This window comes from Roseibium sp. MMSF_3247 (genome assembly GCF_030733765.1).
Lineage (GTDB): Bacteria > Pseudomonadota > Alphaproteobacteria > Rhizobiales > Stappiaceae > Roseibium.
Map to the genome: position 1 here is coordinate 1 of NZ_JASHII010000009.1, position 115,343 is coordinate 115,343.

At 57.6% G+C, this 115,343-nt stretch carries 100 protein-coding genes and 2 tRNA genes (1 of these 102 running past the window's edge); 51 read left to right on the forward strand and 51 right to left on the reverse strand.

The annotated features are described in order from the left end of the window. Positions 1–1,352: 1,352 nt before the first annotated feature. The 5 genes from RBB44_RS22570 to RBB44_RS22590 are packed head-to-tail and all read right to left on the reverse strand — an operon-like array spanning position 1,353 to position 6,780. Positions 1,353–1,643: a hypothetical protein gene (locus RBB44_RS22570; RefSeq protein WP_306150268.1), complete on the reverse strand. Its 291-nt coding sequence runs from the start codon at positions 1,641–1,643 to the stop codon at positions 1,353–1,355. A 36-nt stretch (positions 1,644–1,679) separates the two neighbouring features. Further along, positions 1,680–2,279: a sarcosine oxidase subunit gamma gene (locus RBB44_RS22575; RefSeq protein WP_306150269.1), complete on the reverse strand. Its 600-nt coding sequence runs from the start codon at positions 2,277–2,279 to the stop codon at positions 1,680–1,682. Continuing rightward, positions 2,272–5,229, reverse strand: a complete 2,958-nt coding sequence (locus RBB44_RS22580) for a sarcosine oxidase subunit alpha family protein (RefSeq protein ID WP_306150270.1) — start codon at positions 5,227–5,229, stop codon at positions 2,272–2,274. Before RBB44_RS22580 ends, RBB44_RS22575 begins: the two co-directional genes overlap by 8 nt. Continuing rightward, complete coding sequence (locus RBB44_RS22585) at positions 5,226–5,513, reverse strand: sarcosine oxidase subunit delta (RefSeq protein ID WP_306150271.1); 288 nt, start codon at positions 5,511–5,513, stop codon at positions 5,226–5,228. Before RBB44_RS22585 ends, RBB44_RS22580 begins: the two co-directional genes overlap by 4 nt. A gap of 16 nt (positions 5,514–5,529) precedes the next feature. Further along, entirely contained in the window at positions 5,530–6,780 is a 1,251-nt protein-coding gene (locus RBB44_RS22590) for a sarcosine oxidase subunit beta family protein (protein WP_306150272.1), read from the reverse strand. A gap of 106 nt (positions 6,781–6,886) precedes the next feature. On the opposite strand from RBB44_RS22590, the gene RBB44_RS22595 reads away from it, so the two are divergent. The 4 genes from RBB44_RS22595 (at position 6,887) to RBB44_RS22610 (ending at position 11,420) form a co-directional block, all read left to right on the forward strand. Continuing rightward, a complete protein-coding gene (locus RBB44_RS22595; RefSeq protein ID WP_306150273.1) occupies positions 6,887–7,873 on the forward strand; it encodes a GlxA family transcriptional regulator in 987 nt (328 codons plus the stop codon). Between the two features lie 361 nt (positions 7,874–8,234). Beyond that, complete coding sequence (locus RBB44_RS22600; protein WP_306150274.1) at positions 8,235–9,209, forward strand: ABC transporter substrate-binding protein; 975 nt, start codon at positions 8,235–8,237, stop codon at positions 9,207–9,209. Positions 9,210–9,313: 104 nt separating this feature from the next. Further along, a complete protein-coding gene (locus tag RBB44_RS22605) occupies positions 9,314–10,345 on the forward strand; it encodes a proline/glycine betaine ABC transporter permease (RefSeq protein ID WP_306150275.1) in 1,032 nt (343 codons plus the stop codon). Between the two features lie 13 nt (positions 10,346–10,358). Next, positions 10,359–11,420 (forward strand): glycine betaine/L-proline ABC transporter ATP-binding protein, encoded by a 1,062-nt coding sequence (locus RBB44_RS22610; protein ID WP_306150276.1) that lies wholly within the window; start codon positions 10,359–10,361, stop codon positions 11,418–11,420. Positions 11,421–11,524: 104 nt separating this feature from the next. On the opposite strand, the gene RBB44_RS22615 is transcribed toward RBB44_RS22610, so the two are convergent. The 5 genes from RBB44_RS22615 to RBB44_RS22635 are packed head-to-tail and all read right to left on the reverse strand — an operon-like array spanning position 11,525 to position 17,293. Further along, positions 11,525–12,538 (reverse strand): Ldh family oxidoreductase, encoded by a 1,014-nt coding sequence (locus RBB44_RS22615; RefSeq protein ID WP_306150277.1) that lies wholly within the window; start codon positions 12,536–12,538, stop codon positions 11,525–11,527. Between the two features lie 12 nt (positions 12,539–12,550). After that, positions 12,551–13,186 carry a DUF3726 domain-containing protein gene (locus RBB44_RS22620; protein WP_306150278.1) on the reverse strand — a complete coding sequence of 212 codons (636 nt, stop codon included), beginning with the start codon at positions 13,184–13,186 and terminating at the stop codon, positions 12,551–12,553. Then, on the reverse strand, positions 13,183–14,865 hold the full coding sequence (locus RBB44_RS22625; protein WP_306150279.1) for a hypothetical protein: 1,683 nt from the start codon (positions 14,863–14,865) through the stop codon (positions 13,183–13,185). The genes RBB44_RS22620 and RBB44_RS22625 overlap by 4 nt, the downstream gene beginning before the upstream one ends. Next, entirely contained in the window at positions 14,862–15,842 is a 981-nt protein-coding gene (locus RBB44_RS22630; RefSeq protein ID WP_306150280.1) for a membrane dipeptidase, read from the reverse strand. The genes RBB44_RS22625 and RBB44_RS22630 overlap by 4 nt, the downstream gene beginning before the upstream one ends. Beyond that, complete coding sequence (locus RBB44_RS22635) at positions 15,842–17,293, reverse strand: aldehyde dehydrogenase family protein (RefSeq protein ID WP_306150281.1); 1,452 nt, start codon at positions 17,291–17,293, stop codon at positions 15,842–15,844. The genes RBB44_RS22630 and RBB44_RS22635 overlap by 1 nt, the downstream gene beginning before the upstream one ends. A 96-nt stretch (positions 17,294–17,389) precedes the next feature. On the opposite strand from RBB44_RS22635, the gene RBB44_RS22640 reads away from it, so the two are divergent. Continuing rightward, entirely contained in the window at positions 17,390–18,307 is a 918-nt protein-coding gene (locus RBB44_RS22640) for a LysR family transcriptional regulator (protein WP_306150282.1), read from the forward strand. A gap of 410 nt (positions 18,308–18,717) precedes the next feature. After that, positions 18,718–18,906: a hypothetical protein gene (locus RBB44_RS22645; protein ID WP_306150283.1), complete on the forward strand. Its 189-nt coding sequence runs from the start codon at positions 18,718–18,720 to the stop codon at positions 18,904–18,906. Between the two features lie 516 nt (positions 18,907–19,422). On the opposite strand, the gene RBB44_RS22650 is transcribed toward RBB44_RS22645, so the two are convergent. Next, positions 19,423–19,497, reverse strand: a tRNA-Thr gene (locus tag RBB44_RS22650). A 394-nt stretch (positions 19,498–19,891) separates the two neighbouring features. Here RBB44_RS22650 and RBB44_RS22655 point away from each other — a divergent pair. The 3 genes from RBB44_RS22655 (at position 19,892) to RBB44_RS22665 (ending at position 22,170) form a co-directional block, all read left to right on the forward strand. Then, the gene (locus RBB44_RS22655) at positions 19,892–20,071 is read left to right on the forward strand and encodes a hypothetical protein (RefSeq protein ID WP_306150284.1); all 180 of its coding nucleotides are present in this window, start codon (positions 19,892–19,894) and stop codon (positions 20,069–20,071) included. 152 nt (positions 20,072–20,223) lie between these two features. Continuing rightward, positions 20,224–21,513, forward strand: coding sequence for a UDP-N-acetylglucosamine 1-carboxyvinyltransferase (gene murA, locus RBB44_RS22660; RefSeq protein WP_306150285.1), 1,290 nt, complete (start codon positions 20,224–20,226; stop codon positions 21,511–21,513). A gap of 93 nt (positions 21,514–21,606) precedes the next feature. Continuing rightward, positions 21,607–22,170, forward strand: a complete 564-nt coding sequence (locus RBB44_RS22665) for an imm11 family protein (protein WP_306150286.1) — start codon at positions 21,607–21,609, stop codon at positions 22,168–22,170. 103 nt (positions 22,171–22,273) lie between these two features. Here RBB44_RS22665 and RBB44_RS22670 read toward each other — a convergent pair whose 3' ends face one another. After that, positions 22,274–22,753, reverse strand: a complete 480-nt coding sequence (locus tag RBB44_RS22670) for a DUF3124 domain-containing protein (RefSeq protein ID WP_306150287.1) — start codon at positions 22,751–22,753, stop codon at positions 22,274–22,276. 260 nt (positions 22,754–23,013) lie between these two features. On the opposite strand from RBB44_RS22670, the gene RBB44_RS22675 reads away from it, so the two are divergent. The 11 genes from RBB44_RS22675 to RBB44_RS22725 all read left to right on the forward strand — a co-directional run bounded on the left by RBB44_RS22675 (position 23,014) and on the right by RBB44_RS22725 (position 34,079). Continuing rightward, a complete protein-coding gene (locus tag RBB44_RS22675; protein WP_133953042.1) occupies positions 23,014–23,454 on the forward strand; it encodes a DUF2948 family protein in 441 nt (146 codons plus the stop codon). A gap of 38 nt (positions 23,455–23,492) precedes the next feature. Beyond that, complete coding sequence (gene hisD / locus RBB44_RS22680; protein ID WP_306150288.1) at positions 23,493–24,800, forward strand: histidinol dehydrogenase; 1,308 nt, start codon at positions 23,493–23,495, stop codon at positions 24,798–24,800. A 30-nt stretch (positions 24,801–24,830) separates the two neighbouring features. Continuing rightward, the gene (locus RBB44_RS22685; protein WP_306150289.1) at positions 24,831–25,334 is read left to right on the forward strand and encodes a UPF0262 family protein; all 504 of its coding nucleotides are present in this window, start codon (positions 24,831–24,833) and stop codon (positions 25,332–25,334) included. A gap of 5 nt (positions 25,335–25,339) precedes the next feature. Further along, positions 25,340–25,792: an arsenate reductase ArsC gene (locus RBB44_RS22690; protein ID WP_306150290.1), complete on the forward strand. Its 453-nt coding sequence runs from the start codon at positions 25,340–25,342 to the stop codon at positions 25,790–25,792. A 117-nt stretch (positions 25,793–25,909) separates the two neighbouring features. Continuing rightward, positions 25,910–26,128 carry a translation initiation factor IF-1 gene (gene infA / locus RBB44_RS22695; protein ID WP_006939340.1) on the forward strand — a complete coding sequence of 73 codons (219 nt, stop codon included), beginning with the start codon at positions 25,910–25,912 and terminating at the stop codon, positions 26,126–26,128. A 41-nt stretch (positions 26,129–26,169) separates the two neighbouring features. Beyond that, a complete protein-coding gene (locus RBB44_RS22700; RefSeq protein ID WP_306150291.1) occupies positions 26,170–26,796 on the forward strand; it encodes a Maf-like protein in 627 nt (208 codons plus the stop codon). Beyond that, positions 26,768–27,049 carry a DNA gyrase inhibitor YacG gene (yacG, locus tag RBB44_RS22705; protein WP_371932345.1) on the forward strand — a complete coding sequence of 94 codons (282 nt, stop codon included), beginning with the start codon at positions 26,768–26,770 and terminating at the stop codon, positions 27,047–27,049. The genes RBB44_RS22700 and yacG overlap by 29 nt, the downstream gene beginning before the upstream one ends. A gap of 278 nt (positions 27,050–27,327) precedes the next feature. Then, positions 27,328–28,935, forward strand: a complete 1,608-nt coding sequence (locus RBB44_RS22710; RefSeq protein ID WP_306150292.1) for a bifunctional UDP-sugar hydrolase/5'-nucleotidase — start codon at positions 27,328–27,330, stop codon at positions 28,933–28,935. Between the two features lie 198 nt (positions 28,936–29,133). Beyond that, positions 29,134–30,501, forward strand: a complete 1,368-nt coding sequence (locus RBB44_RS22715) for a tetratricopeptide repeat protein (RefSeq protein ID WP_306150293.1) — start codon at positions 29,134–29,136, stop codon at positions 30,499–30,501. Positions 30,502–30,516: 15 nt separating this feature from the next. Continuing rightward, positions 30,517–33,702 (forward strand): FecR domain-containing protein, encoded by a 3,186-nt coding sequence (locus tag RBB44_RS22720; RefSeq protein WP_306150294.1) that lies wholly within the window; start codon positions 30,517–30,519, stop codon positions 33,700–33,702. Positions 33,703–34,003: 301 nt separating this feature from the next. Then, positions 34,004–34,079: transfer RNA gene (locus RBB44_RS22725), tRNA-Phe, on the forward strand. A gap of 351 nt (positions 34,080–34,430) precedes the next feature. On the opposite strand, the gene RBB44_RS22730 is transcribed toward RBB44_RS22725, so the two are convergent. Genes RBB44_RS22730 through RBB44_RS22765 form a run of 8 tightly spaced genes read right to left on the reverse strand, consistent with a single transcriptional unit; the run spans position 34,431 to position 41,989 of the window. Further along, positions 34,431–35,726, reverse strand: a complete 1,296-nt coding sequence (locus RBB44_RS22730) for a BatD family protein (RefSeq protein WP_306150295.1) — start codon at positions 35,724–35,726, stop codon at positions 34,431–34,433. Continuing rightward, complete coding sequence (locus RBB44_RS22735) at positions 35,723–36,322, reverse strand: M48 family metallopeptidase (protein ID WP_306150296.1); 600 nt, start codon at positions 36,320–36,322, stop codon at positions 35,723–35,725. Before RBB44_RS22735 ends, RBB44_RS22730 begins: the two co-directional genes overlap by 4 nt. A gap of 9 nt (positions 36,323–36,331) precedes the next feature. Further along, a complete protein-coding gene (locus RBB44_RS22740) occupies positions 36,332–37,264 on the reverse strand; it encodes a VWA domain-containing protein (RefSeq protein ID WP_306150297.1) in 933 nt (310 codons plus the stop codon). After that, positions 37,261–38,244 (reverse strand): VWA domain-containing protein, encoded by a 984-nt coding sequence (locus RBB44_RS22745; RefSeq protein WP_306150298.1) that lies wholly within the window; start codon positions 38,242–38,244, stop codon positions 37,261–37,263. The genes RBB44_RS22740 and RBB44_RS22745 overlap by 4 nt, the downstream gene beginning before the upstream one ends. Beyond that, on the reverse strand, positions 38,241–38,711 hold the full coding sequence (locus tag RBB44_RS22750; RefSeq protein WP_306150299.1) for a DUF4381 domain-containing protein: 471 nt from the start codon (positions 38,709–38,711) through the stop codon (positions 38,241–38,243). The genes RBB44_RS22745 and RBB44_RS22750 overlap by 4 nt, the downstream gene beginning before the upstream one ends. Beyond that, a complete protein-coding gene (locus tag RBB44_RS22755; RefSeq protein WP_306150300.1) occupies positions 38,708–39,712 on the reverse strand; it encodes a DUF58 domain-containing protein in 1,005 nt (334 codons plus the stop codon). Before RBB44_RS22755 ends, RBB44_RS22750 begins: the two co-directional genes overlap by 4 nt. A gap of 23 nt (positions 39,713–39,735) precedes the next feature. Further along, entirely contained in the window at positions 39,736–40,749 is a 1,014-nt protein-coding gene (locus tag RBB44_RS22760) for a MoxR family ATPase (RefSeq protein WP_306150301.1), read from the reverse strand. Between the two features lie 37 nt (positions 40,750–40,786). Next, the gene (locus RBB44_RS22765) at positions 40,787–41,989 is read right to left on the reverse strand and encodes an AI-2E family transporter (RefSeq protein ID WP_306150302.1); all 1,203 of its coding nucleotides are present in this window, start codon (positions 41,987–41,989) and stop codon (positions 40,787–40,789) included. A gap of 144 nt (positions 41,990–42,133) precedes the next feature. Between RBB44_RS22765 and RBB44_RS22770 the strand changes: the two genes are divergently transcribed. The 3 genes from RBB44_RS22770 to RBB44_RS22780 all read left to right on the forward strand — a co-directional run bounded on the left by RBB44_RS22770 (position 42,134) and on the right by RBB44_RS22780 (position 44,171). After that, positions 42,134–42,460, forward strand: a complete 327-nt coding sequence (locus RBB44_RS22770; RefSeq protein WP_306150303.1) for a hypothetical protein — start codon at positions 42,134–42,136, stop codon at positions 42,458–42,460. 9 nt (positions 42,461–42,469) lie between these two features. After that, positions 42,470–42,961 carry a phage holin family protein gene (locus RBB44_RS22775; RefSeq protein WP_306150304.1) on the forward strand — a complete coding sequence of 164 codons (492 nt, stop codon included), beginning with the start codon at positions 42,470–42,472 and terminating at the stop codon, positions 42,959–42,961. Positions 42,962–43,286: 325 nt separating this feature from the next. Beyond that, positions 43,287–44,171 (forward strand): homocysteine S-methyltransferase family protein, encoded by an 885-nt coding sequence (locus RBB44_RS22780; protein ID WP_306150305.1) that lies wholly within the window; start codon positions 43,287–43,289, stop codon positions 44,169–44,171. Between the two features lie 22 nt (positions 44,172–44,193). Here the strand turns inward: RBB44_RS22780 and hypF are convergent, their stop codons facing one another. Genes hypF through hypA form a run of 6 tightly spaced genes read right to left on the reverse strand, consistent with a single transcriptional unit; the run spans position 44,194 to position 50,135 of the window. Next, entirely contained in the window at positions 44,194–46,515 is a 2,322-nt protein-coding gene (hypF, locus tag RBB44_RS22785) for a carbamoyltransferase HypF (protein WP_306150306.1), read from the reverse strand. 11 nt (positions 46,516–46,526) lie between these two features. Beyond that, positions 46,527–47,564, reverse strand: a complete 1,038-nt coding sequence (gene hypE, locus RBB44_RS22790; protein WP_306150307.1) for a hydrogenase expression/formation protein HypE — start codon at positions 47,562–47,564, stop codon at positions 46,527–46,529. Beyond that, entirely contained in the window at positions 47,561–48,715 is a 1,155-nt protein-coding gene (hypD, locus tag RBB44_RS22795; protein ID WP_306150308.1) for a hydrogenase formation protein HypD, read from the reverse strand. Before hypD ends, hypE begins: the two co-directional genes overlap by 4 nt. Continuing rightward, complete coding sequence (locus RBB44_RS22800; protein WP_306150309.1) at positions 48,712–48,966, reverse strand: HypC/HybG/HupF family hydrogenase formation chaperone; 255 nt, start codon at positions 48,964–48,966, stop codon at positions 48,712–48,714. The genes hypD and RBB44_RS22800 overlap by 4 nt, the downstream gene beginning before the upstream one ends. A gap of 9 nt (positions 48,967–48,975) precedes the next feature. Further along, positions 48,976–49,794 carry a hydrogenase nickel incorporation protein HypB gene (gene hypB, locus RBB44_RS22805; protein WP_306150310.1) on the reverse strand — a complete coding sequence of 273 codons (819 nt, stop codon included), beginning with the start codon at positions 49,792–49,794 and terminating at the stop codon, positions 48,976–48,978. After that, positions 49,794–50,135: a hydrogenase maturation nickel metallochaperone HypA gene (gene hypA, locus RBB44_RS22810; protein WP_306150311.1), complete on the reverse strand. Its 342-nt coding sequence runs from the start codon at positions 50,133–50,135 to the stop codon at positions 49,794–49,796. The genes hypB and hypA overlap by 1 nt, the downstream gene beginning before the upstream one ends. A gap of 351 nt (positions 50,136–50,486) precedes the next feature. Between hypA and cysQ the strand changes: the two genes are divergently transcribed. Continuing rightward, the gene (gene cysQ, locus RBB44_RS22815) at positions 50,487–51,332 is read left to right on the forward strand and encodes a 3'(2'),5'-bisphosphate nucleotidase CysQ (protein ID WP_306150312.1); all 846 of its coding nucleotides are present in this window, start codon (positions 50,487–50,489) and stop codon (positions 51,330–51,332) included. A 95-nt stretch (positions 51,333–51,427) separates the two neighbouring features. After that, complete coding sequence (galE, locus tag RBB44_RS22820) at positions 51,428–52,459, forward strand: UDP-glucose 4-epimerase GalE (RefSeq protein WP_306150313.1); 1,032 nt, start codon at positions 51,428–51,430, stop codon at positions 52,457–52,459. A 4-nt stretch (positions 52,460–52,463) separates the two neighbouring features. Here galE and RBB44_RS22825 read toward each other — a convergent pair whose 3' ends face one another. After that, positions 52,464–53,213, reverse strand: coding sequence for a metallophosphoesterase (locus tag RBB44_RS22825; protein ID WP_306150314.1), 750 nt, complete (start codon positions 53,211–53,213; stop codon positions 52,464–52,466). Between the two features lie 137 nt (positions 53,214–53,350). Then, positions 53,351–54,679, reverse strand: coding sequence for an adenylosuccinate lyase (gene purB / locus RBB44_RS22830; protein WP_306150315.1), 1,329 nt, complete (start codon positions 54,677–54,679; stop codon positions 53,351–53,353). Between the two features lie 153 nt (positions 54,680–54,832). Between purB and RBB44_RS22835 the strand changes: the two genes are divergently transcribed. Both RBB44_RS22835 and RBB44_RS22840 read left to right on the forward strand, forming a co-directional pair. Beyond that, positions 54,833–55,315, forward strand: a complete 483-nt coding sequence (locus RBB44_RS22835) for an NUDIX hydrolase (protein ID WP_306150316.1) — start codon at positions 54,833–54,835, stop codon at positions 55,313–55,315. A gap of 89 nt (positions 55,316–55,404) precedes the next feature. Next, the gene (locus tag RBB44_RS22840) at positions 55,405–57,030 is read left to right on the forward strand and encodes a hypothetical protein (protein WP_306150317.1); all 1,626 of its coding nucleotides are present in this window, start codon (positions 55,405–55,407) and stop codon (positions 57,028–57,030) included. A 20-nt stretch (positions 57,031–57,050) separates the two neighbouring features. Here the strand turns inward: RBB44_RS22840 and RBB44_RS22845 are convergent, their stop codons facing one another. From RBB44_RS22845 to RBB44_RS22860, 4 genes are all read right to left on the reverse strand, one after another. Beyond that, positions 57,051–58,670 carry an APC family permease gene (locus RBB44_RS22845; RefSeq protein ID WP_306150373.1) on the reverse strand — a complete coding sequence of 540 codons (1,620 nt, stop codon included), beginning with the start codon at positions 58,668–58,670 and terminating at the stop codon, positions 57,051–57,053. A gap of 93 nt (positions 58,671–58,763) precedes the next feature. Next, on the reverse strand, positions 58,764–59,435 hold the full coding sequence (gene rpe, locus RBB44_RS22850; RefSeq protein ID WP_133953008.1) for a ribulose-phosphate 3-epimerase: 672 nt from the start codon (positions 59,433–59,435) through the stop codon (positions 58,764–58,766). A 113-nt stretch (positions 59,436–59,548) separates the two neighbouring features. Then, positions 59,549–60,286, reverse strand: a complete 738-nt coding sequence (locus tag RBB44_RS22855) for a DUF2259 domain-containing protein (RefSeq protein WP_306150318.1) — start codon at positions 60,284–60,286, stop codon at positions 59,549–59,551. A 52-nt stretch (positions 60,287–60,338) separates the two neighbouring features. After that, a complete protein-coding gene (locus tag RBB44_RS22860; protein WP_306150319.1) occupies positions 60,339–61,313 on the reverse strand; it encodes a sodium:proton symporter in 975 nt (324 codons plus the stop codon). A 109-nt stretch (positions 61,314–61,422) separates the two neighbouring features. On the opposite strand from RBB44_RS22860, the gene RBB44_RS22865 reads away from it, so the two are divergent. Continuing rightward, the gene (locus tag RBB44_RS22865) at positions 61,423–62,697 is read left to right on the forward strand and encodes an FAD-binding oxidoreductase (RefSeq protein ID WP_306150320.1); all 1,275 of its coding nucleotides are present in this window, start codon (positions 61,423–61,425) and stop codon (positions 62,695–62,697) included. 10 nt (positions 62,698–62,707) lie between these two features. Here the strand turns inward: RBB44_RS22865 and RBB44_RS22870 are convergent, their stop codons facing one another. Both RBB44_RS22870 and RBB44_RS22875 read right to left on the reverse strand, forming a co-directional pair. Further along, entirely contained in the window at positions 62,708–63,472 is a 765-nt protein-coding gene (locus RBB44_RS22870; protein ID WP_306150321.1) for an ABC transporter substrate-binding protein, read from the reverse strand. 112 nt (positions 63,473–63,584) lie between these two features. Then, entirely contained in the window at positions 63,585–64,064 is a 480-nt protein-coding gene (locus tag RBB44_RS22875; RefSeq protein WP_008196258.1) for an Lrp/AsnC family transcriptional regulator, read from the reverse strand. A gap of 145 nt (positions 64,065–64,209) precedes the next feature. On the opposite strand from RBB44_RS22875, the gene RBB44_RS22880 reads away from it, so the two are divergent. From RBB44_RS22880 to RBB44_RS22890, 3 genes are all read left to right on the forward strand, one after another. Beyond that, the gene (locus tag RBB44_RS22880) at positions 64,210–67,731 is read left to right on the forward strand and encodes an indolepyruvate ferredoxin oxidoreductase family protein (RefSeq protein ID WP_306150322.1); all 3,522 of its coding nucleotides are present in this window, start codon (positions 64,210–64,212) and stop codon (positions 67,729–67,731) included. Between the two features lie 779 nt (positions 67,732–68,510). Then, positions 68,511–69,596: a DUF2336 domain-containing protein gene (locus RBB44_RS22885; protein ID WP_306150323.1), complete on the forward strand. Its 1,086-nt coding sequence runs from the start codon at positions 68,511–68,513 to the stop codon at positions 69,594–69,596. Between the two features lie 198 nt (positions 69,597–69,794). Beyond that, on the forward strand, positions 69,795–72,149 hold the full coding sequence (locus RBB44_RS22890; protein ID WP_306150324.1) for a mechanosensitive ion channel domain-containing protein: 2,355 nt from the start codon (positions 69,795–69,797) through the stop codon (positions 72,147–72,149). Positions 72,150–72,243: 94 nt separating this feature from the next. On the opposite strand, the gene RBB44_RS22895 is transcribed toward RBB44_RS22890, so the two are convergent. Further along, positions 72,244–74,352 (reverse strand): PQQ-dependent dehydrogenase, methanol/ethanol family, encoded by a 2,109-nt coding sequence (locus tag RBB44_RS22895; RefSeq protein ID WP_306150325.1) that lies wholly within the window; start codon positions 74,350–74,352, stop codon positions 72,244–72,246. A gap of 768 nt (positions 74,353–75,120) precedes the next feature. Between RBB44_RS22895 and RBB44_RS22900 the strand changes: the two genes are divergently transcribed. From RBB44_RS22900 to RBB44_RS22920, 5 genes are all read left to right on the forward strand, one after another. Continuing rightward, positions 75,121–75,999, forward strand: a complete 879-nt coding sequence (locus tag RBB44_RS22900; protein WP_306150326.1) for a LysR substrate-binding domain-containing protein — start codon at positions 75,121–75,123, stop codon at positions 75,997–75,999. 132 nt (positions 76,000–76,131) lie between these two features. Beyond that, on the forward strand, positions 76,132–77,142 hold the full coding sequence (locus RBB44_RS22905; RefSeq protein WP_306150327.1) for a metalloregulator ArsR/SmtB family transcription factor: 1,011 nt from the start codon (positions 76,132–76,134) through the stop codon (positions 77,140–77,142). Position 77,143: 1 nt separating this feature from the next. Further along, on the forward strand, positions 77,144–78,055 hold the full coding sequence (metF, locus tag RBB44_RS22910) for a methylenetetrahydrofolate reductase [NAD(P)H] (protein WP_209173062.1): 912 nt from the start codon (positions 77,144–77,146) through the stop codon (positions 78,053–78,055). Positions 78,056–78,286: 231 nt separating this feature from the next. Beyond that, a complete protein-coding gene (gene metH, locus RBB44_RS22915) occupies positions 78,287–82,015 on the forward strand; it encodes a methionine synthase (RefSeq protein WP_306150328.1) in 3,729 nt (1,242 codons plus the stop codon). A 246-nt stretch (positions 82,016–82,261) separates the two neighbouring features. Then, positions 82,262–82,393, forward strand: a complete 132-nt coding sequence (locus RBB44_RS22920; protein ID WP_286182913.1) for a hypothetical protein — start codon at positions 82,262–82,264, stop codon at positions 82,391–82,393. A 151-nt stretch (positions 82,394–82,544) separates the two neighbouring features. Here the strand turns inward: RBB44_RS22920 and RBB44_RS22925 are convergent, their stop codons facing one another. Then, on the reverse strand, positions 82,545–83,231 hold the full coding sequence (locus RBB44_RS22925; RefSeq protein WP_209173063.1) for a helix-turn-helix transcriptional regulator: 687 nt from the start codon (positions 83,229–83,231) through the stop codon (positions 82,545–82,547). A 144-nt stretch (positions 83,232–83,375) separates the two neighbouring features. Between RBB44_RS22925 and RBB44_RS22930 the strand changes: the two genes are divergently transcribed. The 5 genes from RBB44_RS22930 to RBB44_RS22950 are packed head-to-tail and all read left to right on the forward strand — an operon-like array spanning position 83,376 to position 85,931. Next, complete coding sequence (locus RBB44_RS22930; protein WP_306150329.1) at positions 83,376–83,720, forward strand: NIPSNAP family protein; 345 nt, start codon at positions 83,376–83,378, stop codon at positions 83,718–83,720. After that, positions 83,717–84,073 (forward strand): antibiotic biosynthesis monooxygenase, encoded by a 357-nt coding sequence (locus RBB44_RS22935; protein WP_306150330.1) that lies wholly within the window; start codon positions 83,717–83,719, stop codon positions 84,071–84,073. Before RBB44_RS22930 ends, RBB44_RS22935 begins: the two co-directional genes overlap by 4 nt. After that, a complete protein-coding gene (locus tag RBB44_RS22940; protein ID WP_306150331.1) occupies positions 84,070–84,990 on the forward strand; it encodes a DMT family transporter in 921 nt (306 codons plus the stop codon). Before RBB44_RS22935 ends, RBB44_RS22940 begins: the two co-directional genes overlap by 4 nt. Beyond that, positions 84,987–85,409, forward strand: a complete 423-nt coding sequence (locus RBB44_RS22945; protein WP_306150332.1) for a cupin domain-containing protein — start codon at positions 84,987–84,989, stop codon at positions 85,407–85,409. The genes RBB44_RS22940 and RBB44_RS22945 overlap by 4 nt, the downstream gene beginning before the upstream one ends. A 9-nt stretch (positions 85,410–85,418) precedes the next feature. Next, the gene (locus RBB44_RS22950; protein WP_306150333.1) at positions 85,419–85,931 is read left to right on the forward strand and encodes a GNAT family N-acetyltransferase; all 513 of its coding nucleotides are present in this window, start codon (positions 85,419–85,421) and stop codon (positions 85,929–85,931) included. 171 nt (positions 85,932–86,102) lie between these two features. On the opposite strand, the gene RBB44_RS22955 is transcribed toward RBB44_RS22950, so the two are convergent. The 6 genes from RBB44_RS22955 to RBB44_RS22980 all read right to left on the reverse strand — a co-directional run bounded on the left by RBB44_RS22955 (position 86,103) and on the right by RBB44_RS22980 (position 91,742). Continuing rightward, positions 86,103–86,669, reverse strand: coding sequence for a DedA family protein (locus RBB44_RS22955; protein ID WP_306150334.1), 567 nt, complete (start codon positions 86,667–86,669; stop codon positions 86,103–86,105). A 101-nt stretch (positions 86,670–86,770) separates the two neighbouring features. Then, positions 86,771–87,592, reverse strand: coding sequence for an ABC transporter permease (locus tag RBB44_RS22960; protein ID WP_306150335.1), 822 nt, complete (start codon positions 87,590–87,592; stop codon positions 86,771–86,773). Then, complete coding sequence (locus RBB44_RS22965) at positions 87,585–88,352, reverse strand: ABC transporter ATP-binding protein (RefSeq protein WP_306150337.1); 768 nt, start codon at positions 88,350–88,352, stop codon at positions 87,585–87,587. Before RBB44_RS22965 ends, RBB44_RS22960 begins: the two co-directional genes overlap by 8 nt. A 50-nt stretch (positions 88,353–88,402) precedes the next feature. Beyond that, a complete protein-coding gene (locus RBB44_RS22970; protein ID WP_306150338.1) occupies positions 88,403–89,425 on the reverse strand; it encodes an ABC transporter substrate-binding protein in 1,023 nt (340 codons plus the stop codon). 152 nt (positions 89,426–89,577) lie between these two features. Next, complete coding sequence (locus tag RBB44_RS22975) at positions 89,578–91,017, reverse strand: ATP-binding protein (RefSeq protein WP_306150339.1); 1,440 nt, start codon at positions 91,015–91,017, stop codon at positions 89,578–89,580. After that, complete coding sequence (locus RBB44_RS22980; protein WP_306150340.1) at positions 91,014–91,742, reverse strand: response regulator; 729 nt, start codon at positions 91,740–91,742, stop codon at positions 91,014–91,016. The genes RBB44_RS22975 and RBB44_RS22980 overlap by 4 nt, the downstream gene beginning before the upstream one ends. Positions 91,743–91,978: 236 nt before the next feature. Here RBB44_RS22980 and RBB44_RS22985 point away from each other — a divergent pair, with 236 nt between their 5' ends. Further along, entirely contained in the window at positions 91,979–92,941 is a 963-nt protein-coding gene (locus RBB44_RS22985) for an EF-hand domain-containing protein (protein WP_306150341.1), read from the forward strand. Between the two features lie 190 nt (positions 92,942–93,131). Then, positions 93,132–94,133 (forward strand): hypothetical protein, encoded by a 1,002-nt coding sequence (locus RBB44_RS22990; protein WP_306150342.1) that lies wholly within the window; start codon positions 93,132–93,134, stop codon positions 94,131–94,133. 112 nt (positions 94,134–94,245) lie between these two features. On the opposite strand, the gene RBB44_RS22995 is transcribed toward RBB44_RS22990, so the two are convergent. Then, the gene (locus RBB44_RS22995; RefSeq protein WP_306150343.1) at positions 94,246–94,854 is read right to left on the reverse strand and encodes a YceI family protein; all 609 of its coding nucleotides are present in this window, start codon (positions 94,852–94,854) and stop codon (positions 94,246–94,248) included. A 325-nt stretch (positions 94,855–95,179) separates the two neighbouring features. On the opposite strand from RBB44_RS22995, the gene RBB44_RS23000 reads away from it, so the two are divergent. The 5 genes from RBB44_RS23000 (at position 95,180) to RBB44_RS23020 (ending at position 101,266) form a co-directional block, all read left to right on the forward strand. Then, complete coding sequence (locus RBB44_RS23000) at positions 95,180–95,992, forward strand: alpha/beta fold hydrolase (protein ID WP_306150344.1); 813 nt, start codon at positions 95,180–95,182, stop codon at positions 95,990–95,992. Further along, complete coding sequence (locus tag RBB44_RS23005; RefSeq protein WP_306150345.1) at positions 95,976–96,872, forward strand: sensor domain-containing diguanylate cyclase; 897 nt, start codon at positions 95,976–95,978, stop codon at positions 96,870–96,872. Before RBB44_RS23000 ends, RBB44_RS23005 begins: the two co-directional genes overlap by 17 nt. Before the next feature lie 510 nt (positions 96,873–97,382). Then, on the forward strand, positions 97,383–98,513 hold the full coding sequence (locus RBB44_RS23010; protein ID WP_306150346.1) for a type III PLP-dependent enzyme: 1,131 nt from the start codon (positions 97,383–97,385) through the stop codon (positions 98,511–98,513). 9 nt (positions 98,514–98,522) lie between these two features. Beyond that, positions 98,523–99,074 carry a GNAT family N-acetyltransferase gene (locus RBB44_RS23015; RefSeq protein ID WP_306150347.1) on the forward strand — a complete coding sequence of 184 codons (552 nt, stop codon included), beginning with the start codon at positions 98,523–98,525 and terminating at the stop codon, positions 99,072–99,074. 806 nt (positions 99,075–99,880) lie between these two features. Next, positions 99,881–101,266, forward strand: coding sequence for a homospermidine synthase (locus RBB44_RS23020; protein WP_306150374.1), 1,386 nt, complete (start codon positions 99,881–99,883; stop codon positions 101,264–101,266). A gap of 36 nt (positions 101,267–101,302) precedes the next feature. On the opposite strand, the gene RBB44_RS23025 is transcribed toward RBB44_RS23020, so the two are convergent. From RBB44_RS23025 to RBB44_RS23045, 5 genes are all read right to left on the reverse strand, one after another. Continuing rightward, complete coding sequence (locus RBB44_RS23025; RefSeq protein ID WP_306150348.1) at positions 101,303–101,965, reverse strand: hypothetical protein; 663 nt, start codon at positions 101,963–101,965, stop codon at positions 101,303–101,305. Positions 101,966–101,974: 9 nt separating this feature from the next. Then, the gene (locus RBB44_RS23030) at positions 101,975–103,375 is read right to left on the reverse strand and encodes a selenium-binding protein SBP56-related protein (protein ID WP_306150349.1); all 1,401 of its coding nucleotides are present in this window, start codon (positions 103,373–103,375) and stop codon (positions 101,975–101,977) included. A 178-nt stretch (positions 103,376–103,553) separates the two neighbouring features. Then, positions 103,554–104,318 (reverse strand): Stf0 family sulfotransferase, encoded by a 765-nt coding sequence (locus tag RBB44_RS23035; protein WP_306150350.1) that lies wholly within the window; start codon positions 104,316–104,318, stop codon positions 103,554–103,556. Between the two features lie 30 nt (positions 104,319–104,348). Beyond that, complete coding sequence (locus RBB44_RS23040; protein ID WP_306150351.1) at positions 104,349–106,163, reverse strand: adenylate/guanylate cyclase domain-containing protein; 1,815 nt, start codon at positions 106,161–106,163, stop codon at positions 104,349–104,351. A gap of 138 nt (positions 106,164–106,301) precedes the next feature. Continuing rightward, a complete protein-coding gene (locus RBB44_RS23045) occupies positions 106,302–107,900 on the reverse strand; it encodes a SulP family inorganic anion transporter (protein WP_306150352.1) in 1,599 nt (532 codons plus the stop codon). 370 nt (positions 107,901–108,270) lie between these two features. Between RBB44_RS23045 and RBB44_RS23050 the strand changes: the two genes are divergently transcribed. Continuing rightward, positions 108,271–108,930: an ABC transporter substrate-binding protein gene (locus RBB44_RS23050; RefSeq protein ID WP_306150353.1), complete on the forward strand. Its 660-nt coding sequence runs from the start codon at positions 108,271–108,273 to the stop codon at positions 108,928–108,930. Positions 108,931–108,955: 25 nt separating this feature from the next. Here the strand turns inward: RBB44_RS23050 and RBB44_RS23055 are convergent, their stop codons facing one another. After that, the gene (locus tag RBB44_RS23055) at positions 108,956–110,248 is read right to left on the reverse strand and encodes an adenylate/guanylate cyclase domain-containing protein (RefSeq protein ID WP_306150354.1); all 1,293 of its coding nucleotides are present in this window, start codon (positions 110,246–110,248) and stop codon (positions 108,956–108,958) included. Between the two features lie 239 nt (positions 110,249–110,487). Continuing rightward, positions 110,488–112,275 (reverse strand): SPFH domain-containing protein, encoded by a 1,788-nt coding sequence (locus tag RBB44_RS23060; protein WP_306150355.1) that lies wholly within the window; start codon positions 112,273–112,275, stop codon positions 110,488–110,490. Between the two features lie 236 nt (positions 112,276–112,511). Between RBB44_RS23060 and RBB44_RS23065 the strand changes: the two genes are divergently transcribed. Continuing rightward, on the forward strand, positions 112,512–113,231 hold the full coding sequence (locus RBB44_RS23065; RefSeq protein ID WP_306150356.1) for a hypothetical protein: 720 nt from the start codon (positions 112,512–112,514) through the stop codon (positions 113,229–113,231). A gap of 12 nt (positions 113,232–113,243) precedes the next feature. Here the strand turns inward: RBB44_RS23065 and RBB44_RS23070 are convergent, their stop codons facing one another. Continuing rightward, positions 113,244–114,716 carry a carboxylesterase gene (locus RBB44_RS23070; protein WP_306150357.1) on the reverse strand — a complete coding sequence of 491 codons (1,473 nt, stop codon included), beginning with the start codon at positions 114,714–114,716 and terminating at the stop codon, positions 113,244–113,246. 200 nt (positions 114,717–114,916) lie between these two features. Between RBB44_RS23070 and RBB44_RS23075 the strand changes: the two genes are divergently transcribed. Then, positions 114,917–115,343, forward strand: the 5' portion of a protein-coding gene (locus tag RBB44_RS23075; RefSeq protein ID WP_306150358.1) for an aminotransferase. Its footprint extends 752 nt past the window's final position; 427 of the gene's 1,179 nt are visible here — the first part of the coding sequence; its start codon is at positions 114,917–114,919; the stop codon falls past the right edge of the window.

Genomic DNA, 115,343 nt, shown 5'->3' on the forward strand with positions numbered 1-115,343 from the left:
CAATATCAATAATAATATCACAGCTCATAATATTATTTGGCGTGTATTTTAATACTATAATATATTGGAGATTATTTTCGATTTATTATCTAATTTACTTAGGATTTGAATTTGAGACGTAATAAGTGAGATGCCGTGAGTCCTGCAAATAATGTTCTCGATCTGCAACCGTCGAGCAAATTCAATTTCAGTTCCTTGATACTGATCCACAAGACATAAAATCGGGAAAGTTTTTAAGTAATTCCAACGGCTTTCCAAAATCTTGCATTCACTGGCGGTCACATTCGAAAAATCGATTAGTATGATATCCGTTCCATTTAGATTTATAGGATTGGCGGCCTCGGGCCGCATATAATTTACAGGAAAGAACACGCTTAAGAACTGGCATGTTGCCAAATTTTCCAATTTGTCGCAGTGGATAATTGTTAATTTCATCAATGAAATCCCTGCTTTAATTCAACCCTAAATAATAATATCAAGATATGAAATATTCATTAATTGGCTGATTTTTTATATTTTGAATAGCAATATTGATTCCAGGGTCTCGCCAAAGTTTGAGGAAATAAATCGACCTGACGCCTGATATTTACGTACTTGTTCTTTGCGACATTTTTGGTGAACATAGACCTGACGTTGTGTTTATGTCTGAACGGCCCTTCATGCTGCTTCAAGTTGGCGGTTGCTTCGACGATCATGGGAGGGAGCTTCTTGATGGCGTTGAAGAACCGGCTATAAAGCAGAACAGATCCGTTAACTTGTGTTTGCAACCAAGCATGTCGTCTATGACATGGTAAGATAATCTATCGGCTCTGTGTTGATCTACTGTCCTCTAGCGACCCACGATCACCTGCTTGGGGCCACCATAATCCAGCTGTGTAGCGATGTGCTTCGTCAAAAGGCAAGATTGTCCGTACTTCGGACCTTCGTCCTCTCCGCAGCAAATAATTGCTCTCCGCCCCAAAAGTGAATTGGAACTCTCGGCCCGAAGCGGACATTGGTTGGAACCGCAGAAGAGGTCCGTTCTGAGCCCGAAGTGTGAGTAGTCGCTTCCGGCCCAGCGCAGCCGAAAGCAGGGGTGTCAATCAATGGCAGCTCGGCGTTCCCTAATCGACGGTCGGCCAAGCGTCGAGATGAAATGGATAGTGGCCAATTATATTAGACCACCCGCGTTCAACACAGATGTCAAAGGGCGCACGATCAAACCACAAGACACCAGCACCCCCGTTGGGATCAGCGCAATTCGTAAAGGGTCTGGCTTTGAAGGTATTTCAGAGCCGCGGCGCGACAGACTCGAACAGGGGAAAGTATCTAGAATGGCGGGCATGTGGCCCAAGCCCTTTATGGCCATCCGCTTAAGTGCATGGATTGTAGCGGGTTTCGCCTTGCTCCAGCCAACTGCTGTCTCCGTCCCTGTAGTCCAGGACTTTAGAGCCATCTTCGCCGAGCAATGCCACCACAAAACCGCTTAGTTGTTTTGAATTACCGGAATAGCTGTTTGCCGTCATTGCGCGGATCTGCGTACCATCGGACGAGACAAGCGCATCCCATTCTCCGTCAGCACGCTCAAGGATGTGATAGGCAATTTGTCCAGGCTGGTTGTCAGGGCTGCAAAAGATACCGAAATCCTCCGTTTTCTGAAACATAACGACGAACCACTCAGGTGGGGGAGGACTACAGCCTTACCGGGCCGGCTCCAGCTTGTTGAGCGCAACAGTTGAGCGCAGGCCGGCCGCGACCGCATGATGGAGCGAGTGGGCAAAGGACCGCCCGGCAAACAGCCGGTAGCGATGTCCGCTCTCCAGGCAAATGAGAAAACAGCCGACATGCTCGATAACGGTGCGGACTGCCGTGCCCTGTTTGAGGTCATGAACATCCACGTTGACCAGACGCTCAAAGACACCTGCAAGGTCCGGCCCTTCCACATCCAGGCAGACCCAGCCGTCATTTTGTTCGCTGACAGAGACCTGTCCCCCAAGCTTGTCCTGCAACTGGCTTGCCAGCAGCTCGTTGCCGTCAAGCGATGCGCACACCATCCATTGATCGGGGCTCATCCAGAAAGCGGCGAATTCATCGCCGGCTGCATAGGAGCCAGGCCCCGGCGCAGCGAAGCCCAACACCTGGTCTACGGCGGATCGGACAGCCCGTGCATCGCCCGTGCGCAGTGCAAGCGAGGCCAAGGCAAAGCCGGTGTTTTCTTCCAGCCGGAACGGGCCGATTTCCGTCGCTCCGGCCGCCGTGCCGCCAAGGGCGGGGCTTGCTTTCAATTGAAACTCAGGCACGCAGGCGCTCCCCTTCCGGATCGATAAAATGCGGGCTGACGACTTTTGCCTTGTGCGTCGTGCCCTCAATCGGGTTGGCGATCTCGATTTCCTCGCCAAACCGTTGATCTCCCTTTAGAAGATATCCAAGGGCTATCGATTTTTCCAGGTGCGGCGAATAGGCCGCAGAGGTGATCCAGCCCTGATCATTGCTGGCTTGATGCGGCTTGCCCCTTTCAAACAGATGGCCTCCAGCCGGCAGATCCACATCTGCCTCCACTGCCTCCAGGCCGACCAGACGCCAGCCATCTGCATCGCTCAGCGCCTCTCGCCGGGACAGGACCGCACCGATGCTGTCTTTCTTGGTCGAGACCATCCGGCCCATGCCCAAATGGGCTGCGGATGTCTGTCCGTTCAGCTCGTTGCCCGCCGCATGCCCCTTTTCGATCCTGAGAACACCGAGGGCTTCCGTGCCATAGGGCGTGACATTGAAGTCCTTGCCGGCCGTCATGAGGGCACGCATCAGGTTGTCGCCATACCGGGCCGGAACAGCCAGTTCATAGGCCAACTCCCCAGAAAAGGAAATCCGGAACAGGCGCGCGCGCACCCCGCCACAAATGGTGATTTCGCCGCATGCCATGAACCGGAACCCCTCGCTCGACAGATCGAACTCCGGGTCCACGATTTTCTGCAGCAGTGCCCGCGAGTTGGGGCCTGCCACCGCATATTGCGCCCAGGCCTCCGTGGTTGAAATCAGCTGAACATCCAGATCCGGACACAGGCACTGGCGCACGAACTCCATATGCCGGTAAACACCAACCGCGTTGGCGGTCGTGGTGGTAACGACAAAATGGTCTTCGGCCAAGCGTGCCGCCGTTCCATCATCCATGGCCATGCCGTCCTCGCGCAGCATCAAGCCATACCGAACCTTGCCGACCGGCAGTTTAGCAAACCCGTTGCAATAGACCTTATTGAGAAATTGCGCCGCATCCGCGCCCTGAACATCGACCTTGCCGAGGGTCGTCACGTCGCAAACCCCAACGGACTTGCGAACCGCCAGAACTTCCCGGTCAACGCTCTGGCGCCAATGGGTTTCCCCCTCGCGCGGGAACCACTGCGCCCGCAGCCACATCCCGACTTCCACGAAGACCGCGCCCTGTTCCTCGGCCCACCGATGGCTGGGCGTATGGCGGACCGGGCGGAAATCCTCGTCGCGCGACCGGCCGGCGAAGGCGGCGATGGGCACCGGTGTGTATGGCGGACGGAAGATCGTCGTGCCGGTGTCCTGAATGGACTTGCCGGTGAGTTCCGCCATGACGGCCAGTCCGCCCAGATTAGACAGCTTGCCCTGATCGGTCGCCATGCCAAGCGTGGTGTAGCGTTTCAGGTGTTCGACGGACTTGTAACCTTCCTGATGCGCCAGCCTGACATCCTTGATCGTCACGTCGTTCTGGAAATCGAGCCACGCCCGGCCCTTGCCTTCGCCCGTGTGCCAAAACGCGGAAACAGCCACCGGGCTGTCTTCGCCAACCGGGAGAGGAAACGGGGCTGCCTGGAACCCGGTGGCCGAAAGTGCCTTGGCCGCCTTTTCTGCTGCATCGGCAAAGGCACCGTGTGTCGACAGCCGCCCATTTGCGGCGCCGGCAACGCTCATGCCGACCGGCAATGAAGGTCCGGGAACGAACGCAACAATGTCGTCCTGCCAGACGGGTCGCCCCCGCTGATGGCTGGTCAGCGACACGGCCGGGTTCCAGCCGCCGGAAACGCCAAGCGCACCGCAGGAGATCTGCCGCAAGCTGCCGTCGGCCAGACGGACCTGAATTTCCTTCAGCCCCAGACGTCCGCCGGTATCCACGACCCTGGCACCGGCCAGAAGTTCATAATCGCCGGTCCTGGGCGCATCCGGCCTGACGTCAACGACCGCTACCACGTCCACGCCCTTGGCCAGCATGTCCCGCGCGGTCCGGTGGCCGTCGTCATTGTTGGTGAAGACGGCGATCCTGGTGCCGGCCGCGGCTGCCCAGCGGTTGACATAGGCCCGCATGGCCCCGGCCAGCATGATGCCCGGACGGTCGTTGTTTTCAAAGGCGATCGGCCGTTCCGTCGCACCGGCACACAACACCGCCTGTCTGGAATGAATCCGCCACAGGATCTGGCGCGGCAAATCCGGATCCGGATTACCAAGGTGCTCGGAGACCCGTTCCAAGGCACCGTAAACGCCGTGATCAAAGGCGCCGTAGACCGTTGTCCGCGACAGAATGCGCACGTTCCTGGACGCGCGTAGTTCCTCCAGTGCCGCGGCCAGCCACTCACCGGCCGGTTTGCCATTCACCTCCATGTTTTCCAATGTCAGGCGGCCGCCCGGTTCGAAGTCCTCATCCGCGAGGACGACACGGGCACCGGACCTGGCTCCGGTCAGAGCCGCGGCCAAACCGGCCGGTCCTGCGCCAATCACCAGAAGATCGCAATGCAGGAAGCCTTTGTCATAAGTATCGGGATCTGCCTCCATGGACAGCGCGCCGAGGCCCGCGGCCCGCCGGATGACCGGCTCGTAGACCTTTTCCCAGAAGGCCTTGGGCCACATGAAGGTCTTGTAGTAGAAGCCGGCGGTCAGAAAACTAGAAAACGCATCATTGATGCCCATGCCATCAAAGCGGAGCGACGGCCAGCGGTTCTGGCTGACCGCCGTCAACCCGTCAAATAGCTCCGCAACCGTTGCCCGTGTGTTGGGATCGCGGTGGGCCCCGGACCGCACCTCGAACAGTGCGTTCGGCTCTTCCGACCCCGAGGCGACGATCCCGCGTGGGCGGTGATACTTGAAGCTTCGGCCCATCAGCCGGACGTTGTTCGCCAGAAGCGCGGACGCCAGTGTATCACCCTTGAAACCCGAAAAATTCCGGCCATCGAACGTGAAGGTCAAAGGGCTGGACCGGTCGATCAGTCCGCCAGACAGGCGGTTCAACTGGCTCATTTGGCGATTCCCCCGGCTCTGGCAACATCACGGGCCAGCTCGGCCTTGAGGATTTCGTGGGTCGTGGTGTCCCGGGTGACCACCAGCCAGGACCGGTCGCCTTGTTCATGGAACCACAGTTCCCGGTGGATGCCTGCCGGGTTGCCCCGCAAGTATTGATAGTCGCAGAACTCGCGGGCCGCGTTATCACCTTGCCAGTCCGGCCGGTTCAGCAGCGAGGCATCTCCAAGATAGACGAACTCCTGGGCGTCTCTCGGCCCCAAAATCGGGTGCGGAATGATCATCTTTTTCGTCTCGCCCTCAGTGCAGGTTCGGCTGGGCACCGGCGCCCCGCTCGTCGATCATCAGCCCCTTTTCGAAACGGTCGAACCGGTAGGCGATCGCCGTGTCGTGGGGCCTGTCATTTGCAAGAAGGTGGGCAAAGACCATGCCCGATGCCGGTGTTGCCTTGAAGCCGCCATAGCACCAGCCGCCGTTGAAATAGAGGCCGTCGACAGGCGTACGGTCGATGATGGGCGAACCGTCCATGGACATGTCCATGATGCCGCCCCACATGCGCAACAGCCGCGCCCGGCCAATCATCGGCATCAAGGCCATACCGCCCTCGCACACGTCCTCGACCACCGGCAGATTGCCGCGCTGCGCATAGCTGTTGTAGCCGTCAATATCGCCGCCGAAGACCAGCCCGCCCTTGTCCGACTGGCTGACATAAAAGTGGCCGGCGCCAAAGGTGATGACCCCCGGCAAGACCGGCTTCAGCCCCTCTGAGACGAAGGCTTGCAAGACGTGGCTTTCAATGGGCAAGCGCATGCCCGCAAAGGACATGACCTTGCTGGACGATCCGGCAACCGCAACGCCGACCTTTCCGGCCCCGATGTAGCCGCGGGACGTTTCAACGCCGCGCATCTTGCCGTTCTCGATCCTGAAGCCGGTCACTTCGCAGTTCTGGATGATGTCCACGCCATGGCGGTCGGCCGAGCGGGCATAGCCCCAGGCCACCGCATCGTGACGCACGGTCCCGCCGCGCCGGTGCATCAAGGCTCCTTTGATGGGAAAACGCGCATGGTCGAAATTCAGGAACGGCGCCTCTCGCCGAACCCCCTCCCGGTCCAGGAGTTCGGCATCGGAGCCGTGCAGGATCATCGAATTACCGCGGCGGCGGAATGCATCGCGCTGCGCATCGGTGTGGATCAGGTTCATGATTCCGCGCTGGCTAACCATGGCATTGTAGTTGAGATCCTGCTCCAGACCTTCCCACAACCTTAGGGAATGCTCGTAGAATGGCTCGTTGCCCGGAAGCAGATAGTTGGCGCGGATGATCGTGGTGTTCCGACCGACGTTTCCGCCGCCGATCCACCCCTTTTCCAGAACCGCGATGCTGGATTTCCGATACACCTTGGCCAGATAGTGTGCCGTTGCCAGGCCATGTCCGCCGCCGCCCACGATAACAAAGTCATAATGGGGCTGCGGCTCGGGGTCCCGCCAAGCGACCTTCCACCCCTTGTGCCCCGTCAGAGCCTCCTTGATCAGCCTGAAGCCTGAATATGTCACGATCACCTCGCCAGATTTCGTGACATGAGTTTGCCGGACTACACAAATCAGTCTTCTCTATTCTTGCCGTATTGTTTTCCAATTACGCCATTGATATTGAGAAGGCATGACCCAAGATCCCGAGTTGAAGGCTGCCAAAGGCAACGACCTACGCAGAATCGGTTTTTTCTTTATCGACGGTTTCGCCATGATGTCGGCGTCCTCCGCTGTCGAACCGCTGCGCGCTGCAAATCTATTAAGCGGGAAACAGCTGTACGATGTGAAGTTCTTCTCCAAAGGCGGCGGGCAAGCCATCTCTTCCTGTGGCGCAATGTTCGAGACCGAACCTTTGAAAAACGCCGCTAACCGGATCGACATCCTCTTTGTGGTTGCCGGCGGCAATCCAATGAGCTTTGACGACGAAGAGGTGATCGAACGTCTCAGACGGTTTGGCGTCCATGGATTGCCTCTGGGTGGGATTTCCAGCGGCGCGGTTCTCTTGGCCAAGGCCGGCACACTTCGCAACCGCCGTTTCACGGTACATTGGGAACACTTTGAGGAGTTGAGAACGCTTTCCGGCGACTTTCTGATTGAACGCCGGCTGTTTGTCATGGACCGGGACCGTTACACCTGCGCGGGCGGTGTTGCGCCGCTGGACATGATGCACGCCTTGATCCGGTCGAGCCACGGTGCGGAATTGGCGTGCGCGGTCAGCGACTGGTTTATTCACACCGGCATCCGCGCCGCCAACGCGCCGCAAAAATCCGGTTATGCCGGACACGATAAGCAGCTCCATCCAAAGGTTCTCACGGCCCTTGAACTCATGGAAAACCACCTTGCCGATCCGTTGAGCCTTAATCAGATCGCGATGCTGTCGGGTATTGGGCCCCGTCAATTGCAACGCCGGTTTGATGAGGACTTCGGCAAGGGGGTCATGCAATGTTATATGGACCTGAGGCTTCAGAAAGCCGATGAACTGGTCCACAAGACCAGATTGCCGCTCATGGAAGTTGCAATGACAACCGGTTTCGTCAACCAAGGTCATTTTGCCAAGTCCTACCGCTCCAAGTTCGCTCTGTCCCCGTCAGAAAGGCGCAATAAACAAACCGGATAGGGAACACCTCTGTCCCGGGCCGCTTTACGCCGCTCACGAACTCGTTCGCCTTGCCGAAGTATTCCATGGAACCGTCAGGTCGGCGTGATCGTGCTGTGCACCGGGCCCAAGGTTTACCTGTTTTTGTCGGCCGACTCCTAGGACGCTTCGTTTCTGCCGGCAGTCGAAGCATCGGTCCGCAACATCGCCTCACCCACCGCCCGTTCACGCTCCTGAAATTTCAGAAAAACTGAAATTAGAATAAATTGTTTCGAATTGTATGAAGTTTAGGCCTGACCTAAGCTTTTTACAGTTCGGTTTGCGCCCGAGAGCACAAGAAAGAAATCAGGCGAGGCAAGCGGACATCCAAAGGGAGTAAGACATGAACAATACCATTAAACTCTTGGCTGGCCTTGCGACCGGCTTTGCACTGACAACTGCAACTGCGGCCCAAGCCGAATGCGGCGACGTGTCGATCACCGAAATGAACTGGGCCTCGTCACAGATCATCACCGAGGTCTCGAAGTTCTTGATGGAACAGGGTTACGGCTGCACGGTCGAGAAAGTGCCGTCCGCAACGACCACCTCGGTGGCATCACTGGCCGAGAACGGCGAACCCGACATCGTCACTGAGCTGTGGCTCAACTCGACCGGCGACGTCTATGCAAAGCTCGAAGCCGATGGCAAGGTCTCCCGGTTGGCCGACGTGTTCGATCCCGGTGGGGTCGAAGGATGGTGGATCCCCAGCTACCTGGCCGAAAAGCATCCCGAGCTGTCTACGATCGAAGGCGTGATGGCCAATCCGGAGCTTGTCGGGGGACGCTTCAACAACTGCCCCGATGGCTGGGGCTGCCGGATCGTCAATGACAACCTGATCAACGCGCTCGGTATGCGCAATAGCATGGAAGTCTTCGACCACGGTTCGGGTGAAACCCTCGCGACCTCGATCGCGGCGGCTTACGAAAACCAAGAACCGTGGTTCGGATATTATTACGGTCCCACCGCGGTGCTCGGCAAATATGCGATGACCAAGGTCGCGATCGGCGCCGTTGATGCCGACATTCACGCCAGCAACCAGAACAAAGACACCGCGAATCCGGGCGTTTCGGATTTCCCGCCGGCGCCGGTCCTTACCGTTGCGACCGCTGCTCTGACCGAGAAAGAGCCAGAGATTGCCGCCCTCATGGGCAAAGTCAGTTTCCAGACGGGGCTCTTGAGCTCGGTGCTCGCCTGGCAGGAAGAAAACAGCGCTTCGGCTGAGGAAGCTGCCGTGTACTTCCTGACCAACCATTCGGGTGTCTGGTCGCAATGGGTCAACGACGCTGCACGCGAAAAACTCGCGGCCTTCATTAAATGATCTCAGAGCGCCGCCGCTGACGATTTGTGCGGCGGCGCTTCCTACTCCGATTATCTATGTTAGCGGGGCGGGACCGGCCCGTTGTCGTTGGGGGGTACTTCGTCATGGCCACATATGATTTCGTTTTTGACGGCCTCGGGTTGCGAGACTGGTGCGACACTGGAAATACCGGTAATGCAACGATGTCGATGGCGGACCTGCTTGCGCAAAGCGGCGCCCGCGAGGAAAGCTCTATCTGGAACCTTCCATTCCCCTCGCTCGACGAATTGAACAAAGCTTGTGCGCCGATCGTGCAAACGCGCGATGTCACCAAGGGCGTTGAAAACGGCTTCCTTGCGATGAAGGACGCGTTGCGCTTCGTCCTCGACCCGCTTACGCAGCCGCTCAGCTGGATCCTGGAATCAACGCTCGCGCTGTTCGAGGTCACACCATGGTGGATCATGCTGCCGCTCCTGATGGTGGTGGTCTACTTCGCGTCAAAGTCGATGCGGCTGGTGGCCTTCGTCATCGCCTGCCTAGCGTTCCTGGCGTTTATCGATCATTACGATTACGCGATGCAGACCCTAGCGATCATTTTCGTCTGTGCTTTCCTTTGCGTTCTGTTGGGGGTCCCCATCGGCATTGCGATGTCACGCAGCGACAGGCTGCAACGCATGACGATCCCTGTGCTTGACATGCTCCAGACGCTACCGCCATTTGTCTATCTCATCCCGTTGATCTTCTTGTTCTCGGTCACTGAACCGAAGCTTTACGGCATCGCCATCATCCTATACGCGATCGTGCCGGTAATCCGTCTGACCGACCTCGGCATTAGGCTCGTCGACAAGGACGTGATCGAGGCCGCAGACTCCTTCGGAATGACCAGCCGACAGAAGCTGTTCGGCGTGCAGATCCCGCTGGCGCTGCCCAACATTATGGCGGGCGTGAACCAGACCATTATGATGAGCCTCGCCATGGTAGTCATCGCATCGCTGGTTTCGGCGCCAGGGCTGGGCGTGCTCGTGCTTCGCGGTATCCGCAACCTCGAGCTTGGCGTTGGTCTGATCTCGGGCCTTGGCATCGTGCTCCTGGCCATCATTCTCGACCGCGTCACCAAGGCGGCGCTCGACCGCGTGAACGCGGCACAGAAGCACTGAGGGGCGCGGCGACATGAGCGACAAGATCAAGATTTCGATCCGCAATCTCTACAAGATCTTCGGTGCCAATCCAGAGGACGCGCTGAACCGCGTGTATGGTGGTACCACCAAGTCGGAGCTTTTGGAACAGAATGGCCATGTGCTCGGCCTGAGAGACATCAACGTCGATATGCGCGAAGGCGAGATCACGGTGATCATGGGCTTGTCCGGCTCGGGCAAGTCGACCCTCATCCGCCATCTCAACCGGCTGATCGAACCCACCGCGGGTGAGATCGATATCGATGGCGAGGACGTCTTAGCCTATGGCGAGGAGAAGCTCCGCCAGCTCCGCCGCGAGGCCATGTCGATGGTGTTCCAGAAATTCGCGCTCCTGCCGCACCGAACGGTGGTTGACAACGCCGGCACCACACTCCAGGTCCGCGGCGTGCCTAAGCAGGAGTTCGTGGTCGAAGCCCAGAAATGGCTCCAACGGGTCGGTCTCCAGGGGTTCGGCGACCACTATCCACATCAGCTTTCCGGCGGGATGCAGCAGCGTGTCGGCATCGCACGCGCGCTGACCTCCAACTCGCCGATCATGCTGATGGATGAAGCCTTTTCGGCACTCGACCCGCTGATCCGCACCGATATGCAGGACCTTCTGCTCGAGCTTCAGACCGAGCTGCACAAGACAATTGTGTTCATCACCCACGATCTCGACGAGGCGCTGAAGCTGGCCGATCACCTTGTCATTCTGAAGGATGGCTCCATTGTTCAGCAAGGCGAACCGCAGCATATCCTGCTGAACCCCAACGACCCTTACATCGAAGACTTCGTCAGCGACATCAACCGCGCCCGTGTGCTCAAGGTGCGCTCGATCATGACGCCGCTCGACGGCAATCCGGTGCCGCCGGGAGCCCACGGGGAAGTCGACTACGACAACACCCTCGAAAGCATGATTGCCCAGTCTGGTGGCGACACATCGCATTCCTATATCGTGATGAAGGACGGCGCAGCGGTGGGAACGCTCGACATGACCGAGCTCGTGCGCGCCTTAGTGCCGCGTATGGCCTCGGAAGCTGGCGCGAGGAAGTACTGAAGCGCAGGCCTACTTGACGACGAAAAGCAAACCCGGCCATCTAATGATGGCCCGGGTTTCGTTTGGTTTGAACTCACCGCGCCCGCGTTTGCGGCGCCTGCCGGTCAGGTTTCGAGGATCGCCTCGATCCTGTCGAGTGTGGCCAGGTTGACGCCAACCGCGTGTGCGCGGGCCTGCATCCGCTTCGCCGCGCGCCCATCACCGGGCAGGTGCGCGCCTTCTTGATCCCGAATCGCGGCAACGAGATCCGTCATACGGGCGGCGAAGTCTCCTCCCGAAGTGGCGGCTGGGTCAATTGCGAGGAAGAACTGCCCGGTCTTCGGAGGACCACCGACGGCTCCGGAGAAGGGCGAGGCATTAATGCCGAGGGTTGCCCCGGTCATCGCAGCAGCCATCATCTCGACCATCAGCGCGACGCCGACCCCCTTGTAACCACCCGACGGCGCCATCGAACCTTTCAGGCCCACGTTGGGATCAGTAGTCGGGTTGCCGTCTGCATCGAGAGCCCAACCCACTGGGATCGGTCGGCCCTCGCGAGCGTGTTTCATCACCTCGCTCTTTGCAATGGTACTGGCGCTCTGATCGATCAACACGGCCGGTTCGCCGTCAGTGCCGGGGGCTGCGATGGAAAACGGATTGGTGCCGACCACAGGTTTCGACCCGCCCGACGGCGCGATCGAAGCCGGTGCGTTGGTGAAGCCGATCCCGAGCAGCCCGGCACTGGCGAGGCGCGCGGTGTGGTAGCCAAGTACGCCGCAATTGTAGCTGTTCCGGATCGCCAGCGCCGCTATGCCAAGCTCGCACGCTCGCGGGATCAAGGCCTCGAAGCCGATGTCGATTGCCGGATGCGCAAACCCGGTCGCGGCATTGACCGAGATCACCCCGGCTCGTGGCTGAGTGAGTATCGGCACCGCCTTGCCATCGACCTTGCCGCACTGAACATGCTCGCAATAGATCGGGATATAGGCCAGCCCATGGCTTGCTACCCCGTCGGCCTCGGTCGCCGCGGTTGCAACAGCAAGAGGCCGGGCATTTTCCTCCGAGGTCCCTGCGGCGACCAGCGCACGAAAGGCGAGATCCTCGATTTCAGCAAGTGTCAGAGATTGCGTGTCGCTCATGACATCCTCGGTTCAGTCGTTGTCGGAAATGCCTGCACCGGCACCCGACAGGCGGGAGGTGTCGGTCGCAGGCGCATAAGTTCGATGTGCAAAACGTTCGAGAATGGCGCGGCTATTCTCGTTCGGCCGCGCTCGCTTTGAATGAGATTGCACTGAAGGAGCTTCGAATACCTGCTGAAACCCGATCGAAACGGTTGCGACAGTCACGTTTGTCTCGCCCACAACTCGGAACGTTTCACCGTCCGTGGCGATTTGGGCGCCCTCCCATGATAGCACCAGAGATTTCTTGAGATGTCGTGCGAACGATGCTGCAAACGGCGCCAGCAGGATTGGCCGCCTGACGTTTTCGATCCGCAAAGCGTTATTGCTCAAGGCCTCTGCACGATCAGACAGAGCACAGCCGGTCGCAACCGGACAAAGCCAGTCGCCCCGCGAAATCCACGACAAACCAAGCACGGGTGCGCTGTCCGCATAGCCGTTGCCGTCTCTTGCGGCCAGGAGTTCGGCCAGTTCCCGACAACCGTCGATGTCGCGTGCGCACAGCCAACGGGTAGCCATGGCGGCTTCTTCCGCCAGGCCCCAAGAGTAACCGGCTCCACGTGCCGCTTTTTTGGCCAGAGCCTCGACCTCGTTCAAAGACAGCGTCATGGAGCACTTTCCGGGTAAACCCACTGGTCGGCGTTTTCCTCTGAAAGTTCCTCGGGATAGGGCGCACCAGCAAACATGCATATCCGCACCCACCGGTCCGAGCGCGGATCAAAATGGGTCGCACCAAAGAACGAAAGTTTTGCGCGCAGCATATCGATCGGCAAAACATCCACGGCGATAGTGTTGTCACGGATCTCACCATACGGTGCGTATCGGCTGAGCTGTGCGCGGCGCACGGTATGCCGGTGTTCCGGGTGTTGCAGCAGAAAGTCTGCGACGGTTTGTTCCGTGTCCCAGTCTGCCAATGTGCAATAGGCCGCGGCTGCGTCCCGGGCGGGGGCAAGCGGTTGTTCATAGGGTTCTATTGGCTCCTCGAACCGTTCACCCAATCGTGGCTCAAGCTTCTCTTCAGAAACGTACCAGGCCCGCGCGCAGTTCACCTGTGCGTTCCAGTCCAGATCGAGCGCCCAACTGAAATTGTCTTCGATCAGCTCACGCAGGTCCGCCACGTGCATGCTTCCATCGATCCGGAACGTCTCATCTCGGTCGTCGGCCATGCAATCTGCCAACCCGTCAACAAGTGCTGCGTGGGGCTCAAGAATTAGCGAGGCGAGCAATTCCTCACCCTCTTCGCTCAACGTGCGTTCTGCCCAGTCCATGAGACGGTTCCAGGGGTAGGGCTGATTGAAGTCGCAATCCGCGATCTCAGCGTTCAGCACTGTCAGGTCCCGGTACAGCCGGCTGAGCTTTTCGATCTGTATTTCGTGCTCGGAGCGCCAATTCCGTAGAGACATCTCCGCCCGTTTGAGGATGGCCCGGAAATCACGAACTTCTTCTTCACGTGCCCGCTTCACCGCGCGTACACGGGCAATTGCCTCCTCGCGGACCATAATCCAGTTGTTGAACAGCACAGGGTGGTTCACGATATAGGGTGCCATTCCGAGCCCGGTGGAATTGCCAATCCCCAACTGGCGGGCAATTGACGGATCGAGCGTGACGGACTTTACACCCCCCTTCGCATGCGCCATGTGCTGCACGAGATCGCGCACGAAAGTCCGTGTGAGATAGACCGACAGCATCTCGGCTTGGAAGGGCACATGCATTTCTGGCCGTGCTGCAATATTTGCACGATCTGCTGCGCCGAATTTTCCTGAGCCATAGACGGCGGTGGTGCGCATCAGGTATCCGACATCGGCTATTCTCTCGGTTTCAGGCTGGCGCCCTGCGGCAAGCGCGTCGACGACATGTTCCCAGAGCCGGACAGAGCGGTTGGCCCGCGAGAGCGAAAGTTCGGTTTCGCTAACGCGACCCGCCTCCTGAAGCGGAACGTTCGCCGCCAGACGGTCAAGGTCAGAGTCGGTTGGCACCCCATCAAACAAGGTGAAGGTCGCGTCCCATGCCTCTGCAATGACTCGGTCCGACCGCTTCTCGGCAGGCAGATCGTGTGCAAAGGCGACAAGCGAATAGGTGCGCTCTGGCCCCGTCGCAGAATAGACCGCGCGACCCACGCCGTTTTCGTCGATTTCAAAGACTGTGCGCGAGAATGACCAGCGGTCACGGGCCATTTGTCTCGTAAGAATGCGCATGAAACTCAAGCGGCACTGATGCAGCGACCCAAGCCGTTTCAAGCGCATGACACGCGCTGGGTCACGCCGTGCGATGGTCAGGGCCTCGGTCAAGCGCTGTCCTCCGGCCCGAAATTCTCGCGGAAGAAACGATACCAGTTTCCGCCCATGATACCCGCGATTTCGTCCGCATTCAGGCCGGTCGCGCCAAGTCCTTCTTCGATTTTCCCGAAGTCGCGGTTGTCCTGGAACCAGTTGGGCATGGGCGGAAACCCGGCATTGCTGGGCGATCCTTCCCCGTAATCCGTTGTCTTGGTCCAGCGCCCCATGCGCATCCACTCGACCACGCTGTCGGGCTGATCCTGGCAAAGATCGCTGCCGATCCCGAGGTGCTCTGCACCGTAGCGCTCGGCGCTACGTGCTACCATTTCGCAGAAACTTTCCAGCGTGCAGGCCGTGCTGTTCTTCAGGTGATGTGGGTAAAGCGAAAATCCGAGCATTCCACCGTTCTCCGTGACCGCGCTTATCACCTTGTCGCGCTTGTTCCGCAGCGCCGGGTGCCAGTCGTGCGGGTTGGCATGTGTGATGGCAATCGGGCGAGTAGAGTGCTCGGCAGCCTCGATGGTCGAACGGTCCCCGGAATGGCTCATGTCCACCACTAGGCCAACCCGGTTCATCTCGGCGATCACCTCCCGGCCCATCCGTGTCAGGCCAGCATCGTAGTCCTCGTAACACCCGGTCGCCAGCAGCGATTGGTTGTTATAGGTTAGCTGCATGAAGCGGGCCCCGAGGCTGTGGAGGATTTCGACCAGGCCGATGTCATCTTCCATCGGCGACGGGTTCTGGAAGCCGAAGAAGATGGCAGTGCGTCCACTCTCGCGGGCGCGGTCGATGTCAGAGGCCCATTGACCCTTAACAATTAGGTCGGGGTATTGCTCGAACCACCGGTTCCACTGTTCGAAGTTTAGCACCGTCTCGCGGAAGGTCTCGTGATAGGCGATGGTGGCGTGCACCGCATCGACGCCGCCTTCCCGCAATTGGCGGAAGATCTTCTCCGACCAATTGGCATATTGCAGGCCGTCGATGCGCATCAGACCGGGCTGCCCGCGCTGATGTATGCGGTTTTGACGGTGGTATAGAACTCGGCTGCCGCCTTACCCTGTTCACGCGGCCCGTAGGAGCTGTCACCGCGCCCGCCGAACGGAACATGGTAGTCCGTGCCCGCAGTCGGAAGATTAACCGTGACGACACCCGTCCGGGCATTTCGCCGGAAGTGCGTTGCCCGGGCTAAATCACGCGTGACGATGCCGGAAGTGAGGCCGAAATTGGTATCGTTCACGGTGGCCAATGCTTCGTCATAGCTGCCGACCCTGATGACGCTGGTCAACGGCGCGAACATCTCCTCCCGATTGATGCGCATGTTATTCGTCGTGTTCAGGAAGACGCCCGGGGACATGTAATAGCCTTTGTGCGGCCGTTCGAGCCGGGATCCGCCGCAGGCAAGCTCCGCCCCTTCGGACCTGCCAAGTTCGACGTAGGCCAGATTTTCCTGAAGCTGATCGTCACTAACCACCGGCCCCATCTGTGTCCCTTCTTCGAGTGCGTGACCCACTTTCATCGCTTTTGCGCCCGCAATCAGCTGGTCTACGAAGGCATCGTGTATCGCGTCATGGACGATCAGACGGGAAGAGGCGGTGCATTTCTGACCCGAGCCTCCGAATGCACCGCCAAGCGCGAGGGTGACGGCAAGATCAAGATCGGCGTCCTCCATAACCGCGAGCGCGTTCTTTGACCCCATCTCCATCTGCACCTTTGTCAAGTTCTGGATGGCAGACGTAGCAATACTTTTGCCGACTGGTACGGAGCCGGTGAACGAAATAGCATCGACAACCTGGCTTTCTACCAGTTTTTGACCGACGGTTCGGCCAGATCCCATAACAAGGGAGAAGAGCCCTTTTGGAATATCCTGTTTTGCAATGATTTCGGTCAGGGCGACAGCGGATGCCGGGGTGACATTGGCAGGTTTCCAAACCACGGCATTGCCGTAACACAGAGCCGGAGCGATCTTCCACGATGCCGTGGCGGTTGGGAAATTCCAAGGCGAAATGACCGCCACAACGCCGACAGGCTCCCGGCGGACGTCAATTTCCACACCGGCACGGACGCTGTCGGCATTTTCGCCGATCTGCCGCAGGCATTCCGCCGCGTAGTAGGTGAAGAATTGCCCGGCGCGATAGACTTCACCCTTACCTTCGGCCAGCGGCTTGCCTTCCTCGCGGCTGAGCAGCGTGCCAAGCTCTTCGGCCCGCGCCATCAGCTCGTTGCCGATGTTCATCAACACCGCCTGCTTGCGCTCCAGCCCATAAGCGACCCATTCGCGCTGCGCCTGTTTGGCTTGCGCAAGCGCCGCTTCCAGATCGCCTTGACTTGCCTGGGTGAAGATGCCTACCAGATCGCTCAGATCCGATGGGTTGCGGTTCTCGATCTCGCTCTCGCCCGCGACCCACGCACCGGCGATGAAATTCAATTTGGTTTGCGTCATTCCCCAACCTCGGACTGGTTTTCTCGGCAGAATGTATTGCCATCTGGACATCAGTCAAACTAAAATTATTGAAAATAATTTCAGGGAGATTGAAGTGTGGCAATAAAGATCGAAATGCTGCGATGTTTCACCACGGTTGCCGAGATCGGCAATCTCGCTGAAGCCGCCACCCGGCTCGGCCGCACCCAGTCCGCAATCTCGATGACGCTCAAACAGCTCGAGGAAATTCTCGGTGACAGGTTGTTCGAAAGCGACCGGAAAAACCGCCTGACCACGCTCGGTGAGCAGGTTTTCGAGCTCGCGCGCTCCCAGCTCAAACAGTTCGATTACACGCTCGAAGCTATCGAGACCTGCGCGAGATCGCCGGAGGGACTGCTGCGGATCGCGTCGATCCCGTCGGTTGCTGCGCAGGTCTTTCCCGCTGCGATCGAAGTGCTGACCGGCCGCCACGACAACCTCAGCATCGAATTACGTGACACCAATACGCAACAAGTGATCGATGCACTGGTTCGCGGCCAGGCGGACGTTGGGATAGTTTCCGGCCAGCACCGGATCAACGGGATTAGCGAGGTCCGGCTGTTTGCTGATCGTTTCGGGTTGCTCTGCGCCGCAGATCACCCGCTCGCCCGGCAGAAAGCGACACCAACCATCGCGGAGGTGATCTCCGGGGCCTTCATCCGCAACGACCTGATCAGCATGATCGAAACTCCGGCTTTCCGCGAGGGTATTAAGGGATCGCGCGTTTCGGTCCAGAACACGATGTCTCTCATCGCCATGGTTCGCACCGGCCAGTGGGTAACGATCCTGCCACAATCCGTCACACAGTTCATGAGCCCCGACCTCGCCTTTCGGGAATTGGCAGACCTGCCCGACAGGCGCCAGGTCTCGCTGCTCATGCCTGAAAAGGCGCTGTTTCCCCAATTTGCCGAGGAGTTGAGGGATTTCCTGCGCGATTTTGATTGGAACCGGTCAATCAGCTGCGGAGACCGGCGGCCGGATTTGATCTTTGACTGACAATAGCAGCCAGTTAGGTGCATCCGGCGGCGTCTTTACTCATCTATTGGTTCCACGCCAGGGGCGTTCCTGCTCGTGCGGCTCACACCCGGCGGCTCGGAAACAGAAACCAGATTTGGGAGGTGTTCTGAAACGCTGCGTGGCTCGTAATTGAGATCGATCGGCGCAGCATAAATCACGGAAACCGCATCGCAGTCCAACCACGCAACGCCGTGGCGCAGATCGGATTCGAGCGGCGTTTTCGGCCCCAACGATTATGGAGATCACCAGGCAACAATCATTGTCGTGAAAAAAGCCGGCATCTCTTGGCGCTCATGCCGCCAATCCGAACGGTCAATTGCTACTGTTTTCCCTGTCATAGGCAAGTTTGGACGTTTTCCCGCGAAATGGCATTCGAATAGATGCTCTTCATGGCGCGCTATCGCAAATTCCCGGTCACACATGCTGGGCATGCACTGGCCATTTTGTCGTCAATTGAAACAGGGCACGATGCGCGGCGAACAGACGGTTTTGGTTTCCGCGAGTTTAACGTGACAATTGCATGCTTCGGGGAAATCGAGCCGCGCCCCCGCGAGTTGTTTTTAGGATTTGGTCGCTAAGCGCAGATAAATCTCGCGGCATCTGCATCAGGGAGCTTTGTCCGCAGTCCGGACCTCTGTGCATAACGCGGCGAATTCACAGTTACCGCCCTTCTTCAACATTGGGCGTTCGGCTCGTCTCGATCTGAGCAGCCGTTCAGAAATGGCACTTCCATCGCAAAGAAAAGCTCCAATCAGACCTTGGTCGAGAAACACCCGTCAACGGTGGCACTGACGCATGTGACGGACTTGTTTGCGTGCATACGTTACACGACGCCGAGCGCGGCCGACCCTAAAGCTAGCTGGCTTCGGTGCAGTCTTTATTTTTTCAATCCGATGTAGAAGTGATGGCCGCTCACGCTGTCCTCAGCGATGCCGAAATTACAGCGGCTGCGACGGCCGACACTGAGAACATTCCAAAAACCCGCGTGTCAGAAACGTGCCACAATAGGCGGAATATCCTGCTTTGTTCTGCCATTTGCTGCAGGACGCCGATTTTGGTCGCGTGCAATTTCTCTATGATTTCAAGTGATTTAATGGTGCTGCCGGAGAGATTTGAACTCTCGACCTCTCCCTTACCAAGGGAGTGCTCTACCCCTGAGCTACGGCAGCATCGTTTGGGGACCAGTTTCTGGTCAACCCAGCGTCGGCAAAACAAGTGTTTTGGGACGTAAGTGCTGGCCCCGAGCAGCGTGGCCGCCCGGAATGAGGGGGCTTTTGCCATAAGCGGTCCAGGGACGCAAGCGCCGTTTGCGATTTTTTTCAGTCTATCTGGAAGAGCGGAGGATCCACTGTTTGGTTTTCATCGGCAATGCCGCCGATCCGTTCAGATTTCCTTGGTTGCGGGGCTGTGGATATTTCAGGCAAGAGTTCCTTTCCTGTGGGAACAAGTCAGGATAGGTGTCCTTTGTATAAAGCCCTTGAAGGGCGGCTGATCCCAATGCCTTTGACCTGGCGTGCGGACCCTTGATAGGTTGCGATCCTCTTTTAATGCACAAGCCAAGCCATGAGTGAAAAAGACAAGCCAAGCCAGGATGTTGCGAAACAGGAAACCGGGGCCAGCGCAGCTTCAAAACCAGGCGGTGCAAAGACGCCACCTCAAAGCCGCGAGGACCGGCTAGCCGAAGCCCTGCGTGCAAATTTGCGGCGGCGGAAATCGGCTGCGCGCAAATCCAAGGCGGATTAAACCTGCCGATCCTTAGCGAGACCTTGCGCCATCGGCGAGACTGCGCCAATGGCCTGCCTTGCAAGGGCCATAAGTTGCGTGTAGATCGCACGTTCTAGATTAAAAAATTCTTGGGAACGCCGCGGCTTTGCGGCTTGGGTTCGGGGAAAAACATGGACAGCATCAAAGTCACCGGCGGCGCGGAGCTGAACGGCATCATTCCGATTTCCGGCGCCAAGAACGCCGCACTGCCCTTGATGATTGCGTCCCTGTTGACCGACGAAACCCTGACGCTGTCGAACGTGCCGCGCTTGCGCGACGTCGCCCAACTGATGCAGATCCTCTCCAATCACGGTGTTGATTATTCGGTCAATGGCAAGCGGAACGGTCAGGACGATCTGGCCGGGCAGACATTGAACCTGACAGCCCGTGAGATCGTGGACACGACGGCGCCTTATGAGCTTGTGTCCAAGATGCGGGCCAGCTTCTGGGTTGTTGGCCCGTTGGTTGCCCGGATGCACGAAGCTCGCGTTTCACTGCCGGGCGGCTGTGCGATCGGCACGCGGCCGGTGGACTTCTTTATCCAGGGCCTGGAAGCCCTCGGTGCGGATATTGAAATCGAAGGCGGTTATGTCGTTGTGAAGGCACCGGGCGGTTTGACCGGCGGACGGGTTGAATTCCCGCGTGTTTCGGTCGGCGCGACCCACACCATCATGATGGCGGCGACCTTGGCCAAGGGCGAAACCGAAATCGTCAATGCCGCCCGTGAACCGGAAGTGGTTGATTTGGCCCGCTGCCTGAAGGCGATGGGGGCCAAGATCGAAGGCGAGGGGACCTCGACCATCCGCATTCAGGGCGTTCAGCGCCTGCATGGCGCGCACCATGCCGTCGTCCCGGACCGGATCGAAACCGGCACCTATGCCATGGCCGTTGCCATGACGGGCGGCGATGTGCTGCTGCAGGGCGCAAGGACCGACCTTTTGGAAAGTGCTTTGGATACGCTTCGCCAGACCGGTGCTGAAATCACCGCGACCGATGAAGGTCTGAAGGTCTATCGCAACGGCAACGGAATTCAGCCGGCCGATGTCACGACAGAACCGTTCCCGGGCTTCCCGACCGATCTTCAGGCCCAGTTCATGGCCCTGATGACCAAGGCCGGCGGCAAGAGCCGGATCACCGAAACCATTTTCGAAAACCGCTTCATGCACGTTCAGGAGCTCGCCCGACTTGGCGCCCAGATCGCGATTGATGGCCGCACGGCCACTGTCGAGGGCGTCTCCACCCTGCGCGGTGCGCCGGTGATGGCAACAGACCTTCGCGCGTCCGTGTCGCTTGTGATTGCCGGACTGGCAGCGGAAGGCGAAACCACCGTCAGCCGGGTCTATCACCTCGATCGCGGCTTTGAGCGCCTGGAAGACAAGCTCACCCGCTGCGGCGCCCAAATCCAGCGGATTTCCGGGTAGGACGTACCGGAACAGACAGACACCCCGGCTGCGCCGCCGTCCCGGCCAGGAGCGGGCCGCGCCACCTTTGGCAAACGCGGGAGGGAATGAGGCATGGCTTGGCTTGTGGCTATGGTGAATGAAGAATTTGGGTTGGAAGAAAAATGGGGCCCCGAAGGGCCGCGTCGCATAGGAAGCCTATCCCACTCTGATCCAAGGTTCACAGAACGTGATGTTCCTGTTCGTGTAACGCTTGACAGAGATGTTTCCGATTGCGCTCGGTTTGTACTATCTCTAGGCGGCGGTGAGTGGATCGTGTCCCAACGGTTCAAGGATCTCGTCGAAAGCGTTGAGCCAGGGGTTCATAATTTCCTTCCTACTGAGTTGATCTTTTCCAAAGGGGCTCCGGCAAAAGAGCCCTACTATTTCCTGCAACACGGGCAGGATTTTGATTCCGTTATTCTGAATAGATCTCGTTACAAGGAGATCGAGAAATACGATGGTGGCAAAGCATTCATTCTGAAACGCGATAATCACTCAATTGTAATGGACAGATCTCACACACAGAGCATCCACTTATGGAAAGAGAAAAAAGCGAGTTATCGCGACTTTTTCTGTCGGATGAGCTATTCGGAAAAATCAAAGAACTGGGCTATCGCGACTGTTTTCAGCCGCTGATTTGCGACGAGGTATTTTTATGAGCACTGTTGTTCTTGCGCCTGTTTGATGAAGCAATTTGGGTTGCGGCTCGCTGACGGCCAAACTCAGCGCATAGCTTATCCTACTCAGCCGCCGTCCGGCTGATGACGCGCCCGCGGGAGGTGAAAGATGGGCCCGGAGTTCCGGGCCCGGTCACCATGACCGCTTCGGTCAAGGGGCTTAAGGCGCCCTGGTCTGCCGACCATTCCACGAGGAAATTCGCGCCGACACCGCCGGTGGTGTCGTTGCTGGGGACTAGAAAACTGGCCGAGCCCAGCGGTTCCAGGCGCAGCGGTGCATCCAAGATGCTTTTCAGGAGCTTGCCGTCTTCACCGTGGTAATCGACTTTGGTTACGGTTAGCGGGGTCTGCGGATCGACATTGTGAACAGTCAGTGTTGCGGCCAGGAGCTCTGACCGGTCCGGAAAGGAAAAAATCCTGGAGTAGGCCGGCACATAAATTGTTTCTGCGAAGGCTTTTGTCAGATCATCGGCCAAAGCTGTGGGCGCCGGTGATGCGTTTAGCATCAATGCGAGGGCAAAAAGTCTTGTGCTGAAGCGCATGGTGCAACTGTTCCTATCTGTCTTCGGAAACTTTTGCAGGAATGGTCAAGAATGAGAAGAGCTGATCTTCTGCGCTTGTTCCATCTGAAATGCTCGTTCGAGCATTTCAACGGCCAATTCCCGTCTGTCCCTGACTGAAACGACGGTTCCTTTGTTGCCATTCTAAAAAATCCCGGCTAGGTCATCAGCCTTGGAGTTGGCGCGGAGAACCCTACATGAGTGCCGCGACACCACGACAAACGGACACTTGTTTGAGCACCATGGATCAATTGAAACTTGCCGCTTTGGATGAGGAAGACCTGCAGGTTCTTTCCGCCCATGTTCAGGACGCCGTGATCACCATTGCGGATATCCGGTATCTGCCAAAGGAAAAAAGGGCCGTGTTCGTCATGAACCGGTTCGTCTGGGACAAGAAGGCCGACAAGCGAAGCAAGGAACATGAGCGCCGCCGGTCAGCATTTGCGGTCTCGCGTGTGACCGGCATGAAATCCCAGAAAATTCAGCAGGACGCCAAGGACGTTGTACTGGAATTGCTGGCGGTTACGTTTAAGCCGGCAGAAGACGCGCCGGCCGGTCAGATTGAGCTCGCCTTTTCCGGAGGATCCAGCATCCAACTGGACGTAGAGTGCATCGAGGCCCAATTGTCTGATCTGGGGGCTGCCTGGTCGACACCAAACCTGCCGCAGCACGACCTTACCTGAACAAAAAAGATTTGCTGGCGCTTTGAGCGCCAATCGAGATGGAGAGTTGCGTGGTCCAACGCCTCACGAATACCAGCGCTGATTTTGAAGCCCGTTTCGCCGAACTTCTGGCTGGCAAGCGGGAAGCGTCGGAAGATGTCGATCAGATCGTCCGGGATATTCTTGAAGATGTTCGAAAGCGCGGCGATCAGGCCGTTCTGGAATACACCGCGAAATTCGACCGCCTGAATGCCGTTAAAATGACGGACCTCAGGGTCACGCAAGCGCAGATCGACGCGGCGGTTGCTGAAGTGCCGGCAGAAACACTGGACGCTCTGCAGTTGGCGCATGACAGGATTTTTTCGCACCACAAACGTCAGCTCCCGGCAGATGATCGCTACACCGATCCGATCGGCGTTGAGCTTGGCTCCCGCTGGACGGCGGTCGAGGCGGTTGGGGTGTATGTGCCGGGCGGATTGGCAAGTTATCCAAGTTCTGTCCTGATGAATGTCGTTCCGGCCAAGGTGGCTGGTGTTGAGCGCATTGTCATGGTCGTGCCGAGCCCGGATGATGTGCTGAACCCGCTTGTTCTGGCAGCCGCCAAAATCGCTGGGGTTTCCGAAATCTACCGCATTGGCGGTGCGCAGGCCGTCGCAGCCCTGGCCTTTGGCACGGAGACCATCCAGCCGGTTGCCAAGATTGTCGGGCCGGGCAATGCGTTTGTCGCCGCCGCCAAGCGCCGCGTGTTCGGCACGGTTGGCATCGACATGATCGCTGGTCCGTCCGAAGTTCTGGTGATTGCCGACAAGGACAGCAACCCGGACTGGATTGCTGCCGATTTGCTGGCCCAGGCTGAACACGATCCAGTCGCCCAATCTATTTTGATTACGGATGATGCAGCGCTCGCAGACCACGTTGCGGGTGCGGTTGAGCGCCAGCTGAAGACGTTGCCGCGCGAAGAGGTTGCCCGTGCCAGCTGGCAGGATTTTGGCGCGATCATCCTGGTCGACAGCCTCGACAACGCGATGCCGCTCGCGAATCGCCTCGCGCCGGAGCACCTGGAACTTGCCGTTGAAGATCCGGAGCAGCTTTTGGACAAGGTGCGCAATGCGGGCGCTGTGTTCATGGGCCATCATACGCCGGAAGCGATCGGTGATTATGTAGGCGGGTCCAATCACGTGTTGCCAACAGCAAGATCGGCCCGGTTTTCCTCTGGTTTGTCGGTGCTGGAGTTCGTCAAACGCACGTCAATTCTCAAGTGCAACGCAGAAAACTTGCGTGCGCTTGGTCCTGCCGCTATCGCTCTAGGTGAAGCGGAGGGCTTGTCGGCGCATGCGCGGTCTGTTTCCATCAGACTGAACATGTAGGCAGGGTGTTCTGAGAAAGGCTTTGACAGCATGAGCGATGCACAATCGGAAAGTTCTGCGGAAACAGCGGGCGGCCGTTTGGTGGACGTGGTGCTGGACGAAGCCTCGATTGCCCGCTCCACACCGGAAGTGGAGCATGACCGCGCGGTCGCTATTTACGATTTAATCGAGGAAAACTGTTTTCAACCGGTCGGACATCCAGTTGCGAAATTCGTTCTAAACCTGTCGGTCATTGAGAAAAAGCTCGTCTTCCAGATCCAAACCGAAGACGACCAGCCGGTGGTCACCCACGTTCTCTCACTCACCCCCTTGCGAAAGATCGTCAAGGACTACGATCTCATCTGCGAGAGCTATTATGAGGCGATCCGCCACGCGACTCCCAGCCAGATCGAGGCTATCGATATGGGCCGCCGCGGCGTGCACAACGAAGGCTCCGCGATCCTGATGGAGCGTCTTCAGGGAAAAATCGAGGTGGATATGGCAACCGCCCGGCGGTTGTTCACCCTCGTCTACGCCTTGCACTGGAAGGGCTAAGGTCTGTGGCCGGGCCGGACCTGCGTCCGACTGCGGTTTTGTTTGCGTGCGGAATGAACTCCGTGCGCTCCCCCATGGCCGAAGCGTTGACGCAAAAGCTGTTCCCGGGACAGGTCTATGTAAAGTCGGCCGGGGTGCGTGCCGGTAAACTCGATCCCTTTGTGGATGCAGTGATGGCGGAGATCGGCGTCGACATGAGTGCACACCGCCCCAAGAGCTATCTCGAGCTCGAAGATAGCGGCTTTGATCTCATTGTGACGCTTGCTCCAGAGGCGCACCACTGGGCTCTCGATCTGACCCGGACCGATGCGGTTGATGTCGAATATTGGCCCACCATGGATCCGACTTTGGCAACCGGTTCGCGGGAGCAGATCCTCAATGAATACCGTGCAGTGCGGGACATGCTGATGATGCGGATCAAGAAACGGTTGAACTGGACACCCCCGCCGAGCGGATGATAGAGCGACGTCAAACATCGCTTTGGGACCGATGCGAAAGAATGGTTCACATTCTGAGCCTAATCAGCTAGGTTCCGCGGCACCTGCGGGCAAGGCCCGCCATAATCAGGATATCAAATGGCCAAAGAAGAAGCTCTGGAGTTCCCGGGCGTCGTGACAGAACTGTTGCCGAACGCGACGTTCCGCGTAAAACTTGAAAACGATCATGAGATCATCGCACATACGGCTGGACGTATGCGCAAGAACCGCATCCGCGTCTTGGCGGGCGACAAGGTTCTTGTCGAAATGACCCCCTATGACTTGACCAAGGGTCGGATTACCTACCGCTTCAAGTAAGCGGCAGGTCGCCTTGCGCCGGCAGGAAAGCACGTGCATCCATGACGAATGCCCCTCAGTTGATCCTGGCGTCCGCCTCGCCGCGCCGTCTTGCGCTGCTGCAGCAGGTCGGGCTGGAACCGGATCATCTGCTGCCCGCTGATATTGATGAGACCCCAAAGAAGTTCGAAACGCCGCGGGCGTTGGCCTTGCGTCTTGCGCGAGCCAAAGCTGAAGCTGTGCTTGAGGTCGCCAAGAACACCGATGCCATGACAGGCGGCGTTGTGCTTGCCGCAGATACGGTGGTCGGTGTCGGACGGCGGATCTTGCCCAAGGCCGAACTCACCGATCAGGCCGTCATGTGCCTGTCTCTGCTGTCTGGACGGGGGCATCGTGTTTTTACTGGCGTAGCCGTGGCAGAGCCGAACGGGAAAATACGGACGAAGCTTGTCGAAACGCGTGTCCGGTTCAAACGGTTGTCCCGCCAGGACATGGATGACTACATTTCCGCAGGAGAATGGCGCGGCAAAGCAGGCGGGTACGCGATCCAGGGGCTTGCAGGCAGCTTCGTGGTCAAGCTTGTTGGCTCCTACCCGGCGGTTGTTGGATTGCCGCTGGCGGAGACCGTGAATCTTTTGCAAGCAGCAGGCTACCCTGTCCATGCAAACTGGACGACTGCTGGCGCTTAACGCTTTGTGCGTTTCGTTGATGGTGAATGCGCTTCAGGAGGGGACCACATTGACTGAAGAAAACGGCAATAAACCGCAGCGCCGGATGCGTCCGTGCCCGATCTGCTCAAAGCTATCCACTCCGGAAGACTACCCGTTCTGCTCTGATCGCTGCGCCAAGATTGATCTTAACCGGTGGTTCTCCGAAGGGTATTCCATCCCGGTCGTGGAAACCGATGATCTGGACGACGAAGAGTTTCCGGACCGCGGCTAAGGCTGAGGTTAGCTGTGGTCTCAATACTCAGTGGCCTAATCTGCAAAAATATTTATCTGGCAAAATTTTTTTCACATTCCGTTACGTCCTCTATTGCTCCTGTCATAAAACTGCACCAAGATTTCCAGACACCGGCGATCCGGCTCTCGGGAGAGCGCTCCGGCGTCTGCTCATTGCTGAGTGGGCAAGTACGAATGCTCATCCTGGGAAGGCACGGCAGGTGAGGGTCCGGCAAAAAGCCTGACCTCAAGAACAATCTATCCAAGGGCGAGTATCAAATGAAAAACCATCTTCTGAGCGCCGCAGTGCTGTCGCTGACGACCGCATTGTCGACTGCGGCATTCGCCGATTATTCCCTGACCATCCTTCACACCAATGATGTTCATTCACGCATTGAATCCATCAACAAGTACGATTCCACCTGTGATGCTGAATCCGAAGCTGAGGGAAAGTGCTTTGGGGGTGTCGCCCGCATCAAGTCCATGGTGGATGAGCGCCGCGATGCGTTGGCAGACGAAGGCAAGAACTTCGTCGTTGTTGACGCTGGCGATCAGTTCCAAGGCTCGCTCTTCTATACGACGTACAAAGGAGCAGCGGCGGCCGATTTCATGAACGGTATCGGCTATGATGTCATGGCGGTCGGCAACCATGAATTTGATGATGGTCCGTCTGCACTGGCTGCTTTCCTGGACAAGGTCGAGTTCCCGGTTATCTCCGGCAATCTTGATCTTGAAAATGAACCCCTGCTCAAGGGCCGCATCCCAGGCACATTGGTGCTGGAGCGCGGCGGCGAGAAAATCGGCTTCGTCTCGAGCCTTGCCGAGGATACGGCAGAAACCTCTTCGCCAGGCGCCGGCGTTAAATTTCTAAACTCAATTGAGTCCCTGAAAGCCCAGGTCGCAGAGCTGGAAGCTGCCGGGGTCAACAAGATCATCGCGCTGACCCATGAGGGCCTGTCGATGGATGCGAAAATCGCCGCAGCTGTTCCAGGCATCGACGTCATTGTTGGAGGGCACTCGCACACATTGCTGTCCAATACTCAGGACAGGGCTTCTGGTCCTTATCCGGTGATGGTTAAGAACCCGGACGGTCAGGATGTGCCTATTGTTCAGGCCTACGCCTATAGCAAATTCCTGGGCGACCTTGTTGTGACCTGGGACGATGATGGTAACGTGATCAAGGCTGAAGGGGAGCCTATCCTCTTGGATGCGTCTGTGGAACCGGATGCAGAATTTATTGCGCGCATCGAAGAACTGGCGCAGCCGCTCGATGAAATCCGCAATGAAGTTGTGGCTGAAGCGACCGCGGCGATCGGCGGTGAACGCAGCGTCTGCCGGGCTGAGGTCTGCGAAATGGGCGTTCTCGTGACCGAGGCCATGCTGGACCGCGTCAGGGATCAGGGCGTTCAGATCGCGATCCAGAATGGCGGTGGTTTGCGCGCATCGATTGACGCCGGTGAAGTCACCATGGGCGAGGTCCTGACAGTTCTACCTTTCCAGAACACGCTGGCAACCTTCCAGCTCAAAGGGGCAGATGTGGTGTCGGCTCTTGAAAATGGAGCCAGTCAGATTGAGGAAGGCGCAGGCCGGTTTGCCCAGGTTGCAGGCCTGAAATACACGATCGACAAATCGCAACCGGCCGGTCAGCGTATCTCAGACGTCATGGTGCTTGAAAATGATGCCTTTGTGCCGATTGATCCGGAAAAGGTCTATGGTGTCGTTTCAAACAACTACATGCGCGGTGGCGGAGATGGGTACGCGGTTTTTGAAACCAACGGCATAAATGCTTACGATTTTGGTCCCGATCTTGCCGATGTGGTGGCCGCTTACCTCGGAGAGCAGAAAAGCTACAAAGCCTTTGCGGATGACCGCATCACTGTGAAGTAAGGTCGAACGATCTGAAGCACTTTTCGCGCCGGTTCTGAGGAAACTTAGGGCCGGCGTTTTTGTTGTTGAGTTCGGGGAGTTAGGTGCCGTTGCGTTCAACAGGTTAATTGGACTTGTGGTCCGGACTCATATACGTGTGGTAACGTACTGTTAAGAATTTGATATCGGTGATGGAAAACCAGAACGTGGTTCCCAGGCATGCGTTTGACGTCTGATACGATATTTTGTCTGCTGATAATGGCCGGTCTTCTGTTTTCCTCTGCAGTAGCCGAGGCTCAGGAAGCGGACATTAGCAGCCCGCCGAAAATGTCTGCAGATGCGTTGCAGGCGCGGCAAACCGTGCTTCTGGCAAAAATGCTTGAGCGGCCGGCCGACCTCGATATTGCATTCGAATATGCCACGGTTTCCGTGATGGTCGGCGACTACGAGGCTGCGATCTCCACCTTTGAACGCATGCTCATATTTGCGCCGAACCTGCCACGCGTGAAGCTGGAACTTGGTGTCCTCTATTACCGGCTGGGATCGTTTGAAACGGCGCGCTACTATTTTCAGTCGACGCTGGAAACCCCGAATGTGCCGGAAGAAGTCCGGCAGCGGGTCGAAACATATCTGTCCGCAATCGCGTCGAAACAGCAGCCAACACAATTTCGCGCGGATGTCATCATTGGTGCCCGCTATCAGTCTAATGCCAACGCCGCCCCTGGCGGGCGCCGCGTCACCTTGAACGGCAGGGACTTTATCCTCGACGATACCGCGACGGGTCAGGCTGATATCAATGCGTTTGTCGCTGGCCGCGCCTACGGGTCCTATGATCTTGGAACACAAGGAGACCTCATCGAAACTGATGTGGTGTTTTATGCCGCGCGATTTGCTGATCAAGTGCGGCTCGACACTGGTCTCGCAGAAATTACTCTCGGTCCGTCCTTCAATATGGCGCGCTTCAACTTTGATGATGTGCAACTTGGCTTTTACGGCGTTGCTTCCGGTGTCCGTCTGAATCACGCGAACTACAATGGCGCGCTGGGCGTTGGAACCCGGCTGGTTGCCCGGCCGGACATTCAAACGGAAATCAATGCGAAGCTGGAGTGGCGCCAGCGCTGGTTCAACGACACGTCCGAGTACCCGACGGTGTCCGACCGGAACGGATATTTCGTGCAGTTTGCCTCCAAGATCTCGCGCCAGTTGACCAAGGGCTTGCAGATGCGCGTCCTTGCGCTCGCGGATTTTGAGGAAACCCGCATCAAGTCACAACAAAGCTGGGAAGCCGGAGGCGGGGTGGGGGCAACCTACCAGTTCGCATCCCCTGTCAAACAACTGCCGCATCTATGGTCGATTGATCTGGAAGCGGGATATATTTACCGCGCCTATGACGAACCGGACCCGTTGGTGAATGCCGCCGTCAAACAACGGGACCATGAGGGATGGCTGCGCGCGGCGCTGAATGTTCCGCTCAAATACAACGTGTCGGCGGGGCTCGTCGGCGAGGTCCGGAGGCAAAACTCCAACTATGACCTCAGCAGTTACTCAAACGTCTCCGCAATGTTTTCGCTGCGAAAAGCATTCTGACAGGGAGGGAAGCGCATGATGCCGACATCAAAGTTCAGTCCTCCCGCGCATAGGCGTTGGGGGGCTGTTGGTGCGACAGCGCTTTTGTCGTTGTTCTTGAATGAAACAGTGCAGGCAACGACCGTTGGAACGGCGGCTGCCGTCAATACAGATGCATTCGGAACGCCGCCCGGTGCTATCCGCCAGGTGAAGCTGCTTGGCGACAACGTGCTCTACAATGAACGCATAGAAACGTCCGGCTCTGGCCTCGTTCAAGTGCTGTTGAATGATGGGTCCACCTTCACGGTCGGGGCAAACTCCGATCTTGTGATCGATGAGTTTGTTTACGATCCAAATGCGGGAACAGGAAAGCTTGTCGCGTCGTTCGGCAAGGGGGTCGTCCGGTTTGTCGGCGGAAAGGTCAGCAAGCAGAAGGGCGGCGTTTCGGTTAAGACGCCGGTTGGCACGATTGGCATTCGCGGCGGCATGGCCAATCTCAACTTGAATGGCGAAAACCCGGTTTTTTCGCTCCTCTTTGGCGATGAGTTGACCTTCACCGGGTCAAATGGAACGAACCGGCGCATTTATTCTGCAGGCTATTCCCTGCAGGTTGGAACCGGCGGTCAGGGTGGTGGTGTGAGGCGGACAACGCCTTCCGATCTGGCTTCGGCACAAAGTGGCCTGACTGCGAGATCTGGTCAGTCCGGGGGGACACGCACGCCGCCGACGGCTCGGCAAATCGTGCGATCTGGTGTTCCGAATATCAATTCACGTCTTGGTCACATACGTACTGCGCCCGTGCCTAAACCAAGAAGTGTGCAGCCGAGATCACCCGGTCAGACCGAACCCGACCTGTTGCAAGTCCAAAAGGACACCCAGCAACGCACAATCAATCAGCTTGCCGATGAAATTACCGGTGGGAATGACCCTGCCGGGGGCGGAGGTGGTGGGGACGGCGGAGACACGACCGGCGGAACGGGAGACACCGGTGGGGAGACTGTCGAAACGACGGACGTTGTGCGGATCCTGACTGCCGGCGTTGAATTCACACCATCCTGGGACAAAACTCGAACCGTCTTGGCGCCAGGTGCGCAAGGACTGATTGGTGGCAGCAGCGGCACCGATATGCCGGTCACTTTCGCGGTAGGAGAAATCACCACCGGCACTGCGACAGCCCTCTACAAAGCGGAGGTCGAAGGCAACAAGATCTATCAGTTCGCCTTCGAGGGCGACGGGCAATACTACTATGCCCAGACCTATACAGATCAGGATGTTGTTGCACAGCTCGGTGAGTCCGACTTCATTCCGGTAGCGCCGACAGTCGACCCAGAAACTGAAGGAAACGTCACGTCGTACGCGTGGGGCGTGCAATATTACCACGAAGACTTTGCGGCCTTCGCGCATCTGCCAAATGTCACGCCCGGTGGAACCACCAAATTCGACATTGAAAATATGGTGGTCGGCGTTCGTGGAGTGGGCACTGATTTTTCAAGTTTCGGCGATGCAAGCGGAACCCCCTCCATTCGGATCTATGATCTGGCGACCGATCCGACCCTGGCCTTTTCGCTTGGCACGGCGGGGAACGGCCGAACCTTCACGCCACTCATCACCGAAGCGCTGTTCGTCAATCCGCTGGCCGCCGCAGAGCTCGGTGAGAGCTTCCTTCAAGATGTCACTTCGACCGGGTTACTGATGATCGAAAGCGACCCTGTAACCTTGGAGAGCGCTCATTATCTGGCCGGATCGTTTCACATTGACGGGACTGGTGAAAACCAAAAGTCTTTTATTTCATTGGCGGTTGGAGAGGTTGACGCGGATGAGGCCAGTGGCCTCCTTTCGATGAAAACAGATCGGCGCGGCGGCCACCGGATCGCCAGCAGCCAGAGCGCCGGGCTTTACAGCGGTCCGGTCGGAACAATCGCCGGGCCTGATGAGGGACACTTCTTTGGCAGCAACGCGCAGAGCTTTGTTTTCGGCAACGCCCTGGCAGACGGCGGTATCGATGATGCCTATGACGACAGCTATGTCAGTCAGCCTGACATCTTTCCAGCACCGGCGACAGTCTCGTCGAGCCTTCATGTTGCGCGGCTCAGTGGCACCGTCGATGCCACCATCTTGACCCGCAGTGATCGGACGCTGTCCGGTTATGCCGCAGGCGTTTTGGAGAGCAGTGTCAACTTCCCGGGACAAGGCGTTGGTCCGGTTGTGTTTGCCAGCGAGAGCGCTGCGGATCTTTCCGTAACATTCAATGGTGCTGAGTATTCGCTCGGCGGCAGTTTGACCGTCCGTGACAGTCAGGACCTCGATCCGGATGTTGCAGCTTACACCGTGCGATTTGGCTCCAACAGCGACGGATCCGGCACGGATCGCGCCACCTTTATTGGCAACGATCTCTATGCTGCACGCGACGCATCAAATCATTTAGAGACTTACCTCACGGTCGATACGGTGGAGCCTGTCGTTCCCGGTCCAGGACCGGATCCAGATCCGGACCCCGCAGGGGGCGGAGGGGGCACAGGACCTTACACAGGTCTAGCCGAGCCTCGGAATGAGGGACTTGAAGGTGTGCAACAGGCAGTCAGCAATGTCGCGTCGGCCCTTGCCAGTGATGCGGGGCACATCTTGCAGCAGGATCCGTCTCAGGATGCCAACACCTATTTCGTGCCGAACACACTGATCGGGACTGCAGATGATGCGATCATGGCCGGAACCACAGAGTGCACCTGTGCCTTTCTGGAGTGGGGCTATTGGGGCACAAAGCTTGCTTATGACGACACAGGTGGTGTTTTGGACGGTGCCAATGGCCGGAAAGACGCTTTTCATCTCGGGACCTGGGTTGCCGGCGACGTAACCAGTGCCGCCGATCTGCCGACCAGTGGCAGCGCAAGCTACGTTGGGCATGCCGCCGGCAGCGTTGTGAACAATGGGGCGCAGTATCTTGCGGCCGGTGACTTCCGGATGACGGTTGATTTCGCCCGCCGCACCGGATCTGCCAACATTGCCAATTTCGATGGCCGTACATTTGGCGCGGATCTGACCGAACGCGCCGTTGATATCGGAAACCAGTTTTCCGGAAACTTGGTCGGCAGTGTTGGATCAGGTTCGATTAACACCTCTATCGTCAGCGGCCCGTCAGCCAACTACGAGGGCGTGATCGGCAACTTCAATGCAGTTGACGGAACTTGGTCGGCGAGCGGCATCGTTGCTGGCGAGATGAACTGACCACTGCAGACAGAAGCGTCTCTATAACCTGCGGGCGAAGGGCTGCTCCCAATGGCAAATAGTCAGCCCTCATGCAGCATGTTATAAAAGCGGGCCGCCGTTTCCCCAAGCTTGCAACGATCCTTAAGTAACTGAAAGTCTTGGTTTTCCGTTGGTTTTAGGTAGTGGCGCGCAGTTTTCCGACAGGTATTTTCCCATGTTGTGAAAAAACTTTGCCGGGGTGCTGGACAAGGATCAAACGAGCTTCTATAAGGACCGGGCTTTCGGCGGACGGGGCATGCCTCCCGCCACATAAAAGCACGCCCAGATAGCTCAGTTGGTAGAGCAGCGGATTGAAAATCCGCGTGTCGGTGGTTCGATTCCGCCTCTGGGCACCACTTTTTCCTTCAGAGATTTCGCCAGTTTAAACCGCACGTCCGTGTGCTGTTCTCGAGATTCTGACTTCTGCCCGGCGGCGCCGATTTGTAAAATCGAAACCGGGGTAACCGGCTATTGGTTGGGGACGATGTGGGCGCATTTGGAGTACCATCACTCCTCCATTTGCTTAATCCCTCACCACACCAATATGCCAAAAAACGCTTCCAGCTGCGTGCCGTGGATGACTGCGGTCCTGAATACTTTCAACCCGCTTGCACAAATTCAACGAATGAGCTCTGGCTATCGCAGATCACCGTACAAGGAAAGCAAGCCATCAATGGTTTGAGCCCTGGGACCTAGCAGCCAAACTCCTAACGCACAACAGGATTAAGGGGTGGTAGGGGCGTTTTGGATTTGCGCCGGGCCTGCGTTTTCGCTTGGTGACGGACACCGGCGGCAGAGGTCTTGATCTGCGACCAGGCATCATGGACAGATGCTTTTGAAGCTTGGCTTTGACTGCCATAAAGGGCACTTCCCAAAGCTGTAAACCCATGCTCAAGGGGTGCCCAGTCAGGTTGGATCTCCGAAGATTTTAACCGCTGCTTCCACAAAAGTCCGCTTGTGATAGCTGCCGAATAATCCCGGGCGTCGATGGCCTTGTTGAAGTGCCGGTAAGCAAAATATTCGGTCGCCTCATACTTTGCTTTTGCTCCATGGAACAAGGTCACTGCTTTCGGGCCGAACTTGCGCAAAAGCCACACGAAAAAACCTATCAGTAGCAGCGCGGCGGTGCCCCAATACGCCATGGATCGCCAGTTCAATGCCTCTGATTGCGGTTCTGCCGCCACCGGCGGGCCAGTCACAGCCAGATCAATCGCTGGAACGCTCACCGTTTCGACCTTTTCGCTGGTGAGGTTGTACCAGGAGAGTTTCTGTTCAGGAATCCGATAATTGCCGGCGTTTTCAGGGACGATTGTAACTGTTTCCGTGCGGGTGCCGGATAACTGGCCCCGGTTTTCGGTCTCATTTAGGACCGGGGACGCGGGATAGTAGCTGAGGCCCTCATCCGGGTCTCCAGCACCAATCGGCGGTACAAACATCGGAGCGACCCCGGTGACCTTGATTGTGGTGGTTAAGGTCAGTGCATCTCCGGCAGACAGATCATCCGGTGTTCTGTCGACCTCCCGGGTCAGTGTCAGGGCGATTGCGGCCACGAAGGGCGTCAGATCCCTGGCGCTATCTGGCGCTTCGCCAACAATGGCAAAAGGCGCAACGTCAACCTTCGCTTTGATTGGCTGGCGGGTATCCGGATCCGCATAGGTGATTGTCACCGGGCCCCCGGGGATTTGGAAGGTTCCGGGCACCATGGGATAAAGACGGTAGGCGCGTGAAACCCCGGACCAGGTGTCGCCATTGACCCGTTCGCTGGTTGGACTTGACGCGCGCGATGGGATCCGGACGACGACATTTTGCGCTTCGAAACTCGGGAACTCTGGTGCCGTCGGCATCCAGGTCGGCACCAGGATCGTAATCCGGAAGATCAACGGCTGGCCAGGGATTGCGGTGTCCTGTTCAAGCGTCGTCCGGACGATCGGCTGCGGCGTTTCCTGAGCCTGAACGGCAGCGGAAATCAGAAAAAGCCAAAGGGCGAAGATGGCGCGGATCATTTTTGACCCCGTGCAGCTTCAAGTGCGAACCGAGATCTCAGGAAGTCGCCTGTGCTGGTGTCCACCGTGCGCATCCATTGTTCGGCGGTTTCCGGAACGGTTTCTGATGTGCTCTGCGGTGGCTGCTGACTGTCTGTGCCGCGCCCTGCCTCATTGTCATAAACAACATCGTCCGCGCCGATGCTGCTATCTTCTCCGGTATCTGATTGTTCGCGGGTCGTTTCAATATAGTCAAGAATGTAACGCGCAAGTTCGAGATTGTGCTGAGCTGCCTTGTTGTCCGGATCCCGTTCGACGGCCTTTTCAAAGGCGGCAATGGCAGGCCGGTAAGAGCGGGATTTGATCAGTGAGAGACCTTCCCCCATCGCTGCATCCGGACTGTCCTGCCAGGCATAGAGCTCTGCTGCTTCTTCATATTTGCCGGCCCGGTAGAGCGCGGTCGCCTTCCACAATGGATCTTCAAAAAGGTCTGCTGCTGTTTGATAGTCCTTGTTTTCAAAGGCCATCTGCCCCTGCTGATCGGGAGTGAAGAACCAGTCTTTCCAGCCCTCAGCACGGGCCTCTACGCCGGAAAATGCAAAACTGGCCGCAACCAAGACCACCGCTCATTGCATGGTCCATCCCCGGCGGAACCAAAAGAGCAACAAGACCGCTGCGGGCAGAGCAAAGATCCACCCCTCGTCCTGCCATTGCTGGCGTTCATCCTGTGAGAGTGCGGCCTCATAGGCCGCCGTAATGCGGCGCTGGACAGTCGAGACATCGCTGCGGTCTGCCGTTAGCTCGACTACAGTTGCCCCGGCAATCTGGTTCAGTTTATCGGCCGCACCAGGGTCCCGGCTCGCAAGCCAGAATAGGACCGGAGCGCCGCCTTCAGCGACATGCGTGTTGAAGGCCGACAGGTCTGCATCGGTAATTCGGTCGAGCAAAAAGAGGATCGTCCCGGGCGCCTCCTGCGCGGCAAGGATAGTGGCGGCCAAGGAGAGTGCGCCGCGAGCAGTTTCGCCGTCCCGCGGCATGACACTCGGGTCGAGCCCCTCCAGAAATGGTTTGATCACATCCGGATCTTCCGTCGGTGGGACAACCTGATGCGCGGTTCCTGCATAGGCGACGAGCGCTGTTTTGGAACCAGCGCGCTCTTTCAGCAGATCCAGCACCTTGTGTTTGGCACGCTCCAGCCGGCTCGGCGGAATGTCGGTGGCCGCCATTGACTTGGAAACCTTGAGGACGACAACAAGCGGCGCAGTATCGGCGATAAGCGGGTTTGCAACCCGCGACCACGCCGGCCCGGCCGCGGACAAAACCAGGAGAGCGAGCAGCAGGGCTACACCATCGATCGGGAGCAGGCGTTGGCGTTCCTGACTGCCCACGGTGAGGGCGGTGGCCAGATGAGGGGCGATGACATCGGGAAGGTCGATCCCTTGCGCCGCTGCCCGGCGCACCAGCCACCAAAGCGCGGCGATGGGGGCCAGCAACAACAGCCACAAGGGGCGGATGAAATGAAAGGCGGCGAGGATGTCGGCGACATGATCGGTGGTCATGCCGCCCTCCGCCGTGTTTTACGGGTATGGAGGAGTGCCAGCGTGCCAATGCCGAGTAGCGCAGCCAATATCAGAAGCAAATGCCCAAGCGGTTCTCTCGGGCGGAACGAGCGGGTTTCCACTTCCCGCGGCTTTTGAGCGTCGATCCGGGCATAGATCTCAGCAAGGCCGTTCTCATCTCCCGCAAAGTAGTAGGTTCCGCCTGCCTCATCCGAGATACTTTTCAAGGTACGTTCGTCTAGCCGCTGATCGCCGGTTCCTGCCGGATCGCCGACGCCGATCGAAATGATTTCTATGCCTTCCTTCGCTGCAATCGCGGCCGCATTGACCGGGGTCATGCGGCTGCCGGTATCAGCTCCATCGCTCAGCAGAATCAACAGCCTGTCGTCAATATCGCTCGCCTGAAAGGTCTTGATCGACAGGCCGATTGCATCTCCGAGCACGGTATGCGGCCCTGCCATGCCAACTTCGGTTTGTTCAAGAAGCGCACGAACGGAGGCAAGGTCTTCGGTAAAGGGCGCCTGGACAAAGGCCTTGGCGCCGAAAACGATCAAGGCGACCCGGTCGCCATCGCGGTCTGAAATGAAATCACCGACAACCCGTTTGACCGCATCCAGGCGCTGCGTGCGTTCGCCGTCTTGCGAGATAAAGTCGACCTGATCCATTGAGCCGGAGATATCGATCGCGAGCATGACATCACGGGCCGTCTTCTCCTGAATGATCGGCTCGCCGACACGTTCGGGCGCTGCAAGCGCTGTGATCAAAAGGCCCCAAATTGCGATGGCGGCAAGGTTTTGCAATGTCGTGCGTTTGAAAATCAGCGAACCGGCTTTCGGTGATTGGCCGGCCGCATCGGCAAGCCGGCGGAAGAATGGAAACCGCAACGCTGAAACGCGTTCCTGGTGGGGCGGCACAAGGAGATAAACAACAAGCGGCAGTGGCAGCAGAAAAAAGGCATAGGGGTGGGCAAATTCGATCATGCTGCCGCACCTTTGTGTCTTTTGATCCAGGTCCGGATTAACGGCTTCAGATCCGCGCCACTATTGGTTTTCTTGTAAGGCGCTTCGGCGATGGCCTTTCCCAGTCCGTCCGAAAAGCCAGTTCCGCCATACGCATGATCCAGAAAGGTGAGCCAATCCGGGCCATGCAGTGCGGCCACGTCCTGACGCGCATAAGCTGAGAGGGCTGTCCGGCGCAGCAGCTCGGCAAGCCGCTGCGGGTCGTTTGGGCAGGACGCGAGTTCGGCCAGCGCCTCACGACGGTAGGCCGTCTTCCGGCGCCAGAGCAGAAACCTCCAGCAGCCAACTCCAATGATCACAAGCAGAATAGCGCCCAGCCAAAGCCATCCGGCCGTTTCTGGCAGCATGGAAACGGGCGCGGGATCAGGCACTGGCTCCAGCAGATCGATCAGTTCGGTAAGATTTAGGCCGTCCCACGTATCAGTCATGGCAATAGCCGCCTGCCTACAGAGGTCAGCCCGGTTAGCCGTCGGACCTGCGGGATCGTGTCTTCACCAGCGCTCAACGGCAAAACCGGGAGACCATAGCGTTTTTGCCAGCTGAGGATTTCCGAAAGCCGACCGGAGGAGAAATCGGAAAGGCGTTTGTGGATCTCTCCGCTGGCCGTATCAAGTTCGACCTGGAGCTCCCCGTCCGAAACAATCAGTTTGAGACCGGCCGGGATCTCTCCGGCGATTGGATCGGTTACGGGGCACAAGATCAGGTCATTGGTGCTGGCGATCCGGCCAATCAGCGACGCGGTTTCTTCGTCCACACCATCGAAGTCGGAAATCACGATGACAAGGTGGTTCCTGCGGGCGATCCGGGCGGCAGTTCTCAGCGGTGTTTTCAGGGGCATTGGTGTGCCGATGGCAGGGGCGTCCGCCCGCAAAAGCTGATTTGCCCGTGCAATTGCCGTCAAGAACCGGTCGCGTGTAGGACGGTTGGCTTTTGGTTTGATCTCTGCACCAAACTCATCTCCGAATACGATCCCGCCAACCCGATCACCCTGGTCGAGAATACGAAACGCTGCCAGCGCAGCCGTTTCCGCTGCGATGACCGACTTCATGGCATGTTGCGTTCCGAAGAACATGGACATGCGCTGATCGACAAGGATCAGGGCCGGGCGGTCCCGCTCTTCGCTGTAGACCCGGACATGTGGCTTGCCGGAGCGCGCGGTGACCTTCCAGTCAATCGTGCGTGGATCATCACCGGGCAGATAATCACGCAGTTCTTCGAAGTTGAGCCCCCGGCCGCGCAAGCGGGAAGCATGGCGGCCATTGAAAACGCTCGCAGCCGGCTGGCGCGGCAGAAAGCGCAAACCGCGTGCCTGGCCTTCTAGGGCGCGGAGTTGCGGGAGAGTGACATGAATGCGCGGGTCCACCGTGCCGGGCGGTTTCGTTGGCTTGGCTGTCAAACCTGTCCGGGTTCTGGCCGCGTGGTCGCGCATCTCCGGGCTCCTTTTTCAGCACCTTACGTCAGAGCGACGGTCTTGATTATCTCATCGACCACGTTGTCTGGAGTGACGCCGTCGCCTTCTGCCTCAAATGACAGGGTAAGACGGTGGCGGAAGACATCCGGTGCGATCGCCTGAACATCAAGCGGGTCGACATAATCGCGCCCATTGAGCCAGGCATGCGTACGGCCGCATTTGTCCAAGGCAATTGACGCTCTTGGGCTCGCCCCAATTTCAATCCAGCGGCCGAGTTCATCTGAATAGGCCCCTGGTGTTCGGGTCGCATAGACGAGATCAGCCACGTATTTGGCAATCGCATCAGAGACATGAATGCCGGCAATCTCAGCTCGTGCTTCAAAGATGGCTGATTGAGGTATCGCCGGATATTCATCGCTTTTTTCGGGTTCGTGAGCATCTTTCGCGTTTTTCGCGGATGCTGCCAGCGCCTTTTGCTCTTCGCCCCGGACCAGCTCAATGACCTTTACCTCGTCCTCGACTGGCGGATAGCCGATCAAGACATGCATCAGAAACCGGTCCATCTGGGCTTCTGGCAGAGGATAGGTGCCCTCTTGTTCCACCGGGTTTTGCGTCGCCATCACCATGAACAGCGGTTCCATCTTGTGGGTCGTCCCGGAAACCGTCACCTGCCGCTCTTCCATGGCCTCCAGAAGTGCTGCCTGCACCTTGGCCGGGGCGCGGTTGATCTCGTCGGCCAGGACGATGTTGGCGAAGACAGGACCCTGTTCGAACCGAAACGTGCCTTCACCGCCAGCCTGATGGTAGACCTCGGTGCCGGTGACGTCCGAGGGCAGGAGATCGGGTGTAAACTGGATGCGGCTGAAATCGGCTTCCAGGTTCTTCGCCATCGCCTTGATTGCACGGGTTTTTGCCAGTCCCGGCAGGCCTTCGACAAGCAGGTTGCCGTTGGCGAGCAGTCCAATGATCAACCGGTCAATTACACCCTCTTGGCCGATGATGGATTGCTGCATGCGGGCCTTGAGGTCCTTGATCCTGGAAAGCGCATTCGACATTGGCGGGGTCCAATCAGCTGACTTCAAGAAATGGTTTTCAGGTTTTTTGTCGTTTGAGCTCTTCAAGTTCTGCCCGCAGTGCCTGGATTTCAGCCGGCACGGTGCTCTTTTCCGGCGGATCGGACGGGGTCTCTGCAAGATCTGCAATCGCAGGCTTGTCGGCAAACCCGCCAGCCTGAAGATACTCTTCCAGAACGCTCCAGATGGTGATGAAAAGGCCGGCGATCACCGGCCCGATCACAAGACCGACCGCGCCAAAACTGGCAAGGCCGCCGAAGGTGCTGACCAGAACTAGTAAATCCGGCATCTTGGTATCGCGACCAACCAGAAGCGGGCGCAGCAGATTGTCCACGGTGGTCACAGCCAAGCTGGTCCAGGCCGCGAGCCCTATGGCCGCGACATACTGCTCGTTCACCGCGAGCACGATGACACCCGGAATGAGGACAAGCGTCGGGCCGATGCCGGGTATGACAGACAGCACGGCCATCACACAGCCCCAGAACGCCGCGCCCGGAAGGCCGGCTGCCCAAAACCCGAGACCACCCAGAAATCCTTGCGCAACGCCGATCAGGAAGGTGCCCTTGATCGTGGCGCGGCTGATAGAGATCACACGATCGCTCAAGGTTTTCTGGACATCGCTCGGGAGCCCGGTATGGGCAAGAAGCTGATGGATCATGTTGGCGTTCTGCGGCAGAAAGAAAACCATTGCGTAGATCATGATGAAGAGATGTAGAAAAAACGCGACCGTCCCGCGGGTGGCCTGTGAGAGGGCGCCAACAAAGAAGTCTGCGATCTGTCCCGCCGCCTCGCCAACTTTGGTTGCAACGGTCCTGCTGAGTTCGGCAAAGTCGACTTTAAAGGGGATCCATGCTGGCAGCTGATTCTGTATGGCATCCAGGTCGAGCGTTTCCACCCAGTCGCTGATGCTCTTTGCAACGCTCGCCGCTTGATCCGCGCCCAGAACAAAGATTGAAATCAGCGGGATCAAAACGCCGACGGTGAGGATCAAAAGCGTGAAGGTGACGGCAATGCCCGCTTTTGATCCAGTGTGCCTGTACAGCCAGCGGTAAAGAGGCGCCGACATGGCACTGAAAATGGCGGCCATGAAAAGGGAGACCAGGTAGTCCCAGACAAGACCCAGGAATGCGGCGCCTATGGCCAAAGCTGTCAGACCGATGAGAAACAGTTGAAACCGGTGTTTCTCGCTTGGAGCGCCGTCCGCTGAAGTCGTGCTTTCCATCCGGATCGATCTCCCCCCGTGATTTCCCGGTTTCAGGTTAGGACCGAACACGACACCCGGACAAGGCAAATATTCTGCCGCTAAGTCTTTAATATGTCAGGGCAACAAGCTAGCATTGACTTCCTTTCTCAAGGAATTGGCTCCATGGGTACCTCGAGTGATCTTCAAAAAGAGATCTTAAAGCTGAAGTCTGATGCCGGTGGAAGGCGGTCCCGGCGCCGGCGGGATAGAACATCGGCTGCCAACGGGAAGCAGGAAACGCAATCTGATGTACCGGATGCGGGTAACCCGCAGACGGATGCGGTTGCTGCCTGGGAGAATTCAGTCGCCAAAAACGATCTTGATGACTTGGCAGACAAACTATCCGGTCTGGTGGATGAAGCTGAGAGCGAAATCCGAGAACGACCTGTCACGATGGTTCTTGGCGCCTTCGCCTTAGGAATTGTTGTTGGTGCGCTGCTTCGCCGTTAGGAGGTATCCATGGATAGTATAGTAAGGACGATGCGCATCGTCTGGCGCGCGGAACTGCTCATCATCGAAGCCAAACTCAGTGTGGCTGCCAAGAAGATTGGAGCGACAGCCTTTGCCGGCCTGATCTTTGTTTTTGGTCTCGGAATGCTCAATGTAGCAGGTTTTTTCGCTCTGGCGGAGATTTGGGGACCGGTCTATGCGGCTCTCGGTGTGGCGATAGCCGATTTCTTGATCGCAGCTCTTCTTATGGTCTGGGGATCCCGGCTCACCACGGGCCCAGAGCTCGACCTGGCGCGGGAAGTACGGGATTCCGGACTAGAGGAGCTCGAGGCCAAGGCCGAAGATATTCAGGACGAATTCGAGGAGTTGCGGAGCGAACTCTATGCCCTTAAAGCGAACCTCGTCTCATTTTCAAAGAATCCGCTGGACGGTGCAATCACAGCTCTGCTGACTCCGATTTTGACACTCTTGATCAAATCGTTATCGAGCAAAAAGGATTGAGGAAGAAGGAGTCGATAAGTGGATTTGCAAACCAATTGCGCTCTTGTCGTTAACGTGTGATCCGAACCCCAACCCTCTTGCTCTTTGGAGCGGGTACCGCTTCTAAATATTTGGCTTGTTGGGTGCCTTGAGCCAGAGGTGACCTCTCAGCAGTAGAAGCTGATAATACCGATCCAATCCATGTCTTACTGCGTAAGACTTCGCCTGTAGCTAGGCTGGGAGTTACTGCGCCCAAATCGATTTTGCCGCACGTGCATTCGAACGACGAACAACAAAACCCGAAAAACGCAGGTTTTCGGCCAGGGCATTTTGGAAACGGACAAGAATGAGCAACATCACGATCCTGGACGGCGGCATGGGGCAGGAACTGGTTCACCGCAGCGGGCGGGTGCCGAGCGGGCTTTGGTCCTGTGAGCTGATGATGGAGCGGCCAGATCTCGTCCGCGCCATTCATGACGACTTCTTCGCTGCCGGTGCACACGTCGCGGCCGTCAACAGTTACACGCTTCACCGCGACCGGCTGCGGCCCAATGGGCTGGATGATCAGTTCGAGCGGCTTCATCACCTTGCCTGCGACCTTGCCTGTCAGTCGCGGGATGCGCATGGCAGCGGTCTTGTGGCCGGTTGTCTTGGTCCCCTTGGCTGGTCGTACAGCCATGATGGGGCGCCTCCGGAAGACCAATCGATCGATCTTTATGACGAAATCTGCCGGGTTCAGAAGGATTACGTCGACGTCTTCCTGATTGAGACGATCGCCTCTGTCGAACAAGCGCGCGCCTCCCTGACAGCTGCCCTCAGGCACGACAAACCGGTCTGGATAGCTTTGACAGTCGATGATCAGGACGGCGTTGCCCTTCGGTCCGGCGAGCCTCTGGGCGAGGTGGTGGAAGTTATCCAAAAACTCGGACCGGAGGCGGTCTTGATCAATTGTTCGGTGCCGGAGGCGGTGACCAGGGGCATGGCCGTTCTCGGACAGTCGGGCCTGAAGACCGGTGCCTATGCCAACGGGTTTACGGCGATCAAACCTGAATTTCTCAAGAAGGGCAGCAGCGTTTCCAAGCTTGCCGCGCGCACCGATCTGACACCTGAGGTCTATGCGGGTCACGCGGCAGACTGGATTGATCTCGGAGCCACGATCGTCGGCGGGTGTTGTGAGGTCAGCCCTGCCCACATAGCGGAACTGTCGCGCCGGTTTAACGCTGCGGCGTGATTGTGCGTAGCGCGGCTTGAGATTATGTCACCGCCGCGATCGCCGCCTGACCAAGCGACAGCCCGCCATCGTTGGCGGGCAGTTTTCCGGGAGCCAGAACGTCGAACCCGTGTGCCTTAAGTTGTTCGCAAAGCTCATCGGCAAGGATCGCATTTTGCATGACGCCGCCCGAGAGCGCGATTGTCCTGATATTCCGGTCCCCGGCAAGACGCGTTGCAAGGGTGCTAATTGCCTTGATGAGCCCCAGATGAAACCGGGCTGCGATCAAACCGGGAGCGGTTCCGCGCCCAAGGTCGCTCAACAAAGCGTCCCACATCACCTCCCAGGACAAGATCCCCGGCGCGCCGCTTGAAATGTCAACCGGGTAGGCGGTAGCGCCTTTTAGATAAGGCCGGGCAAGAGTCTCCAATAACGCGCCGGTCTGGCCTTCATAGGATTGGCGCGTGGCGCAGATCCCAAGGGCTGCGGCAACAGCGTCGAACAGTCGTCCGGCAGAAGAGGCCATTGGCGTGTTGAGGCCGCTGTCGATCATGTGTTCGATCACGTCCATAGTCTTGCCGGGGAAGATGGGCCGGAGGGACGAGTTGGCACTCGAATGGAACCAGTCCGCTCCAAAGGCCGCCCGCAGATGGGCCACCAGATTGCGCCAGGGCTCGCGCACGGCGGCCGCCCCGCCCGGCAGGGCAACGGGAAGAAAATGACCAGCCCGCTCAAAGCCCTCATAACCGCCAACAAGAAATTCTCCGCCCCAGATCGTGCCATCACTGCCAAGACCGGAGCCGTCCAGAACAATACCGAGCACCGGATCGCTGCACGGGGGCAAGCCGTGTTCAGCCATGCAAGCGGCAAGGTGCGCATGATGATGCTGGACCTCGATCAGCGGAATGTGAAGGTCTGCCGCCAGCCGCCGTCCGGCCTGTGTTGAAACATAATCTTGATGGAGATCGACCGCGATGCGGTCCGGTTCAAAATCATACAGGTGCTGGTAGAGGGTTAGGGTCTTTTCATAGTCCTCTAGAACCGGCCTGCTCTCCAGATCGCCCATGTGCTGGGATACGACGGCGCTTGCCTGCCTCAGCTGGCAGAACGTTGATTTGAGTTCACCGCCCATGGCAAGCACGGAGGCGCGCGGCTGAAAGCCGTTGTGCAAGGCCAATGGTGAAGGAGCATAACCTCTGGCCCGGCGCAAGTTGACGGGGCCGCCTCGATCCGCCCGCATCACACTGTCATCCAGCCGGTTGACGATCTCCCGGTCATGCATGAGGAAACCGTCGGCAATCCGCCCAAGATTGCGTCTCGCATCCTCGTTGGTCGTGACTTGCGGATCTTCCGAGCGGTTGCCGGAGGTCATGACAAGCGGGCCCGGAACCGCTGCCATCAGGAGATGATGCAGCGGCGTTGCCGGCAGCATGAGGCCGCATTGATCAAGGCCTGGCGCAACGTGTCCGGAAAGGGCAGGCGTCTCTCCGGACTGTGGTCGCAACCTCAGTAAGACAATGGGGGCAGTGCGGTCCTCCAACAGCGCTGCTTCCCTGTCGTTGACATGGCAGATTGTCCGTGCCTGCACCAAATCGCGCACCATCACGGCAAGCGGCTTGTCCGGCCGGTTTTTCTTCTCCCGAAGCCGGGCAACGGCCGCATCATTCGTGGCATCAACGGCCAGATGAAACCCGCCAAGGCCCTTCAGGGCAATGATCTCACCTGCCGCCAGTCGGGATGCTGCCCAGTGGATCGGGTCGGCCGTTTCAATTCGCGTTCCTTTTGCTTCTGCCCAGAGCTGCGGGCCGCAGGCCGGGCAGGCGTTGGGCTGCGCATGGAAGCGCCGGTCCGCCGGATCGTCATATTCGCTCTGGCATTCCGGGCACATTTTGAACGCGGCCATCGAGGTGCTGGCCCGGTCATAGGGAATGGATGTCACGATGGAGAGGCGCGGCCCGCAGTGGGTGCAATTGGTAAAGGCATAGCCGTGGCGCCGGTTGGCCGGATCAAAGATGTCGGCAAGGCAGGCAGGGCAGGTGGCCGCATCCGGGACAATGCCGGTGGTGACCGGCCCCGCGACGCTCTCGACAATCTGAAAGTCTTGTGGCGGTACACCCAAAGGCTCCGCAAGAACTGCTGTTTCGACGCTCACTATTTCAGAAAGCGGCGGCGCTTCGCATCGGAGCCGCTCCAAAAACCTTTGTTGCCGGGCAGCTGGACCGAAGATTTCCGCGCGTACACCGTCGGCATCATTGAGAACATGGCCTGTCAGGCCTTCTTCCCGTGCCAGATGCCAGACGAAGGGCCGGAAGCCGACGCCCTGCACGAGGCCCTTGATCCGGACATGTGTTGCGGTCACGATCATCAGCCGGCCTGTCAGCAGATCCGGGGCAGCTGTTCGCCCGCAAGCCAATCGACCACACGCACGCCGCCGATCTCCGTTTCCATCTCCACCAGATGGGCATCGTCCTCGGTGACCGTTCCGATCAAGGCCGCATCCCGGCCAAGGGGATGTGCTCTCATGGCTGCCAGTACCGCATCAGCATCGCCAGGCTCGCAAAAACACACCAGCTTGCCCTCATTGGCGACATAAAGCGGATCAAGCCCGAGCAGTTCGCACGCGGCTTTCACATCCGCCTTTATCGGAATTGCGTTTTCTTCCAGATGGATGCCGACCTTGGCGGTGCGGGCGATCTCGTTCAAGGTTGCCGCCAGACCGCCGCGGGTCGGATCGCGAAGGACCGCAATCCCGGGTGCTGCTGACATCATACCGGCGACAAGTGTGTGCAGCGCGGCGCTGTCGGAGCGGATTTCCGTTTCGAATTCAAGGTTCTCCCGCTTGGAAAGGATGGCAACACCGTGATCACCTAAGGAGCCGGACAGGAGGATCGCCTGGCCGGGCTCCGCGCGCTCGACCGAGACATGAACGCCGCCCGGCACAACCCCCAGGCCGGTCGTGGTGATGAAGATACCGTCGCCCTTGCCCATTTCGACGACCTTGGTATCTCCGGTGACGATCGGAACGCCTGCCGCCTCTGCGGCCCGCGCCATGGAGATAACGATCCGTTCCAGATCGGCGAGCGGAAAGCCTTCCTCCAGGATAAAACCTGCGGTGAGATAAAGTGGTTTGGCGCCCGCCATGGCGACGTCATTCAAGGTGCCGTGAACGGCGAGCGACCCGATGTCGCCACCGGGGAAGAAGATCGGCGAGATGACATGACCGTCCGTCGACATGACAAGCCGCCCGGCCGCTGGAGGCAGCAAGGCCGCGTCATTTCCCTGATCCAGGATCGGATTGGTCAGATGGCGTTGAAAGAGATTCGAGATCAGCTCTGCCGTTGCGCGGCCGCCGCCGCCATGGGCCATGTCGATGCTGCCGGTGCGCGCGGACAATTTCGGATTCTGAATATTCATGCCGCAGCCTCTTTTTGCGGCCGGGCCGCCTTGGTGCGGAAACGGCCATAGGTCCAGTAGGCCGCGCAGGCGCCTTCCGACGACACCATGCAGGACCCCATCGGCGTGTCAGGCGTGCAGACCGTGCCGAAGAGCTTGCAGTCGGTCGGTTTTTTTACGCCGCGCAAGATGGCGGGACACTCGCAGGACTTCACTTCGCGCGACTGTTTGGGTGTTATCTCGAACCGCCGTTCGGTATCGAAGGCTGCAAAGGCCTCCCGGATCTTCAAGGCGCTCTTGGCAACTGTGCCGAGCCCGCGCCATTCGAACGCGTCGCGCACGTCAAACACCTCTTCGACCAGCGCCTGAGCCTTGAGATTGCCCTCACGGGTCACGACGCGCGTATATTCGTTCTCGACCTCGAAGCGGCCCTCGTTGATCTGGCGGATCAGCATCAGGGTCGATTGCATAACGTCCAGGGGTTCAAAGCCCGCGATCACCACCGGTTTGCCGAAAATCTCCGCGGCGGGCTCATAGGGCTTTGATCCGATCACCGAGCTGACATGGGAGGGGCCCAGGAACCCGTCAATCTCCACGGTGCCAAGGTCCTGAACATCCGGTGACTGCAGGATATGGGCAATCGCGGGGGGCGTCAGAACGTGATTGCAGAAGACAGAGAAATTACTGAGGTCTTCCTTTTTGGCCTGTTTGATCGCAACGGCAGTCGGCGGTGTCGTGGTTTCAAAGCCGATGGCAAAGAAGACCACTTCACGGTCCGGATTGTCGCGGGCAATCTTCAGGGCATCCAGCGTGGAATAGACCATGCGAATATCCGCACCGTCTGCCTTGGCGCGGATCAGGCTGCGCTGTTTCGTGCCCGGCACCCGCATCATGTCGCCATAGGTGCACAGGATCGCATTGTGCCGTTCGGCGATTTCCACGGTATCGTCCAACCGGCGCACCGGCAGCACGCAGACCGGGCAGCCGGGGCCATGTACATAGGCCACGTTGTCCGGCATCAGGTCCTGAACGCCATAGCGGAAGATTGCATGGGTGTGACCACCGCAAAACTCCATGAAATTGTAGGTCCGGCCGGGATCAGCCTCGCGCCGGATGGCAGCGGAAACGGATTTCGCGAGATCCTTGTCGCGGAATTCGGAGACGTATTTCACTGGTCCGCTCCTGTCATCTCGTCGAGTTCTTCCTGAAGCACACCGGCCTCGGCCATCAGCTGAAGCGTGCGGGCCGCTTCGTCCGGGCTGACCTTGTGCAGCGCATAGCCGACATGAACCAGAACGTAGTCGCCAACGGCGAGATCCTCGACCAGCGCGGTCGAAATCCGTTTCTTGATGCCTTCAAGCGCAACGACGGCCATGTCGTCGCCGTCAAGTTCCGTGATCTTGGCAGGGATTGCGAGACACATTGGCGGCTCCTATTCCGCAGCATCTGTTGCGGAGCATCCGGCGAACAGCTCAGCCCGGGCGGTGCCGATCCAGTCGACCCAGTCCTCAAGACCGTCTCCGGACTGCGCGGAGACAGTGAGCACCTTGATGTCCGGATTGATTTTCCGAGCGTTTGCCGTGGCGATTTCGACATCGAAATCGACGTAGGGCAGGAGGTCCGTCTTATTCAGGAGCATGACGTCAGCTGCGGCAAACATGTCCGGATACTTCAGCGGTTTGTCCGCGCCCTCGGTCACCGACAGGATAGCGACCTTGTGGGCCTCGCCAAGATCGAACGCCGCCGGGCAGACAAGGTTTCCAACGTTTTCTATGAAGACATATGCGCCGTCTTTCGGGGCAAGCCGTTCCAACGCATGACCGATCATGTGACCATCCAGGTGACAGCCCTTACCGGTGTTGATCTGAAGGGCGGGGACGCCGGTCTCGCGGATCCGGTCGGCATCATTGGTGGTTTGCTGGTCGCCTTCGATCACATAGCAGGCATGGGTCTTGCCGAGTCTTTTGAGCGTCTCCACCAGAAGCGAGGTTTTGCCCGAGCCGGGGCTTGAGACAAGGTTTAGAGCGAACATGCCGTGCTCTGCAAAATACCGGCGATTGGCGTCCGCGTAGCTGTTGTTCTTCGACAGGATATCCTGTTCCAGCTGGATCAGGCGGGATTGGCTCATTCCGGGGACCGAGGCTCCGGCATCGCCCGTGCCATTATGATGGTGAGCATGATGCCCATGTGAATGTTTCGCGCCTTCTTCGATCCGGGTTTCACCGCTCCCGCAGCCGCAAACCGTACACATTACGAGACCTCCAGTTCCTTGATCCGCAGTTCTTCACCGGTCTTGATCTTGAGCAGATGCGAGCCGCAGGACGGGCAGGGATCGAAACGGTCTTGAATGACAGCAGTCGTGCCGCACGCAGCGCAAGTCGCGGTCGCTTCCGGCTCGAAGATGTCCAGCTGCGCACCGTCCGCAAGGCTGCCCCGGGTCACCACGTCAAAGCCGAACCGCAAGGCCTCCGGCTCCACTCCCGACAGGGGGCCGACTTCCAGGCAAACTCGGTCAACCTTAGAGAAGTTCTGGCTGGCCGCTTCGTCTAGCAATATCCCGAGTATGTTTTCGCATAACGACATTTCGTGCATCGATTGATCCTCAAGCCCCTCTATTGCTGATCCCAACCGCACTGCAATTTATGACAGTCTGCCAGCCCACTTTGGAAGCGGTCCACGACATGGATCAAATGGCTGAAATAAGCAGGCGCGAATGTGACCTCGGCAGTCACACCTCATGGCGCCACGACGCCCTGAGACAGCTGCGCTTTCAAGCGACGTCCATGTTGTCGTCCCGGCTCTCCGTTCTGCTGCGTCCGGGACGATCTTAGCGGGGGCAACGAGGCGTGGATCTCGTAGAACGTGTCGCGAGGATCTGTGGTCTTGCGCCGGAGACAAAGCTGTTCCACAAGAGCGCCATCTTTCACTCAACACGGCGCAACGATGAGCGAACTCAAGCAAATGACCGGGACGGCAGATGGCCAGGTGGAATCACTCTTGAACTTGGCAGTGGCTGCCGGGGCTGAGATCCTGAAGGTCTATGCCGAAGACTTCAGCGCATCGGTCAAGGGGGATGGCTCGCCGGTCACCGTCGCCGATCAGGCGGCAGAAGACGTCATCCTAAATGGCCTCGCAAAACACTTTCCGGATGTGCCTGTGGTGGCCGAAGAATCCGTCGAAGCCGGGCAGCTGCCGGAGGGCGGTGCTCGGTATTTCCTTGTTGATCCTCTGGATGGCACCAAGGAATTCGTAAAGCGCAACGGTGAGTTCACGGTCAATATCGCGCTGATCTATGAGGGAACGCCACTTTTTGGCGTGGTTTATGCGCCCGCGCTGAAAGAGATCTACTGGGGAGGCGCCTTGCCGGGTGGCGAAGCGCAGGGTGCCTTTCAGGGGCAGGTTTCAGGTGGTGAAATCGTTGATGTTGGAAAAATCTCTGTTCGAAAGCCGCCGGAAGCGGGCTTGAGTGTTCTGGCAAGCCGCTCGCATTTGTCTGAAGAAACCGAAGCGCTGATCGCAAAGCTGAATGTTGCCGAGAAGGTCTGTGTCGGCTCGTCGTTGAAGCTGTGCTGGGTTGCTGCGGGACGGGCGGATCTCTATCCGCGCATGGCACCGACCATGCAGTGGGACATTGCGGCCGGCGATGCGGTGGTCCGGGCCGCTGGCGGCCATGTGGTGCTTGCAGAAACCGGTGGGGACTTCGTTTACAGGCTTGCCGAGGGCGCGACTAAAGACGATCTGCGCAATCCGCATTTCATCGCGGTGAGCGATCTGGCGCTCTTGCCATGATGGGCGTTGGGGCGCGTAAGGAAACGTGAAGGTCTTATCAGCAAATATGTCGTTGGCATTATAGGCGTTCGGCACGCGGGAAAGGCAACAGTGACATGACGATCCTGATCACCGGTGGCGCAGGCTACATCGGATCCCACTGCTGCGTGACCTTCCTGGAAGCAGGTCACGATGTCGTCGTGCTCGACAACTTTTCTAACTCCAGCCCGGAAAGCCTCAAACGGATTACCGCGATTACGGGCAAGGAAGTTGCCCATGAAGAGGGCGACATCCGAAACCGTGCCACGCTTGAACGAGTATTGAGGACGTACAACTGCACAGGCGTTATTCACTTTGCCGGGTTGAAAGCGGTTGGTGAGTCCACAAAGGTTCCGCTCAGCTATTATGCCAACAACATCACCGGATCCCTCGAGCTCTTGGCCGCGATGGAGGCGTGCAATGTGCGCCAGCTCATTTTCTCCTCTTCGGCCACAGTTTATGGCGAGCCTAAGTTCTTGCCCTTGACGGAAGATCATCCGCTCAGCGCCACCAACCCTTATGGCCGCACAAAGCTGATGATTGAGGAAATTCTGGGCGATGTCTCTGCGAGTGACCCGCAATGGCGCTTCGGCATCTTGCGCTATTTCAATCCGGTCGGCGCTCACAAAAGCGGCCTGATCGGTGAAGACCCGCAAGGGATTCCGAACAACCTGATGCCGTTTGTCTCGCAAGTCGCCAGCGGTCGACGCGACAAACTCTCGGTCTTTGGCAACGACTATGACACTCGCGATGGCACCGGTGTCCGCGATTACATCCACGTGGTCGATCTGGTGGAAGGGCACCTGCGCGCCTATGAGGCCCTGTCTTCGCTCACAGACACGGACAACAGCTTTACCGTCAATCTGGGGACCGGAACCGGCTACAGCGTTCTGGAGATGGTGAAAGCCTTTGAACGGGCGTCAAACCAGGCGATCCCTTATACAATCGCTCCGAGGCGTCCCGGGGACGTCGCCGAGGTTTATGCCGACACAAACAAAGCGGCGGACAAGCTCAACTGGACCGCTGAACGCGGCCTTGAGGACATGTGCTCCGACACCTGGAACTGGGCCTGCAAAAACCCGAAGGGCTATGGCGCGTCGAGCGATTAAAACCCTACGACAAAGGCCCGTAAAAGCCACAGCGCAATGAGCGCCCCCAGCCTGGGCGCTTGTTCTTTTCCGCTTCTAGTGCCGCAGCTTCCCAGTCGTAAGGCAGGATCTTTTCCTGAAAACTCCATCCGGATGCACCTTTGGTCATCAGCGCATACCGCGCGTGCGGGCTGCCAACTTCCATTGTGTGGCGGTTCGGGTGATCATCTTCATAAGACGGCAAGCCGACGCTGCCGGGGTTGAGGATCGTCTGCCTCGTCTCATGAAGATGAATGACCCGCGGAATATGCGTGTGACCGCAGCAAATGATCGGGGATGTTTCGCCCTTGAGCTCAGCAATCAGCGTTTCTTCATCCGGCAGATGGCCTTTGGGGCCCTCCACCTTTTCGGTCAAATACCGGTCGTCATTGTCCGGAGTGCCATGGCAAAGGAAAACGTCATCACTCAACCGGATGGTCGGTTCAGAGGTCTTCAGCCAGTCACGGCTCTGGCGGGACAGCCGTTCGGCTGTAAAGGCGTCCGTGGGGCCCATCTTTTCAATCGGATTTTCAAGGACGATCCGATCATGATTGCCGCGCACCGTTGGCCACTTGCTGTCCCGCAGGATCGCAGCCGTCTCCTCCGGCCACAGAGGACCAGAGACGCAATCGCCAAGATTGACGACGACATCAGGAGCTTCGCCGGTAAGATCCGCCAGCACCGCTTCCAGTGCCAGTACATTGCCGTGAATGTCCGAAACAACCGCAATTTTCATGAATGATTGCCTCATTTACATTCTGCCATCCCTGCGGAGGCAGGGATCCAGTAACCCGGAAAGATATGCAGGAGCCCTGACAGCCGTTTGAAGGTCCCGAGCCCCTGCCTACGCAGGGGCGGCACAGGGTCGTGCGGTCAGCTCTCCCCGAACACCCGCTCAAAAATCACGTCGACGTTCTTGGTGTGATAGCCAAGATCGAAACGGTCGCGGATTTCGTCCTCTGAGAGATACTTGCGGACATCGTCATCGTTCAAAAGCTCGGTGAGGAAATCGACCTTCGCATCGCCCGAAACCTGGTAGCTGTCCCAGACCTTCATGGCATTGCGCTGAACCAGGCGGTAGGCATCTTCGCGGGACGAGCCGGCCTGGGTCAGCGCGAGCAGGATGCGCTGGGAGTGCACCAAGCCGCCAAGGCGGTCCATGTTGCCGACCATGCGCTCCGGATAGACCACCAGCTTGTCGACAACGCCGGTCAGGCGGGCGAGGGCAAAATCAAGGGTCACGGTCGTGTCCGGGCCGATCATGCGCTCGACGGAGGAATGGGAAATGTCTCGCTCATGCCACAGCGCAACGTTTTCCATCGCTGGAACCGCCGACATGCGCACCAGCCGGGCCAGACCGGTCAGGTTTTCCGTCAGCACCGGATTCCGCTTGTGCGGCATGGCCGAGGAGCCTTTCTGGCCTTTGGAGAAGAACTCCTCCGCTTCCAGGACTTCCGTGCGCTGCAGGTGGCGGATTTCGGTGGCAAGGCGCTCGATGGAGGACGCGATAACCCCGAGTGTTGCGAAATACATGGCGTGCCGGTCCCGCGGGATCACCTGGGTGGAAACCGGTTCCGGTTTCAGGCCGAGGGACTTGGCAACGTGTTCTTCCACGCGCGGATCGATATTGGCGAAGGTGCCGACAGCGCCCGAGATCGCGCCGGTGGCGATTTCTTCGCGTGCATTCAGAAGGCGCGCCTTGCAGCGGTCGAACTCCGCATAAGCTTGAGCCATTTTCAGGCCGAAAGTGACCGGTTCGGCGTGGATGCCGTGCGACCGGCCGATGGTGACCGTGTCTTTGTGCTCAAATGCCCGGCGCTTGATGGCCGCCAGCAGCTCGTCCATGTCCTTCAAAAGAAGATCGGTTGCCTTGACCAGCTGGATGTTGAAGCAGGTGTCCAGAACATCGGACGAGGTCATGCCTTGGTGCACGAAGCGGGCATCTGGTCCGACGATCTCTGCAAGATGGGTCAGGAAGGCAATGACGTCATGCTTTGTCTCCCGCTCGATCTCGTCGATGCGGTCGATGTCGAAGGTGGCGCTTCCGCCTTTTTCCCAGATCGTCTTGGCAGCGTCTTCCGGGATCACGCCGAGCTCCGCCAACGCATCGCAGGCATGCGCCTCGATCTCGAACCAGATGCGGAATTTCGACTCCGGAGACCAGATATCGACCATGTCTTGGCGGGAATAGCGCGGGATCATCGCAGGTTCAGTCCTCGTCTTGGGAAGTGTTGGCTGCGGGATAGCAGAGCGCGCCCGGCCCTTCAATGGAAAGCCGCCGTTTTTGCTTGCAGCGGGCCGGGGAATATGACTGATTATCGCGCAACTCAACCATTTCTGGTGTCGGAGGCCTTCATGACCATCTGGCGACCCGCCAATTTCATCACTGTCAAAGCCCTGGCGCTCATCTGGCAAGATGACGCTCTGCTCCTGACCGAGATCTATGACGATCATGGCAATGTAAAGGGCATGCGCCCCTTGGGCGGAACTGTTGAATTCGGTGAAGCTTGGCGCGATACGTTGCAGCGGGAGTTTTTGGAAGAACTCGGTGCGCGGATATCTCTGGGCACTGACCACTTTGTCCTTGAAAACATCTACGAACACTACGGCCAAACCGGCCATGAGATCGTTTTCTTGTGCCACGCGCATTTTTCAGATGGGCGCTTCTACCGGCAAGATGCCATCCCTTTTCTGGAGCATGACGAAACCGAGTGTATTGCCAGATGGATGTCGGTTGCAGAATTGAAGGCCAAACAGATCGAACTCTACCCGGAAGGCTTGATGGAGCGGCTCACCCAACCTGTCGCCGGCTCGGCTGTCAGCCGCCGATACAGCTAAAACGACGCGCGATCGCTTGATTCTTTGTGTGTCCGCCAGAAATACTGTGAGGAAGGTGTACGCGGAGACGGAAAGGGAGGCCGGTTTTGGTGCTTACACGGAGCGCAGGTCTGCCAATCGGTTTCTTGGCGGTTTTCATTGTTTGGATGAGTGTGATTTCCGGCCCAACGTTGGCGAACGGGGGATTGGAAGATGTTCAGCGGGTTTTGAACACGCCGGAACGCTTGTCTCTCATCGTTGAAAAACGCCGACGGGAAATCAGCGCTTATTACGGGTCTGAAGATGCGTCTCTCTTATGGCTTGGAACGGACAGGGCCGCGGCCTTCTTGGATCTCCTTAGAAATGCGCATCTCCACGGTATTCGTCCGGAAGACTATCCGCGTGCCTATCTGGAAGCCGAACTCAAGTCCGTTGACGAAGGCCTCAACCCTTCAGAGATTGCATGGATTGAGCTCCTGTTCACAGGCCATTTTCTTGACTTTGCCAATGACCTCCGGGCTGGCCGGGTAACGCCTCGGGTGCTCTATCCTGACGCCTACATGCCCGTCCACACAATCAACGGGACAGATGCCTTGAAGCGGCTCGCGGCCGCGCCCCAACTGCCGGATTTCGTGTCGATTTGGGAACCGCAGGACGATACCTATCGCTTGCTGAAGACCCACCTTGAGCGGCTGTACTCAGTTAGGGATGACGGCGGTTTTACATATTTGGATATTAAAGAAACGCTGTCGCCGGGCACACAGAGTGATCAGGTGCCTGATCTGCGGCGCCGGATGTTCGAAGACGGTCTTGTCGGCGAAAGTACAGGTGGAGAGCTTTTCGACAAGCGGCTTGCATTTGCGGTCGCCCAATCCAAACACAGATACGTTCTTCCTGTTTCCAGCGAGGTGACACCCCGGCTTGTCCGCGCGCTGAACATTCCCATTGAGCGCCGGATCGAACAGGTCAGCAACGCCATGGAGCGCATTCGCTGGATCCCGCCGGAGTATTCCCGGGTCAAGCTGTTCATCAACAAGGGCGAGAACCAGTTTGTATTCTCTGAGTCGGGGCGTGTGGTGATGGAAGGTCAGGCTTTTGCCAACTGCCCGGACCGAAACCACGCGAATACGGCGACAGCCATTGAAGCTGTGACCTTTCATCCAACCTGGCAGGTTCCGCTGGAGTTTCTTGGAAATGAATTGCTGCCGCGGTTGAAGGACGATCCGGCGGAGGTTGAGGGTGTTGGGTACTATTTGAGACGGAGAGGGGCGGATGTGCCGCTCAGTTCGCTCCCTTGGGGACAGGCAACGCCGCGCGCCATCAACCGTTTCAAAGATGAGTTCAATCTTTATCTGCCAGCTTCAGACGAAAATCCTCTCGGAAGCTACGCATTCCGGCTCCGGCAAGAACAGAAACTGGCGTTGTTCCATCTGGATTCTGCCCCGGAAGACGGTGTGTTCTGCAACCCCTATCTTCCGGCCAATGCGTTTGGAATTGTCGATGGGTTGGCGTTGCTGGAGCAGGTGATCGAGCCGAGGGTGTTTCCCGCCGAGGGAATCGAAAATCGGCTCGCACGGGGGGATACGATTACCTTTCCCGCCCGGTCGGGCCTGATGGCCGTTGCAACGCACCAGTCCGTCTGGCTGCAGCATCAAGGCGCAATCCGCTTCGGCCATGACCCCTATCTAGAGGATGCACGGCTCACTGCCGCTTTGTCCGGGAGACCAAAACCCTAGGTCTCTCTCGCGGAATGCAGTCATTCGCGTCCTGTTTTTCGAAACGGCCCTTCATAGATGTCGTCTTCCAGGGTGCCGTATTCAGCCAACTCTTCGATCTTCTCCTGCGCCATGTAGCGGGCGAATTTTTCTTGCGGCAGTCTCAGGTGAATGGCTCCGATATAGATCACCGTTGCGAACCCTGCGATCAGAAGAATGTCCGGGCCGAGCGGCAAAATTCCAGATCCGCCCCCAAAGGAACCCAGATAAGAAAATACAACAATCCCGATGAGATAGGGCACCAGCCAGGATGCCTCCCGCCAATCGAGGTTGGCGTAACCGATTTGATATCCGCGGATCATCAGAAGCACAAATCCTGCCGCAAGGCTGAGCCCCAAATGAAGCATGGTATGCCAGCCGGTCCAGTAGATGATCAGCGTTGCAACGACAAAGGCCAGACAGCCAAGAACTGGCGCGGCAGGCAAGGTGAAGGCACGGGGCGCATCAGGAAGCAGCTTTCTCAAGGCGACCACAGCGATCGGTCCGACAATGAAAGACAGAACGATGGTCGAGGTGTTTAGTGCAAGCACCTCGTCGAAGGGGAGCGCAAAGAAAAAGAGCGCTGCGACCGCAAAATTGACGAGCAACGAAAACAGCGGCACGCCCTTGTCCGACAACGTTTCCATGAATTTCGGGAACAGCCCGTTCTGAGCCATAGCAAGTCCCAGCCGGGCGTTGGAGCCCACCGAAACGAGGCCGGAGGCGAAACTGGAAATCCTGGCTGTGGTGTCCAGCAGGCTGACGACCCAAAGTGCGCCAACGGCTGTGGCCAGTGCCGCGAGTGGGCCGAGGTCGCCGCCGAAATGAAGTCCTGACCAGCCATTTTGCAACTGAGCTGCATCCAATGCGCCAAGGAAGGCAATCTGTAGTCCGCCATAGACAAACAAGCAGATCAAAAGGCTCAGGATCAGGGCGAGCGGGATATTGACCTTCGGATTTTTTGCCTCACCGGCCAAGTCGATGACATGCCGGAAGCCAAGGAGCGAGAAAATCACGCCGCCGGAAGAGATGGCGGCGAGGATGCCCTTCAAACCCTCCGGTGCAAAGCCGCCATGGTTCGTGAAGTTGGACGGTTTGAAGCTGAGACTGATGATCACGACCGCCAGGAGAACCGGCACGAGGATTTTCAGCCAGGTCAATGCCGTGTTGATCCGGGCAAAGAGCTTGACGCCAAATGCGTTGATCACGGTGAAAACGGCCAGGAGCACCAGAGCGACTGCGAGCCCTCCGGTGCTAAGCTCGTTGTCGTTCAAATAGAGCCAGGGGGCCAACGTCTTGGAATACCGAAGGATGGCCTCGACCTCGATGGTGGCTGCCGTGTTGTAACCAACCCAAGCGGTCCATCCCATGGCCATCGAGACGACTGTTCCATGAGAAAACTGAGGCACCCGCCCGATGCCGCCAGCGACCGGCAGAATTGTTGAGATTTCCGCAAATGTGATCGCAATCAACAGCATGGCAACGCCGCCGATCAACCAGGCAATCAGCGAGGCCGGACCGGCAGATTGCGCGGCGATCATCGGAACAAACAGCCAGCCTGACCCAAGAATGCCGCTGATCGCGACAAACGTGAGGCCAAGCAGGCCAATGTTGCGTTGCATATGTGCCAAACGACACCCCCCAGACTTTGCACTTCAGCTTAGCCGAAGGGACAGCCGGATCAAAAGGTGTTTGGCGAAGAGTTTTTGCTTCTGTTAGGCGTTCGCAGCCGCAGTCCGGATTGCATCGATGTTGGACTTGTAGGCGTCGACTGTACCGCCCTTGAAAACGGCGGATCCGGCAACGAGGACGTTGGCACCTGCTGCTGCAACCAGCGGAGCGGTCTCGGGCGTGACACCGCCATCGATCTCCAGATCGATTGGCCGGTCACCGATCATTTGTTTGATCCGGGCTGTCTTTTCCACCATTGCCTCAATGAACTTCTGACCGCCGAAGCCCGGGTTCACCGTCATCACAAGGATGAGGTCGAGCCGGTCGAGCACGTACTCCAAAACGCTTTCCGGCGTTGCCGGGTTCAGCGACACACCGGCCTTTTTGCCGAGCGCGCGAATGGCCTGCAGCGACCGGTCAAGGTGGGTGGTTGCTTCTGCGTGCACGGTGATGATGTCCGACCCGGCTTTGGCAAAGGCTTCCAGGTACGGATCGCAAGGTTCAATCATCAAATGCGTGTCGAACACCTTGTCTGTGTGCGGGCGCATCTTGGCAATGACATCCGGGCCGAAAGTGATGTTGGGAACGAAATGGCCGTCCATCACATCAAGGTGGATCCAGTCTGCTCCCGCCTCGACAACATCGCGGACTTCCTGGCCGAGCTTGGAAAAGTCAGAGGCAAGGACGGACGGTGCAATAATAATCTCGCGCGGCATTTACGGATCTCCTGCGGGCGGCGGCAACGCCGGTCATAGACTGTTGGCGCCGCGCTACCACGTGTCCGGCAGACCGGCAAGTCAAAGAGCTCGCTCCTAATCGGTTAAACTGTTCACAGCCGTCCGGAGATGGCGAGAAACCGGCCGTCAGGCCCTTCAAAGCCGTGGGTTGCCATGTGAACGATCACCGTGATGACAGGTGGCTTGTCTTCCGGGAAATAGCTGACGACCGTGTCTATACGGTAGCCGATCGGGCACCCGCGGCTTTTCGGGAGGCTTTTGTCCAGATGCCGGACGCGCGCTTCTCCGCCATAGATCGTGTTGAGCTGGAACCCCTTGGTGGCCGCGCCATAGCTGGCACACGTGTCGTCGGGCAGGGGAAATTCCATCAATTGGATCTCCATCGGCTCATCGATTGGGGGGACGACTGGGCGCAGATTGACCTTCATGTTGAAAGGATTGGCGGAGATTTCCGTGATCGGATTGCTGCCGACTGTCAGTCCGTGGCCGTCAATACCGAGGGAATTGAGAAGCGGGTCTGCAGCGGCCCTGTTGGCGGCCCGGGCAGCCTTCAGGAGCGCCACAGGATTGTAGCCGTCGCTGTCGTCGATTTCATCGCGGCGGCGAAACGGAGACGGGCTCACCCATTTGTCCTCATGGACATCGATCACGAATATTTCTGAATAGGGAAAACCGGAGCCGTCCTGAATTCCTGACTGCTCAAAGGCAAAGTAACGGCCATCTTCAGAGTAGCCGAGAATGTCCAAACGGGCCTGATCGCCAGCAATGGCTGCCGACATCGAGCCTGTTATGAACGCAAGATAAGCAACGAGCAGTTTGCAGAAACGCATGACCGGTCTCCCTTCGATTTGTTCAAGAGAGTATCGCCGGGTTTTAGGTCTGTCAGGTCTGCGGCGTCACAGTTTTGAGCTTTAGTCCGCAAAACCATCCGACAAACGGTTTCAGGACCATCGGCAAAATATAGATCGGGAATTGTCCGACTGCGAACCAAAGCCACGTGAGCTCTGGTAGTGTTCCGCCAAAGGCGGCAACCATCAGCCCCATGTTGCGCGTGCCGCAAGTGTGCGCAATGGCATAGGCATCTTCTCGGCTTGCGGGCGAAAACAGGAGCAGGGTCACACCGATCTGTGCAAAGGCGAGGCAGAAAGTGATCGCGGTCAAGCCGAGGGTAAAGCCAGGTTTGTCCGCGAAACTCGCCGCAACGCCATCCATCGCAGCAATCGCAAAGATCAAAAGCAAGAGAACATTCAAGCCGCTGATCATATTTGCACCGTTTGCAATTCGTTCCTGTCCGGCAATCCGGCGGATCACCATTGCAGTAAGAAACGACCCAACAAGCAGAAATGACAGTTGCGCAGCCAAGCCACCGATACTCAGCGGCAAGGCGTCCCCCAACATCAACTCGCCGATGAAAGGTGCCGAAAGCGGCGTAATGATCAGGGCCGCAACGGAAAGCGCAAGGCTGAGCGTTCCATTCAGGCCCAGGAGATAGATAAAGGCCGGCGCGGCCATAACCGGCGGGGCGGCCGTGGAGATAAACAAGGCCAGCACAAGTTCAGGTCCAAGCGTTTCCGGTCCAATCAACTTAACCGCCGCAAAAGCAATCAACGGCACACCGAGCATCATCCAAACGAGTGCGGTGAGGAGAAGTGTCGGTCGTTTCAAACGCAGTTTGATGGCTTCGATATCCACCCTCAAGAAAGCCAGCACAAGCAGGCTGAAGACGGAAACACCGAGATAGGGTCGCAGATGTTCCGATAGGGCTGGTAGCGCCATGCCGATGAAGATACTCACAGCCAAAGCGGCCGTTCCATGCTGGCCGATCCATGCCACAGCTACCGCGAGCATCCGAATCATTTAAAATCAACTCCTGAAAATCGCGTGTGGGCAGGGACTTGCGGTTCTTTTAAGGGAACTTGACCGGACTTGCCAATCACGATGGCGTCCTGCCGTCGGACTGTGGGCCATGACAACTTCGAAACAGATGCAGACATTTGATGTGATGGTTCTGGGAGCCGGAATTGTCGGTGTTTCGACCGCAGCGCATTTGCGCCGCCTTGGCTTGGATGTCGCTTTGATCGATCGGAAGCATCCGGGCGGCGAAGCTTCTGCAGGCAATGCAGGCGTCGTCCAGCACAATGGATTCGTCCCGCAAGGTCTACCGAAAAACCCGGTGGCGTTCCTAAAGTCATCCTTCAATCTTGGCGGACCATTTTCGTACAGACCGCTTACCTTGGCGAAGATGCTCCCGTGGATCCGGCAGTACGTGCGGGCAAGCTACGGCGAGGCGGCAGAGACGTATTGCCGGGCCATCATGCCGTTGCGCCAACAGGCGGTCAAAGCGCATCTTGATCTTGCCGAGCAGTCAAATGCCGGCCGGTTTTACCGGAAGGGTGGTTGGCTGCACCTGTACCGAACGCCAGCCAGTTTTGATGCAGATGATATGTCCCGGTACTACGCCCGGATCTACGGCGTTGATTACAAGGAAATGGATGGCGCAGAAGCCAGTGTTCTGGAGCCTGGGTTGAAGCTTTCAGGCATCAAGGCCGTGCATTGGACAGAAAGCTGGTCGGTCTCCAACCCGGCTGCTGTCGTCGATGCATTCTGGCGGGGATACATCCAAAACGGTGGCCAGTATTTTCGCGCGGACGCCAAAAAGCTGATCCGCCAGAGAGGCGGGTGGAGCCTCGAGGGAGAACGTGGGCCCGTGTTCGCCCGCAATGCCGTCGTTTGCCTCGGCGCCTGGTCCATGGATGTCCTGAAGAAACTTGGCGAGCAGTATCCGCTGGCCGTCAAGCGCGGCTACCACATGCATTATAGGCCGCTCTCCGGGGCGTCCCTGTCGCGCCCCGTGGTGGACATTGACAACGGGTTTGCATTAACTCCCACCGACTCCGGCATCCGGCTGACGACGGGAGTGGAGCTGGCAGGACGCGACGCACCGCCGAACCTGCAGATCATCAAACAAGTCCGGCGCAGGGCAGAAGAGATCTTTTCTCTCGGACGCGCGCTTCACGATGAACCATGGGTGGGAAGCCGGCCCTGTGTGCCGGATTCTCTTCCGGTCATCGGACCGTCGCCGTCTGTAAAAGGGTTGTGGCTCAATTTCGCCCATGGCCATGATGGTTTTACGCTCGGACCGGTCTCCGGCCAGATCATGGCCGATATGATTGCCAACAAACCTCTTGGTGAGGATGTAACGGGCGTCTCGCCTAACCGGTTTCAGACACAAAAGATATGACAACCCGGATTTAGCTGGAAGGCCCGATATAGGTCGCCTTGATTTGGTCGATCGATCCGTCGTCTTTCATGCGGCGGATAATCCGGTCGTAGTCGGTCTTTAACTTGTCCATATCCGGGTGCGTGGAGGCTTTGGAGAAGACGTTGTAATAGGCTTTCGACTTCATTGGCTTTGGAAGAAAATCGATCTTGTTGCGATAGCCGCCGATATGAGCCTGGTGCAGTGTTGAGATGGTGTTCATCGGAACCGCGTCGATCCTGCCTGCGAGCAGCTTGTCGATCTGCAGGGAATTCTCTGAGACAAGTTGCAGCTGGAGGCCCGCGTCCCAGAATTCCGGGGTGTAGGAAATTCCATGCGTTGCACCGATCGTCATTGAGCGCAGGTCATCGAACTTCGAAAACGTGAACTTGCCGCGATCTTCCGCCCTGATGAAGAAATTCCAGTCCAGATCGATGTAGCTTTCGCTTGGATAGTCCAGAAAGGTGCGGCGGTCTTCGTTTTGCGAATACAATAGCAGCACATCGATCCGACCAGCTTTGGCTTCGACCTGCAGGCGCTGGTCGGATTCAATAAGCAGCACTTCATAGTCTATCGCGAGTTCGCGCAGGACCTCATCCATGACTTCGATGTCGATGCCGCGGACTTGTCCGTCCGCCTCGTATTTGAAGGGGGCTTGAGGATTGGCGGCAATGATGAGAGGGCGTGCTGTCGCCGATGTTTGCCACATCGCAGCCAAAAGACAGCATATGCAAAACAGACCGATTTTCCGAAGCACGCCTAAAAACCTTCCCAAGTCACTGCCTGACAAACACACGGGAGGATTCACTGTTCCATGCAATAGCCAAACAAACAGTGAATTTTGGAGAGGAGGCAATGTACAGCGCGTCTCAATTCTCGCGAAGAGGCAGTGCGGCGGTATCCTTTACCGTGTTGACAACGATACGTGACTGAACGTCAGATACCAATGTATTATCGAGAAGCTTCAGACGCAGGAAGTCGTCATAAGTCTTGATGTCATCGGTTACCACCTTGATGAGGTAATCGACAGCACCTGTGATACGTTCGCAAATAACGACTTCCGGCCAATGATGGACGAGCTTGTCGAACGTTTCCATGTTTTCGCGACTGGGAACGGCAAGCTTGACGAAGGAATAGGCGACAAAGCCAAGGCCCACAGCTTCGCGGTCTATAATCGCGGTAATTTGCTTGATGATGCCTTGTTCCTTCAACCGCTTGATGCGGCGCCAGCAAGGGGTCTGGCTCATGCCGGCCTCTTTGGCGACTTCTGCGATTGAAAGGGAGGCATCCCTTTGCAAAACGCGCAAAACACGGATGTCGGACGGGTCCAGAAGATTCTTTTCGGTCATTGGGTCATTTTCGGAAATTTTATGCTGCCTAGTGACGAATTGCAGTGACGATAGCACAGAAATCGCTGCTGAAAAGGACGATATTAATCGGAAATGGAAGTTCGCCGCAGAGGGCCGCCCCGGGGGCGTAGGAGGAGAATACCGAATGGATGTGCTTGTGTCCGATATCAGCCTTGAAGACAAATACACCGCGACGGACGGTCGTGTGTATCTGACAGGCATTCAGGCGCTGGTCAGATTGGCTCTGGACCGCGCGCGCCTGGACCGGCAGGCAGGTCTTAAAACCGGTGGTTTCATTTCCGGATACCGCGGGTCGCCGCTGGCTGGATATGACACTGAGTTGGAGCGCGCCCACCGGCACCTGAAGAGCCTTGAAGTTGTTTTCAAGCCTGGCGTGAACGAGGAACTTGGGGCGACCGCAGTTTGGGGAAGCCAAAAACTGCGCGGTGAGGGCGGTGTCGGACGGCCCACAGAATATGACGGCGTCTTTGGCATCTGGTACGGCAAGGCCCCAGGTGTTGACCGGGCTGGCGACGCGCTACGTCAGGGGAACGCATCTGGCACGGACCGCAACGGCGGTGTTCTGGCTTTGGCCGGTGACGATCACCTTGCCAAGTCCTCCATCCTGCCTGCGCAGAGCGAATTCTTCTTCGAGCATGCCGAAATGCCGGTTCTGAACCCGGCGGATATTCAGGACGTTCTCGACTACGGTCTGCACGGGCTTGAGATGTCCCGCTTTTCCAGTTTGTGGACGGCGTTGATCTGTGTGGCCGACACAATGGATGCGTCCGCCACCATCAATGTATCGCCAAACCGTCTGCGGATGGTTCGCCCTCTGGAGGGTGATCCGCGCAAGGATTATCATCAAAACCGCGATCTGCTGCTCGGCAACCGGTTGGAAACAGAGCGCTTGGTGCGTGAGCTCCGGATCCCTGCAGCCCAAGCCTATGTTCGCACAAACGGCCTGGATCGTGTGACCTTCGGTGCCCGGCAAAATCCGAAACTCGGCATTGTTTCTTCCGGCAAAGCCTATCGGGACCTGCTTCAGGCGCTCGATCTCATGGGTGTGACCGAAGACAAGGCCAAAGCGCTGGGCCTCGGCATCTATAAGGTCGCAATGACCTGGCCGATGGAACCGCTTGGCCTGCGGGATTTTGCCCGCGGCGCAGAGAAACTGTTGGTCGTGGAGCACAAGCGGGCCTTCATGGAACCACAGATCAAGGAAATCTCCTATCACTGGCCGGACATGAGCCGTCCTGAGATTTGGGGCAAACGCCGGCCAGACGGATCGCCGTTCCTGTCGGATGTTCTTGAGATCTCTGTCGCTGAACTCATCGAGGGTTTGATGAAGTGGCTGCCGGCAGATGCTGTCACCGAAGAAATGCAGGCCGTTGCTGGGCGCATGACCAAACAGGCCATGTGGGCGCAGGGCCATGCGGAACGCGCCTCCCGGGTGCCTTACTTCTGTTCCGGCTGTCCGCATTCAACCTCGACCAAGACGCCGGAAGGCTCCCGGTCTATGCCGGGTATCGGCTGCCACGCCATGACCGAAATGGCAGGCCGGACCACGGAAGGCCAGATCCAGATGGGCGGAGAGGGCGTCCTTTGGGTTGGTCAGCAGCCGTTCTCGGGCGACAGCCATGTGTTCGCAAACGTCGGCGATGGAACATATTTCCACTCCGGTATCCTTGCGATCCGTCAGGCGCTCGCGGCCAAGGTGCCGATCACCTACAAGATCCTTTACAACGATGCCGTGGCCATGACCGGTGGTCAGAAGCATGATGGACAGTTGAGTGTTCCGCAGATTACCCGTCAGCTGGAAGCTGAAGGCGTAGAACGCATTGCGGTGGTCTCCGAAAATCCGGATGCCTACGGATCGTGGACACCGATTGCAGCCGGAACCAAGGTCTATCATCGCGACGAGTTGATGGATGTCCAGAAGGAGCTGCAGACCTTCAACGGCGTTTCCGTAATCGTTTACGACCAAACCTGTGCAGCCGAGAAACGGCGCCGCCGGAAGCGCGGGCTGTTCCCGGATCCGGATCAGCGCCTGTTTATCAACGATCGCGTCTGCGAAGGCTGCGGTGACTGCTCGGTCCAGTCCAACTGCCTTTCGGTTGAACCGCTGGCAACGCCGTTTGGCGAAAAGCGGGTCATCAACCAGTCCAGCTGCAACAAGGACTTTTCCTGCATCAAGGGTTTCTGTCCGTCGTTCGTCGAGATCGACGGTGCGGCGCTCAAAAAGCCGAAAAAGGCTGACGTGGATATCGATGCTCTGGTCGAACAGCTGCCGGAACCGGTTCTGCCAGCGCTGGATCGGACGCAGAACGCGTTGGTTGCCGGCATTGGCGGCATGGGCGTCACCACAATCAGTGCTGTTCTAGCAATGGCGGCGCATATCGATGGCAAGCAAGCCTCGACCCTGGACATGACGGGACTGGCGCAAAAGGGCGGGCCGGTGACCTCGCATGTTCGCTTCGCATCCATTGACCGCGCCATTGAAGGTCCCCGGGTTCCGGCCGCAAGCCTCGATCTTTTGATCGCAAGTGACATGGTCGTTGCCACGAATGCGGAACAACTGGCACTCGCCCACCGTGGCCAGACCGTGACAGTGGCAAACACCAAGGTTGCCCCGACTGCAGAGTTTGTCCTGAAGCAAACCCTGTCTTTCGATGAGAAGAAGATGGACGCGGCCTTGAAGGCGGCATCCGGAACATATCTCGCGATGGATGCGGCCGGAATTGCTGAAAAGCTGCTCGGCGATGCGATCTTTGCCAACATGCTGCTCGTGGGCATGGCCTATCAATCGGGCGCCCTGCCGGTTTCCGGCGATGCCATTGAAACAGCCTTGCAGCTGAACGGGGCGGCAGTGGCCGGCAACATCAAGGCATTCCGCGCCGGCCGTGTTCTGGCTACCGACGCTGAACTGTTGTTGAAGGCTTTGCCAGCGAGCGAAAAGCCGCGCACGTTCACATTGGATGAAAAAATTGCATTCAATGCCGACGAGCTCGTCCGGTATCAGGACGAAGCCTATGCGGCCCGTTACCGGGATCTCGTTGAAAAAGTGAAGGCAGCGGACGAAGCTCATGGCCCGGGGCAAATGCGCCTCTCCAGAACCGTTGCTGATCTGCTCTATAAAGTGATGGCTTACAAAGACGAGTATGAAGTCGGCCGCCTTTATTCCGATCCGGCTTTGAAGGAAAAGATCGCGCAGCGGTTCGAAGATCCGAAGAAGCTAAAGGTCTATCTGGCCCCGCCGATGCTGGCTCACCGGAAAGACCCGAAAACCGGACGCCCGGAGAAGATGGCATTCGGACCGTGGATCTTTACCGCGTTCAAACTCCTTGCCGGGTTCAAAGGCATGCGCGGCAAATGGTACGACCCATTCGGCCGGACCGCGGAGCGCCGTGCGGAACGGGCCCTAATAGGTCAGTACGAAAAGGACATTGCGGAGATCATCACCCGTTTGCCGAACGGCAATTACGGTCTCCTCGTAGAGCTGGCACGGGTGCCGGATCTGGTCCGCGGGTTTGGCCCGGTCAAGGAAGCGAACCTGGAAAAGGCCGTGGACAAACGCCGTGTTGTCCTTGAACAACTCAATACCCGCAAAGACGGCGGCAATGATGGCGATCATCAAAGCGGCGACTTCCTCCAAGCCGCCGAATAACGCGCGGTATTCTTATTGAAAACTCAGGCCGGCGCAGCTTCTGCGCCGGTTTTTCGTTTGAAGACATGGCAGCGCACAGCGCTAGGCTGTGTGGACGAATTGGGGATGCATTTCGCCGGGATTTGCATCGTTCAAGATCGAGGAAATCCGGTCAAGGTGATGCTTGTGCATCATCAAGACGGATTTGCGCTGGAATTGAGCAATGCAAACATGGCCCAAAGGGTGAGACAAGTGCCTGCGATCTGGCACCGCCGGTCCTTTGACCGTATATCGATACGCTCTGCAGGACCGTCGCCGTCATATCTTGGCACTTGTCTCACGAAATACGTCTCCAATTCGTCCACACGGCCTAGGCTGACGCAAGAAAAAAACGGCATATCTATCGAAGCTAAGGAAGCGGCTTGGGCACGTGATTTTCATTATATGCAACGCCGCTTTCGGACCTGCCCATCAGGGCAACGCGAATTAATACTCCGGTTAAAGAATTGGGGCATTCGGCGTGAAAACGAGGCTTGGCCAAGACAAAAATGCGCCCAGCTAACAAAAATTAATACTCGAATTTTTGACCTTCAGAGAGCGCTGAAACGGGATGCCAGATCCGATAAATTCATAAAAAACAATGGAATGTAGAGTAACTGGCAAATCTAGTTAGAGTTCTTCGTAAAATTTATAAAAACACGATTACATTCTCCAAATACCTGTTTCTGTCTTCTTTAAATCTCCAATTCATTTTGTGGCCAGAGCCGAAGACCGGCGTAAGATTCAATCTGGTAATGAAAATGAGTGAAGCGTTGAAAACAGAACTGGTGAACTTCTCGGAGCTGACCGGGGAAGCAGCAAGCGCCCGCCGGGCAGAATTGGCCCGCCATGTGGCAACGCTCTTTGCGTTGACATCCGACAGATGCTCTGACGAACAGGTCGATATTTACGACTCCGTGCTGCTACGCTTGGTGGATATGGTGGAATCTGAAGTCCGCCGTTTTGTCGCCGAGCAGATGAGCACCTTACGCCGCGGTCCGGAAGAGACCATCCGGCGTCTTGCAAGTGATGTGATCGAGGTGTCCGAACCGATCCTCGTGCGCTCAACCGTCCTGCGCGATGCTGATCTGGTGTCAATTGCAGAAGAGCAAGGCAATGATCATCGCTACGCAATTGCACAACGTGAAGTGCTCTCCGCGGACGTCAGCGAGATCCTTGTCCGGCGCGGTGATCTGAAGGTCAAGCGGAAGATTGCCAGCAACGAAGGCGCAAGCCTGTCAGGGTCTGCCATCGAGATCCTCATCTCCGATTCCGCTGCCGACGCAACGCTTCAGCTCAGCTTGAGCGACCGGCCGGATCTCGCCGAAGCGCAGATTGCCAGCCTGATTTCCATCGCGAGCGACGAAGTCCGCAAGAAATTGCAGACATCCGGCCGTTCCGATGAAACCGCGCAATTGAATGAGGCTGCCGATATTGCCGCGCGGCGCATGTCCAATCAGTACTGGTTGGGCCGGTACGATTTTGAAACAGCTCGTAGCCGCATTCTTCTTTTGGCGAAAAAGGGCATGGTGAATGAAGCCGCTTTGCGCCGGTTCGCGTCCGAAGACAGGTTCGCCGAAGCCGTCGCCACCTTCGCGTGGTTGGTTCGGTGCGGCGTTGAGGAAGCCAGCCACTGGATGGTGCGTCCGGACCCGGAGCCGTTTGTCATTCTCGCAAAAGCCTCCGGCTTTTCGTCGATCACCGTCGGGGCATTGTTGAGCATCGGCCCATGGCGTCATCGCCTGACGCCTGAGACTCGCAGCAACGCGATGAACCTTTATGAGCGCATGACTGTTGCAGAAGCCAAGCGCAAGATCGCCCATTGGAGCTACAACGTTCTGAAGTGATTTGACCAGGCAGATTGTGCAAGACATCAAGCCCGGCCTCTGTGCCGGGCTTTTTTTCGTCCGCAACTATCGTGCGAGATGTCTTTTTTCCTTAGCGGAACCGTGCTTTACAGGGCGAAACAGATTCTGCAAAGAGCGGGGCCAAGGGGTATGCGCAGATCCGTCCATCAACTACAGCAACATAAGCTGCCTCCGGCGATGCGCGCTTTTTTCGGCCGCGTTCCGGTCCTCGCAATTGCGGTCCTGAGCTTGCTGTTTGTGAGTTTAAGCGCCGGTTCGGATTATGCCCATGCCCAAGGCCCCGCGAGCTTATTATCGGCGGTAAGTGGCGGTTCGAAGGAAAAGGCTGCGGAGACAACCGCAAAACACACAGAACCTGCCTCTGAGGGAGGCGGTGTCAGCGCCGAAGAGGGCGGCGGCGCGATGATGGAGTCTATGGACGAGTTTGCGGATGAAGCCGTCCGTGCCCGCGACACTTTAAAATCAATCGTTCAGAAGATCCCGAATATTCGCGCTGCGATGGTCGATACGCTTCGCTCGCAAGGCGAAGACCAAGGACTGGGCTGGATATCATCCGCGCTGATCGATGTCGTGATCGCGGTTCTCTTCGGTCTTGCGGCCTCGACGTTGCTGGCGCGTTGGGGTCGGCGGCAGTTCGCGGGAATGTATAAACCCGACGTCTACACCCGTTCCGACAAGATCATCTATCTGTATTTGCGGGCGATTTTGATGATCGCCGGGGTGGTCCTCTATTTTGCCGTGGCGACGGTTGTTTATCTCCTGATTGGCACTGGTCTGGAAGCTGCCAATGAAACCGCCCTCGTCGCCTTCAGTATGAGCGCCGCCTTCATGGCACTGCGGATCATATGGATGAACCTGCTGGCCCCGGATGCGGAAAGCCATCGGTTGGTCGCGCTGAGCAACAGGGAAGCGAAGGGTCTCTACCGCTTCTTGCTGGTCGGCAGTGGCATATCAATAGGAGCGATCGCGTTCTGCCTCTGGATGGAGCGTCTTGGTCTGCCGCAGGACATTCACAAACTGGCGCTCATTGCAGCGTCTGGTCTGTCAATGGTTATCCTGTGCGTCATTGCCGTGGCGTATCGAGCGGTGATAGCGCGCTTGATCCGCGGAGGTGCAGGTGACCAAGCCCCGATGTGGCGCCGGGTGCTCGCCGCTGTTTGGCATCTCATCGCCGTTATCTACTTTGTGATTGCCTGGGGAATTTCTGCTCTTCGGATCCTTTTGGACTTGCCGTCCGCGACAGGACTTGTGGGGGCTCCGATCCAGGTTTTGCTGGTGGCAGCCGTTGCTTATGGGCTGCTTATCCTTCTGATCGACCGTGTGTTGTTGCCGCGTCTTGATACCGCCAAAGCCGAAGCGAAGATTGCGGAAGACATTCAGCGGGCGGAAGAGAGCGAGGGTGCTGAGCAGGACCCGGAAAGCACGCTGGCCCAAGCACATGCTGAAGCTGCTGACCGCGAAGCCGATCGGTCCCCGTTCCGTGCACTGTTGGATCGCGGCGCTGCGATCCTAGTGGTCTTCGGCGGACTGGACCTGTTGACGTCTCTTTGGGGTGTCGGCATGGCCGGGGAAGGGTCGATCATTGGATCCTTCATTGAGGTCCTGCTGGTTATGTTCCTTGGATACATGGCGTATGAGGCGGTCAAGATCCTGATCGACCGGCAGATCGCCAAGGAATCTCCAGCGGAGAAAGACGAAGAAGCTGAAATTGGCGGGGCCGGTGAAAGCCGGATTTCGACCCTGCTGCCGATCTTCCGGAACTTCTTGCTGATCACCATCGTGGTGATTGCGGCCATGGTTGTTCTGGCTGAGCTGGGTGTCAATATTGCGCCGCTCTTCGCCGGTGCCGGTGTTGTCGGTTTGGCGGTCGGTTTTGGCGCGCAGACTCTCATTCGGGATATCTTTTCCGGTGCCTTCTACCTGATCGATGATGCTTTCCGGAAAGGCGAATACATCGACATTGGCAGCGCCAAGGGGACTGTCGAGAAAATCTCGATCCGCTCGATGCAGCTGCGCCACCATCGCGGTGCGCTTACCACCATTCCGTTTGGCGAAATCCAGCAGGTGGAAAACTTCTCGCGCGACTGGGCCATCATGAAGCTCGCCTTCCGGGTCACCTATGACACGGATGTCGAAAAGATGCGCAAGATCATCAAGAAGTTTGGCCAACGGCTTCTTGAGGATGAGTACTATGGACCGATGTTCCTCGCGCCGCTGAAATCCCAGGGCATCATGTCCATGGAAGATTCAGCCATGATCGCCCGGGTGAAGTTCACCGCAAAACCCGGCAAGCAGTTCGAGTTGCGGAAGGTGATCTACGCAGGCCTGCGCGATCTCTTCGAAGAAAACGGCATCAGGTTTGCCCATCGCCAGGTTACGGTCCGCGTTGCCGGCGCCGGAGATGATGAGGACGATGGTGCCAACGGCAAAATATCACCGGAAGCGGCCAAGGCTGCTGCAGGTGCCGCGGCCATGTCGGGAATGCTCGACGAAGAAGCCAATGGAGACAGCGGTCAGGATGACCCGATCTGACGGTGGATAAGCTCTTATAGAAAAAGGCTCTGCGGAGATATCCGCAGAGCCTTTTTCATTTCTGGCAAGGCCTCTCGGCCATTGCACCGAAACCTTACTGCGCCTTGCTTGCCGCCGCCCTTAGAGAGTCGGCTGTGCCCTGGATAAACGCCAGCACGTTTTGAACGTCGCCATCGGTCAAATGGGCATCAAAGCGCGGCATGCCGTTGTGCAGTCCGGCACCTTGCAGGACCCAGGCGTCCGCGTTGGTTAGGACTTCCGGTTCCGAGTAGCCAAGGTTTGGTACTGCACCGCCATTGTTGACCCCCGGCACACCGTGACAAAAAAGACAGTTGGAGACATAGGTCGCCAGCCCTGCCGTGACCTGTTCCGGGTCATAAGGAACGCCGGAGACGAGTTCGGTGCGTGTCGACAGTTCCGCTGTTGGAATCTCCTCGGTGGCGCCAATCCGGAAAGTAAAGACCCGGCCCGGCCCGACCTTTTCGGTTGCCCGCTGCATGAGGCCATAAACCCCGCCCCAGCCGGCTGCAATCGTAACGTATTGTTCGCCCTCGTGTTCCCAGGTCATGGGGGCGGCAATGACGCCGGATGTCATGGGAACCTGCCAGAGCGTCTCTCCGTTCGTGGCATTGTAGGCAATGAACCGGCCGTCAGCGGTTCCCTGAAACACTAGATTTCCGGCCGTGGTTAGGGTGCCGCCATTCCAGGGCGAGACATATTCCGCGCGCCAGGCCTCCCGCTGGTTCACCGGGTCCCAAGCCAGTAGGTGTCCGAAGGGCGTTGCTTGTGGCGCCACCACGTTGAAGAGGTAGCCAAGGTTCCAGCCTACTCCTGACATGGTCGACATGGGCTTATGCGAATTGAGCTCCCAACTCGGATCGGTCGACTGCACCAGCGGCACACCTTGGGCCGGAATATACACAAGCCCGGTATCCGGATTAAAGCTCATGGGATGCCAGTTATGCGCACCGTAAGCGGATGGAACCGGTTCGAACGGCTTGTCTTTTGAGCGGGCATCCGGGTTTTCGATAGGCCTGCCATCGGCGTCATAGGCCTTGGCCCAAGTCGTCTCAACGAATGGTTCTGCTGAAATGAATTCGCCGTTGGTGCGGTCAATCACATAGAAGAAGCCGTTCTTCGGGGCCTGCATCAGCACTTGGCGCTTATCGCCGTCGATCTCGAGATCGGCAAGAATGATGTGCTGCGTAGATGTGTAGTCCCAAGTATCCCCCGGTGTATTCTGGTAGTGCCAGACATAGTCACCGGTGTCCGGATTGAGCGCGACGATGGAGGCGAGAAACAGGTTGTCGCCGCCGGCGGGTGAGCGCAAATGCTGGTTCCAGGGAGAGCCGTTGCCGGTTCCGATGTAAAGAAGGTTCAGCTCCGGATCATAGGCCATGGCGTCCCAAACCGTGCCGCCGCCGCCAGCTTCCCAGTATTTGGCTGACGGATCCCAGGTTTCCGCCGCCATTTTCATGGCGTCATTTTCATAAGGCTTGGCCGGGTCGCCAGGCACCGTATACCAGCGCCAGACGGTGTCTCCGGTCTCTGTATCATAGGCTGAGATGTAGCCGCGCACGCCAAACTCGGCGCCACCATTGCCGATGATGACCTTGCCGTTGACGACCCGTGGCGCCCCGGTCACGGTGTAGGACATATCCCGGTTTTCAATGGTGTCGATCTTCCAGAGTAGCTCGCCGGTGACAGCATCCAGGGCATGCAGATAACCGTCATAGGATCCAACGAAGACCTTGCCTTCATAGATGGCAACGCCCCGGTTGACGACGTCGCAGCAACCCTTGGCGGCATATTCGCCGGGCACCTCTGGATCATACACCCAGAGCTTTTCTCCCGTGATGGCGTCCAGCGCATGAACAACGGACCAGGATGCGGTGACATACATGACACCATCAGCCACGATCGGTGTCGCCTGAACACCGCGGCGGGACTCCAGATTGTAGGACCAGGCCAACCCAAGCTCACCGACATTGTCGGCCGTTATTGTGTCGAGTTGAGAGTATCGTGTTTCGGCGTAATTCAGGCCGTAATTGAGCCAGTTTTGATCTGACGCGTCGTTTTCGATGATCGTTGCCGTGTTGATGCCGCCGGTAGCCGCGCGAATGGCGTCAGCCGTAATTGGCTCAGCCGCCGCCAGATGGGGGCTGACAAGAAGTGCCAGTGCCCCGCCAATAAAGCGTTTCATGAATTGTTTCCTCCCTCACGAATTTATTGTTTGCCCCGCGCAGGGCACCGTCCAGCGGTCCAACCTCAGGCTCTCCTCCAGGTGGTTGAACTCAGTGACGGGCAAGCGGGATAGAAACGTGCCTCCCTGTTTTGATGTTAGTGAATAATACTAATGCGAATTAAGTTGGGCGCAACTGAATGCGCGTTTCTCGTGCTAAAGTACAAGAAGCACTTATCGCGCGTAGTGGCGGGTGTGACAAGCGATTAAAAGGATTTGCTGACGTCTTCGGCAGGCTTAACTGCTTGATCTGTTTCGGCTGAAACCAAGGCGCTTTGCAGGCATTTCAAATTGCACAATCTCAGCATTCGGCCGTGTATCATCTACACGTGTGAGCTCGGCCTTTAGAAACTTGCGTGAACGCAGCTGTGTGCGGGTGAGGCCAAGATCAGCCAAAACACTATCGGGTTCCTCCCGGAGCAAGTGTTGTCTCTCCAAGGCCAATTGCAGGAACTGCTTTATTTTTGTGGTTTTGTCGTGCAACCAGTTTGCCAGACGGTATTTGTGAGAAAATCTCTTAAGGCAGTGGTTTTGACTGGGGAAGGAAATAACTCGTGCCGTTTGCGGCGTCGAGATGGGTTTGAAAACGAGCTTTTGTGTCTTCACGGTATTTGTCCGGAATAAGAGCGGAATGATTTCACTATCACGAAAAAATATCGCCTGGTCGAAGGAGAAGTTGTCAGTCTATTGTGAGAAAAAAGAACATATTTCGCGAGGTGAGAGACTGAGATGAAACGGCTGCCACCCTTGAATGCCTTGCCAGCTTTGGAAGCGACGGCGCGGCTCGGATCCATGAGTGCCGCTGCAGATGAGCTTGGCCGGACCCATGGCGCGATCAGCAAGCAGCTCGCTCATCTGGCAGAGCAGGCGGGTGTCGCCTTGTTCCGGAAGGACGGGCAGGGGGTGGCCCTGACCCCGGAAGGGGAAAAGTTTGCAAAGACGGTCGGTGGGTCGTTGCAGGAGATCGAAGCGGCTTGGCGGGGGCTCACGCAGCTTGCTGACAGTCCGACCCTCGACATCGGAATCAGCGCGACGTTTGCCATGCGCTGGCTGATGCCGCGCCTGCCGCGTTTCTATCAGAGGTATCCCGATGCACAGGTCAACTTCCGGATGACCGGGAAACACTGGCTGCCGGAAGAGCAGATGGATGCCATCCTGACCTGGGACCGTTTGCGCTGGCAGTTCGGAGGTCGAACGGACATTGAAATTCTGGGCGATGTCGCTTTCGGTATTGTTCACGCACCCGGTCTCGGCGTTGACGTAAAGGAGCACGTGCTGACGGTTAAAAACCGCTGCGTTCAGGAGTTGCCCGGCGATGTGTGGGGAGCTTATCAGACGCTGGCCGGAGTTGAAGTCGTCTCGGAAACAGCGACGGCTTACCCGCATACGTTTTTGGTGATTGAAGCCGCCTTGGCCGGTTTGGGAGCAGCTCTGGTGGAAAAGCGCATTGTGGCGGAGGAGCTGGCGGATGGCCGCCTTGTGGCCCCCTTTGGATTCACGCTGATCAAGGATGGTTTCGGTGCGATTATTTCTCAACGAAAACGGCCGAAGCGTCTGGCGCGCGCCTTTCTGGGCTGGCTGCGTGAGGAAGCGGAAGCTGCGCAATAGCAGTCCCGTTAACTGTTGATTTGCCAATATTGTCGCTCAGAGACAAGAGCGTGACGCATTTGGGTCGCTGGGCTTGCATCGTCAATGTGTTTGATATAAAGATATCTTTATATTGACATTGGCGGTGAGTAAATGACCGAGCGAAACACCCTATCTGTGGAAGAGACCCTGGCCGCCTTGCGGGCAGTGGGGGAAGCAACGCGGATCCGTCTGATCGCTCTGCTGGCGCAAAACGAACTCACCGTGAAGGATGCCACTGCGATCCTCGGTCAGAGTCAACCGCGCATCTCCCGTCATTTGAAACTGCTTGCTGAAGCCGACGTCATCCAACGCTTCCCGGAAGGCTCGTGGGTCTACTACCGTCTGTCGGACGGCCCCGAGGGCGCATTGGCGCGTGATGTCGTAGCCCGGATCTCTGATGAAGACGCCGTTCTGGCAGCCGATCAGGAGCGTTTTCAGGCTATCCGCAAAGCCAAGGCGGAAGAGGCAGCTGCCTTCTTTGCCGCCCGTGCGCTCACTTGGGATCGGGAGCGCTCTTTGCATGTGCTGGAGGCCGACGTTGAAGCGGCTATGCGCAATGCGCTTGGCGATGCACCGTTCCAGACATTCCTTGATCTTGGAACTGGCACAGGCCGTCTTCTGGAAGTCTTTTCTGATCAATATGTCTCAGCGCTTGGGGTCGACGCCTCCCATGACATGCTGGCCGTCGCGCGGGCGAATTTGTCAAAAGCAGGCCTGAATAATGCCCAGGTTCGTCATGGCGATGTCTACGCCCTGAATGTGCCGCCGAAATCCTTTGACGTGGTCGCAATCCACCAGGTGCTGCACTTCCTGGATGATCCGGCACGTGCGCTTGCAGAAGCTGCACGGGCTTTGCGCCCCGGCGGGCGCTTGCTGATTGTCGATTTTGCGCCGCATGAGCTTGAGTTTCTGCGGGACCAGCATGCCCACCGCCGCCTCGGCTTTGCAAGCGAGCAGATGGAGCGCTGGCTGGACGCGCTGGATCTCGATCTTGAAAAAACAACCGACCTCGTTCCCGGCGAGGCCGATGACAGCAAACTGACCGTTACCCTTTGGCTGGCCCGCGATCGGCGGATCATCACCGACGTGCCTGCCCAGAATTCTTCCCGAGAGGTTGCCTGATATGACCGTTTTGTCATCCCGACTGTCCCGAGGTGCTACCCAGACACCGATCACCGCATCTTTCGAGTTCTTCCCCCCGAAGTCCGAGAAGATGGGTGAGACACTTTGGGAAACGGTCCAGCGCCTTGCGCCGCTCAACCCGTCCTTTGTGTCGGTCACCTATGGTGCAGGCGGATCGACCCGCGAGCGGACCCACAAGACCGTCGAGCGCATCTTGAACGAGACCGATCTTGCTCCGGCGGCACACCTGACTTGTGTCGGCTCTCCGAAAGCGGAAGTCGATGCGATTGTTAAAGACTATTGGGATCTTGGTGTACGCCACCTTGTGGCTCTTCGCGGTGATCCGCTTGCGGGCATCGGCGCGGTCTATGAGCCGCATCCTGAGGGATATGCCTACGCGACCGATCTGGTTGAAGGCATCAAGAAGATCGCCAACTTCGATGTTTCGGTATCCGGCTACCCGGAAAAGCACCCCGAGAGTGGCAGCTGGCAGAAAGAGATCGACAATCTGAAGCGCAAGGTTGATGCGGGCGCGGACCGGATCATCACCCAGTACTTCTTCGACAACGATCTGTTTGATGATTACCTGGACCGTATTGCAGCGGCGGGCATCAATATCCCGGTGATCCCCGGCATCCTCCCGATCCATAATTTTGAGCAGACCATGGTGTTCTCCGCAAAATGCGGCACCTCGATCCCCGAATGGGTCGCGCGGCGCTTTGCCGGTCTGCAAAACGATCCGGAAACCCGCAAGCTCGTCGGTGTTGCCATCGCTTGTGAGCAGGTGATGGATCTGGTCGACCGCGGCCTGACGGACTTCCATTTCTACACGATGAACCGTGCCGATCTGACATACGCGATCTGCCACATGCTCGGTATGGGGCAGCAAGGCACCGAGAAAGTGGCAGCCTGAAATAAATCCTTTCGCTGCCATCCCGACAATGAGCCGGAACCGCATGAGTTTGAGATATGAGGGCCCCGGATCAGGTCCGGGGCGGCATGAGCTTAACTGATGTCCCGGTCTTGAACCGGGACCTCACGAGTTTGGAATAACGCGGCCCGGAGCAAGTCCGGTGCGGCAATGTCAAAAATACAGCCGTCCCGGCCTCAAACCGGAATCATGGCCAAGAGGTAGGAAATCCCCGTGACCAAGTCTGACGCCTTCGCGCGCCTTCAGGAGATCGCAAAATCCCGCATCCTCGTGCTGGACGGAGCCATGGGGACTGAAATTCAGTTGCTCAAACTGGACGAGGCAGCCTATCGCGGTGAACGCTTCAAGGACTGGCCGTCGGATGTGAAGGGCAACAATGACCTCCTCAGCCTGACAATGCCGGACGCCATCCGTCAGATCCATGTCGACTACCTGGAAGCAGGCGCTGATATTGTCGAGACCAACACGTTTTCCTCCACCACCATTGCCCAGGCCGATTACGGCATGGAGGACTTGGCCTATGAGCTGAACCTGGAAAGCGCTCGTCTGGCGCGAGAGGCCTGTGATCAGGTAACAGCCCAAGACCCATCCCGTCCCCGCTATGTCGCTGGGGCGCTTGGGCCGACCAACCGCACTGCATCCATTTCACCGGATGTGAACAATCCCGGATACCGGGCCGTCAGCTTTGATGATCTCCGGATCGCCTATGCAGAGGCTGTTCGCGGCTTGATTGAAGGTGGTGCGGATATTCTTCTCGTTGAAACCATCTTCGACACGCTGAATGCCAAGGCTGCGCTGTTTGCCATTGAAGAAGTGTTCGAGGAAATCGGCAGAGAAGTGCCGGTTATGATTTCTGGCACGATCACCGATCTCTCTGGCCGGACACTTTCCGGGCAGACACCGGAAGCTTTCTGGAATTCCGTGCGCCACACCAATCCGCTGACCATCGGCCTCAATTGTGCGCTCGGCGCAAAGGAGATGCGGGCACATGTCGATGAGCTTGGCCGTGTCGCCGATACGCTCGTCTGTGCTTATCCGAATGCCGGTCTGCCAAACGAATTTGGCGAATATGATGAAAGCCCGGAGCATATGGCTGGTCTCATTGAGGAGTTCGCCTCCGCCGGTCTCGTCAACATGGTCGGCGGGTGCTGCGGCACCACGCCTGCGCACATCAAGGCGATTGCCGAGGCGGTCAAGGACAAGGCTCCGCGGCAGATCCCGGAGGTTGACCGGTTCATGCGCCTGTCGGGTCTTGAACCCTTTACCCTGACGCCGGAAGTCAATTTTGTGAACGTCGGCGAGCGGACGAACGTCACCGGCTCAGCCCGGTTCCGCAAACTGATCAAGGAAGGCGACTACGCCACCGCGCTCGACGTTGCCCGGAGCCAGGTCGAGAACGGCGCCCAGATCATCGACATCAACATGGACGAGGGGCTTCTGGATTCCGAAGAAGCCATGGTCACCTTCCTCAATCTTGTGGCAGCTGAACCCGATATCGCCAAAGTGCCGGTGATGATCGACAGCTCCAAGTGGACGGTTATCGAAGCCGGACTGAAATGCATCCAGGGCAAAGGCGTGGTCAACTCGATCTCCCTGAAAGAGGGCGAAGAGGCGTTCCTGGAGCAAGCCAAGCTGATCGGGCGCTACGGCGCGGCTGTTGTCGTCATGGCCTTTGACGAACAGGGCCAGGCGGACACCTTTGAACGCAAGACCGAGATCTGCGCGCGCTCTTACAAGGTTCTGACTGAAAAGGCAGGATTTGCACCGGAAGACATCATCTTTGATCCGAACATCTTCGCGGTTGCGACAGGGATCGAGGAACACGACAACTACGGCGTCGACTTTATCGAGGCGACCGGCTGGATTCGCGAGAACCTTCCGCATGCGCACGTTTCGGGCGGGGTGTCCAACCTGTCATTCTCGTTCCGTGGCAACGAGGCCGTGCGCGAGGCGATGCACTCCGTGTTCCTTTTTCACTGCATCAAGCGCGGCATGGACATGGGCATCGTCAACGCCGGTCAGCTGGCGGTCTATAACGATCTCGATGCCGAACTGCGCGAGCTTTGCGAAGACGTTGTTCTGAACCGCCGGTCTGATGCGACCGACCGGATGCTGGACGCGGCCGAGCGCTGGAAAGGCGAGGGTGGCAAGAAGAAGGAAGCCGATCTCACTTGGCGGACATGGGGCGTCGCCAAACGACTGGAGCATGCGCTGGTTCACGGCATTGACGACTATGTGGTGGAAGACACAGAGGAAGCCCGTCAAAGCTTCGACCGTCCGCTGCATGTGATCGAAGGTCCGCTTATGGACGGGATGAACGTGGTTGGTGATCTCTTCGGATCCGGCCAGATGTTCCTGCCGCAGGTGGTCAAATCCGCTCGCGTCATGAAAAAGGCCGTTGCTTATCTGATGCCCTTCATGGAGAAGGAAAAGGAAGAGCAGGGCCTCACCGGTCATTCCTCGCAGGGCAAGATCCTGATGGCAACGGTGAAGGGTGACGTCCACGACATCGGCAAGAACATTGTCGGCGTGGTCCTTCAGTGCAACAACTTCGAGGTCATCGACCTTGGGGTCATGGTGCCAGCTGCAAAGATCCTGGAGACGGCCAAGCAGGAAAAGGTCGACATCATCGGTCTCAGCGGACTGATCACTCCGTCGCTGGATGAAATGTGTCACGTTGCAGCTGAAATGGAGCGCGAAGGACTGGATATTCCGCTGCTGATCGGTGGAGCCACCACGTCAAAGATCCACACGGCAGTGAAGATCCATCCCAACTACGCAAAGGGACAGGCGATCTATGTGACCGATGCGGGCCGAGCGGTTGGCGTTGCCTCAAAGCTGATGAGTGAGGGAGGGCGTGCGCCGTATTACGGTGAGGTTCGCACGGAATATGCGGATATAGCCGAAAAGCATGCCGCTGGCCGGGGAGCCGCCCGCCGGATCCAGTTGTCGGATGCCCGAGCAAATGCTTTCAAGGTTGATTTTGAAGGTAAGGCGCCCGTCAGACCGAACCAGTTGGGAACAACGGTGTTTGACGACTTCCCGCTGGAAGAACTGGTGCCAGTAATCGACTGGACACCGTTCTTTGCGACTTGGGAAATCAAAGGCCGCTACCCGCAGGTTCTGACCGATGACCGGTACGGCGTGGCAGCAAAGGCGCTTTTTGATGATGCCCGGCGGATGCTGGACGAGATCGTCGAAAAGAAACTTCTGACAGCGCGCGGTGTTGCGAAGCTGTGGCCGGCAAATGCGGTTGGCGACGACATTCTCGTCTACACTGGCGAAAACCGCGGCGAAGTCGCGGCGACCTTCCACACACTCCGCCAGCAAATGGCCCGCACGTCCGGTGGCCGAGCCAATGTCGCCATGAGCGATTTTGTGGCGCCGCTCGACAGCGGCATCAACGACTGGATCGGCGGATTTGCTGTCACCGCAGGTCACGGCGAGGACGAGCTGGCCGGCCGTTACGCGAAGCAGGGCGACGATTACAACAAAATCCTGTCACAGGCTCTCGCGGATCGTCTTGCAGAGGCATTTGCCGAGAAGCTGCACCAAATCGTGCGCAAGGATCTTTGGGGCTACGCCGCGGATGAAACGTTGTCCAGTGAAGACCTGATTGCAGAGAAGTATCAGGGCATCCGTCCGGCACCGGGCTATCCGGCACAGCCGGACCACACGGAGAAGGACACGCTCTTCCGCTTGCTAGATGCGGAAAAGCTGACGGGCATTCAACTCACCGAAAGCCGGGCCATGTTGCCGGGCTCATCCGTCTCCGGCCTCTATTTTGCGCATCCGGACAGCCACTATTTCGGTGTCGGGAAGATCGAAAAGGATCAAGTCGTGGATTACGCAAGGAGAAAAGGCTGGGATGTCGAGTACGCAGAACGCTGGCTCGCTCCAATCCTCAATTATGATCCGGCGCAGCTACAAGCCGCGGAATAGATCACCTCTTTCAATCTGTTATGCTTTGAGCAAATCCCGCGGCCGGTCCGCGGGATTTTTTTCGATGGTTAGTGATAAGTTGGCTAACAAATTGCGTTCGCCATGCTGCATCAGCTTTACGTCGGGAAGTTAAAGGAAATTTCATAAAAAATGCACATTGTGCGCCTTGAAAAGGTGCACGTGGTGCGCTAAATTTGTTTCCATAATAAAAGAACCCCACCCGGTTTCCGGGGAAAGGAGATAACAATGATTGTGCAAGTCGCTAAGACACTTCTGGTCAACCATCGTCAGGACTACAACCGTGACCGTTTGCCGTGGCTGCCCGCACGGCTATACCGGTCATTGCGTGAAGCCCGTCAGGGCCGCAAGGCGAGCTGAGACAGCTCTTTAGTGGCCCCGTACCGCATCCGGCCCAAGCGGAAAAACAAACAAAATACTTCGGATAATTTGAAACACTGAAAACCCGGCCTCGGCCGGGTTTTGTTTTGGTCTGGTCAAGCCAGAACTCGGGTATGGAAACGGGCTCCAATCAAATTGGAAACAAGGCCGTGAGTTCAGCCTCGCCCTTTGAAGAAATATGGACCACACGGCTGTCAGGTTCGCGACGGAGCCATTTGTTTTGCTGAAAGCGGGACAACAGGGCAGCTCCCACCGCACCGGCCAGATGATTGCGCCGTTCGCTCCAGTCGAGACAGGGGCGGCACAATGGTCTGCGAGCGGCCTTCAAAGGTGCAAGGTCAACGCCGATCGTCGCTAAAAAAGCCTCACCGGTCTCCGTCAAAGCAATCCCGCCGGCATCAGTGGATGTGGTCAAAAAGCCGCGCGTTTCGAGACTGTCATAGATCCGGACTGCCATATCGCCGGCAAGATGATCATAACAAACACGGGCTGTGCGCATGGCCGGATCACGAGGTCCGGTGCGGGTGCGCAAATGCCCCTTGTTTGCCGCAAGCCCCATCAAGGCCTCAAGGGTCGTGCCAACGTCCGGGCCTGCCAGAGTGAAATACCGGTGCCTGCCCTGTTTGGCCTGAGCGAGCAGCCCGCCTTCCATGAGTTTTTTAAGGTGAGAGCTGGCTGTCTGGCCGGTGATCCCGGCTTCGACTGCCAGTTCTGTTGCAGTGAGCGCCTTGCCGCTCATCAGGGCTGACAGAATGTTGGCTCTGGCGGGATCGCCAATGAGTGCGCCAATCCGTGCAATGTCCGGTCCGTCTTTCATGGTTCGATCTCCATCAAAGTGTGGCCGTAAGATTGGCATGTGGCGGCAGGGAGCGCCAGTCACAATGCTTCGATCCGCGTCGAAGCATTCGAAGCGGCAATTGTGGCACATCCTCGGCCGGCACAACGAAAGAGGACCGTCGCCATGATCACTTGCTTCATCCGCTATCACATCGATCCTACCAAAAAGGCTCAGTTCGAAGAATATGCACGCAACTGGGGACAGGCGATTCCCCGCTGTGGAGCGGACCTCATCGGGTATTTTTCTCCGCATGAGGGCTCGACCACTCTGGCGTATGGCGTTTATTCCATTGAAAATTTGGCAGCCTACGAAGCATACCGGGCCCGGCTTTCCGCCGATCCGCTTGGACAGGAGAATTACGCCTTTGCCATGCGCGAAAAATTCATCTTGAGAGAAGACCGGACGTTCTTGAAACTGGCCTCAACACCGCATGGCAAACTGATCGGGTTTGAGGGAGAGCATCAATGATCGCAGTCATTTTCGAGGTCATACCGCAGGAACACAAGAAGCAGGATTACCTCGATATGGCCGCTGAAATGCGGCCCTTGGTCGAAGAAATCGACGGTTTCTTGTCTGTCGAGCGGTTTCAAAGCCTGACCAATCCGGAAAAGCTGCTCTCGCTGTCCTTCTTCAGAGATGAAGAGGCGCTCGATCAGTGGCGTCAGCTGACCCAGCACCGCAAGGCGCAATCGGTCGGGCGGAACAGTTATTTCAAGGACTATCGTCTCCGGGTGTCACATGTGCTGCGCGATTACGGCATGACGGAGCGGGCGGAAGCGCCTTCGGACAGCCGCGCCTTGCATGATCGCGAAGAGGGATGACCGGGCTGAGATTGGAGTTCGGCCTACTGGGTCTGCTCGCGCTTCTTTGGGGCTCATCCTACATGTGGATCAGCCTTGCGCTAGACACCATTCCGCCGCTGACGTTGATTACATTCAGAGTTGGATTGGCGTCGCTGATCTTGGTTGCGATCCTGAGTTTTCGCGGTTTGCGGTTGCCGTCTGAGATGAAGACATGGCGCGCGCTCTTTATCCAATCCATCGTCAACAGCACAGGACCCTGGCTGCTTCTTGCCTGGGGACAGCAGTCCGTCGACAGCGCAGTCGCCAGTGTCCTGAACTCCACTTCTCCTCTGTTTGTCTTTTTCTTTTCCCTTTTCCTGATGTCCGGCAGTGACAGGCCAGCGGGGCAGCAGCTTCTCGGTGCCCTTGCCGGGATTGCGGGAATCGTTCTGATTGTCGGGACCGGAGCTTTGGAGAGTCTGGGCGGTGCTTTTGTGCCGCAAGTCGCGGTTCTCACCGGCGCGGCACTCTATGGGATTGCCGCGATCCGGGGACGCCAGTTTGCCCATCTGCCGCCGCTCGTCACGGCTGCCGGGACGCTCATTTGCTCGACCCTGACGCTGCTGCCGCTCAGCCTGATGTTCGATCATCCCTGGACCTTGCAGATTTCGCCTCAAAGCCTTTGGGCCGCGGGAATTCTCAGCGTTTTCTGCACTGCGTTTGCGTTCCTCATTTATTTCCGTCTGATCAATACGATCGGGCCCATGGGGACGTCCAGTCAGGCCTATCTGCGCTCCGGAATTGGTGTTCTTCTGGGTATCGTCTTCTTGAACGAGACACTGGATCTGGAAACGTTTGCCGGGATTTGCCTTGCCATATTCGGTGTAGTTCTGATCAACTGGCGACGCCCAAAGAAGCAAGCATCGAGTAAAACGGCACAGGAGAGCTCCGGATGAGTGTGTTGACGGTTTATGAGGCGGGATCCCGGCCAACAAAACGGGCTAACCCGGATTATTTCACAGGAACCGTTTGGCAGGACCCGGTGATCGAGGCCCCGGCTCCGGCGCGGGTTCAAGCGGTCAAGGTGACCTTTGAGCCAGGAGCCCGCACGCATTGGCACACACATCCCCTTGGCCAGACCCTACAAATCCTGAGTGGCGCCGGCTTCGTGCATTTGTGGGGGCAGGAAAAGCTGTCGATCATGCCAGGCGACGTCATCTGGATCCCGCCAGGTGTCAAACACTGGCATGGCGCGGCCCGGCACGTTTCCATGGTGCATATTGCGATCCACGAAGCCGAGAACGGGTCCGTCGCAGAGTGGCTGGAACCTGTCGATGAGGCCACCTACCGAGGAGATCTGGAAGCGCGGCGGTAAGGAGACTACATGGACGTTTTCATACGCAGACTGTCGGAAGCGGATGTCGCAACCTACAGGCAAATCCGGCTAGAGAGCTTGCAGCGGCATCCCGACTTGTTCGGGACCAGCTATGACGAAGAAGCGGCCCTGCCGGATGAAGTATTCGTGCAGCAACTGAGGACAAACCTAATCCTCGGCGGAGGGGCTGACGAACAACATATCACTGGAATTGTTGGTTTTATCGTTGGTGGAGCGGCGAAGGTCCGGCACAAGGGTATCCTCTGGGGGCTTTATGTGCAGCCGGAAGCCCGTGGGTCTGGATTAGCAAAAGTGCTGGTCAATACGCTTATTGATGCGGTGAAGGATGAAGTTGAGCAAATCCAATTGTCTGTTGGTACTCATAACATCCCGGCGGCCAGACTGTATCAGGGGTTTGGGTTTGAACCCTACGGACTTGAAAACAGCGCCCTGAAGGTGGGGGAGCAGTCCTTTGACGAAGTTCTCATGGCCCTCGATCTGCGCAAATTGAAGCAGTCCTAAGTTCGGCGAACCAAAAGCCGCCGCTCAAGAAACCTGAGGACTATTCTGGCGATTTCCCGAACGCGTAAAGGAGCGGCATTTCCGCATGTCGCCGGTCGATGAGGCACTAGCCGGAGGGGTCTGGAATCTCAACGTTAACGGGGTCCGGTCTGCTGCGAAACTCCACAGCCGTTAGTTCGCAGAGGCGAGGGATGTCCGGCTCAATCGCCACCAGGCAAGGCCGATCACCAGAGCCATTGCAGCGAGCAACGCCACACTTGCCAATCCCCATCCGCCCTCGACGGCCGTTTGAACCTGCGCACCGAACACATAGCCCGCACCGACCAATACTCCTGTCCAGAGGGCTGCCGACGCAGCATTCAGCAGCGTGAAAGTTGGCCAGGGCATCGGACCAAGGCCCATGGGCAAGGCCCCGATGGTGCGCATGCCTTTCGGATACCGGTACATGAAGACGTAAAGCCATCCGTACCTGGTGACCAACGAGGTGGCCGTTGTAAACGCACGTTGAAGACGGGGCCGGTGCGACAGGTCCGGAAGCCCGTAACGGCGGACCAGACCGAACCGCAACTCATCGCCGAGATACCCGCCCAAAAACGTAGCTGCTGCGACGGGGCCGACCTCAAGAGCACCCGTTTGAGCAGCAAACCCCGCGAACAATGGCAATGAGCCGCTCTTCAGCGCGCAATAGCCAAAAAGCAGCACATAGACCAAAGGGCCGTAAGAACTGATGAGGTCCAAGAGCGGTTCCAGAGAGATCTCCTGCGGGCACAATGTTTGAACTCAGGAGATCGAAGATAGGTCGTCTCTTGTCTGCGACCAGATCTGAAATGCCGACAGCTCTAAACCCGCCAGATCAGAAGCCTGCGTTCCAGGAACCCGATGACCATGTTGAGGATCACGCCAAGCAGGGACAGGATCACAACGCCGGCAAAAAGACGATCGAGGTCATAGAGCGATCCGGCCTGCAGCACATAGGCACCAATGCCGTATTCCGCGCCCAGCATTTCTGCGGCCGTCAGCAAGATAATGGCGATCGCCAGGGATATGCGAAGACCGGACAGGATACCTGGCATGGCGCCCGGCAGAATGATTTTTCGCACAATCGACAGCCAGGAGAGGCCGAAACTCTGACCCATGCGGATCAGCGTTCTGTCAACGTTGTCGACGGCTCCATAGGTCGCCACGACAGTCGGCGTGAAGGTGCCAAAGGCGATCAGGGCGTATTTCGACCCCTCGTCGATGCCGAACCAGATGACAAACAGTGGCAAAAGCGCGATCTTCGGCACAGGAAACAGAGCCGCGATCAGAGGTACGAGCCCTGAGCGGACATAGCTAAACAATCCGATGAGAATGCCGGTTCCGATCCCGGCCACGGCGCCGAGGAAGCCCCCAACCGCCAGCCTTGTCAGCGAAGGCGCCATATGGGCCGTAAACTGGCCCGACTGATAGAGTTCGACAAGAGTGCTGAGCACATCCGATGGTTTTGGAAGTGTCAGCGCCGAGATCCAGCCAGACTGCGTTCCCCATTCCAGAACCAGAATGAGCACAACAAAAACCGCGATGCCCGTCCAACGGCGCGGTTTTGGTGCAAAGCCGCCGCCGCGGAACCGAACGGTCTGGGCCGTGCCCTTGTTGCTGTCTGACAAAGAGGCATCAGCCATCGATCAATTCCGTATCAGCGGTCCGGGCTTCTTCCCTAAGAAGAGACCACAAGTGTTTCTGTGTTTTTTCCAGGTCTGGATCGCCCAGTTGACGCTCTTCCAGAGGCTTTTCGAGTGTCACGATCTCGCGGATCTTGCCCGGTCTGCGGGACAGGACCACGATGGAATGCCCAAGACGCACGGCCTCTGCTAAGTTGTGGGTGACATAGACGGAGGTAAAGGGTGTCCGCGTCCACAGCCCCACCAGGTCGTCCATCAACAGTTCGCGGGTCTGGCTGTCGAGGGCAGACAAGGGTTCGTCCATCAGCATCACAGCCGGCCGGACCGCCAAGGCTCTTGCAATTGCAACACGTTGTTTCATGCCGCCGGAGAGCTGCTTGGGCAGAGCCTTTTCGAAGCCGGTGAGATTGGTCCGCGCAAGGACATCGGAAATAATCTCCCGCGATTCCGAGCCTTTGATGCCATGGTCTTCCAGGACCAGCGAAATGTTGCCCTCTACGGTTCGCCAGGGAAGTAGCGCAAAATCCTGAAACACATACGTCAGCGGATTGAGACTTCCAGGCGGCGGCGATCCGATTTGAACAACGCGGCCCTTGGTCGGTTGTTCCAAGCCCCCGATGAATCGCAAAAGTGTGGATTTTCCGCAGCCGGACGGGCCGACAATGCAGACGATATGGCCGCTGGGGACGTCGAGCGTGATGTCTTCGAGCACGGTGACAGTTTCATAAGCGTGCCCGACGCCCTCAAGACGTAGGTCCATGAGTTACTCCGGGAAGTGGGGGGGCTTGGCGCCCGCCTTCATGCATTTGATCAGGATTTCAGGATCTCGACATAGGACGGATCGACCAGTGTATCCAGCGTCACGTCCTTGGACACAAGATCCTCGGCCTGGAACCAGGCCAGCTGGTTTTCGATCGATGTGACGTTCAAGGCTGCGCCTTCGTTGAGGTACATCGCGCCATTGATGATCGACGGAGCTGCCTTTTCCCGCGGACGGTCTGTGTAGACATACTTGTGAATGAGATCGACCATTTCGTTCACACCGGCGTCGCCGTTGGATTTCGAAACAAGATCAGCATCGTAATCGGCAACGCCCCTGGAGAAGGCAGTCAGGAAATCCGTGGTCATGCCTTTCTCGTCTTCCGCGTTCTTGGTCGACGTGAAGACCGTGGTGACCTGATAGTCCGGGATGTAATCAACGACGTTGCCGATGATGTGCACGGCACCGGAGCCCGAGAGCGGCTTGGCGATGTGCGGAACAATGGACCAGGCATCGATCTGGCCGGACTTCAGGGCACCAATGATCGCACCGACCTTCTGCAATGGCTTGAACTTGAGCTCCACGCCTTCTTTCGCAGCAATCGTGGAGCCCATGTAGTGGAAGGACGAGCCGGCCGTCGTGATGCCGAATGTCTTGCCGCCGAGATCGGCTGGGGTTTTCAGACCGCCTTGGAAAGCTGCGTCGGAGGCGAGGATCTTCTGCCCGTCGACACCTTTCTTTTCAGACAAGGCTCCGCCGATCACCTTGATCGCGCCTTTGTCCGCAAGCGAAATCAGGCCGCCGGAAACAGCTGTTACGGCATAGTCGATATCGCCGGAAGCAATGGCGACCGCCATCGGCTGGGCCGCCTGGAAGAATTTGAATTCAACGTCGAGACCGGCATCTGCAAAATAGCCGCGCTCATAGGCAACAAAGCTGCCCGAGTGCGATGTAAAGCGCAACGCGCCGACCTTGATCTTCTTGTTGCTGGCAATCGCAGGGGCGCTCAGCGTGGTGGATGCTGCAGCAGCACCAAGCAGCGTTAGAGCCTTGCGGCGGTTCATCGAGATCATGGTGTCCTCCCTTTGGTATTAACCTCCGGCCATAAAGACATAAAGGAGGCGTTTTGAAAAACGCCCGGCCGGAAAATCATCAGCTTAATCAATTGTTGGACAAAATGCTTAGCACGCAGCCGTGCCGTCGGCCAGACCGTGAAAGACGCAGATCAGTTCCCTTTCGGAAGGCGGACTTCTACCCTCAAGCCAGTGCCAGCTACATTGGAAAGCGTGATCGTGCCGCCATGAGCGTGGATGATTGATCGCGCGATCGCAAGGCCAAGACCGATACCACCGGTTTCTTCGTTGCGGCTTTCTTCAAGGCGCACAAAGGGTTCAAAGACATCCGCCAAACGGTCTTCCGGGATGCCGGGGCCCTGATCAAAGATCTCGACGATCACATCCGCCTCCAGCGCCTTTGCCGTGATCTTGACCGAACCGCCGTAGCGGATGCCGTTTTCTATGAGATTGCGGAAGGCGCGCTTCAAGGAAAGAGGACGGCACGATAGGACAATCCTTTCCTCCACATCAACTTCGCAAGTATGGCCGAGGTCTTGCTGGTCGTCCGCCAGGCTCTCCAGCAAAGCACCAAGATCCGCCTGCTCGGCAGGCTCCTGGCTCGCGTCGTCTTTGGCGAACCGGAGTGCCGCTTCGGCCATGGCTGCCATGTCGTCGAGGGTCTCGATCATTTTTGTTCGGTTTTCCTCATCATCGATGAATTCTGCCCGAAGGCGCAATGAGGTGATCGGTGTTCTAAGATCATGGCTGATTGCCGCCAGCATCCGGGTGCGGTCGCGCACAAACCGGGTCAGGCGCTCCTGCATCTCGTTAAAGGCGGACGTTACGGCGCGGACTTCGCTCGGGCCGGTCTCCGGCAAACTGTCGACATCTTCGCCGCGCCCGAGCCGGCCGGCGGCATCTGCAAGACCGCGCAAGGGGCGGGTGACCCGGCGCACGGCAAAGGCAACGATGCCGATGATCGCCAATCCCATAAGTGAAAGCTGGACCACCAGGGGGATGAAGGCGCCGGGCGGCGGCCGGTAGCTTGTGGCCATGTTCAGCCAAGTACCATCGTTCAGCTCGATGGAAAGGGACAGATCCTCCGGCTTGTTCATGACCCGTTTCAGGTGCCGTGGCCGCTCGGACTTTGGCACGTCGCGCCAGCTTTCCTTGCCGTCATCACCCCGTTTGCGCCAGGACGGGCCGCGTTTTTCATCTGAATGAAGATTGATGTGGATCGTCCGCTCAGACCCAAGTTGCCGCGCCGCGTAGTTTTGCACACGCTGTTCGAACCGGCTTTTGCCCGGCTCCTTTGCAAGCGGCACTTCGCCGGTCCAGAACGCGACATAGCGGGTGCTGCTGGCTTCCAGAACCCTGCTGTGCAGGTAAGGCGGTGTCTCTTCCAGGAGTTCTGCAATGGAGACCGCACGGGCAAGGATGCTGTCACGGGCAAGGGCAACAAGGGCAATCCGGCGCTCATCGTGGAAAATGTAGATCGAGATCGCCTGAACAACCACAATCGCTGCCAGTAGAAGCAGGATGAGCTGGGATGCCAGGTTCCGCGGCCACAGGCGCTGAAAAATCGAGGAGCGGGGAGATGATGCGCTCATTCCACCTGCTCTTTCACATCGGCCGTAAACATGTAACCGCCGCCCCAGACGGTTTTGATCAGCTTGGGATCTTTCGGATCCTCTTCGATTTTCCGGCGTAAGCGCGAGACCTGATTGTCGATGGACCGATCGAAGACGGCCGGCGTGCGCCCCGTTGTAAGATCCATCAGCTGGTCGCGGTTCAGGACCATTTTCGGCCGTTTCAGAAACGCGCAGAGCAGTTGAAATTCACCGCTGGAAAGGGCGACCGCGATGCCGTCCGGATCCGTCAATTCCCGGCGGGTCACATTGAGGGCCCAGCCGTCGAAATGCATCCGGTCCTGTTCGATCGGGTCGCGGTCCTTCGGCACCAGCGATGTCCGTCGCAGCACAGCCCGGATGCGGGCAAGCAATTCGCGCGGATTGAAGGGTTTGGTGACATAATCATCGGCGCCGATTTCCAGACCGATCACTCGGTCCGTGTCATCGGCCATGGCGGTTAGAAGGATCACCGGCATAGAGCCCGTTTCGACAAGATGACGGCACAGCGACAGCCCATCTTCGCCCGGCATCATGATGTCGAGAACAACAAGATCAATGGACGCGGCCTTCAGCGCCTTGCGGGCGGCGGCCGCATTTTCGCAAGCCGTCGCGCGCAGACCGTTCTTCACCAGATACCGGGCGAGAGTCTCGCGGATATCGCGGTGGTCATCGACGACAAGAATGTGTGGGCTCGGATCGCTCACCTTTATCTCCACTCGGTCACGGTGCGAGGCGCCGTTTCAGCACAAGCATTTGCGAACTGCGTTGTATCTAGAGGAAAAGTAATAACAACCCGGCTCCCGTGCGAGCAGAGTTTGTAACAAACTGTATCATCGGCCTGTCCCGTGACAAGTTGCGACACTAGAACGGGTTTTTGCAGGTAATCCTGCGACAATTGCCACCTACCTTGAGCTCATCAACGAACCAAGGAGTTGTTGGAATGAAACCGTTCAAGACGATTGCAATCGCTGCCCTGGCCGCAAGTGTTGCCGGCACCGCACTCACCGCGGGCCTGCCCGCCTATGCCCAGTCCGGCGCGGCAAACTCGGGCGGGGGGCAAAACAATCAGGCAACAGCCGAGCAGAGCTTGGCGCATATGGGTGAACGCGGCGGATATGAGTTTGGTCATGGTCCGCGCGGCGGCCGCCGAATGGCCAACCGGATTTTCGAGCGCTTCGACGTCGATAAAGATGGCGCCATCACCCAAGCTGAGATCGAGGAAGTCCGCACCGCCGATTTTGCGGCAGCAGACACCAACGGTGACGGCGAGATCAGCCTGGAAGAGTTCAAGGCTGCTTTCGTGGAGCGCTCCAATGACCGCATGGTCCGCGTCTTTCAACGTCTCGACCGGGATGGTGACGGCATTGTGACCCAGGCCGAGGCGGATCGCGCGGCCAACCGTATGTTCAACCGGCTGGACCGGGACGGCAACGGTGTCGTTGAGAAGGTGCGCGGCGGCAAACGCGGTCATGACGGCGGCGGCAAGAAGGCCGAAGCCGGCAAGCGCGGCGAGCATGGCAAGCGCCATGCCCACGGACGCCGCGGTGGACCGGCCGGCATGTTCATGGCGGTCTTTGACACTGACGGCACCGGCTCTGTGACCCGTGAGGAGTTTGACGCCAAACGTGCGGAGCTGTTCGCCCGGGCCGACACCAACGGCAGCGGCTCTTTCACCCTGGAAGACTTCGGGCCGCTGTGGCTGGCAATGAATGATGCCCGCATCGTCAACATGTTCCAGCGCGCAGATGTTGATGGCAGCTTGGGCATAACGGCCGAAGAGCAGGAACAAGCCTTGTCGAAGATGCTGAACCGGGTGGACCGGAACGGCGATGGTGTGATCACCAAGTCCGACTTCAAAAGCGGTCACAAGGGCAAGCACGGCAAGCACCGCGACCGGAGCTAAGCCATAAGGAATAGCTTCCTGCGCCCGCCTCTAGGAAGCTGACCGGGTCCAATCCCCCCTTCCCTGGAACCCGGATACAGAGAGGGAGTCGTCCGCGCGGCTCCCTTTTTTGCCGACAAGCTGCACCCCGCGTAACCCTATCTTCAATGTTGTTGGCAGATAGTGCGGTGCCAGATCGATGGGGGACACAATGGCAAAGCCGGGCTTGGGTGAATTTCTGGACGTCAAGATTTCGGACGGCCAGTTTTCAGAAGATGATGTCATTACGGTGCGCCGGTACATCTATGGCGACATGCATGTCACGCTGGAAGAGGGCGCGGGTCTCTTCCGGCTGAACAATGCCGGTCTTGTGATGCCTCAAACCTGGTTCGAGCTGTTTCCTGAGGCGATCGGCGATTTCCTCGTCCATCAGGCAAACCCTCAAGGGTACGTTTCTGATGAAAATGCCCACTGGTTGATCGGTGAGATCACTGCGAATGGCCATGTGTGCAGCCGCACGGAGCTTGATGCAGTGCTGCATGTCCTGGAAAAGGCGCGCCAGGCCCCCCGGTTCCTGGAACAATTCGCTCTGAAGATTGTGGCCGATTCCGTCATTTCAGGACAGGGGGCAACCCGCTCTGGTGCAACCCTGACCCCAGGTGTGATTTTGGACGCGGAAGTTGAGATCCTTCGGCGCGTTCTTTATGCCGGAGCAGGCTGTGGGGGCATCGCCATATCCAAGGCGGAGGCTGAAATCCTGTTCGATCTGAATGATGCCACCAGCGAAGCGGATAACGCCCCGGCTTGGTCAGAGCTGTTTGCCAAGGCGGTTGCCAATTATCTGATGGCGCTGTCCGGTATTGCGCCGCCGCCGAGGGAGGTTGCGCTGGCGCGCGAAGACTGGATCAACAGTCCCGGTGGCTTTGATGGCGGCATTTCCGGGTTTTTTAAATCCATGTTCGGCGGCGGTGTCAGCGGGATCCGCAATGCCTACTCTGATCAGCCGGATCCGTTTGCCGCAAAAGGGGCTGCCATGGCAGCCGGGATTGCGGTGAACGAAGTAGTGACCGAAGATGAAGCTCAATGGCTTGTCGACCGGATTGGCCGCGACGGTGTTCTTCACGAGAATGAAAAGGCCTTGCTGCGCTTTATCCAGCAAGAGAGCCCGGACATTCACCCGGCGCTCAAGCCGTTGATGGAAAAAGCCATTTAAAGCAAATCGCGTTTAAACTGATTCAGATTTCGCTACCACTGTGCTTTGCCTCGTTCGCGAACCCTGAAGCAGCCTGAATTCAATGAAACGCGACACGCTCCATGTCCGGCGCTTAGTCGACCCGCCAGGCTTCCGTTTCGATGATCACCTGGACGTCATCTCCAACGAAACCGTTTTCAACGGCATAGGTCATGCCGAAGTCGCTGCGTTTGACCACGCCTTGAGCACTGATGCCGAGCGTGAAACGGCCGTGTCCAAACGGATATTTGGCGGCCTTGTTGAGGGTGACATCAAGTGTTAACGGCTGGGTTTTGCCAAGGAGGGTCAACTCACCCTCCACGACGCCGGATGTGTCATCAGCCGGTGTGCCGCTGTTAGCAGTGAAGGTCATCACAGGATGGTTGGCAACGTCCAGAAAATCCTTGTTCAGGACATGATTGTCACGGGCTTCGTTGAAGCTCTCAACGCTAGCAGTTTGAACGGTGACCTTCAGATCGCTCAGTTTCTGGGTGTCCATGTCATAGGTGAAGCTGCCCTCAAATTCCAGAAAGACACCGAGCGTGTCCGCATATCCCAGATGGTCTACCATGAACGCGATCGTGGTGTGTTCCGGATCAAGCTCATAGCGATGCGGCTCTGCTTGCGCTGCTGCAGATATGACAAGGCCTGCAGAAATCGTGGCGCCTGTGACTGTCGACTTGAAGTTACCAGCTAATGCCATTTTTCACCCTCTCTTCTCGTTCTCCGGCAAACAGTCCGGACACACTCCGTGTTTAGGAAGCTCGTCGGTTCACATAACGCTTAGACGATCCGCAGCAACCACTCGCTTTGTGATTGTTTGTTTGGTCATTGCGATTTGTGTCGAGAAAAGATCTTCTGGAACCTTTTTGCCGCAAAAGTTGAAAAACTCCGCTGTCTCACTCGGGAAAGCGTGGTGCTAAGGGAGCGCGGTAGTGCTTTCTTAATTTCAGGACTAGTCAAATAATCAGCGTCCAGTGAGGATGTCAGATGACGAACACACGGTCCACGATAGTCAAAAGGTGCCCATGCTGACTGAAGACGACATTGTGCGACGCAACAACGTGCGCATGACCGGCGGTGGTGATACCACGCTTGTCTTGGCGCATGGCTTTGGTTGTGATCAAAACATGTGGCGTTTCGTGGAAGGTGATCTTGCAAAGGATCACCGGGTTGTCCTGTTCGATTATTGTGGGTCCGGTCAGTCAGACGTTTCGTTTTATGACAAGGACCGATACGCGTCTTTGGACGGTTACGCGGAGGACGTCGTGGAAATCCATGACGCACTTGGGCTAAAGGACACGGTTCTTATCGGCCACTCGGTGAGTTCAATGATCGGGCTTTTGGCCAGCATTTCTCGACCGGAGCTTATTTCAAAATTGGTGATGGTTTGTCCTTCACCGTGTTTTTTGAACGACCCACCCGGCTATCATGGCGGTTTTGAAAGGGCTGACTTGGAGGAACTGATCAGCCTGATGGACAAAAACTATATTGGGTGGGCCGGATACCTAGCGCCGCTGGTCATGGGACAAACAAATCCGGACGATCTTGTTCAAGAGTTGAACGACAGTTTTTGTTCAACCGATCCAGTTCTAGCCAAGAATTTTGCTATGGCGACTTTCTTCGCCGACAACAGGCAAGACTTGTCGCGTTCCAAGGCCCCCGCGTTGGTCTTACAAAGCGCTCGGGACAGTCTCGCAGCGCCGGAGATCGGGGCGTTCATCCAACAAAATATGCTGGATGCCGCCCTTCGCATCGTCGAAGCCGATGGTCATTGTCTTCACATGACACACCCAAGGGACGTCGTGCGTGAGGTAACCGCCTTTGTTTCCGCCGCCTGACCTTAACCTGTTCAATTGCGGTCTGATCGTCACGGATGAAGACCGGCGGGTTCTTTATGCAAATTCCTTCGTCTTGAATGAATACGGCCACGACCCCGATCTCATTTCAGCCGAAGGGTTGAGCGCGCTATTCACGAGATCGAGCCTGATCCTGTTCGACAGCTATCTCTACCCGATGTTGTTGCAAGAGGGCGTGTGCCAAGAGCTCCAGGTCATGGTGCAAACAGCCGATGAGGAGCGCGTGCCCGTGCTGATTTCCGTAAAACAGGATACGACCGGAACCGGGCATCATTATTGGGCGCTTTTCGATGCGACGAACCGCTCCAAACTGTATGATGAGTTGATCGAGACACGAGAAAAGCTGCAGGATCAGGCCGAATCTCTTGCCAACCTCGCCAAACGGGATGCGCTGACCGGTCTTTTGAACCGGCGCGAGTTGACCGAACAATTTGCCATGCTGTTGTCACAGGCCAACCGGGCCGACCGTGCAGTCTCGGTGCTTCTGATCGATATTGATCATTTCAAGACAATCAATGATGAGTATGGGCATCAGCGGGGCGATATGGTGCTGAGAGAGTTCGGAGGACTCTTGCAGAAGTCGTGCAGGACCGGCGATGTGGCGGCACGGTATGGCGGCGAGGAATTCATTGTTTTATTGCCGGACACCGGGATAACAGATGCAGCAAAACGCGCCGACCGGATCCATGAAAAATTATCTGGAATTGAGGTCGGGGGGCTCAGGGTTTCCGTAAGTATCGGAATTTCGGAGAAAAAAGCTCCGGTTGCGACCGATGCAGAAAATATGATCAGAAAAGCCGATGAGGCGCTGTACATGGCCAAAAATGCTGGGCGCGGCTGTACACGGCTGGCTGACGCCTGAATTGCATTCACCAAAAATCAGCCCTGCAAAAATTTCCTGTTGCGCAAGGGGGCAAATCGGGTCATACACCCCCTGCCCAAATTCGCACGTGCCCGTGGTCGTTCATGGGATTTCGATGAAATCTCTTAAGGGGTAGCTGCCAAGAAACACCGCCAAGGGGCGGGGCAGTCAATCCGGACGGCTTAAAGCAACGACGTAAGAGGGCCCTTTTGGTCTCTGCCGGGGTTTCCAACCTCCGGGGTAACAGAAGAGGCACTTGTTACATCCTTGCCCGACGTGCGGTTCGGTTTCTCCCGATCCAATCAACGGCATTCCCGACGCGGGAAAGCTTTGCGCATCCATACCACGGTGCTGCATGGCCCAACCGTCGCTGAAGCTCCTTGTACGCCCTCCGGTTCCATCCCGGGGGTGGCGCGCTCGCATCTTTGGCACCCTGCGACGTGAAACTGCAGCGCCTAACAGCGATTTTTAAAGGCGGCTGCAGCCAGACATTGGAAAGGGGTAAACCCCATGAGCGAACGTATCCGCGAATTCCTCCGCCGACGCGACGAGGATGGTCCATGCGTTGTTGTCGATCTTGACATCGTCCGTGACAATTTCGAAGCCTTTGCCCGGTCCCTGCCGGACACGTCCGTTTATTATGCGGTGAAAGCCAACCCGGCGCCTGAAATCCTGAACCTCCTGGAAAGCCTCGGTTCTTCCTTCGACTGCGCCTCTGTCGGCGAAATCGAAATGGTTCTGGCAACCGGTGCCGATGCGTCCCGCATTTCCTATGGCAACACAATCAAGAAGGAGCGGGACATTGCGCGTGCCTTTGAATTCGGTGTCCGTCTCTTCGCCGTCGATTGCGTCGAAGAAGTCGAAAAAATCGCGCGGGTCGCGCCTGGATCTCGCGTCTTCTGCCGAGTCCTGTGTGACGGCGTTGGTGCCGAGTGGCCGCTCTCCCGCAAATTCGGCTGCGACCCTCAAATGGCGCCCGACGTCCTTGAACACGCCCACCGCCACGGTCTCGAAGCCTATGGTGTCTCCTTCCACGTCGGCTCTCAGCAAGCCAACCTCCAAGCCTGGGATTTCGCTCTCGCCATGGCGGCAGGCGTCTTCCGAGAAATGGCGCTGCGCGGCATCGAACTGAAAATGGTCAACATGGGTGGGGGCTTCCCGACCCGTTATCTGAAAGACGTGCCGGGTGTACCGCGGTACGGCGAAGCCATTTTTCAGGCGTTGTCCAAGCATTTCGGCAACCGTTTGCCGTCGACCATCATTGAACCGGGCCGCGGGATGGTCGGCAACGCCGGTTTGATCGAAGCAGAAGTCGTTCTGATTTCCAAGAAATCCGAGATGGATGAAGTCCGCTGGGTTTATCTGGACATCGGCAAGTTCCACGGTCTGGCCGAAACAATGGACGAAGCCATACGGTATCCGATCAAGACCCCGCGTGACGGCGATCGTACGGCGCCTTGTGTGCTGGCAGGTCCGACCTGCGACAGCGTCGATGTTCTTTACGAAAAGACACCGTATGAGTTGCCGGTGAGCCTGTCGATTGGCGACAAGGTCCTGATCGAAGCCTGTGGTGCCTACACCACGACCTATTCCTCGGTTGGGTTCAACGGCTTCGCGCCGCTGGCCTCCTACGTCATCTGACGCAAAGCCATGATCGATATTGTTGACGAGGTGCAGGCGCATGTCTGTGCCCGCGAGGCGTTGCTCGACCTGAGTTTCGGCCTCGACCGGCATTTGAAGACATCGGAACGCCTGAGAGAAGGCCGTCTTCCGGTGTTCGCCTTCACAGCGCTTGACGCTAGCGGGAAGGTTGTTGGCACTGTGCGCCTGTGGGCCGTTGCAGACCGCTGGGGGCACCAGTCTCTTCTGCTTGGGCCCCTTGCTGTGGACCCTGAGTGCCGCGGCCTGAAAGTCGGCGACCGGTTGATGCGGCATGCGCTCAACCAGGCGGCCCTTCATGGTCATGGTTCAGTCCTGCTCGTTGGGGATCTACGCTACTACGAGCGCTTTGGCTTTGCCGCTGGTCTGCTGGAGGATGTAACGCTGCCGGGACCGGTGGACTATCGCCGCTTTCTTGGGCTTGAGATTGCACCTGGTCATTTGGCCGGATTGGAAGGAACACTGTGTGCAGCCGGTGTCCTTGATCCCATCGCGTCCTTTTCCGACGCCGACGATGGTCTTGTGCTTTCCAAGCTCGCATAACTACACTCAGTTGAATTGAAAATTTGCCCGGAGGTCTTGCGCTTCCGGGCAAAAATTGTCATGCCTACAATAGGGTGCAATCAGTGCGCTTTTTGTGTGAGGGGAAACAAGAATTACCGGGCGCGAACATGCATTCGAAGCAGCGGACCGGACAATGAATGGAGCTTTGGAATATGACAGACGACCCGAAGGGCGACGCACCAAAAACCGCAGCAGCGAAACCGGCAACCCGCCGCAAACCGGCTGCAGCGAAAACGACCACCGGGAGTGCGTCCGGTTCGAGAACGTCCCGCACCAAAGCTTCTGCGAGTAAGACAACAGCCGCCGCGAAGCCGGCAGCTGCCTCTGCAGCACGCAAACCCGCGGCGTCCAAAGCTGCCTCTAAACCGGCTGCCACTAAAACAGCGGCGACAAGGGCGTCTGCCGCCAAGGCGGCAGCCACGGCAATCCCTGCTAAGTCAACCGCTGCCAAGCCTGCGACAGCGAAGCCAGCTGCAGCGTCCAAAACCGCTGCACCGGCAAAGGCTTCTGCTGCAAAAACCGCAGCCGCCAAGCCGGCTGCTTCGAAGGCAGCTCTAAAGAAACCCCAAGCGACCAAGACAGCGACGACCAAACCAGCCGCTCAAAAGTCTGCGGTGGCTAAACCGGCCGCTGCAGCCAAAACCGCTTCAGCGGCCAAAGGGTCAGCCGCTAAAACGACACCTGCCAAAACACCTGTAAAGAAGCCTGTGACCCGCAAAGCGCCTGCGAAATCAGCCGCGAGCAAATCCTGGCCGATCCATGGCACGATCACGGGTCCGCTTGTGATGATCGGTCTCGGGTCGATCGGCAAGGGGACACTGCCGCTGATCGAGCGTCACTTCAAATTCGACCAGTCCCGGTTCACCGTAATTGACCCGGTCGATACCGATGCCAAACTGGTGACGGACAAGGGTTACAAGTTCCAGAAAGTGGGGCTAACCCCGGAAAATTACGAGGAAGTGCTGACGCCTTTGCTGAGCGAAGGCGAGGGACAGGGATTTGTTGTGAACCTGTCGGTTGACACGTCCTCCCTCGACCTCATGAAGTTCTGCCGCAACCTTGGTGTGCTTTACATCGACACAGTCGTCGAGCCCTGGCCCGGCTTTTATTTCGACGACACGGCGAAGGCCGCCGATCGGACGAACTACGCGCTTCGTGAGACGGTCCGCAAGGAAAAGAAGAAGAACCCCGGCGGAACCACGGCTGTGTCGTGCTGCGGTGCCAACCCCGGCATGGTGTCCTGGTTCGTCAAGCAGGCGCTGGTCGATATCGCGACAGACACCGGTGTTAAGTTCGATGAACCGTCCAGCCAGAAGGACTGGGCGAAGTTGATGAAAAAGGTCGGCGTCAAGGGCATCCATATCGCAGAGCGCGATACCCAGCGCGCAAAAGAGCCCAAGCCGATGGACGAGTTTTGGAACACCTGGTCGGTGGAGGGCTTCCTGTCAGAAGGGTTCCAGCCGGCAGAACTCGGCTGGGGAACACACGAAACCTGGAAGCCAAAGAACGCCAAGGAGCACAAGAAGGGCTGCCGGGCTGCGATCTATCTGGAGCAGCCAGGAGCCAGTACCCGGGTGCGCACCTGGTGCCCGACACCTGGCCCGCAATACGGCTTCCTTGTGACTCACAACGAGGCGATTTCGATCGCGGACTACTTCACGCTGGAGGGCGGCAAAAAACTGAAGTACCGCCCGACCTGTCACTACGCCTATCATCCGGCAAATGTTGCGGTTCTGTCGTTGCATGAGCTCTTCGGGTCGGCCGGCAAGATCCAGGAAAAACTGCACGTCCTTGATGAGAACGAAATCCAGGATGGCATCGATGAGCTGGGTGTCCTTCTCTATGGGCACAAGAAGAACGCCTATTGGTACGGTTCCCAATTGTCCGTTGAAGAAACCCGCAAGCTGGCTCCGTACCAGAATGCGACCGGTCTTCAGGTCACGTCCGCTGTTCTTGCCGGTATGGTCTGGGCGCTGGAAAACCCGGAAGCCGGGATCGTTGAAACAGACGAGATGGATTACAAGCGCTGCCTGGAAATCCAGAAGCCGTACCTGGGGCCTGTGAAAGGCTATTATACCGACTGGACGCCGCTTGATGGCCGTCCGGGCTTTTACCCAGAAGACCTCGACACCAGCGACCCCTGGCAGTTCAAGAACATTCTTGTGCGGTGACAGACGGGCTCACAAAAACGGACGGGCGGTGCTCCTTCAAAGCGCCGCCCACAATCCGATGCCACCGACCAGGATGAGGCTGAGGGCCCAGACCACATCCAGATTGAACCAGCTCTGGGAGACGAATTTCAGTCCCAGAATACGGTAGACCGCGTAAGCGACAGCGCCGCCCGAGAGGATCATCGCTGCGGTGTGAAGAACGGCGACGCCAAGGGCAATGCCGATGTTGAAACTCATGAGCTGAACAGGCGCACCGTAGTCGGGTCCCGGACCGCCCGGCCCGCAGAGACCCAGATAGATCGGGACAAGCATCAGTCCCGCGCCATGCGCCATGGCAACCAGAAACGACCAGAGCGCAAGGCGGGACGGTTTGACCCGGGACAAGAAGCGCGGGTGGCGCCGGTTGATCACGAGGTAGAGCCCGGCCGCGATCACGAGACCCGAAGCGCCAATTCTGATTTCCCGTTGATACTCGACCAGCACAAACATCGCCGCAAAGGGCAAAAGAATGCCGAGCATGGCGAGCAGGTGGCCGAAGCCGAGTGCTGCGAGCGCACGGAGCAGGGCCGTCCGCTGGCCTTCAAACAGCGCTGCGGATACGGCAAGGGGCCAGCCCATACCGGGATTGATGCCGTGATAAATGCCTGAAGCCACAACGACGAGCCAAAGGCCCGCCGCCGAGGTCATGTAGTCTGACAAGCTCAGTTCCTAGACGGACGGATAGCAGAAGCTGTCGGTTGAGCAGTCCCCGCCCTCAAGCCGGATCTGGTGGCTGCGGTAGCCTTTCGGGAACTCGACATAGAAGTCTGGATCAAGCTCCAGTCCGCCGCCTTCTTGAACGTGGGCGACGACCATCGCGGCACCCCGTTCCCCTGGATAGAACTGGTCATCCCAGGTGGAGTAGAGCGAATTGGTCCAGAAGACCCGCTTTCCGTCGCGGCTGATCTCGACCATCTGCGGTCCGTACCCGAAATCCTTGCCGCTGGGATGTTTGGTTTTCTTGACGATCCCACCGATCTCGACCTTGCCGGCCAGTTTCGGGTTCATCGGGTCGGAGACGTCATACTGGTGCATTTCACCCTGGCCCCAGCACGAGACATACAGGTACTTGTCATCCAGGCTGAGATCGATGTCGGTAACCAGGGCCGGAACCGCGCCAAACCCGGCCAGCAATGGTGGCAGAACTTCGGCATCGGCCGGTTGAGGCGCAATGGTGATGGTTTTCTTGGCTTCGAACGTCCCATCGTCGTTCCGCCACCAGGTGAAAATCGCACCTTCCAGATTGGTCGTGTCGACGACGACACCAACAAAGCCATACTGCTTGACTGGATCATGCGCAGGGCGGATTTCCAGCGCCATTTGATGGTTTTCACCCAGATCAATCGTCTGGATGTTTTTCCGGCCGCGCAGATCCCAGAAGTGAATCTTGTGGCCGTATTTGTTGCTGAGAAGATCTTCCGGGACGATGCCGTTTTCGAACTGCGGCGGTAGCGCCCACTCGGACGAGACCATGTAGTCGCGCGGCAGGTTCCACCAGAAATCATAGTGTTTGTCCTGGATGCCGCGTTCGATCTCATACCGGCCGATGATTTCGAATGTCTGGCAGTCCATGATGAAAATGCCGGGAGGCCCATCCGTTCCGTCCTCACCGCCGCCGCCAAGGGTGGAGACGTAAATGCCTTCTGGACCGCAATGGATGGTATGAGGGCGGGAGTAACCAGTCTTATCAAAGACTTCTTCCGGCTCGATGATCTTGTGGATCTTGGCCTTGAGCGGCTCCTTGACATCAATGACGTAAATCCGGCTCGACCGGATGCCGGGAATAATCAGATATCGGCGCTCCAGGAATGCATGTCCTGTCAAAGGGGAGAGGGCGGAGGAACAGGCGTTCCAACCGAAATGGTGGAACTCGTCGCCCGTGTTGGGCATCATGACGGAGTGCAGAATTTGTCCGTAAGTCTTTGACTTCGGATCGACATCAACGACGGCCAGACCGTCGGGCTGCGAAAAATCCGGGCTCAGCATCAAAGTGAAAGCGAGCGTTTCCGCAGGGGCTTCCATGGCGATTTTCGGCGACGCATAAAACGTCGGATCAGGTCTGACTGTCATGCTTTTCCTCCCTAAGCGCCTGTGCCTGGCCGCCTCAAAATCGGGCGGATTTAACCTCAGGTGACAGGCGCAATTGGAAGTAAACGCGCGGGTTCGGTAGCGGTCAAGAAAAATGCATGCCGCAGCGTCTTCATTTGGTTACTTGGGTTTGCTGTCAAGCTGGTCGGGCTGACCCAGGTCAGGAGCCCGCGGCAGCCTGGTCCTGAAACCTTTTGATCCAGTCAGCGTTGATGCTGTCTGCGAGTTTTGCAACGCCGGGTTGGACAGGGTCTGCGGCGGATGTTGGAAGGCCAAGTGCGGTCAGGCTCTTCTTAAGACCGGCTTGCGGGTCGGTACACAGATCGTTGTAAGACAAGCGAAGCGGCTCAATAGCCTGCTCGGCAAACCAGTCGTTCCAATCCTGATCGAATTGAATGAATTGATCGCGGCAGTTTTTCAATGTTGCAAAATCATAGACCGGATCTGCAGGAGGCGAGAGACGTTCCAGCTCCGAGCCTTCGGCGGCCCTGTGCCATAGGCCGCTTTGTTGTGCTTTGACGAACGAAACCGCCTGGGAGAGCTTGTCCGGTCGTGTGAGGTGAACGAACAGTGTGCGGCCAAACACGGCCTCATAACGATCCTTGTCCGTTGTTTCATCCGGGCGAAGAATGCGGAGCTGGCGGAAGAAGAAGTCGAAGCTGTGCCGCTGAAGCCGCAGTCCGAACAGACCTTTGTTTGCGGTTCCTTGTTCGATCGCGGTATCAATCAAGAGCCTGAGGTACTCCAACTCGCTCATTCCAGCTGGGCAGGAGACGCCGAGATCAGACGCCCATTCTCCAAGATCCGGTTTGTGAAAATAAGACTTCGGGTGGCCTGCAACACCGGTCTCGGCGAGCATTTTACAAAGCAGTGTGCTTCCACTTCGAGGAGAGGTGCACAGTACGTACGTCTGAAAATCTGACATCAAAACGAGCTTTAGAAATCTATGTTGAGCTTACGGGAGGATCCGCAGAACGGTCACCGGTTCGTCCCGGCCTTTTACCTTGTGCGGTCCAATAGGTTCAAGGTCAAGGTTGTCCGAAAGCGAAGCTGCAACTTCTTCAGACGCCGTGATAATCACATCCGCGTTCGGATCGATTTCTTTGCCGAGGCTTTCAAGGCGGGCGGCGATGTTTACCGTATCGCCGATCACCGTGTAATTGACCCGCTCCGGCGCGCCGATGTCGCCGACAACCAATGGGCCGATATGAAGTCCGATGCGAATGCGCACGGGTTTTTCGCCGCGCTCGACGCGTTCCAAGTTGTCCTGACGGATTGCGGCGGCGATGCCGACGGCCGCGGTGGCAGCCGCTCCTGCCGGATTGTCGAGCGTTTCCGGCGCACCCCAGAAGGCCATCACCGCATCGCCGATGTATTTGTCGATCGTGCCGTTTTGTTTGGCAATCTCCGCCCCGATCAGAGACAGGTGGTGGTTGACGAACGCAGCGGTTTCGGCAGCGGACATACCCTCGGAAAGGGATGTATAGCCCGCGATATCGGTGAAGAGCACCGCGACTTCGCGTTCCTCCGGAGGCGTTTCGGTCCGGCCTTCCTGCAGAAGGCGTTTGACCAGGCTCGTTGGAACGTACCGGTTAAAGGCCTTGAGGCCCGCGACCATGGAATTGAAGCCTTTTGAAAGATCGTCGAGTTCGCGGATCGTGCTTGGCGGCAAGTCCTCCACCTTCCCAAGGTTCAAGTCCGCAACATCCTTAGCGGCGATTGACGCTCTTTTGACAGGCACCGAGATCCGGCGTGCAAGAAGACCCGACCCCAGCAGCGAAATCCCAAGCAGGCCAAGGCCGGTGAGTGCCGCGCTCGACAGCTGATTTATGGAATGCTCCAGAAAATCCGCCGGAAAATGAACGCCGATGCGCACGGGCAGTCCCCGGAACCGCCGATTTTCATCCTCCAGGACGAGAAACCGCTTTTGACCGTTCTCGTCATAACCGGAATACAGCGTGTCGCGCGGGTTCAGATCGTAGGTCCGGTTGCCGATCTGCCTGAGTTCAGAAAATCCGGCGAGAAAGGGATCGGGCACATCGTCGACATCCACCAGAGTGTTGTCGGGGCTGAGATCTGCAAAATGATGGTTGAGACCTGGGTGGGCAATGATCTCGGTGGTGCCCACTTCCATCAGGAAAACTGTAACGTCTTCGTCTGAGAGATACCGGGTGATGTCCGACATCCGGTAAAGGGACATTCCGAGGATAATACTACCGAGATACTCATCCGCCTCGTGAAGCGGTTTGACGTAAAGCAAGTACGTGTTGTCCCGTTCTGGAAGGAAGATCGGCTTGCTCCAGAACGAAGAATAGGTCGAGCGCGCCCGGTTGAAGATCGGGGCAACAAGCGGTTCGTCCAAGTTCACCGAAAACGTCTCGGACAAGAGCGTGCCATCGCCAGGGCCGCGGTCAACCATAAGCCCCGCGCCATCGGCGTCAATCAGCAGCGAGAAGGACACAAAATCCAGCGGAGCGAGAGACCCGAAGAGGTACTGTTCGGCCTTGTCGGTGTCATCAAAACTGAGCGTTCCCATGTCGAGCGCGCGCGCTGTGTACCGAGCAGTCTTTCGGATCGCATAAAGCTGTTCGGCAACCGCAGCTTCCAGACCGTCCATGCCATTGTCGATGAGCTCTCCACCCAGCTCCCGCACGACGTCTCTGGAAATGACGGCCTGGACAACAAGGACGGCACCGGCTGTCAAAAGAACGAACAGACCCAAGACAGTTGTCAGGGCCGGTGTTATGCGAAACTTTTTGGCGTGAGACACTGTGCTGGTTTGTCTTTCTTGTTTGCATGCTGCTTGTCTCACCGAGTTAGAATCAAGAAACCCCGCAAGGTCAATGACCCTGCGGGGTTTCTGTCTAACTATTCAGGTGGATCGCTCGCCAGCCCGAAGCAGTGTTTCTTATTTTGCTTTTTCAGGCGTGTCGAACGTGTGGCCGTAATCGACAGCGATTTCGTAGTCCGGGTCTTCCAGTACGGAGACCTCCACCAGATTGCCGGCCTTGTTCAAAAGCCTCTGACAGTCAGGCGACAGGTGACGCAGGTGCAGGCGCTTGCCAGCCGCCAGATATTTGGAAGCCAGCGCATCGATTGCTTCCAGGCCCGAATGGTCGACAACGCGGCTGTCCATGAAGTCGACAACCACGTCTTCCGGATCGTTCTGCGGATTGAACAGATCGACAAATCCGGTCGTGGAGCCAAAGAACAGCGGGCCTTCCAGGCGGTAGACCTTCCAGCCTTCCTTGCTCTTGCCGATCTTGGCGTTGATGCGGCTTGCCGCATTCCAGGCATAGGCGAGGGCTGAGATGATCACGCCGACAACCACCGCGACGGCAAGGTCGGCATAAACAGTTACGCCCGTGACGATAATCATCACCAACGCGTCGGTCAGCGGGATCTTGTGCATGATCTTCAAGCTGGTCCAGGCGAAGGTGCCGATGACCACCATGAACATGACGCCGACCAGCGCGGCAACCGGGATCTGCTCGATCAGGGAAGAGGCAACCACGATAAACGACAAGAGGAACAGCGCCGCCGCGATACCGGAAATCCGGGTGCGGGCGCCGGATTTCACGTTGATCATTGACTGGCCGATCATGGCACAGCCACCCATGCCGCCGAAGAAGCCGGTGACGATGTTTGCCGTCCCTTGAGCAACACATTCCTTGGAGGCACCGCCCTTGGTGTTGGTCATGTCCGCAACGAGGTTCAGCGTCAGAAGGGATTCAATCAGGCCAATCGCGGCGAGAATGATCGCATAGGGCAAAATGATCTGTAGCGTTTCAAGGTTCAGCGGGACCATCGGAATGTGGAACGTCGGCAAGCCGCCGGCAATGGACGCAAGATCGCCAACTGAACGGGTGTCCAGGCCAAGGCCCAGGACCAGGCCGGAAACAACGAGAATGCCCGCAAGTGGTGCTGGAAACGCCTTTGTAAATCTGGGGAGCAGGTAAATCACAGCCATGGTCAACGCGATCAGGCCAAGCATCAGATAGAGCTGCGAGCCGGTCATCCATTCCTGGCCGCCGGCACCGTCCGGAACCTTGAACTGGCCGAGCTGGGCAAGGAAAATCACGATGGCAAGGCCGTTGACGAAGCCGAGCATGACCGGGTGCGGCACCATGCGGATGAACTTGCCCCAGCGCAATACGCCAACGGCGATCTGAATGATCCCCATTAACACGACGGTGGCGAAAAGGTATTCAACACCGTGTTGGGCAACAAGCGAGACCATCACGACGGCAAGTGCGCCGGTTGCGCCGGAGATCATGCCCGGGCGGCCGCCGATGCAGGCTGTGATCAGACCGACAAAAAAAGCGGCATAGAGGCCAACCAGTGGATTGACGCCCGCCACAAAAGCGAAAGCAACGGCTTCCGGCACCAATGCGAGTGCAACGGTCAGGCCGGCAAGGAGTTCGGTTTTGATGCGCGCAGCATCGAGTTTTGTCGATTGAACAGGCGCAACGGCCTCGGCTCGTCCGGTCAAGGCGGGCTCCAACATATCTAGCGTGTGTTTGGCAGGTCTTGGGCCGCGGTTTGGCCCCCCACGGCAGACTGACCTCAGTCAAGTTGCTTGTCTTTTACTGGAAATATTGCGCCGCAGCAAGGCGCGCTGTGCCGGGCAGCCATGCAACGGCGGGAACCCGCCGGTTTCAACAAATACTCCCTGTAAGAAATGCTTAGAATTTCGAGAAGTATTTCTGAAAGTTCTTGGGTTTTGAAATCATTATCTTTTTTGTGATTTTTAATCTTATTGTACGAAAAGAAAAATGGTGCGGCGGAATACGCAGTTCATGTTGTGTCGTTTCTATACATATTGCTTTGTGGTGTTGGTTTGGGCTGCTCCTTCTCGGGCAGAGCAGGACACGCTCGTGATTTCGACGATCGAGAACTCGCCGTTGACCGAGATTGTCGAGATCATCATGACACAAGCCTATGACCGCTTGGGCATTCCGATTGAGATCTATCCAACGTCTGGAAACAGGTCTTTGGTGGTGTCCTCAAGCGGCAAGGTTGATGGCGAGCTTGTTCGAATTGGTGCAGTCAAAGAGCATTATCCCACCTTGGTGCAAGTGCCGGTCCCAAACATGGAATTGAAAGGGGTCGTCTATGTGCGCGCCGCCGACAAAGATCAGATAGTAACCGGAAATCTTGCAAAGCTGCGTGTGGGCTATCTGGAAGGTATCGTTCAAGCCGAACAGTTCACACAGGGTTTTGAGAACTTGTGGGCCGGACAATCGGAGATCGAGCTATTTCGTCTGCTGGCGGCTGGCCGTCTCGATGCGGTCGTCAGTGATCAAATCGACGGCGCGCTGGCCATTGCCGAACTTGGTCTGACAAATGTCGTTCCCCTGGGGCGGCCATTCCAGGTGGAACCGATGTTTCACTATCTGCATGAAAAGCATGCGGCGCTGGCACCGCAACTGGCCGCTGTTCTGGCAGAAATGCGTGGTAGCGGTGAGTTGGAGACAATCGTGGAGACCGCACTGGAAGCCATGATCACCGGTCAAGGCAACCCTAGCGCCGATTAGTTTTGCTCTGCTGTCCTCCGGCAGATCAGTCCGGACGCCACGTCCATATTGGCCAGTTCCCCGGAATGCCCTTGAGTTGGTGTTCACCGGCGAGGGTCAGTTCTATTTCATCTGACGTTTGCGCAACGCCGGTGTCGGCGATGATCGCAGCATTCAGGTCCTTGCCCAGTGTTTCCAGCCGGGCCGCCCGATTGACGGTTTCCCCGTAAACAGTGAACGCCTGGCGCTCAGAGGAACCGACACTGCCCGCCGCTAGCGGGCCACTGGCGAGGCCAACACGCAATTGGAACCCTTCAGAATGCGCATGGGCAACCAGATCCCGGGCGCAGGCCAATGCGGCGCGTTCCGGGGTTTCTATCGGAATAGGCGTGTTGAAACTTGCCAGCAAACCATCGCCGGTGAACAGAATGACCACACCGTTATGTGTGGCAACGCTGGTTGCCGCCAGATCGAGGAAGTCGTTCAGACGTCCGATGACTTCGGTCGGAGGCTTGCCGGACGCGAAGTCGGAAAACCCGGCAATATCGGCGATCAACACCACGCCGTGCACCTCTTGCGGGACCATCGCCTGAGTGTCGTTGACCAGACGCATCGCCACGGCTTCCGGGACGTATTTTCCAAGAACGCTGGTTGCGCGCTCTCTTGTTGCCTGCGCCTCCTCGCGCGCTTGCTCAGCTCTAAGCTGCGCAAAAAACACGCGCCGTGCGCGATAGACAGCGAGAGCCAGCACGGCTGAGGCGAGAAACAGCATACCGGCTTCCCCGATCCGGTTTCCGGTGCCCGCAAACTCGGTCGACAGGAAGAGGGTTTCGTAGTCCGCAGTGGTTGGATTGTCTGGAAAATCACGCCACTCGATGATGCGCGGCATATCCTGCAGGACCCACCAGTAGGCCGTGAACCAGCCTGCCAAAGCAACAAAACCGCTCCACAAGACCAGACGCCAGGACAACGAAAGACAGGCCATGGCGATCAGTGGAAAAAGGAAGTGAATGCCATAGGCCCGAAACGCGATGATCTGGGGAATGTCCTGGCCCTGGCGCAGGGGGAGGAGGGCGAAGGCGGCGCAAACGGCGAGGATGTCGATGGTGTAAATCGTATACTTCAGCCACCAGCGGTCCAGGCGCGTTCCGATGAAAAAATAGGCGATCACGCCATAGATCGTGAGGCTCGCCAATATGCCCATTGCCGTGAGAGAAACTGTGGCCCCGATCATGGTTGTTGCAGCAACCCAATAGACAGCACAGACCCCAATGACCGCTGTTCGGCACAGGACTGCAAGCTTGAGCCCGGCCCGTTCAGCGGTCTCGAGGCGCGACATCTCCTCGGCTGATGCTTGAGCCCTGCTGGAAGCGGCTCTTTGTGTGTCAGGCGGCGCAGTTTCTGCCAAGCAAGGTCCAGTCTAATGCGGCAACAGGAATGCTACTGGACAATGATAGGGGCGGTTGCGGCGAAGTCGATGTCTTGAAACAAACAAGGATCATCATTCCTACGTGTGTTCAGGAGGCCAAGCTATGGACGTGTCAAACAAACATCGCCCGGCCACCAATCCAAAGGGCGCTATTGCGAAGGTGTTCGCGGTGTTCCCGAAGCAGCGGATTGCCCACCAATACTAGCCCCCAGAAGAGCAGCGGCTCCAGCAAGGCCTGCACCGTCACCACCCACAACAGTGTTCGGCACGAGTTTGCCGACGAGACCGACGAGCTCCGGTTTGCGTTCCAGCGATGTCAGGAGCTTTTCCAGTGCCTGCAAGAGTGCAACCCGGTCCTGACCGAGAACGTCAACTTGAGCGCGCTGACCGCGGGCCAGTTCCTCCAGATATTGCCGTTCTGCCCGGCCGAGAGCTGCGCGCTCCTGTTCGCGCTGATTGGCGACTTGCACAGCGATCTGGGCTTCGACCAAACGGGGTTGCTCGTCAGCAGTTGAGCGGGCTTGTTCGGTCTCGATCCTCTTTTGCTGCGCGTCCGTTTCGCGTTCATAAGCGGTCGAGAGCTGGTCGGCCAATTGAACCCGGAGACGGGACACCAGAAGTTCCGGCGGGATAGCCGGTTCACCGAGCCGGATTTCACGAATGTTCACGCCGGCCTTGTTGCCTTCGATCTTGATCTGTTGCTCGATGGTTTGCTCAAGCGCATCACGGTTTTCAATGAGATCCAGAACCCGTGTCGGGCGTACCGTGAACTGTGCTGGTTCGACGGGCGTTCCATCAGCGTTCTTGTCCGGGACCCGGATGGAGGCGCCCGCGACATTGCGCACGATCGACCGGATTGCCGGCGTCAAAATACGGTTCTCGATCTCGCCCAAACCGCCGACCGAGCCAACCACGACCGGCGCGTTTGTCGGGTCAACCTGCACGAGCGCGCGGAGTTCCAGTGGAATATCCCAGCCCTCGACTTTGACATAGACGGCCCGGTCAGCTGCATCATCCGGGATGCGCTCCTGAACGGAGCGCTCGTTCTGCTGAATGTTGCCCTGTTGATCCACGGAGAGGTCGATGATGCGTTTGGTATATCCGCCCTTGTATTCCCAGGTCTGCACCCGCGTATCGACCAGCGTGACTTCATAGGCCTGACGGTTGAGATAATAGGCTCCCGGAAAGAGGGGTTCTTTCCAGATTCCAACGCAGCCGCGCGGAACCAGCGGAACGGTCAACGCTTCGCGCGAGGCTGTTGAGGCTGAGACTTCTTCCTCTACACAATTGATCCCGGGTTGGCTGACATTCGATTTGACCACACCCACATGCCCTGCCGGGATGATGGTGGCATTCGTGTTTTCATCGAGCCGCAAGTCAAAGAGATACCGGTTCAAGCGGTATTGGCCCGGCTTCAGAACCGTTTCCTGAGGCCCCCGAAGCCCCCCCTTTGTCAGAAAACTCTCGGCTTTGAGCATGTCGCCGACTTCTGAATCGGAGATTGCGGGCGCCATGAACATGCCTGAGGGCATGGCCGCCCCGTCAAGCGCCGTCAGCTGACCGTAATACCCTTCCGGAATGGAGACGACATCCCATTCCTCAAAATCGTAAAGGACCCTGACCAGCGGAATGAAATGAAAGCCGGGTCCGAGGATCTGGGCTTGCGGGCCTTTTTCGCCTTCAAGCGCGATGATCCGGCCTTCGGGCAGCTCTTTAAATGCATAGATGCGCTTGAGGTGGCCAACGCTGTTTGCATCGACGAACACAAAAGACGTCGACATCAACATGAAGCCGCCGATGAGCACGAGAAAAACGCCGACTGGCTTTCCCGTAAGGATCTTTGAAACTCGGGAACTGCCGGCAGCCGGACCTCCCCGTCTGAGCAAGGCGCTGGCTCCCAGCACGATGGCGACCAAGCCGATGATAACGCCAAGCATAATCTATCCTCCGGTATGAGAGCCCGGCGGAAGTTGCCGGTTGTGACTCATAATGGTGAAAACCATAAGAGGGCCCCATGAAGGGAATGTTAAATGAAAATTCAATGCGCGCCGAGCCTGCCGGTGGCTAACAGGGAGATTTTGGAAATTTACGTAAGGTAGAAAAGGCCATATACTGCAATTTAAGCGATATAATATTAAATGTTCGCCTCTGGGCTCTTTGAGAGGAGCTGCGCGTGACAAGAATTGATTGTTTGCAAACACTTCTATGGGTCATCTGTTTTGTCCTGTCTCTGACCATAGGGCTGCCAGACCGTGCCGCGTCGGAGACCTATTTCAAGTTCACCGCCGTTGAGGGGATGCGCCACAATATGGAGGGGCTGAGGCTGCTCCGTGAGGCCTACGCGGCGATTGGTGTAGAGTTTTCCGTGCTTTACCTCACGCCCAACCGGTCCATCCAAGAGGTTGAAAGCGGCGCAGCGGATGGTGAATTGCTGAGAATCCGGCAGGTCGGTCACCACTTTACCGAGATTGTCCGGGTTGAGATCCCGGTTATTTCCCTCCCCATCTATGCTTATACAAATGATCCGCAACTGGCCGGTCTTGCGCTGGACGAGATGGGCCGCTACCGGGTCGGGTATGTCGATGGTGCATTGTTCGCACAGCGCATGACCGCAAAACTCCCGGACGTCACGCCCGTTGAAAGCCCGGACATTCTGTTCAAGATGCTGGAGTTGGATCGCCTGGACATTGTGATCGCTGCCGAGAATCCCGGTGATGCCGTCATGCAAGCCGTTGGCAATGGGCGGATCTACAAGGGATCAAAGCAGCTTCGTTCAGTCGAATTCTATCATTACCTAAATCGGCGTCACCGTGCGCTGGTTCCACGGATCGAGTGGATTCTAGCCGAATTGAAAGAGGGCAGAACCCTGGTGACACATTCAATGGAGCGCTAGGTTCCAACGCATCTAGTCCCGCCTTTGAAGAGTGGGATCCAGGAAACTCTGTGTTTCCGACAACATGATAGAATGAAACGGGTTCCACCGCATGCGCAGCACGTCACCGGCTGGAATTTCCGAAATCCCGCGTTCTCCGCGCAGCGCAAGTGCGCCCAACTGAAGCCTGGAGATTTCCGGCTGCGGGATTATTCCGTAGAGCGGGTCTTCCGCGGAGAACGGGAGCGAGATGTGCGCCAGTGAGAAAACGCCGCGTGGCCAGGAGAGGTCTAAGCGTTGCACAGCCGGTTCAGTGGCACCGGGACCATACGTGTTCAAGACGGTCTTCCGGTCTGATGGCGCTGCGTTGGTGATAACGCGCAAGGTGTAGGTGCGGGCTGTGTCAGTCACAAGCGGGTCCAGAAAATCTGAGGCATCATCGGAGAGCAACGGACGTTTTGTGAGAAACTGATTTGTGTCGAACAAAAGCAGTTCCGATCCGTTTTCAGGCAGCTTGGCATAGAGATTTGAAATCATATCCCGGGTGATCACCGTCGCATCGACTGCGGATGAAAAGCCAAGGATTGGTGGCAGTGCGGCAACCGATCCATCCGCCGTAGCCGCATCCATGCGCGATCTAATCTCCATCGTCAGCTGGTGGGTGACATAGCCGGCATTGATGGCAAAGGACGTGTATTTGTAAGGATCGTATTCCGGTCCGAGAGAACTCCAGGCAAGACGCTGGACACCCAGAATATGGCCAAGCTGAATTGCGATTGGCGCGTAGGCCGCAGCCGGTGTGACCCCGATTGCAGGCGACAGAAGGATAATCCGGTCGATCTTCGCAAGAGACGGGTCCCCCAACTGCCGGAGTGCGTGCACGACCGAAAGGGCGCCGCCATTGGAGTAGCCGACGGCAAAAAGCGGTTTGTCCGGCTGCATCGCCTTCAGATGTTTGGCAGCGAGCGCGGTCGCGGAAATCATGTCCTCAGCTTTGGTTTCCAGAAGACCGGCCGGGGCCGTGCCATGTCCCGGCAGGCGGAGTCCGAGCACGTTGGCCCCGGCTTCATGCAAGGATCGCCCTATCTCTCGCAGGCTGTAGGGGGAATCCGACATTCCGTGGAGCAAGAGGACGGAGGCAATGGGGCTTTCGGTTTCAAATAAAAACGACCGGTTCCAATTCCGCGGCCAGGTCAGCGGATTTGAAACGCTGTCAGGCTGGAAACGATTGACTTCATCCTTGGGGCCGAAACTGAGTTTGGAGATCAACTCGTCCTGGAGTTCGGCAAACAGCCGGTCCTCCATGGCAAGGTAGTCGGTAAAGGAGCTGACGGGGCTGTCTGCCGTATAATCCTCGTCGAGGTGGACCGTGTGCCAGGGCTCCAGATCCGACAGGCTGTTCAAATAGAAGATCGCAACAGCGATGATCGCGACGATGCCGCCAAGAACCGTGAACCCGGCAAACTTGAGGGCGCGTATCAGAGGGCGGTGGACAAACTTCAACATTTCTACCTCAACAACCTGACGCAACCGACCCGAGCTGTTGGGCCACCGTTTTGTGCCCGACGCAGTCCGATTCCGTTCAGAACCATCTGAAGGGGGCGGCTCAAGGCTGTCAAATATCTGCGGTGTTCGGTTTGCCCATGAAGGCCTCGACGGTCCGGCCAATTCAGACTAAACAAGCCGAAGCAAACATTGGGGATATCATGAAGTCGACCAATCCGGTTTTCACCGGCATTCAGACCACTGTTTTTGAAACCATGTCGCGCCTTGCGATGGCGCATGGGGCCGTCAATCTCGGTCAAGGCTTTCCGGATGTCGATGGACCGGAAGACATTCGCGAGACGGCCGCCAAAGCCTTGATGGAAGGGCCGAACCAGTATCCGCCCATGCTCGGACTTCCGGAGTTGCGGCAGGCGGTCGCCGATGCCAACAACCGATTTTATGGCCTTGAGATCGATCCACAGACCGAAGTGCTTGTGACATCAGGGGCAACCGAGGCCCTGTCGGATGCGATCATGTCGCTTGTCTCTCCGGGGGACGAGGTGGTTTTGATCGAACCACTTTATGATTGTTATCTTCCGCTGGTGGAACGCGCCGGTGGCATCGCGGTTCGCGTCCGTGTGACTCCTC

Excerpts from the sequence above, each read along its gene's own strand:
- RBB44_RS22570 (WP_306150268.1), bottom strand. The coding sequence starts at position 1,643 with ATGTTTCAGAAAACGGAGGATTTCGGTATCTTTTGCAGCCCTGACAAC.
- RBB44_RS22580 (WP_306150270.1), bottom strand. The coding sequence starts at position 5,229 with ATGAGCCAGTTGAACCGCCTGTCTGGCGGACTGATCGACCGGTCCAGC.
- RBB44_RS22585 (WP_306150271.1), bottom strand. The coding sequence starts at position 5,513 with ATGATCATTCCGCACCCGATTTTGGGGCCGAGAGACGCCCAGGAGTTC.
- RBB44_RS22595 (WP_306150273.1), top strand. The coding sequence starts at position 6,887 with ATGACCCAAGATCCCGAGTTGAAGGCTGCCAAAGGCAACGACCTACGC.
- RBB44_RS22600 (WP_306150274.1), top strand. The coding sequence starts at position 8,235 with ATGAACAATACCATTAAACTCTTGGCTGGCCTTGCGACCGGCTTTGCA.
- RBB44_RS22605 (WP_306150275.1), top strand. The coding sequence starts at position 9,314 with ATGGCCACATATGATTTCGTTTTTGACGGCCTCGGGTTGCGAGACTGG.
- RBB44_RS22610 (WP_306150276.1), top strand. The coding sequence starts at position 10,359 with ATGAGCGACAAGATCAAGATTTCGATCCGCAATCTCTACAAGATCTTC.
- RBB44_RS22615 (WP_306150277.1), bottom strand. The coding sequence starts at position 12,538 with ATGAGCGACACGCAATCTCTGACACTTGCTGAAATCGAGGATCTCGCC.
- RBB44_RS22620 (WP_306150278.1), bottom strand. The coding sequence starts at position 13,186 with ATGACGCTGTCTTTGAACGAGGTCGAGGCTCTGGCCAAAAAAGCGGCA.
- RBB44_RS22630 (WP_306150280.1), bottom strand. The coding sequence starts at position 15,842 with ATGCGCATCGACGGCCTGCAATATGCCAATTGGTCGGAGAAGATCTTC.
- RBB44_RS22635 (WP_306150281.1), bottom strand. The coding sequence starts at position 17,293 with ATGACGCAAACCAAATTGAATTTCATCGCCGGTGCGTGGGTCGCGGGC.
- RBB44_RS22645 (WP_306150283.1), top strand. The coding sequence starts at position 18,718 with ATGGCGCGCTATCGCAAATTCCCGGTCACACATGCTGGGCATGCACTG.
- RBB44_RS22655 (WP_306150284.1), top strand. The coding sequence starts at position 19,892 with ATGAGTGAAAAAGACAAGCCAAGCCAGGATGTTGCGAAACAGGAAACC.
- murA (WP_306150285.1), top strand. The coding sequence starts at position 20,224 with ATGGACAGCATCAAAGTCACCGGCGGCGCGGAGCTGAACGGCATCATT.
- RBB44_RS22665 (WP_306150286.1), top strand. The coding sequence starts at position 21,607 with ATGGCTTGGCTTGTGGCTATGGTGAATGAAGAATTTGGGTTGGAAGAA.
- RBB44_RS22670 (WP_306150287.1), bottom strand. The coding sequence starts at position 22,753 with ATGCGCTTCAGCACAAGACTTTTTGCCCTCGCATTGATGCTAAACGCA.
- RBB44_RS22675 (WP_133953042.1), top strand. The coding sequence starts at position 23,014 with ATGGATCAATTGAAACTTGCCGCTTTGGATGAGGAAGACCTGCAGGTT.
- hisD (WP_306150288.1), top strand. The coding sequence starts at position 23,493 with ATGGAGAGTTGCGTGGTCCAACGCCTCACGAATACCAGCGCTGATTTT.
- RBB44_RS22685 (WP_306150289.1), top strand. The coding sequence starts at position 24,831 with ATGAGCGATGCACAATCGGAAAGTTCTGCGGAAACAGCGGGCGGCCGT.
- infA (WP_006939340.1), top strand. The coding sequence starts at position 25,910 with ATGGCCAAAGAAGAAGCTCTGGAGTTCCCGGGCGTCGTGACAGAACTG.
- RBB44_RS22700 (WP_306150291.1), top strand. The coding sequence starts at position 26,170 with ATGACGAATGCCCCTCAGTTGATCCTGGCGTCCGCCTCGCCGCGCCGT.
- yacG (WP_371932345.1), top strand. The coding sequence starts at position 26,768 with ATGCAAACTGGACGACTGCTGGCGCTTAACGCTTTGTGCGTTTCGTTG.
- RBB44_RS22710 (WP_306150292.1), top strand. The coding sequence starts at position 27,328 with ATGAAAAACCATCTTCTGAGCGCCGCAGTGCTGTCGCTGACGACCGCA.
- RBB44_RS22715 (WP_306150293.1), top strand. The coding sequence starts at position 29,134 with ATGCGTTTGACGTCTGATACGATATTTTGTCTGCTGATAATGGCCGGT.
- RBB44_RS22720 (WP_306150294.1), top strand. The coding sequence starts at position 30,517 with ATGATGCCGACATCAAAGTTCAGTCCTCCCGCGCATAGGCGTTGGGGG.
- RBB44_RS22730 (WP_306150295.1), bottom strand. The coding sequence starts at position 35,726 with ATGATCCGCGCCATCTTCGCCCTTTGGCTTTTTCTGATTTCCGCTGCC.
- RBB44_RS22740 (WP_306150297.1), bottom strand. The coding sequence starts at position 37,264 with ATGACCACCGATCATGTCGCCGACATCCTCGCCGCCTTTCATTTCATC.
- RBB44_RS22745 (WP_306150298.1), bottom strand. The coding sequence starts at position 38,244 with ATGATCGAATTTGCCCACCCCTATGCCTTTTTTCTGCTGCCACTGCCG.
- RBB44_RS22750 (WP_306150299.1), bottom strand. The coding sequence starts at position 38,711 with ATGACTGATACGTGGGACGGCCTAAATCTTACCGAACTGATCGATCTG.
- RBB44_RS22755 (WP_306150300.1), bottom strand. The coding sequence starts at position 39,712 with ATGCGCGACCACGCGGCCAGAACCCGGACAGGTTTGACAGCCAAGCCA.
- RBB44_RS22760 (WP_306150301.1), bottom strand. The coding sequence starts at position 40,749 with ATGTCGAATGCGCTTTCCAGGATCAAGGACCTCAAGGCCCGCATGCAG.
- RBB44_RS22765 (WP_306150302.1), bottom strand. The coding sequence starts at position 41,989 with ATGGAAAGCACGACTTCAGCGGACGGCGCTCCAAGCGAGAAACACCGG.
- RBB44_RS22770 (WP_306150303.1), top strand. The coding sequence starts at position 42,134 with ATGGGTACCTCGAGTGATCTTCAAAAAGAGATCTTAAAGCTGAAGTCT.
- RBB44_RS22775 (WP_306150304.1), top strand. The coding sequence starts at position 42,470 with ATGGATAGTATAGTAAGGACGATGCGCATCGTCTGGCGCGCGGAACTG.
- RBB44_RS22780 (WP_306150305.1), top strand. The coding sequence starts at position 43,287 with ATGAGCAACATCACGATCCTGGACGGCGGCATGGGGCAGGAACTGGTT.
- hypF (WP_306150306.1), bottom strand. The coding sequence starts at position 46,515 with ATGATCGTGACCGCAACACATGTCCGGATCAAGGGCCTCGTGCAGGGC.
- hypE (WP_306150307.1), bottom strand. The coding sequence starts at position 47,564 with ATGAATATTCAGAATCCGAAATTGTCCGCGCGCACCGGCAGCATCGAC.
- RBB44_RS22800 (WP_306150309.1), bottom strand. The coding sequence starts at position 48,966 with ATGTGTCTCGCAATCCCTGCCAAGATCACGGAACTTGACGGCGACGAC.
- hypB (WP_306150310.1), bottom strand. The coding sequence starts at position 49,794 with ATGTGTACGGTTTGCGGCTGCGGGAGCGGTGAAACCCGGATCGAAGAA.
- hypA (WP_306150311.1), bottom strand. The coding sequence starts at position 50,135 with ATGCACGAAATGTCGTTATGCGAAAACATACTCGGGATATTGCTAGAC.
- cysQ (WP_306150312.1), top strand. The coding sequence starts at position 50,487 with ATGAGCGAACTCAAGCAAATGACCGGGACGGCAGATGGCCAGGTGGAA.
- galE (WP_306150313.1), top strand. The coding sequence starts at position 51,428 with ATGACGATCCTGATCACCGGTGGCGCAGGCTACATCGGATCCCACTGC.
- RBB44_RS22825 (WP_306150314.1), bottom strand. The coding sequence starts at position 53,213 with ATGAAAATTGCGGTTGTTTCGGACATTCACGGCAATGTACTGGCACTG.
- purB (WP_306150315.1), bottom strand. The coding sequence starts at position 54,679 with ATGATCCCGCGCTATTCCCGCCAAGACATGGTCGATATCTGGTCTCCG.
- RBB44_RS22835 (WP_306150316.1), top strand. The coding sequence starts at position 54,833 with ATGACCATCTGGCGACCCGCCAATTTCATCACTGTCAAAGCCCTGGCG.
- RBB44_RS22845 (WP_306150373.1), bottom strand. The coding sequence starts at position 58,670 with ATGCAACGCAACATTGGCCTGCTTGGCCTCACGTTTGTCGCGATCAGC.
- rpe (WP_133953008.1), bottom strand. The coding sequence starts at position 59,435 with ATGCCGCGCGAGATTATTATTGCACCGTCCGTCCTTGCCTCTGACTTT.
- RBB44_RS22855 (WP_306150318.1), bottom strand. The coding sequence starts at position 60,286 with ATGCGTTTCTGCAAACTGCTCGTTGCTTATCTTGCGTTCATAACAGGC.
- RBB44_RS22860 (WP_306150319.1), bottom strand. The coding sequence starts at position 61,313 with ATGATTCGGATGCTCGCGGTAGCTGTGGCATGGATCGGCCAGCATGGA.
- RBB44_RS22865 (WP_306150320.1), top strand. The coding sequence starts at position 61,423 with ATGACAACTTCGAAACAGATGCAGACATTTGATGTGATGGTTCTGGGA.
- RBB44_RS22875 (WP_008196258.1), bottom strand. The coding sequence starts at position 64,064 with ATGACCGAAAAGAATCTTCTGGACCCGTCCGACATCCGTGTTTTGCGC.
- RBB44_RS22880 (WP_306150322.1), top strand. The coding sequence starts at position 64,210 with ATGGATGTGCTTGTGTCCGATATCAGCCTTGAAGACAAATACACCGCG.
- RBB44_RS22885 (WP_306150323.1), top strand. The coding sequence starts at position 68,511 with ATGAGTGAAGCGTTGAAAACAGAACTGGTGAACTTCTCGGAGCTGACC.
- RBB44_RS22890 (WP_306150324.1), top strand. The coding sequence starts at position 69,795 with ATGCGCGCTTTTTTCGGCCGCGTTCCGGTCCTCGCAATTGCGGTCCTG.
- RBB44_RS22895 (WP_306150325.1), bottom strand. The coding sequence starts at position 74,352 with ATGAAACGCTTTATTGGCGGGGCACTGGCACTTCTTGTCAGCCCCCAT.
- RBB44_RS22900 (WP_306150326.1), top strand. The coding sequence starts at position 75,121 with ATGAAACGGCTGCCACCCTTGAATGCCTTGCCAGCTTTGGAAGCGACG.
- RBB44_RS22905 (WP_306150327.1), top strand. The coding sequence starts at position 76,132 with ATGACCGAGCGAAACACCCTATCTGTGGAAGAGACCCTGGCCGCCTTG.
- metF (WP_209173062.1), top strand. The coding sequence starts at position 77,144 with ATGACCGTTTTGTCATCCCGACTGTCCCGAGGTGCTACCCAGACACCG.
- RBB44_RS22920 (WP_286182913.1), top strand. The coding sequence starts at position 82,262 with ATGATTGTGCAAGTCGCTAAGACACTTCTGGTCAACCATCGTCAGGAC.
- RBB44_RS22925 (WP_209173063.1), bottom strand. The coding sequence starts at position 83,231 with ATGAAAGACGGACCGGACATTGCACGGATTGGCGCACTCATTGGCGAT.
- RBB44_RS22930 (WP_306150329.1), top strand. The coding sequence starts at position 83,376 with ATGATCACTTGCTTCATCCGCTATCACATCGATCCTACCAAAAAGGCT.
- RBB44_RS22935 (WP_306150330.1), top strand. The coding sequence starts at position 83,717 with ATGATCGCAGTCATTTTCGAGGTCATACCGCAGGAACACAAGAAGCAG.
- RBB44_RS22940 (WP_306150331.1), top strand. The coding sequence starts at position 84,070 with ATGACCGGGCTGAGATTGGAGTTCGGCCTACTGGGTCTGCTCGCGCTT.
- RBB44_RS22945 (WP_306150332.1), top strand. The coding sequence starts at position 84,987 with ATGAGTGTGTTGACGGTTTATGAGGCGGGATCCCGGCCAACAAAACGG.
- RBB44_RS22950 (WP_306150333.1), top strand. The coding sequence starts at position 85,419 with ATGGACGTTTTCATACGCAGACTGTCGGAAGCGGATGTCGCAACCTAC.
- RBB44_RS22960 (WP_306150335.1), bottom strand. The coding sequence starts at position 87,592 with ATGGCTGATGCCTCTTTGTCAGACAGCAACAAGGGCACGGCCCAGACC.
- RBB44_RS22965 (WP_306150337.1), bottom strand. The coding sequence starts at position 88,352 with ATGGACCTACGTCTTGAGGGCGTCGGGCACGCTTATGAAACTGTCACC.
- RBB44_RS22970 (WP_306150338.1), bottom strand. The coding sequence starts at position 89,425 with ATGATCTCGATGAACCGCCGCAAGGCTCTAACGCTGCTTGGTGCTGCT.
- RBB44_RS22975 (WP_306150339.1), bottom strand. The coding sequence starts at position 91,017 with ATGAGCGCATCATCTCCCCGCTCCTCGATTTTTCAGCGCCTGTGGCCG.
- RBB44_RS22985 (WP_306150341.1), top strand. The coding sequence starts at position 91,979 with ATGAAACCGTTCAAGACGATTGCAATCGCTGCCCTGGCCGCAAGTGTT.
- RBB44_RS22990 (WP_306150342.1), top strand. The coding sequence starts at position 93,132 with ATGGCAAAGCCGGGCTTGGGTGAATTTCTGGACGTCAAGATTTCGGAC.
- RBB44_RS22995 (WP_306150343.1), bottom strand. The coding sequence starts at position 94,854 with ATGGCATTAGCTGGTAACTTCAAGTCGACAGTCACAGGCGCCACGATT.
- RBB44_RS23000 (WP_306150344.1), top strand. The coding sequence starts at position 95,180 with ATGCTGACTGAAGACGACATTGTGCGACGCAACAACGTGCGCATGACC.
- RBB44_RS23010 (WP_306150346.1), top strand. The coding sequence starts at position 97,383 with ATGAGCGAACGTATCCGCGAATTCCTCCGCCGACGCGACGAGGATGGT.
- RBB44_RS23015 (WP_306150347.1), top strand. The coding sequence starts at position 98,523 with ATGATCGATATTGTTGACGAGGTGCAGGCGCATGTCTGTGCCCGCGAG.
- RBB44_RS23020 (WP_306150374.1), top strand. The coding sequence starts at position 99,881 with ATGATCGGTCTCGGGTCGATCGGCAAGGGGACACTGCCGCTGATCGAG.
- RBB44_RS23030 (WP_306150349.1), bottom strand. The coding sequence starts at position 103,375 with ATGACAGTCAGACCTGATCCGACGTTTTATGCGTCGCCGAAAATCGCC.
- RBB44_RS23035 (WP_306150350.1), bottom strand. The coding sequence starts at position 104,318 with ATGTCAGATTTTCAGACGTACGTACTGTGCACCTCTCCTCGAAGTGGA.
- RBB44_RS23045 (WP_306150352.1), bottom strand. The coding sequence starts at position 107,900 with ATGTTGGAGCCCGCCTTGACCGGACGAGCCGAGGCCGTTGCGCCTGTT.
- RBB44_RS23055 (WP_306150354.1), bottom strand. The coding sequence starts at position 110,248 with ATGTCGCGCCTCGAGACCGCTGAACGGGCCGGGCTCAAGCTTGCAGTC.
- RBB44_RS23060 (WP_306150355.1), bottom strand. The coding sequence starts at position 112,275 with ATGCTTGGCGTTATCATCGGCTTGGTCGCCATCGTGCTGGGAGCCAGC.
- RBB44_RS23070 (WP_306150357.1), bottom strand. The coding sequence starts at position 114,716 with ATGTTGAAGTTTGTCCACCGCCCTCTGATACGCGCCCTCAAGTTTGCC.